Below are 84,324 nucleotides of genomic sequence, written 5' to 3' on the forward strand. Positions count from 1 at the left end.
CTTTAATATATACATTTATGTAAAAAAATGATAAAATGAGAGGAGAATAAAAAATGAGTGCATTTGTATTAAACAGAAAGTATGAACTTCAATTACCAGAGAGCTTTGTGGACATTGACAGAGAAGAGATGGAGTATGTTGATGGGGGCGGAGCAAATTATGGATGGTATGGAGATATTACATTCAGAATAGCTAGAAGTGTAATAAATGCAGTAGTTGGAGTTGGAGCTACAGCAGCTGCTACAGCTGCTTTGGCATCTGCTGGAATTACTGGTGGATTATCAACGGTTGTAGTGCCAGGTTTAGCAGGTATTTTAGGAGCAGTTGCATCAAATGGGTTACTTAAACAAGACTATTATTATGTAAATATGAGATTTTATTTAGCAGATTATTGGACGTTAAGAGCAATTTCTGGATTTGATAATCAAATAACTCTAGCGATGTAAAAAAATATGAAAATGAAGATATTTTATAAAAGTGTTTTACTATTCTTTATAGGAATAGGTATATGTTTTATTTTAAGTAGATTTTTAAGTAGTAATATAGCATTAATTTCAACAATAATTATTATTAGTGTTACAGGAAGTAAATTTATAAAAAGAACTTAATGATTATCTCACAGAAAGATTATCTACGTTCCTAATATCTGCAAGTTCTTAGGGGAAGTTCTAAAAATTACCAAGAGTTATTTGAGTAAAATAATACTTAGATAGCTCTTTTTCTATTTGTACATCCAGTAAAGATGGACAATGCTTACTGGTGGAAGTAAAGTCTGGGTAATTGCCAAGAATCCACCATGCGTAGAGCTTTACAAGCAGCAGTTTTTGTCTGGAGCCCAAAAGGTATAGCAATGATTACTGCCATAGCATTTAGTACTGTTGCAATAGCAGGGCCGATTATTGCAGTTAGAAGAAGGTAATCAACAGGTTAAATTTGTAAAAATATAGAATGCTATTTTAGAAGCAAGATGTGTAATTATAGTAACGTTCTAAAATAGTATTCAAATTAATAAATTCCTAAATACGAAAATGCTATCTTAAGTAAGATGGTGGAGGGGGGAATTCAATATGATATATAATTTACTATTTTTAATAGTAGGATTTTGTATATTAGAATATATTTTACAGAACAAAAAAAATGCAGAAAAAGTAATGAACATTTGTAATATAAAAAGTAAAAGAGATGCAAAGTTTTTTTTTGTGGTTGGAGTAACTATAACTGTTTTACTAGTTAAAATTTGCCTTGAATTAACTAAAGAAAGTAATATAGTTGGATTATTAGGAATATTTGTTGGAATTAGCATTAGTGCTGTAACTAAAAGAATTATAGATATAATAAAAGACTAGATAACTGGATATAAAATTCGGGGAAGAGTGATAAGCCATGTATATTTTGTTTTTTGCTTTAACTGTAATAACAATGTTAATATTACAGTTATATGGTAGTAAGAAGAAATATATAATTAATAATTATGAAGTAGTTATCAATTATATAAAAGAAATGTGCTATGAATATAAAATTGATGTACCTAAGATTAAAAAAGGAAATAATTTTTCTTTTAATCCTATAAAAAATATTGTCTATATTAAAAAAGAAGTTAGCAATAACTTAGAATACTTTACTGCAGCACTACATGAAGCTGGTCATTATATAGTATACAATAATAATAGTTATTTTTTAAATAAAATAACGAAGGCAACTTTACCTATACTTATGGCTAATAGAATAGTAGTGATCCCAGCATATGTCACAGCAATGTTATTAACGGCGTTAGAAATTTTTGATCCTACGACTAGAGTAAGTATAATACTTTTTAAAAAAATCTTTATGTGTGTATTCATAATAGCGTCAATAATAAGATTAACCGTAGGCATATACAATGAAGTTAAGGCTGATTATTACGTATTAAAGTTTTTAGGTAAAAGACATAACGAAGTAAATATAATAAATGTAAAGACATTAATGTCTTTAGCACTGGTAAGTCAATTATTGAACTCGTTAACTTGGATATTTATGATTATATATATATATAAAGTACTTTTTGGAGTTATTTAGCGTAGTTTTAATAAAGAAGTTTAATTAACTTCTGAATCTCCATTCGCACAGACTACTAGGGGAGATTAGTAAATTAATAAGTTTAATTTTCATACTTTCAGGAATCTTATTATACCAAGGCATAAGATTCTCTAAACTTTTGCTATCGTATATATCTCTCTTTTATATTATAATACAAATCTTTCCTTTACTAATGAAAGAAAACAGCTTGAAATGGAAAAAAGTAAATTAGAAACGCAAAAAGAAGCTGTTTCCAAATCAACTGATGAGTACAAGCTCTATGCACAAAGGCGGCATCCTTTGATGCTTTTAATATATACATTTAAAAAATTTATTTAAAATCTTATATGTAAAAAATGATAAAATTAGAAGAGAATAAAAAATGAGTGAATTTGTATTAAACAGAAAGTATGAATTACAATTACTAGAGAGCTTTGTGGACATTGACAGAGATGAAATGGAGTATGTTGATGGGGGTAGCGTATATCTTAGTAATGCTGGATTAAGAAGTGTGTTACTTGCTTGTGCTTTGAATCCCATAGGTACTACAATTTTAGGATTAACCTATTGGGAAGCAGTAACATTTGTGACTGCAAAATTCTCTGCGTTTTGTGCAAAGATAGGAGAAATAGGAGGAGTAATAGGAGCAGTAGCAGGAGCGGTGTTAGGGGCTTATGTGGCAGGTTCAGTAGCTGTTTCTGTTGTAGATGCGCTTTATTCTAGAAAAGGACTAAGGTTTGGATTTACTTGGAGACCAACTATGGATATAGAGTAGTGAATGTAAAATAATTCAAATAGGATTATCGAATTAAGAATAAATAATACAATATATTGTATATAAATTACTTAGACCAACAGCCCTTTTAAATAAATTTATGTAGTAGAACTTATAAATGAAACCGGAGGTAGTATGAAAAAAGAAGCTAAGTCATTAATTATATATAATATTTTATTTTACATATTTATATTTATTCATAGGTATTATGCGAGTGACTATGTGCCACAAGTATTGCTTTATATGTTTTTAGCATTTTCATCAATATTTTTGGAAGAATCTATTAAAAGAAAAATAAACAAGCAAAAGGCCTATGCTTTATTTGATTTTTCAATTAGAATGGTTACTTTAATAATTCATTTTGTAGCACTAGTTTTAAATAGTAATCTAATCAGAATTAATTTGGCTACAGCAGGGCTTTTTATCATTAATATAATAATTGAAATTGATATATTAATGATGGTTAGAAATGAAAAAGAAGATGAATGTGAGACAATTAAGCAGGTTGATCTTAATAAATTTATTGAGGATTTTAAATGTAAGAGATTAGATTTTTTTGTAATGGGGACGGAGTTAAAAGATGAGGTGGAGAGTCTTTTAGAAACAATTGAACTGTCTGGAAAAAATACTATTGTGATGATTACTCTCTTTATATTACTTTTCGTTTCAAGATTTGCCAAAGAACATTTTTTTTATTTTTTTTTAGTAACAATGCTATTAATAGCTTTTTTATTTAACTTATTATTTAAATTATCCCATCAAATAGTTTGTAGAATCTATAATAACAATAAATTTATAAGAAAAAGATTTATTATTGATATTTCAACATTTACCATGGGATATACAATATTACTTATACATCAAGTTATATTTAATGGCAAGATGGGTACTTTTGGGGTATCAATAGATGTAGTGCCTATAATGCTTTTTATACCGATATATAAAACAAAGCTTATTGCTAAGAAGAAATTAGAAAGCATCTATAGAAAATATAAAGTAAGAGTATGATAATATATATTTAAAAAAGAGTAAGAATGAATTCTATTAGATGGAAGTACAACAAATGGAGGACTTAGATTGGTGGTAGCATAATATTTTATTGTCATAATTAGTGAAAAGAGGGAAGAGTTATTTAGAAATAAAATTAGTAATAGGTATAAAATTTCAAGATTAATGGAAGAAATTTTATATAATTTTTTAAATTTTATAATTTCACATGAAAAAGAAAGCATTAGCTATACAAAAAAATAGAACTAAATAAGAAGTTTTGAATCAAGAAAATTGTTAGATATAATACCAGCTTTACATGAAATAGGGCATTATGTTACAGTAAATAAGAGTTTAAAGACTTTACTTGTATTTAAAAAATGCTAATATTTAATTGCTATTAATAGAGTTATTATTATACCTATATATGTGATAATAGATTTAGTGGCATTGTTTACAGAACATAATATGATTTTTATAAATAGTTTATTAATAAAAAATATTATGCTATATTTTTTCATAATTGCCTCTTTAGTAAAGCTATTTATAGTATTACCAAATGAAATATTAGCAAGTTTAGAAGCTTTAAAATTTCTTAAAAAGAACGACAATAAGGGAATTATAAATTTAAGCAAACAATTGTATTTCTGGAGTTTTATCAGCCAATTTTTACTTTTTCTGATAGCTGTTTTATTAATTTATAGTATATATCAACACTGTTATTTTAATAGTTAATTTAACTAGTTTGTTATTTATAAGTTTACAAAAAAGATTTATAAATTGGAGTTCTATTTAGCCACTATAAATATCACCAAAAACATTATAATAAGGGGCGTTTTATGGGAACATATATTGTTGGGATAGTTATTATTTTATTACTTTTATTTCTACAAAGATCTTCGGATGTTGTAAACAAATTATGAACACAATTTGTTTTGCTAAAAAGAGCTGAAAATGAAGCAGCAAAGGGAACAAATACCTTTAAGAAAATTGATATAGATGAAGCAGAATTTTATAATAAACTTTTAAATAGTTATGCGAAAATGAAAGAATATAATGTAGATGAAGAAGCACTTAAAAAGCAGAATTATACAGATTTTTTATATAAGAAATAGCTAAGGTATAGAGTTATTAAATTATAAAGGAGTTTATTTTATAATGAAAGTGTATTATTGGATTTAACTTTTAATAATATATATATTATTTATTCTGTTAAAAGTTAAAGAAAAAACTTTTAATGAAAAAGCAGAAAGAATAGAAAATCAGTTTGATAGAGGAATTATTGAAAAATATTGTGATGATATGTTTAAATTTTATAATGTTAATCCAATAAAAATAATTAATGCCAAATATTTTAGTTATAATAAAGCAAAAAATATCATAACAATACGTGCAATGAATGATTACACTTTTCTAGACACATTTATTTGTTTTCATGAAATTGGACATTATATATCTTCAAAATCTAAGTATATAAGAATAATAGACAATATACTTATTTTATTATTTATGATATCAAGAATATGTTTAACACCATTCTTAATAATTTTTGGGGTGTACTGTGTTTTTAAGAGTAACAATCCTATCCCGTCAAATATTTATTTTCTTATAAATATGATATATCTTTCTATATCAGTGATTAGGACAATTACTATTCCTTTAATAGAAGGAAGAGCAAATTATTTTGCAAAAAAATTCTTTATAGACAGTGGATTTTTGAGTAATTATAAGAATCAAGAAGAACCAATAAAGACAATAAAGACAAGCTGTTTAATATCCCAACTTAATCAAATGGTAATATGTATTTTATATACATATATAGTTATATGTTTATTTTATATTGTAAATGTATATTGAACTGATTAAAACATAGGAGTGAGTGTATTTTGAATAATAAAAAAAGAATAATTCAGACTATTGTAAGTATAATTATTGGTATTACATCTGCTAATATTTTTGCGTATAAAAGTTTAGTAGTCCAATTTATTTATACAATTTTTGGTGTTTTAGCAGCTTTGAGTATACTTGAATTAGTATATTTCTTAAAGAAAAAAACGTAGATAAGTATGCTATTTATATTTTATAATAAGTGAGCATAAGGAATTTAAAATGGATATATGTCAATATCTTAGACACAAAAAATTAAACTTTTTGCATGATTTTTAAATTTATGTCAATATAGTAGATATAAAAAACTATAATTTTATGTTTTGTTCTTCAAAAAATTCTTAAGTTGAGGAGTATTCCTGTAATGAAAAAATATAAGAGAGGATAAAAAAAGCACCTCCTGATAGAATACGGGGTATAACACCTTGCAAGGTTATGCCTAACTAATAAGACTATCATTATATATTGGAATAATGATTATGCTATTAGTCTACAGCATGACTTTAAAATATTTGATAATGAAAAGGAGATTATATTATGCATTTTAGACAATTAACTTTGATGGTTGAAAAACTTGAAGAATCTATTGAATTTTACCAAACTATTATTGAATTGACTATTTCTCGTCGTATAAAAATGGAAAATGGAGGAGAAGTAGTATTTTTAACAAACGGAGAAGGAGAAACAGAAATTGAATTAGTTTGCATGCCGCAAATGCAAAAGTTTGAAGGAAAAGGTTTATCAATTTGTTTTGAAACAGAAGATTTAGATAAGAAGCATGAAATAATACAGTCAAAAGGACTAAACCCTTCTGAAATAAGAACACCGGATGCTAAAAGCCGTTATTTTTGGGTATATGATCCTAATGGAATATCTATACAGCTGAGACAAAAACTTTAATATAATATACGGATTGCAAAGAGCGTTACAAAGAAGATATTGATACATATGGTTGCAATATGATCCGATTGAAAGGTATGAGCAATTGGATAAATCTATTTTAAATGCTGCACAAAAGTATTTTATATAAAAATTTAAATATGAATTATTTGAAAGGAAGCGTAATTAATATGAATAAAATTTCATCAATAATTTTGCGTATAATAATAATTCTTTCCTCTATTGTAGGGGTAATAGTGAGTATATTCGCCTTGCCTACCTTTGGAACAGCTATAGCAAAGAACTTTCCTGAATACGCTTTTTTACAATATCCTATAATCTTTGGCTTATACTTGGCAGCTATTTGTTTTTTCTTTGCATTGTTCCAATTTTGGCTTTTGTTGAATGGCATTGATCAGGGTGGCATACTTTTGGCAAAAAGGCTTAAAGCAATAAGATTTAGTGCAATCATGTTCAGTATATTGTATGTTTTTTGTGCTATGCCGATTATTTTTTTGGCGGCAGATGCAGATGACGCTCCAGGATTAATCTTTTTTGGAATGTATTTAGATTTGTTTCCCATAGGTATAGCAGCGATTGCAGATATTTTAGAAAAAAAGTGCTAGATAGGCTACAATAAATATTTATTAATTAATCTTTTTAATAGAGATATAGAAGGATATGTAAATATCATACTAGGGCTACAAATCTTGTGTACGAAGCTTTTTAGATCTAACATAAATTTAACTAAGATAAATGTAATTCTGTTAACTATTTTAAAAATGTCTAAAATTTTTTATATTATTAGCACCAGTTTTACTGGTGCTTTTTTAATTATTATGGTAGAGCTATTAATAAAAATAATGGTATATTAGGATATTATCATAAATCAATCATAAAAATTCTGTATATTAAAAATAAATCTTGACAATCATAAATATATGTACTAAACTAAATTTAACATTTAATTTAATTCAATTAAATTTGTATAAATCATTGATGGAGAATGTGTATATGGGTAAATATGATAAAATTAAACTAGAAAATCAACTTTGCTTTTCATTATATGCTTTATCCAGGGAAGTAATAAAATTATATAAACCAATATTAGATAAATATAATCTCACATATACGCAATATATAACTATGTTGGTTTTATGGGAAGAAGAAAAAATAATATTTAAGGAATTAGGTAAAAGACTGCATTTAGACTCAGGAACTCTTACCCCTGTGGTTAAAAAATTGGAAGCTATGGGTTTAGTTATAAAATATAGAAATGTAGAAGATGATAGAGTAGTTACTGTTGAATTAACTGAAAAGGGAAAACTGCTAAAAGAGGATATTCTTGAAGTTCCAGAAAAAATGTATTGTAAATTAAAGGGCAATGATAAAAAAATTATTGATTTAAAAAAGCAGCTTGATGAATTAATGCAGTTAATAGAAGAATAAAGTTAAATTATATATAAAATTTAGCTTTATTTTTTAAAATAATTAATTTAACAAAATTAAATTTTAATAAATTAAAGGAGATGAAATATGAAAATTTAATAGATAAATTATACAAAGAGTATAAAAAGTTAATATGATATATAAAAATATTTATAAAAAAGGAGATATTAATATGATATATGATTATAAAGTTAAGGATATAGATGGAAATGAAGTTTCATTGAGCAAATATAAAGGTAAAGTGCTTTTAATAGTTAATACTGCTACAGGATGTGGATTTACACCTCAATATGAGGGACTTCAAAAACTTTATGCTAAATATAAAGATCAAGGATTTGAAATATTAGATTTTCCAAGCAATCAATTCTTTGAGCAGGCTCCTGGTGATAATAAAGAAATTTCACAATTTTGCAAAATAAACTTTGGAACAACTTTCCAGACATTTGCTAAAATTGATGTAAATGGAGAAAATGCATCTGATTTATTTAAATTTCTAAAGGCACAAGCACCAAAGGCAGAGGAAGATGCAGCATCAGAAGGATTATATAAAAAATTAGAAGGATATGGCTTTAGTACGTCTGGTGATGATATTAAATGGAATTTTACAAAATTTCTTGTAGATAGAAATGGAAAAGTTATTGCTAGGTTTGCACCAACATATGAACCAGAAAAACTAGATGAAATTATTAAAGAATTACTTCAAAAATAATTATATATGGAAAATACTTTGGGTTTATCAATTAAAATTATGGTTATAATTAATAGTAAATACTGTAGATTTTAACTATTATATTTTTATTGAAAAGATCTATTTTTTAAAAGGTGTTTATGAAATAAGGATAGCTTAAAATAAATTAAACATTAAATATTTGTTTTATTAAATAATAAATAAAAAGATATAATTTATAAAATCATATCTCTATTTTATGTATGGTATGGAAGTCTATTATCATGATAGCATAGAAAAATAATTTTATATAGTTATAAAATGGGAGTATTTGTTAATAATAAGTTGAGTATTAAAAATGAGAATAGTTTATAGAACAAAGCTAATATTATAAAGTGAATAAATACGAACTGAGGAGGATTAAAGTATGAGTAAAGTATTATATATAAAAGCAAATGTAAAACCTGAAGGAGAATCAAGAACATTTAAGATTTCAAATAGCTTCATAGAGGAATATAAGAAAAATAATCCCAATGATGAGATTATTACCTTAGATTTATACAAGGAAAATATAGATTTTTTAAAAATAGAAGATTTAGGAGCAGTATTTGGTCCTAAATCTGAAGAAAGCAAGAAACATCCTATTTTAAAATATGCTTATCAATTTGCTGAGGCTGATAAATATATAGTTGCAGCGCCAATGTGGAATTTAGGCAGTCCTGCAATATTAAAGGCTTATATAGATTATGTTGCTGTTACAGGAATAACATTTAAATATACTGAAAATGGACCGGTTGGTCTTTGTACAGGAAAGAAAGCTGTTCATATTGTCTCAAGGGGTGGAGAATATTCAGGAGAAGGAGAAGCATTTGAAATGGGAGATAGGTATTTAAAAACTATTTTTGGTTTCTTTGGTATAACTGACATTACTACAATAGCAGCAGATAAGTTAGATGTTATTGGTGAAAATGTAGAAGAAATTATTGAAAATGCAATTAAGAAAGCTCAAACACTCGCAAGAGAGTTTTAATAATTAACATCCCTACCTGTGCTTTATTAGTAACTGGCTGTGTTATCAAAGTAAATAAAAACTAAAAGTATATTAGCTCAGCATATACAAATAACAATTAGATAAAAAGCTATTAATTAAAAGGTACAAAAATTAAGTGAGTACAATGAAGTGGTTTTAAGCTTATTTTAGAGCAGGAAATCATAGAATGTACTGGATGGATTGTTTTATAATGAATAAATTTAAAGCTGATTTCTACAAATAGGAATCAGCTATTTATTTTTTGTCCAAAGTATCATTATAAAATACCATCTTATTAATAGATGGTCACAAAATCAATTTATTTCAAGAATAATATTTAAGGAAAATATGGTTGACAAAAACACTATATTGTAATACAATATAGTAAACATTGCATTGCAATATACTAGAGAGGAGATTTTATTATGATTCCTTCACAAATGTTGAAAGGTGTTTTAGAAGGGTGTATTCTAGAAATAATTCGAAAACGAGAGACGTATGCATATGAAATTTCAAAACAGTTAGAGAAATATGGATTTGGTATGATATCTGAAGGAACGATATATCCTATTATTTTGCGATTGCAGAAAAATGAGCTTATAAAAGCTACTTTACAAGATTCTAATAGTGGGCCAAAACGTAAATATTATAACTTAACCGAAAAAGGTATTTCTATGCTAAATCAGTTTAAAGATAATTGGCAAGAACTAGATTATGCGGTTAATCAATTATTAATGGGGAGTGAAGATAATGAATAAACAAGTAAAGGAATTATTTAAAAAAAATAACAGTAGGGAAAAGGAAATTTTTGATAATAATAAAGAAATTTATACAAATATGATTGTTTATTTACGGGGTTCTGATTTAACAGAATATAATCAAGAAGTTGTAAGAGAAGATATTATTGAACTAATTATAGATGGTCAGCAACGAGGTGATGATATTCAAAAAGTTATGGGAGGTAGATACAAGGAAATTTGTGACGAAATTATCGAAGCTATGCCTAAAAAGACTAAAAAAGATAAAATCATTGAATTTGTAGATATTTTTCTTAATGCATTATGGATTTTAGGTGCTATAGCTTTAATTAAAACCTTAGCAAGTAGTCTTATTTTAAAAGAAACTGAGTTTAAATTTATTTTAACAGTCGGTGATATTGTAAATATATTTGTTATTATTTTAGTAGCAAATGCGATTGTATTGTTTATTACTAAAAAAGCATTTGATACAAATGATGCAAATAAACATAACAAAATTATTTCTTTTTTGAGAATATGGTTTATTGCTACAGTTATTTTTACTGTAATAATAATGAGTAGTATATATCTTAGAACCACTTTACTGAGTATTCCTATATGGTTAGCAGCAATAATAGTTTTATTCCTTTTTATTATTGAAAAAATGATAAATGTAAGAATTTGACTATTATAAAAATCAGTATTTTCTACAAAATATAGTTATTAGAGAAAGATAATGATACTAATAAAATAAATATTGGAATTATTTATAAGTGATATTATTTTTAATAATAGGCTAACATATACAGATATAATGAATGATTTGGGGATTAGAAAATCTTACTGATAAATCAGAAAATAATCAAAAAAACTTGTAGTATAATATATTACAATAGATGTATAGGGGGATGAGAATAGATGATAAATATTATAAAAATTAATGGTATTTCCAATTGCTATCCAGAAGAAATTGAAGGAACAAATGAATGGTATTGTTGTAGCGAAAGTAAAGTATCATTTTGTGATTTATATGAAGCAGAGGAAATGGTTAATAAAGGTAAGGTTTTTCCAGGGATAAATTGTCACTTAATTCATTTTCCTGATGGAAAAGTATATTCACCATTTAAAATGCAAGAAAATGTATATATAGAGAAACCCATATGGAATAATGGAGAATTAGATTTTTTAGTTGTTAATTTTAATACAAGATTGCTTAATATTCTAAAATATATACCAGAAAAGCAAAAATTAGAAATGCTTACTGAATTATCATTATCAGAAGTAAAAGATTGTTACAATTTAAAGCTTGAAATAATGCCACTTACACTTGGAAGAAGTGGGAATGATGGTTTTTATGAAATTATTTGGCCAGAAAAAAAGAATATTGCAATTGGAGATACAGAGACAGTATTATTTCGAGATGGAGATAAATTATATTTATCTGAATGGTATGAAGATCCGGAGTATAATGAAAATGTAATAGTTAGAGATATTCGAACTGGAGAAATAATAGAAAAATACGAAGGATATTTATGTAGATTACCTAATAATGTGTACTGGAAAATTTAATATAATTTACAGATTATTTAGTTTAGTAAGATGCTATATGTGAGAGTTACATATGGGATAGTAAATTAAGCATGACTATTTACCATAAAATGGATAGATCATCTTTAGTAATACAGCAAAAAATATTAAAGAGTTAATCAACCAAGAGATTAGACATAAGCAATATGGAATGTAGTGCAAAAAAAAAAAAAATAGGTTTTAAAGTTGAAGATGTGGATAAAACAAAGTTTAGGAGAAGAAGGTTTATATTTTAAACTAGATCCATTTCATAAAGTCAGGGTGTATTAAGGTCAGTACAATATAAGAAAGAAGTTAATAAGCTAATAAAAATGTTAAATTACAAAATAAAAGTATATGAAAATAAATTTTAAAATGTATTATAATGGATAATTTTTTGCAAAAGAAAAGTGCCCACTACAACTTGACACAATCTTAATGGGTAATGGACACTCAGTTATAATGATTTAATTTAATCATTTTTACCGACTATTTTTTACTAAAAAATATATCATGTTTTCATATTCCATACTGACCTGTTATACTATCTCTAAAAAGTGGTATATGTGGTGGATAAAGTGTAAATATCATAAAAACTAATATTAAAAATATAAAAATACATATAGTAATATATATATTTATTTCTTTTGAATATTTATAAAAATGGAATGCTAATAATTGTCCAAATAATACTGCTAAAAATAATATACTAATATCAACTGCTAATATTTCTATTCCAAATGCTTCAGTATAAAAATAATACAGTAAAGGAATTGTTATTAATGCTGTTAATACAGCTACTAAAGCACTAGTAAACCATTTATTTTTATCAATATTATATTTTTTACATTTTATAAAATAATAAAAGCTCCACCAACAAATTATAGGCAAAAGTACCAGTTTTAAATGTTCCCAAACGCTTTCATTAACTGCAGCAATAAGACCAACTATTATATTTTTACCACTTAAATCATATAAAAAGTGCATAAATGTTCCAATTAAAAAAATAGCAGGAACACCTTTTATAATCCATTTTTCATATGGTGTCATTGTTTTATATCTCATAAGTCCCTCCAATATAATAATTTATGTAACATATTTTATATTATATGTAAAATCAACTTAATTATTAATATTTTTGTAAGTTTTAAATTGCAATATTAAATTTAACACCATCATAAAAATCACTCATAATTAAGTTAAAGAATTATGAGTTATTTTGAAATTTAACATATCTAAATTTTTTCTATTCTTTCAATATACATTGTTTTAGGAATTACTAATATTTATCTATTATTTTTTAAGCATAATCAGTTAAATTATATTTTTTGAATATTGGTTTCAATAGTTTCATAAATATGCCCATTATAGGTCCAAAAATAAGCATACCTATTAATGTCCCTTCTCTAATTGCTAAAGGAACATCAAATATGAGCGCTAAAATAATAGAAATAATGATGCATAAAATGTCTACTACTTGTCTAAAAACATGGAATTTAAATCCTAATTTATTAGATATAGCCATACAAGCACCTTCCAATGCAAAGGTTACCACATCTAATAACATAATTACAGCTACTGTAAATGCATTAATAACATAACCTAATATCAAGATTGTCACCCTTACAAAATAGTTTGATAAATCAATTCCACCTAATATATCATAGAAAAAGAGATTTATTGTGCATCCAATAATAAAACAAAGAACAATTTGTAAAGCATGCTTAATTTTAAAATCTTTTTTTAATATTATCAACTCAATAAAAATACATATAAAATTAAATATCATTCCTACTGTACCAACTTGAATTCCATTAATTGAACTTCCTGTTAGAGCTAATGCATCCCAAGCACCTACACCAATAGCTGCTTTAAGTGTTAAAGAAGCTCCAAATGATACTGTTATAATCATTAAACAACATACTAAAATTCTTTTTATTTTCATTTTATCCCCCTTAAATTTAACATCATCTATATTTATACTATATAAACTACAATAATTAAAAGAAAATTTAATCAATAGTATTGATGCCTTTTTTTATTTGTATAAAGCTAATTTGATATAATATATTATTTTTACTATTTATAAGCACATTTAAAATATTTTTTAATACCAATATGTACTAATTGATTTTCATTAAAATAAATTTTTAATGGGATGTCATAAATAAAATTGTTCATTTTTTATCCTCCATTATTTAATATTTTTCATATTTCATAGTTTAGGGTTGATATCTCTTATATATAAAATATATATATATTATGCTGTAAAAAAATAAAATTACAAATGCTTATATTGTATCATACTCTATGCTTTTTGTTTATAGATTATCTTGATATAATAAAAATAATGGAGGCGTTACTATATATATTTATATTTTGAAATATTTTCTTGCAGTTGCACATGAAGAAAGCATAACAAAAGCAGCTAAAGTTTTGCATACTACTCAGCGGAATTCTTCAAGGCAGCTTATAGAACTTTACTCATTTGATAAAGTGATTTGTAGTAGATTGAGAAATTCTGCAATCTACCACAGTTAGTTAAAATGTAAGGAGGAATTTAGAATGAAATTAACAGTAACAGAATTAGCAAAGATGATTGATCAAACTTTATTAAAGCCGTATATATCAAACGATGATTTAAGAAAACATTGCAAGCAGGCAGCAGAATATAATTTTAAAACAGTAGCAATCAACAATGCAACGGTCCCATTTTGCAAAAAAATTTTAGAGGGAACTGGAATACTTTGTGATGCTGCAGTCAGTTTCCCTCTAGGGCAGTGCACTATAGAAACAAAAATATTTGAGACTAAGGATGTAATTGATAAAGGTGCTGATGAAGTAGATTATGTGATAAATATTGTTGAAGTAAAAAATAAAAATTGGACATATATTGAAGAAGAGATGAGTAAAATCGTAGAAGTATGTAGCGAAAGAGGTGTAGTTTCCAAAGTTATTTTTGAAAATTGTTATTTAACTGAAGAAGAAAAAAGAAAACTTTGTGAGATTGCTTTAAAAGTAAAACCTACATTTATTAAAACATCAACAGGATTTGGAACTGGTGGTGCAACCATAGAGGATGTAAAATTAATGAAAGAATGTGTTGGAGATACAATTAAAATTAAAGCAGCAGGTGGAATCAGAACAATAGAAGATGCTTTGGCAATGATAGATGCTGGCGCAAGTAGAATTGGAACAAGTCAAGGAGTTCAGATTATTGAACAATATAAAGAAAAATTGAAGAACAATAGTATTTAATGTTATATTTTAAATAAATAAGAAGTGGAATTAATATTTTTAATGAACTAAAGTACAGTAATGTAAAGTATGGATTTTATTAACAAGATAGGGTGTGTGTAGAATGAATCATTTAGGCACAAAGGAGTTAGAAACTAATAGACTGAAATTACGTAGGTTTGAATTGTCTGATGCAGAAGCAATATTTAAAAACTGGACCAGTGATTCTGAAGTAACGAAATATTTAACGTGGCCTTCACATAAAGATGTAAGTGTATCGGAATCTATATTAAAGGAATGGGTTGCACAATATGAGCATGATACCTTCTATCAATGGGCGATTGTATTAAAATCAAATGGAAATGAACCAATTGGAAGTATAAGTGTTGTTAAGATAGATGAACGTATTAATATGGTTCATATTGGTTATTGCATTGGCAAAAAATGGTGGAATCAAGGAATAACTTCAGAAGCACTTGCTGCTTTAATTCGTTTCTTTTTTAAAGAAGTTAAAGTAAATCGCATTGAATCTAGGCATGATACAAGAAATCCCAATTCAGGAAAGGTCATGAAAAAATGTGGATTAATTTATGAGGGGACTATAAAACAAGGAGATTGGAATAACCAAGGGATCTGTGATTATTCAATGTATGGACTTGTTGCAGAAGATTACAAAGAATAATAATGCAAAAGGATTAATAATATATCTAAATATATATCCTTATTGGATAAATTTATTATAAATTAGGCTTGTCAACAGGGAACTTTAAAACCCTGTTTTTTCTTGCCTAGTTATTCATATTTTAAGAATTTTTGTTACGTTCTTTGTCTTTTGAACCATATAATCTATAAGCAGTTAAAATAGCTCCACATGCACAAATTATTGCTGCAGATGCATAAACCCACTTCATTCCATACATAAAAACATCTTCTCGCCCGTTTATAAAGCTGGAAACATGATATCCCATTTTTCTACTCATCATACTATATAAAAGAGTTGTTGAAAGAGATACTCCTACTGTCATACCAAGGTTTCTTACTAATCCATTTATGCTTCCTGCTATACCAAGCTTATTTTTAGGTACTGTCGACATTACTAATGAATTGTTTGGAGATTGAAACATTCCATTGCCTAAAGTAGTTACTCCAATAAATACTACTAGCAATACAATGCTTGAATATTGATTTAATGTAACCATTAAAGATAATCCTATACTTGTTAAAGAAAGGCCAAAAAAGGTTAATATTTCTGATCCTATTTTATCTGATAGATATCCACTCAATGGTGCTACTATAGCAAGTATTACTGGTGAAAACATCATTACCAATCCAGTATATGATGGTGAAAGTTTAATTACATCCTGTAGATAAAAAGGTAATATTATATTTGATGTGCTTATAGCTATAAAAGATAAAAATGCACAAAATACGCTTAAAGAAAATAATTTATTTTGGAAAAGTTCCAAATGCAATAATGGTTCTTTAATATTTTTTTCTAAGATAATAAATAGTATAAAAGTTATAATTGATAAAATGAAACCTAAAATAATTAATATGTTATTATAGCCTACTTCTTGTCCTTGAACAATAGAGCCAAATAATGAAATAACTGAAAGAGCAAACAATATTGCTCCCTTTATATCTAAGGATTCATTTGAATTTTTTGAAGATTTAGGTAAATTTTTTATTGCTAGAATGAAAGCTAATATTCCTATTGGAACATTAATTAAAAATATATACTCCCAGCTGAATTTATCAGCTATAAATCCTCCTAATGATGGCCCAACCATAGCTCCTAAAGCTACAAAAGTTCCATTTAATCCTAAAGCTCTTCCTCTTTCATTCGCAGGGAATACATGGGTAATTATTCCTTGATTTGTTGCCATTGTTGCTGCAGCTCCAATTGCTTGAATAACTCTAGATATTGCAAGCATTATTAAAGAATGAGATAATCCACAAAGCATAGATCCTAAGGTAAATACAACTATACCAAATTTAAATATACGTGTTTTTCCTTTTATATCTCCTAATCTTCCAAAAACTAATATTGTTCCTACAATAGTTATTAAATAGCTGGTTACTACCCATCCTATCTGAGCCATGCTTACAGACAAATCTTTAGACATTACAGGTAAAGCAACATTTACTATGTTACTGTCTAAAACTGACATGAAAGTCAAAAGCATAACTGTGGCTAGAATTGTCCACCTATTTTTATATGTGTCTTTTTTCTTCTGCATATCTACGTCTCCTTATTTTTTTGTAATAAAATTATTATAAATTATATGAGAAAATTTTTCAATTGATTTTTATTTAACTGTTTTATTCCAAATGAGTTATTTTTTTATATGATAAATTCATGTAAGAAATATAAATTATTTATAGAAAAATTTTTATTTTATATTTTAATTTATAAAGTTTGAATAATTAAATGATAATAAAAACTGTTAAGTTTTTATTATCATTTAGAGCAAACTATTATAAAAAATATAAAAGTTTCTAGTAATAAAATTTAAAATTTTTTTAGTAAATTTTCTCTATATTTTTTAGGAGAAAACCCTTTAATTTTTTTAAATATTTTAGAAAATGCAAGAGGATCTTCATATCCTACAGAACGAGAAATTTCACTTATAGATAAAGAAGGAACTGACATAAAATCGATAGCTTTATTAATTCTATAATTAATTAAAAATTCTTGAGGAGACATATTAACATAATTTTTAAATAATGAACTTAAATAACTTCTATTTAATCCTACATACTTTGCTAAATCACAAATTGAAATGTCATCGGCAAAATATTTTTCAATATATTGTATAGATTTTTTTATATATATATCTTTATGATCTTTTAATGTAAGATCTTTTTTATCTGCATTTTTAACTAATTCTGATAAAAATAAAAATAATAATCCATGTAATTTTAATTCATTTTCTTCAGTAGGAGATTGGCATTTAATCATTTCATCGACATAGGATTCTATTTGGCCCCCATTTTTATATGTAAATATAGGATTAGCTCTGGAAATATTAGCTTGTTTTAAATATGTTTCAGCTTTAAATCCAGTAAATCCTACCCAAGTATAAAACCAAGGGTTAAAAAAATCTGCTTCATAATAAGTAAGAATGTTAGGGAAAATAACAAATCCTTGATTTTTAGTTAGTGTAAAAGTTTTATTGTCTATATGAAAAATTCCTTTTCCATCTATAATATAATGTATTAAAAAATGATCTCGGACAGCTGGACCATACGAGTGAGAAGGTTTACAATCTTCTTTACCACAAGAATGTAAAGTTAAATCTATATTATCTTGTTTTAAGTTTATAAATCCATCAACAGACATTTAAATATAATCCCCCTTTCATCCAACATTATACCATATTTTAATAACAATTTTCTATTTATAAAATAATTCATTGAAGTAAAATATAAACATAAAGATTACGTTTACATTAACTAGCTAAATGTTATGAAAGGGAAAATAAAGATGACTAAGATTACTTTTATAGGAGCAGGGAGTACTATATTTGCAAAAAATGTATTAGGTGATTGTATACTTACAGATGTTTTAAAAGATTCTCATATTGCTTTGTATGATATTAATTTGCAAAGATTGAAGGAATCAGAAACTATATTAAATAATTTGAATAAAAATTATGGTGGGTATGCAACTATAGAAATTTATAATGATAGAAAGGAAGCGCTTAGAGAAGCAGACTATGTAATAAATGCGATACAAGTTGGGGGGTATAAGCCTTCTACAGTAATAGATTTTGAAATACCTAAAAAATATGGACTTAGACAGACTATTGCAGATACTATAGGCATTGGAGGTATATTTAGAGGACTTAGGACTATTCCATTAGTACTTGATATTGCAAAAGAGATGGAAGAAGTTTGCCCAGAAGCATTGTTTATAAATTATTCAAATCCTATGGCTATTGTAACAGGAGCAATTTTAAAAGGTAGTTTTATAAAAACTGTAGGATTATGTCATAGTGTACAAGTTTGTGTAAAGGATTTATTTAAGCAGATAGGGTTAGATACAGAAGGAGTACAATGGAAGATAGCTGGAATAAACCATATGGCATGGCTTTTAGAGATAACTAAAGATGGAAAAAATTTATATCCTGAAATAAAGAAAAGAGCTTTCGAAAGACCTATACCACATGGCAATATGGTTAGATATGAGATAATGAAACGATTTGGTTATTATGTAACTGAATCAAGTAATCATTTATCAGAATATACACCATATTTTATAAAATCAAAATATCCTGAGCTTATAGAAAAGTTTAATATTTCTTTAGATGAATATATAAGAATGTGTGAAGAGCAAATAGAAAGATGGGATAAGATAAACAAAGATCTTTTAAATAACAAAAATTTGGTACATGAAAGGAGTAATGAGTATGCTTCATACATATTAGAATCTATGGAAACAGATAAACCTTTTAGAATTCATGGAAATGTAATGAATACCGGATTAATAACTAATTTACCACAAAATGCTGTTGTTGAAGTTCCTTGTTTAGTTGATAAAAATGGAATTAATCCATGTTATGTTGGAAATATCCCAGAACAGTGTGCAGCGTTGAATAGAACTAATATTAATGTTCAATTGCTAACTATAGAAGCTGCGTTAACAAGAAAAAAAGAATACATTTATCAAGCTGCAATGCTGGATCCACATACATCCTCAGAACTTTCAATAGACGATATAGTAAATTTATGTGATGATTTAATTAAGGCACATAATGGCTATCTTCCAACATATAAATGACAATTTAATAAAATTTTAGTGTTTTTTAATTTTACAAACTTAGTTAAAGTTTATATACTTAAAATGTTATATGTTCTTATTATTTATTTTAAATATAAAAATATTAATAAACTAAATTTTGAGGGGGATATAAAAATGAAAACAAAACAATTAATGTCAATTATTTTATCAACTATTGTGATAACAGGTATTCTATCAGGTTGTAGTAAAAAAGCTAGTGAACAAACTGGAGCCAATGTTAAAGGAAATAATTCATCAACTCCAGTAACTATTAAATTATGGCATCATTGGGGTTCAGAACAAAGGAAACCTACTATAGATGGTATGTTAAGTGAATTTAATAAAAAATATGCAGATAAAAATATAAAAGTTGAAGGAACGTTTGTACCTTTTGGTGATATGGATAAAAAAATTACAGCTTCAATAGCAGCTGGAAATCCTCCCGATGTAGCAGTACAACCAATAGAAGCTGTTGCTGTTATGGCATCAAGAAATCAACTTGAAGATATAACTTCATATATGCCTAAAAATATTGAAAGCAAATATTATGATAATTTATGGGATACTGTTACTTATAAAGGAAAAATATATGCACTTCCGTTTAATACAGATACAAGATTATTATTTTATAATAAAAAAATGTTTAAAGAAGCCGGAATAAATGAATTTCCTAAAACTTGGGATGAATTTTTTAGCATAGCAGATAAACTTGACAAAAAAGATGGAAATAAATATACAACATTAACATTCCACCCTATGATTGGGAACTTTGGTTTTGATACAATTGCTTTATCAAATGGAGGGAGAACTGTTAATGACTTTATGAATCCAACAAAACCCACTGCTAATTTGCCTCAAAATGTAGAAGCTTTAGAATGGATGTTAAAATGGAGAGAAAGATATGGTACAGATACATGGAATTCTTTTATGCAACAAGGGAGTGGAGCAAATGATCCCTTTATCTCCGAAAAAGTTGCCATATATGGGAATGTATGTAATTATATAGCTACATTAAAAAAATATGCTCCTAATATGGAATATGGTGTAGCACCAATGCCCGTTGGACCTTCAGGAACAACTACGGGATCTATTGGAGGAGGATTTGTAATTGTAGTTCCAAAGGGATCGAAACATGTAAAAGAAGCTTCAGAGTATGTTAAATTTATGACAGATGATTGGGCAACTACAAAATGGGCTTTAGAGCAAGCAGACGTTATGATAAATAAAAATGCTAATGAAAATGAAAAACTTAAAGAAAATCCAGCATGGCAAACAGTAATAGATAATATGAAATATACTAATGTTATAAGAAGAATCCCTACAGCTCCAAATGCTAATGGTGCGATGTCAACTGCTATAGATAATGTATTAAAAGCTAGTACACAAAAGCCAAAAGAAGCATTAGATAAAGCTCAATTAGAAATTGAAAAAATGATAAAAGATAATGAAGCTTTAACTAACTAAAACTTTTAAATCAAAATTTACGGCTGACGAAAATTTCGTCAGCCCAAATTTTAAGGAGGATCATCCTATGCAAAAAATTACATATAAGATGAGTAAAAAAGAAAAAAAAGAAACTATAAAAGGATATTTGTTTATTTCACCTTGGCTTATAGGATTTTTATTATTTACATTATATCCAATGATTTTTTCATTATATTCAGGTTTTACTTTTTATGATATTACTTCTATACAAAAATGGATTGGATTAAAAAATTATATTAATATATTTTTTCATGATGAATATTTTATAACAGCTTTAAAAAATACAGCTTACTATGTAATCTTTAGTGTTCCATTAGCTATAATTTTTGCTTTATTATTGGCTTTACTCTTAAATACTAAGGTATGGGGAGTAAAGATATTTAGAACAGTTTATTATCTTCCGTCTGTATTATCTGGAGTGGCAGTAACATTACTTTGGATGTGGATATTTAATCCTAGCGGTGGCTTGGCAAATACATTATTGGGAATAATAGGGATAAATGGACCAGCATGGTTTAATGACCCTAAATGGTCAAAGCCAGCATTAATAATAATGAGACTTTGGGGTGTTGGAGGAAGTATGATTCTTTTTTTAGCAGCTCTTCAAGATGTACCAAGAAGTTTATATGAAGCTGCAGAAATAGATGGAGCTACAGGATTTAAAAAATTTTTACATGTTACATTACCTATGATATCTCCTACTTTATTATTTGTTATGATAACAGGGATAAATGGAGCTTTTCAGATATTTGATGGTCCTTTTATAATTTCTGGAGGTACAGGAGGACCAGCTAATTCAACTCTTTTTTATAATTTATATCTATATAACAAAGCTTTTTTAGAACTTCAGATGGGATATGCTTCTGCACTTGCATGGGTTTTGTTTATCATAATAATGATATTTACAGGGATACAGCTTTATGTATCGAAAAAATGGGTGCATTATGAAGGAGGAGAATAATATATGTATGTAGGTATTGATAAAGAAAAAAATGAATTAAATTTGAAATATACAGATAAATTTAAAAGTAAAAAAAGAGGAGAATTAATTGGAAAAATAATTGTATTAGTTATATTAACAATAGGGGCTGTTTTTATAATGTTTCCTTTATTGTGGATGATTTCTACAGCTTTAAAATCTGATAAAGAATTATTTATAAATACAAGTTTTATTCCAAGAGATTGGGTGTGGGAAAATTTCCCTAAAGCTTGGAAATCTGCTCCTTTTACAATTTATCTAAAAAATACAGTATTTATTACAATAATGGGAGTAATTGGAGCACTTATTTCTAATTCTTTAGTTGCTTATGGATTTGCTAAGATAAATTTTAAAGGGAAAAAAGTTTTATTTGCAATAGTACTTGCAACAATGATGATACCAGGAACTGTTACAATGATTCCAACATATATTTTATATTCTAGATTAAAATGGGTAGGAACATTTTTACCTTTAGTAGTGCCTCCATTTTTTGCAGGAGCATTTAATGTATTTTTATTAAGGCAGTTTTTATTAGGAATACCAAATGATTATTCAGAAGCTGCTAAAATAGAAGGAGCTAATGAATTTATGATATATTGGAAAATAATATTACCTCTTTGTAAACCAGCTTTAACAGCTATAGCTATATTCGAATTTAATGGCAAGTGGAATGATTTTATGGGACCATTACTTTATTTAACTGATGAAAAAATGTATACTTTGCAAATGGGTTTAAGAACATTTCAGGGACAAAATGGTATGGAGTGGCAATTATTTATGGCGGCATCTCTTATAGTATTACTACCAGTTATTATAATATTTTTTACATTGCAAAATTATTTTATAGAAGGGGTATCTATGTCAGGAATAAAAGGATAAAAGTATTAAATGAATTTTTAAGGAAAGATTAGCTATTGTGAGAACGACGAAGTAAGGTTGTCTTAGAGAATTTTGGAGGTATGAAATGAATAATAAAAAACTCTATATAATATGGAATTCTCATATAGATCTAGTTTAGTTTTGGAAATATGAAGAGGGACCTCAAGAAGTTAAAGCAACTTTTGCTTCTGTTTTTGATAGAATGAATATGATAAATATAAATTTACTTCAAGTTCTGTAGCTTTTTATAAGTGGATTGAGAAAATATTACCTGATATGTTTGAACAAATAAAAAAAAGAAGTTAAGAGTGGTAAATGGGAAATAGTAGTTGGTTGGTTTGTAGAGCCAGACTGCAACATTCTTAGCAGTAAAACTTTTGTAAGACAAGGGATATATTTTCAGAAATATTTAAAAGAAGAATTTGGAAAGATTGCTACAGTAGGTTATAACGTAGATAGTTTTGGACATAATGGAGTGCTTCTATGGGGTAGGGAATCATGGAGTAGGAGCAACTATAGATAATATAAAGTCAATAAGGGAAATTAAAGATAAGACAATAGATATAGATGTAAAGTGTAGTTCTTTAGAGGAGTTTTTTGAAAGCTTAGATTCAAAAAAATTCCCTGTGTTTGATAAGGAACTTCAAATAATATTTTCAGGGTGTTTTTCTATTGATTCGGAAATAAAAAAGCTTAATAGATTAAGCGAGAATATTGCGTTTAAGAGTGAGAGACTTGCATATTTAGGAAGTTTAATCGAAAAAATATCCTAATGAGGAAAAATGTAGGGAATTATACTTTTCAATCAGTTTCACGACATTCTTGCTACTACTTCTAGAGAAGAATAAAGAAATGAGGTAGTAGAAGATTTTAATGGAGCGTTAGCTATATGGAGAAGAATATTAAATAATAGTATACAAGCTATAGCTAAGAATATTGATACAAGAGGTTATGGATTTCCATTAATATTATTTAAACCTAATTCTTATTATATAGATGAGGTAGTACAAACTGATATTTATGGGCAGGCACACAAGCCACTAAGACTTAAGAGTACTAATTATGACAGAAATTTAAATATTTAAAGAGGTGAAATTATATGAAAGAAAAGACACTTTACATGATTGGAAATGCACACTTAGACCCTGTTTGGTTATGGAGGTGGCAAGAAGGCTTTCAGGAAGTTAAGGCTACCTTTAGGTCAGCATTAGATAGAATGAATGAATATCCAGATTTTATATTTAATAGTAGCTCAGCAGCTTATTATGAATGGATAGAAAATAATGAACCTGAAATGTTTGAAGAAATTAAAAAAAGAATTAAAGAAGGAAGATGGGTTTTAGTTGGAGGATGGTGGATACAGCCAGATTGCAATATTCCTTCAGGAGAATCTTTTATACGTCAGGCTTTATATGGTCAGCATTATTTTAAAGAAAAATTTGGAGTAACAGCAGAAGTTGGATATAATGTTGATAGTTTTGGACATAATGCAATGCTCCCTCAAATACTTAAAAAAAGTGGATTAGATAGCTATGTATTTTTAAGACCAGGTCCACATGAAAAAGGGCTTCCTAATGGATTGTTCTTATGGGAATCAAGTGATGGTTCAAAAGTTACAGCATTTAGAATTCCATATGAATACTGCAGTTGGGGAAAAGAATTAGACAATCACATATTAAGATGTGTAGCAGAAGTTAAAGCACCAATAAATGACACAATGTGCTTCTATGGAGTAGGGAATCATGGCGGTGGTCCTACTAAACAAAATATTGAAAGCATACATGAACTAAATGAAAGAGAAGATTTTCCAAACCTTAAAATAAGCTCTGTAAATGAGTTTTTCAAACATGTAAAAGGATATGAACTTCCAATAGTTCATGGAGAATTATTACATCATGCAAGTGGATGTTATGCTGCTCATTCTGCTGTGAAGATTTGGAATAGAAAAGCTGAAAATAGACTTCTTGTAGCAGAAAAGTTTTCAGTAATTTCTAATGTAATAACTGGTCAGCCATATGTAGAAAACTATAAAAAAGCTTGGCATAATGTATTATTTAATCAATTCCATGATATATTAGCAGGAACAAGTATTGAAACAGCATATAATGATGCAAGAGATATGTATGGGGAAGCAATGAGCATAGCAGGAAGAGGACTTAACTATGCAGTTCAAGCTATTTCCTGGGACATAAATATAGAACAAGTTGAAGGAATGAAACCTATTGTAGTATTCAATCCACACAGTTTTGAAAGCAAAGTTAATGTAGAATTGGAATCAAGCACAGTAAAAGAAGGTTTCATCCTTGTAGATGAAGAAGGAAAACAAGTACCAATGCAGATAGTGCATTCTGATGCTACAGCAGGTGGAAGGTGTAAAATTAGTTTTATGGCGGAACTTCCTGCACTTGGATATAGGGTTTATAAAATTATAAAACAGGCTTCAACTTTAAATTTAGAACCTGTACAGTGCAGCGATAATGTTATAGAAAATAAAAATTACAGATTAGAGTTTGATAAGGAAACAGGTTTTATAAAGAGTCTTTTAAAGAAAGATATTAAGTCAGAGTTATTCTCAGCACCTGCGGCTAGACCTGTAGTTATAGAAGATAACAGTGATACTTGGTCACATAACGTTAGAAGATATGATAAAGTTATAGGAGAATTTAAAGCAAAAAGCATAAAGAGACTTGAATATGGTCCAGTAAAATCTACTATTAGGGTAGTAAGTGAGTATGGCTCATCAAAAATAGTTCAAGACTTTACAATGTATAATGAATTAGATCAAATAGATGTAAAAGTACTTGTAGATTGGCACGAAAAATTCAAAGTATTAAAAATTAAATTCCCAGTTAATATTATATTTAGGAAAGGTACTTTTGAAATACCATACGGACACATTGAAAGAGAATTAGATGGTGAAGAATATCCAATGCAAAACTGGGTGGATATAACAGGTTCTATATCTGATAAGAGTGATATAGTGGGAATTTCTATATTAAACGATGGTAAATATAGCTATGATGTTTTAAATAAGGAAATTAATCTTACAGTACTTAGAAGTCCAATATATGCACATCATGATCCATTAGTACCTGATCCAGACGGAGAATATTCTTTTATAGATCAAGGAATACAACAATTTAACTATACAATATATCCTCACAATGGAGGCTGGGAAGAAGCGTGTACTGTAAATAAAGCTCTTGAACTTAATCAAAAAGCTATTACTATAATAGAAAGTTATCACAAAGGGAACTTGCCACAAAAGTATTCCTTTATAAACATTGATAAGAATAATATAGTTGTTTCAGCAATGAAAAAAGCAGAAGATAATGATGATATTATATTAAGATTATATGAAACAACTAGAGAAGAAACAAAAGTAACCATTAATCTTCCAAAGCTTGAAAGAACATTAAATGTATTATTTAAGCCTTGCGAAATAAAAACTTTTAGAATACCTAAAAATACTGAAAAACCAGTGGTTGAAACTAATTTATTAGAATGGAATGAGTAAAATAAATCTCTGTGTAATTTTAAACACAGAGATTTATTTACTAAACATATATTTTTATACTGCAGTATAGCAGTGGAATGGAGGATAATATGAAATTATTAAATAGTTTTTACCAGGTGTCGGGTGAAGTTTTAACTCATAGATTTGATGCAACATCTTATTTATTAAACTGTGGGAAGTTTGCTATTTTAATAGATTGCGGAACTCCTGAAGGCTTTGACAAACTTATAGAAAATATAAAAAAGTGTGGAGTTGAGCCTAGAAATATTAAATATATTTTTGGAACTCATGGGCATTACGATCACATTGGTGCAGCTTATCTTTTTAAAGAAAAGTATGGTAGTGAAGTTTTTCTTCATGAAAATGATGTGAAAAGAGTTGAAGATGGAGATGATATAAAAACTACCGCGGGACTCTTATATGGGAAAAGTTTTACTCCTTTTAAAGTAGACAGAGTGTTAAAGAAAAATAAGATTTTTAATTTTGAAAGTATTAATATTGAAGTAATACATACTCCGGGTCATACTCCTGGTAGTGTATGCTATGTTTTAAACGTTTCAGATTTAAAGGTGCTTATAGCGGGAGATACACTATATGGTGGATTTAGTACTAAAATTGATTCCAATGAAGAAGATTGGAAAAAGTCTTTAGATTGTCTTTGTGAAAGAAAATTTGACTTAATGGTAGTTGGACACTCAAACCCAATACTATTAGGAGATGTAGAAGATAGATTAAAAGATGCTAGGGCAAGTTTTGCTCACTATTATAATCCTTGGTTTAAAACTTTTAAGGATAAGTATAAATATTAATTTTAAATTTAGGTTTATAGGGGGAAATATGAAAAATATATTTTTAAATGGAAATGATTGGCTTATGAAAGAATTTATTGGAATGGATTGGGTATGGAGAGATTCAGTAAAGCCTAACACTAAAGACGTTAGGTGGTGGAACAAGGCAACTGTTCCAGGGAGCGTGCTTAATGACTTGTTTGAAGATGGATTAGTACCAGATCCATACTTTGAATTAAATTCAAAGTTGGTAGAATGGGTACCTGCAAGAACGTGGGTTTATAAAAAAAAATTTATCTTAGGTGAAGAACTTAGAGGCAAAAAAGTAACTTTATGTTTTGATGGTATTGATTATAAAAGTGAAATTTTTTTAAATGGAAAATCTATCGGATATCAAGTAGGAATGTTTATCCCCTGGAAAAAAGACATCACTGATTTATTGATTTTAGGAGAGGAAAACCTATTAGCTGTTGTTATAGAGCCAGCACCAATAGAGCAGCCGCAGGTTGGAAAAACAAGCTTAGTTTATACTCACAAATCACGTATGACATATTGGTGGGACTTCTGCCCTAGAATGATTCATCAAGGAATTTGGGATGATGTTTATTTAAAGGTAACAGAAGAATCTACACTTGAGAATGTATATATTAGTTCTGATTTGGCAAAGGATCATAGCAAGGCTAATATTAAAATAGAAATAGAAACCTATTTAGCAGAAGGAAATAAGGTTGAGGTATTATTTGGAGAAAAAATGGCAGAAGCTAAAGTAGAAAAAGGAAAAGCAAATATAAGCTTGATAGTTGATAATCCTGTTCTATGGTGGCCTAATGGTTATGGAGATCATTACATGTATGCAATAAAAGTAATTTTATATAATAAAGAAGGAAAAGAATCTGATACATTAGAGAAAAGGTTTGGTATAAGAGAGATTGTTTTTACTCATAATGATAAAGCTAATAAAGATGCTCCTGATTTTGTGCTTAATGTAAATGGCAGAAAGATTTATATGAATGGATACAATTGGGTTCCTATTGATGTCATGTATGGGGTGAATAGAAAAGAAAAACAACAAAGATTAATTAGATTGGCTAAAGAAGCAGGCATAAATATATTCCGTGTATGGGGTGGTGGTTTAATCGAAAAAGATAGTTTTTATGATGAATGTGCAGAAAATGGAATTTTAATTTGGCAGGAATTTATTTTGTCTAGTTCAGGTATCGATAATAAAACATCTCATGATGAAAATTATATAAAATTAATGAAATATCAATCTGAAATTATTATAAAAAGAAAAAGAAATCATACAGCACTTACTATTTGGTGTGGTGGTAATGAACTTCAGGATGATGAAGGAATGCCTTTAAATAGCACAGATAAACTTCTAACTGTTCTAAATGAGCAGGTAGAAAAGTTTGATTCAAAAAGAAAATGGCTTCCTACATCTCCATCTGGCGGAGTATTTTCAAATTCCATAGAAAACATAGAAAAGTATCCAGATAAGCTTTATGACGTACATGGGCCTTGGGAACACCAAGGCTTGCAAAAGCACTACAAACTTTATAATTTAGGTACTTCTTTGATTCACACAGAATTTGGAGTAGAAGGCATGACTAATTACAATACTTTGCATAAATCTGTAGACCCACAGCATTTTCTACCAGCAAGTAAAGATAATGAAATATATTTTCATCGTGGGGCATGGTGGACGAATGAACCATTAATTCAAGAAACCTTTGGAGGAAATTTAAAGGATATAGAAAGTATTCGTAAGGCTAGTCAGTATATGCAGTATGAAGGATTAAAATATGCTGTTGAGTGCAATAAAAGAAGAGCATTTCACAATAGTGGAACATTTCCATGGCAGTTTAATGAGCCTTATCCAAATAACTATTGTACTTCAAGTTTAGATTATTACGGAAATCCAAAGCCTGCATATTTTGGAATTAAGAAGGCATATAGTTCATTTTTAATTTCAGCGTCTTTTGAATCATCGTCTTTATTTAAAAAAGAAGATTTTAAGTGCAGTATATTTATTGGAACTCAATTATTAAGTCAAGAGCTAGAAGTATTAGAAAAGCTTAAGTCTGTTGTGGAGATTGCTGCAGTAGATGGTACAATTTGCTATAAATCCACCATGGATTGCAAGGCTGTGGAAAATGCAACGGTTAAATTAGTAGATTTAAATATAAAACTGAATAAGATACCTACTTCTCTATTTTTATTGAGACTTAGATTGGAAACTGATAATAAAATACTTGCAAGTAATGAGTATTTATTTACTAAAGGAAAGGATTTAAAAGATGTATTTGAACTTGAACAACCATCATTATTACTAAAACAGACAGAGAAAGGCGTTAGTATTACTAATAATGGTAAAACTGCAGTATTGTACTTATTTATTACTAGTAATGAAGATTTAAATTCTAAAAATTACTTATATTTTGATAATAATTATTGTTGTATTTTACCAAATGAAATAAAAGAAATTGCAATTGAAAGCACTAATGATAAGGTTACTTTGGGAAACTTAGCTATTGAAGCACTTAATGTTTCTTACAATGTTCTAAAAGAATAATATAAAATATAATCCAACATTATACCATGTTTTAATAACACCCTTCTATTTATAAAACAGTTTATATAAGTAAAATATAAAGTGTAAGATAAGTACAAAAGATTAAGAAATTTATAAGCTAAAAGGAATACTTTATTTATGCACTCTGGAAACGATTTATAAAAACAAAAATATATTTATTAATGGGTATAGTTTGGAGGATCTAATATGAACAAAGATAACAAAAAAACATTGCATATGATTGGAAACTCTCATATAGATCCAGTATGGCTTTGGAGATGGCAGGAGGGTTTTCAAGAAGTAAAGGCTACTTTTAGTTCAGTACTTGATAGAATGAATGAATATCCTGATTTTAATTTTACAGCTAGTTCTATAGTCTATTATAAATGGATAGAAGATATAGATCCTGAAATGTTTGAAAAAATTAAAAAAAGAGTAAAAGAAGGCAGATGGCAAATAGTAGGAGGATGGTTTGTAGAGCCAGATTGTAATATTCCAAGTGGAGAATCATTTGTAAGGCAAGCACTTTACTCACAAAGATATTTAAAGAAAACTTTTGGGGATATATGTACTATAGGGTACAACATAGATAGTTTCGGTCACAATGCCATGCTTCCTCAAATATTAAAGAAAAGTGGATTTAAATATTATTTGTTTATGAGACCGGTAGAGAGTGAAAAACATATAGACTCACCTCTTTTTAAGTGGAAAAGTGAAGATGGTAGTACTATAATCACTTGTAGGTTGCCAGGGGAATATACTGCATGGTTTAAAGAACATATATTAAAAAATATAGAAAAAACTTTAAAAGTCATGAAAAACTACAACGAAATGCTTTGTTTTTATGGTGTAGGTAATCATGGAGGAGGGCCTACAATACAAAATATAAATACTATTTATGAATTGAAGAAAGATAAAACAATGCCTAAGATTTTATTTTCAACAGTAAAAGATTTCTTTAGTAAAGTAGATGAACAGAACCTTCCTGAATACAAGGATGAGATTCAGCACCATTCGGTAGGATGTTATTCAGCTGATTCTGAATTGAAACGATTAAATAGGAAAGCTGAAAATGTGATTATAATTTCAGAAAAGCTTGGAGCTATGGCTAACATGCTTGGAAATAATAAAAATTTTAAATATGATATAGAAAAAATATGGGAAGTACTACTATTTAATCAATTTCATGATATTTTAGCAGGCACTTCAATTGAAGAAGCTAGAAACGATGCTGTTTCGCATTTTAATTCAGTAATTTCTAAAGGAAAATTTATTAGTAATACAGCTATTCAAGCTATAGCTAATAAAATAGATACTTTAGGAGAAGGTTACCCACTAATTTTATTTAACACTAATTCTTATGAGTTTGATGAATGGGCAGATTTAGAAATAGCTTGGGATTGCAAAAAAGCTTTAACTATAGTTGATGATTTAGGAAATGAAGTACCATATCAAAGGACTAGAACTTCTGCAGCAACTACAAATGTAAACTTTGGAGGAAGAAGAAGAGTTGTTTTTAAAGTTAATATACCAGCTTTTGGATATAGAGTGTATAGAATTTTTGATAGAGAACCTTCAATAATAAAAGAGGATATGAAAGTTTATGATAACATTCTAGAAAATAAGAATATTAAAGTAATATTCAATAAACAAAGCGGAAATATAAGAAGTATATATGACAAAAGAAATAAATTTGAGCTTTTAAAGGGGGAAATTATTGCCAAGGTAATTAAAGATGAAAGTGATACTTGGAGTCATGGTATAAAAAATTTTAATGAAGTTATAGGCAACTTTGAATTAGTAGATATGAGAATTTTAGAAAAGGGATGTAATAGAGCTATAATAAAAGTTACATCAAAATATGGGGAATCTAAGCTTGAACAGTTTTATACTCTTTATGAAGATGCTGACTATATAAGAGTAAAAAATTATCTTAACTGGCAGGAGAAACATAAGATATTAAAAATTTCGATGCCTATAAATGTTGAAAATCCTAAATTTATTTGTGAAATACCTTATGGATATTTAAACAGAGATTCTTATGAAGGACACGAAGAATTTGCACATAGCTGGGTAAAGATAGAAGAGAGAGATAAGAACTATGGAGTAGTTATAGCTAATGACAGTAAATATGCTTATGACATGACTAATAACGTATACAATATGACTATTTGCAGAAGTCCAGTATATGCTCATCATGATCCGGCGCCAATTGAGGAAGATGTAATTTATAGATATATGGATCAAGGAGAGCAGATATTTTCTTTTGTAATAAGCTTTGATGAAAAATGTGGAAATGTTAAGGCAAATAAACTGTCAGATATCCTTAATGTGGGATATGAATATTTAATAGATACTTATCATAAAGGAGAAATAAAAGCTCAAAATATGAGTCTAATAAGTTTAGATAAAGAAAACATAATAGTTGAAGTTTTAAAAACTTCGGAAGATGATAATGGATATATTCTAAGAATGTATGAAATTGAAGGTAGTGAAACTAAAACTGAGTTAAGCTTAAAATATATAAATAAAAAGTATAATTTGGTATTTTCTCCTTGTGAAATAAAAACTATATTAATCACAAGGGAAAATGAAGACTATATATACAAAGAGGTAAATATGTTGGAAGTTTAAAGATTAAGTTTTAATTAGGGGGAAGAAGAGTGAAAATTGAAAATAATAAAACAATAAAACTTAGTGCTGAAAAATATGATTTAAATTTTTATAAAGATAGGCCTTATGTAGGTATAAGGAATAAAGAAGGAAATTTATTAATGGATTTATATCTTGTATCTTCTTGCAATACTTTAGAAGGAAGAGATGTAGTTTCAAATATATCGGATTGGAACTATGAAGAAAGTCAAGGACAAATTACTTTTACTGCAACAGCTGACAGCTCAATTTGGAAAAGCAAAGAATATAAAATTGTATGCAAGGAAGATAGATTTGAGTATAGTTTTGATATAAATGGAAAAGGTAGCATAGATGAAGTTGAATACTTTAGTGGATATTATACAGGAAGTCTTAGATGGAGCAGTGGAAGATTTTATTCTAGCTTTATAGTAGATAAGATTTTTAATCCAGAACCAGATTGCAAGGAAGAATTTTATTCACTACCAAGCGAAACAACGGGAATTGATTTAACAGGTGTACCTATTTATGGTAAAGATCATTGGTTTTTTACTCCACCACCTTTTTCTTTTGTAGGAATAAAAGATAATGTGAAATTCACCATAGGTGTAAAAGCTGAAGAAAGAAATTGGTTATTTACAGAATTTATATATAAAGGGGGTAAAGGTTCTTATTTATCTCTTTCTTATGAAGGACATACCAAAATAGAAGGTGAATATAGTCTTCCCAAAATTGTATTTATATTTGGAGAGGATGAGTATGAATTATTAAAAACTTATAGTGATTTAAATAGAGTAAATAGAAAATCTTACGAGCAGCCAAGCTGGTGGAAAACGCCAATTTTCTGTGGATGGGGGGCACAATGTGCATTAGAAGTAAAAACAGGGGAACCTGCATCTAAATTAGCTACAGAAGAAAATTATTATGGCTTTTTAAACAAATTAAGAGAAATAAATTTAAACCCAGGAATTATTGTTATCGATGATAAATGGCAGAAAAACTATGGATTAAATGATGTAGATAAAGAAAAATGGCCCGATATGAAAAATTTTATAAAAGATGTTCATAATAATGGGAAAAAAGTTTTATTATGGCTTAAGGCTTGGGATCCAGAAGGAGTTTCTGAAGAATTATGTATTAGAGATTTTAAAGGAAATAAATTAGCTGTTGATCCAACTAACCCAGAATACGGAAAAATATTTAGAGCTTGTATAAAAAACATACTTTCAAAAGAAGGATTAGATGCTGATGGTTTTAAGATAGATTTTACAGCAAGAATACCATCTGGTGCTTATTGTAAAAGTTACGGGAATTTATGGGGATTAGAGCTTATGAAAAAATACTTAGAAATTATTCATACAGAAGCTAAAAAAGTAAAAAGAGATGCTTTAATAATAAGTCATACACCAAATCCATACCTTGAAAATGTTACAGATATGATAAGACTAAATGATGTTAATACATCAGCTGATATAAATAATGCTATGCTTCATAGAGCAAGAGTTGCAAAAGCTGCGTGTCCCAGCTTAGTGATTGATACAGATAACTGGCCAATGCCAAATAAAAAAGCTTGGTTAGATTATATAAAACTTCAGCCTGAACTTGGCGTTCCATCACTTTACTATATTGATTTAATAGATAATTCAAAAGAAGAAATAACAGAAGAAGAACACAAGGTTATAAGAAAAGCATGGGATGCTTTTGAAAGAGGTGAAAAGTATGAATAAAAACTTAGTTATAATTCATACAACCCCAGTAACCATAGAATTATTAAAAAATATTGCCTCAGAACTGAAGATTGATTGCAATATAGTAAATATATTAGATGACAGCATTTTACCAGAAATAAATTCACTAGGATATATTCCAGAGGATGTGAAATACAGATTTAATAATTACTTGGTAAATGCCTCAACGTTAAAACCAGACGCAATTTTATGTGCTTGTTCATCAATTGGAGAGCTTGTAGAACTAGGCAAGGACTTAGTAAAAGTACCGGTTCTAAGAATAGATGAGCAAATGACAAAAATAGCCGTTGAAAGGGGAAGTAAAATAGGAGTGGCTGCTACATTAGCTTCTACTCTTAAACCTACAATTAATTTAATTCTTAATAAGTCAAAAGAATTAGGAAAAGAAATAAGTATAGATAAGCTTCTTATTGAGGAAGTAGGGAATTTACTAAATAAAGGGAAAGAAGATCAATACGATAAAATTGTTTCAAGCAAATTAATAGAACTTTTAAGGAATAATGATATTGTTGTATTGGCTCAAGCTTCTATGACAAGAACTATAAAATTAATTCCAGAAGAACTTAAAGATAAATTTCTCATAAGTCCTTATACAGGTATGGAGGCTGTTAAAAGAGTATTGGAGGAATAGAATATGCTTTTATTAGGCTTAGATATAGGAACTACTCATATTAAAGCAGTTATTATAGATGAAAATTTAGATCTTAAATCTATTCATATAGAGGATAACAATACAATTAATATACAGGGGAAAGGTCAAGTTTATTTGGCAGAGGATTTATGGAAAATTGCATTAAAATGCATTAAAGGAGTAGTAAAAAACGTAAATACTCTTGAAATAAAAGCAATTTCAGTTTCTAGCATGGCTGAAGCAGGATTACCTTTAAACAAAGATAAAGAGCCACTATATCCAATAATTCCTTGGAATGATATGAGAGCAAAGGAACAAATGGACAAACTTAAAAATGATTTTGGTGGATATGAAATATATAAAAAGACAGGACTTATTCCTCATCCAAAGCACAGCATAGCTAGGCTGATGTGGTTAAGGGAAAATGAGAAGGAGATATACTATAAAACAAATCATTGGTTATCTGTAGGAGATTATATAATTTTTAAATTAAGTGGTGAAATAGTTACAGACAGTACGTTAGCATGTAGAACTATGATGTACGATTTAAAAGGAAAAACATGGGATAGTGATTTATTAGGGTATATAGGGAATAAGGACATTCTGCCAAGTGTTATGGAATCTGGAACAGTTGTAGGGAGTTTACTTAAAGAAATAGCTGATGAAATTGGAATACCAAGAAATGTGGCAGTAGTTACTGGTGCTCATGATCATATATGTGCAGCTATGGCATTAGGAATAAATGATGAAAATGAAGTGTTAGATTCCATGGGAACCTCAGAAGTATTTGTTGGGAAGGAAAAAAAACCTATTTTAACTAAAGAATTTTATAAATTAGGGGTTAATCAAGGCTGCTTTCCATATGGGGGGTATTACTGGATGACAAGTACTCCAGCATCAGGAGGGTCCATTGAATGGCTAAGAAAACTTATATCTATTGATAGGGAAATTCCTTACAGCTTCTTTGATAATGGAAAGAAAATTGATAAACTTTCAAAAGTAATATATATGCCTTACTTAAGTGGAAGTGGGACCCCTCATGTAGACCCTTTAAAAAGAGGAGCTTTTATTGGATTGTCTATTGATACAGATGTTTCAGATTTAATAAAAGCAGTATATGAGGGAATTTCCTATGAAGGCAAATTAGTACTAGAAACTTTAGAAAGCCTTAATGGAAATAAAATTAATAAGATAAAAGCGGTTGGAGGAAGTACAAAGAACTCAACTTGGATGAAAATTAAGTCTAATATATTTAACAAGAAAATACTTTGTTCCTCAATTGATGAAGCATCGGCCGTTGGTGCTGCTGTATTAGCAGGCATAGGAGTAAAGGCAATAACAAATATAAAAAACAATAGTACAATAAAGCAAGAGTTAACCCCAAATAATGAGTTAGTTTTACTTTATAAAAAGGGTTATGAAAGATATAAGACTACATTTAAAAATATAGAAGAAGCAATAGAATGTGAGGTATGATTTATGAAACTTATGGGATTAAATAAAATGCTTCCTATAGCACAATCTAAAGGTTATGGAGTAGGTTCATTCTCTCCAAGAAATACTTATCTTATAAAATATGTACTTATGGCAGCGGAAGAGATGAATTCACCTGTTATAGTTCAAATGTCAGCAAATGAATTTAGATGGTTTGAAGTAAGTGCAATTGAATTTGCAGAAGCTTTTTATAAACTTAAAGACCAGTTTAATATAGCTGCAGGATTACACTTAGACCATACTAAAGATATAAACGTAATAAAAGAAGCAATTGATGCAGGATTTACTTCTGTTATGATAGATGCTTCAGATAAGGAGCTTGAAGAAAATATTAAAATAACTAAGAAAGTTGTGGAGTACGCACATAAAAAAGGTGTTGTTGTAGAAGCAGAGCTTGGAAGAATTGGAGCTACAGATAAGTTAGAAACTGATAGTGATGATGAATTTTATACTATACCAGAAGAAGCAAAGAGATTCGTAGAAGAAACAGGAGTTGACGCTTTAGCTGTTTCTATAGGTACAGCTCATGGAGTGTACAAGGTTAAGGATCCTAAAGTAGACTTTGAAAGGTTGCAAGAGATAAGAAATCTTACAAATACACCTTTAGTTCTTCATGGTGGTTCATCTCTTCCATCAGAAACTATAAAAAAGGCAATAAATATACCCAGAGGTGGAGTAAGTAAGATTAATATTGCTACTGATTTAGAATTAGTTTTTCAGAATAGCTTAGGTTTAGAAAGCAGGATATTAAATAAAGAAGTTTGGAAATTAGAGGCAGAAGCTTTAGAAAAGGCTGGTATGGCGGTAAAGCAAGAAGTTAAGAAGAAGATACAAGAATCTCTTGGTAGTGCAAATAAAGGAGCGGACTTTATATAGACTATATAGAGGCGGTGAAGAGGTTGAAAAAATTAATAGGTGTGGTAGCAGATGATATCACAGGTGGAAATGATATAGGTATAATGTTTGCCAAAAATGGACTTGTAACAGAAGTTTATAGGTACCATGAAAATATGGAATTTAAAAAAGTTGAGGATGTGGATGTAATAATTATTGACACAGACAGTAGACTTGATGAACCAAAAGTGGCGGCAGAAAAAGTATATAATTCTACCAAAAGCTTAATGAAAATACCATGTGATATGTATTTTAACAAAACATGTTCAGTGTTTAGAGGGAATATAGGAGTAGAATTTGATGCAATGCAAGAAGCCTTAGGAATAGACAAGTCTATTGTGATCCTTGGCTTTCCTGCTAATGGTAGAGTTACTAAAAATGGACTTCATTATGTAAATGGAGTGCTTTTAGAAAATTCTCAGTTTGCCAATGACCCAATACATCCTATGAAAGAATCAAATGTAGTTAAAATTTTAGAATCTCAAACAGAGAAGACAGTTGGAATTATTAATTATAATATTGTTAAGCAAGGAGAAGAAATACTTAAAAGTCATATAGAAAAAATGAAAAAGGATTTTTCTTATATTATCTTAGATGTAACTGAACAGGAAGACTTAAAAATTATAGCTAAAGCTGCAGCTGGAGAGTTAAATCTTTGCGGAAGCTCTGCAATAGCAGAAGAACTTCCAAAGGCATTTGGAAATGTTAAAGAACTTAAGTTTGAAGATGGAGTATATAAAAGCTTAGATAAAAATGGAGTACTGGTACTAGCAGGGAGTTTAACACCTCAAACTTTATTACAAGTAAATTATCTTAAAGAAATCGGTGTTGAAACTATAGAATTTGATACTTTAAGTATATATGCTGAAGAAGGTTATGCTAGATGCATAAACGAAATTGTAGCTAAAGCAATTGAAGTTGTAAGTAAAGGAAGAGATATTCTTATACATACTTCAAATGACAGAGTGATAGTTAAAAAGACCAAAGAAATTGGATATAATCTTGGCTTAAAGGATAATGAAATTGGGAAAAAAATATCATCTGCCCTTACAGCTATAGTTAAGGAAGTGTATGAAAGAACAGGTTTTAGAAAGATAGTTGTAGCTGGTGGAGATACTTCAGAGGCAGTAAGTGAAGGACTTAATATAGAAAAAATGAGAATTATAGAAGAAATTGAGCCAGGGCTTCCCAATATGTTTGGCTACAATTCTATGGGAAGACTCCTTATGGTATTAAAGTCAGGAAGTTTCGGAACTAAAGAGTTTTTGAAGAAAGCTATAGATAATCTAAAATGTTTAGAAGAAAGATTATGTAAATAATAAATGCGGCAAGAAGGAGATGAGTAAATGTTTTTCGTTGAAAAGAAAACGGAAAGAAGACTAGAAGAAATATTTAAGTTTATATATAAACAAAAAATGGCTTTAGGTCTTATGTATAAAGAAAATGATTCTGAAGAGTACAAAAAAACTTATAGAGGATTCATTTGGGGAGGTAAAAATGTAATAGGTTGGTTTAAGTCTCCTAAAATTATTTTGCCAGAAAGCTATAAAAACAAGAAAGTTGCACTTTATCTAGAACTTTCAGACTATAAGGTTCCAGATGTAAATCCAGAGTCTTTAGTTTATGTAAATGGTGTAGCTGTTCAAGGTTGTGATAAAAATCATAGAGAAATAGTTATTCCAAAAGATTTATTAAAAGATGGAGAATTAGAGGTTAACATAAAGGCTTTTAGTGGAAGAAGAGATTATACAAATAAATTCTTATATGCTGATTTAGTTACTATAGATGAAAAAACAGAAAATTTATATCTTACTATGAAGATGGCTCTTCAATCAGCACAAATACTTCCAAAAGATGATTATATAAGAGACGTTATTCTTTCAATAATAGATAATACCTTAAATATTATTGATTGGCGAGAAGAAGGTTCAGAGAATTTCTATAATTCAATTTACAAAGCTTTAGATTTTATAAAATCAGAGTTAAAAGAAGCTTCTGGAAGAAGCAAAAGACCTGAAATAACTTGCGTTGGTCATTCTCATATTGATGTAGCTTGGTATTGGCAGTTATGGCATACAAGAGAAAAGGTATCGAGAACTTTCTCTACAGTACTAAACTTAATGAACCAGTATCCAGATTATTATTTTATACAATCTCAGCCTCAATTATATAAGTACATAAAAGAGGATTATCCGGAAATATATGAAAGAATTAAAGAGAGAGTGGCAGAAGGAAGATGGGAAGCTACAGGAGGCATGTGGGTAGAAGCAGATTCCAATGTAACTTCAGGAGAATCGTTGGTTAGACAATTACTATTTGGAACTAGATTCTTTAAAAAGGAATTTGGTGTAGATAACAAATTAGTTTGGCTTCCAGATGCCTTTGGTTTTAGCGGAAACCTTCCTCAAATTATGAAAAAGAGTGGTATTGATTATTTCTTAACTACAAAGATAAGCTGGAATCAATTTAACAGACCACCATATGATACTTTCAAATGGAGAGGATTAGATGGAAGTGAAGTTTTAACACATTTTATGACAATGCCAGAAAATTCTATGAATCCGGATGATTGGGGATACACTTACAATGGGGATATAAATCCTCGTAAATTCAAGAGAGTTTGGGAAAGTTACAGACATAAAGATATTAATAGCAAAGATATACTTATTTCCTTTGGACATGGAGACGGTGGTGGCGGAACTACAAGAGATATGATTGAAAATATATATATTACTGAATATATGCCAGTAGTGCCAAAGGCTAAGATGGGAAAAGCTGAAGATTTCTTTAAGAGATTAGAGGAACAAGTTAAGAATAACAAGCACTTAGATACTTGGGATGGAGAACTTTATCTTGAAGTTCATAGGGGAACTTTTACTTCTCAAGCTAAAACAAAGAAATATAATAGGCAGTCTGAAATATTATTACATGACGTGGAAACATTAAACAGCTTTGCAAAAACAGTAGATAATAATGTTAATTATCCACAAGAATTAATAAACAATGCATGGGAACTTGTACTTTTAAATCAGTTCCATGATATTATACCAGGATCTTCAATAACTGAAGTTTATGAAGATAGCGACGCTCAGTATAAAGAAGTATTAAGTACATGTAGTAGATTAAAAGCTGAAGTATTAAGGAATTTGGCTTCCAAAGTTAAAACAGATGGTCCAAGCTTAGTGATATTTAATACTTTATCTTGGAAAAGAAATGATTATATATATATAGAAAAAGCTTCTATAGGTTATGAGGCTGAATTCATGGATGGAGATAAAGTGCTTTCATCACAGACTATCCAAAAGAATGGACATGAATACTATATGATTTTTGCTAAGAATATACCATCTTATGGATATAAGACAATAAGAGTAGTTAGAAAGAATGCTAACATCTTGGCAATTAATGTATCAGTTGATAAAACCATGATGGAAAATAAATTTTTTAAGATATATCTAAATGATAAAGGACAAATAGTTTCCATATTTGACAAGAAAAACAATAAAGAAGTGATTGCAAAAGGTAAGCTTGGGAATGTATTAAGTGCTTATGAAGATAAACCATTTAACTTTGATGCTTGGGATATTGATATTTACTATAAGGATAAGGAGTATGTTGTAGATAACTTAATTTCTGCAGAAGTAGTAGAACAAGGTTCAGAAAGAGGTACATTGAAGCTTGTTTGGAAGTATGTAAACTCAGATATAGTTCAGTATGTACATTTATACAATAATACTCCAAGAATTGACTTTGAAACTGAAATTGATTGGAAAGAAAAGCAGACATTGCTTAAAACCGCTTTCCACGTAGATGTACGTTCTACAAAAGCTACTTATGAAATTCAATTTGGTAGCATTGAAAGAACTACTCACAATAATACTCCTTGGGATTACGCACAGTTTGAAGTTCCAGCACAAAAGTGGGTAGATCTTTCAGAAAGAAACTATGGAGTAAGTTTATTAAATGATTGCAAGTATGGTCACAGTATCAAAAATAATGTAATAGAACTAACTTTATTAAAATCTGCTATTGAGCCAGATCCATTTGCAGATAAGTGTCATCATAGCTTTACTTATAGTTTATACCCACATAAGGGAGATTGGTTTGAAGGTGGAACTGTTCAAGCTGGATACAGTTTAAATTATGATATGCCTGTAGTTTATGTAGAAAGTACTACTGGAGAACTTCAAAGTGAAGACTCATTCATAGAAAATAATATACCTGATGTAATAATTGAAACTGTGAAAAAAGCTGAGGACAGTAACCATACAATAATAAGAATGTATGAGTATGGAAATGGAACTACAGAAGGAGAGATTAAATTTAATAAGAATATCAAAGAGGCTTATATGTGTGATATGATGGAAAATAATAGAACTTTAGTTGATTTTGAAGGTAATAAAATTAATCTGAAATTTACTCCTTTTGAATTAAAATGCCTAATGGTAGATTTTGAATAATTAATTTTATAAGCTGAGCAGCCTAATGTTGCTTAGCTTGAATTTTAAGAAGGAGGTATTGTATTCATTATGAGCAATCAATATGTTATAGGTTTAGATATAGGCGGTACAAAATGTGCTGTATTGTTAGCTAGTGTACAAAATGGCATAGAAATTTTAGATAAATTAAAATTTGATACAGAAACAGGAAAAGGTTGTAAATATACAATTGAAAGATTGATTGATTCTATAAATGAAATTCTAGTAAAAAATAATATAGATAAAAAATTTATAGCTGCTATAGGAATCAGCTGTGGAGGGCCTTTAGATAGTAAAAAAGGTATTATAATGTCTCCACCTAACTTACCAGGATGGGATAATGTTCCTATTGTAGAGATAATTCAAAAAAAATTTGGGATTCCTAGCTATCTGCAAAATGATGCTAATGCTTGTGCTTTAGCAGAGTGGAAACTTGGGGCAGGAAAAGGCTGCTCTAATATGATGTTTTTAACTATGGGTACAGGTATGGGAGCTGGACTAATTATAGATGGAAAGCTTTATTCAGGTATAAATGATATGGCCGGTGAAGTAGGTCATATACGTTTAGAAGAAGAAGGACCAGAAGGTTACGGGAAAAAAGGTTCTTTTGAGGGTTTCTGCAGCGGTGGAGGGATAGGAAGACTTGCTCAAATGAGAGCAAGAGAGCTTATTCAAAAGGGTATAAAACTTTCTTGGTGTAAGACAGAAACAGATATAGAGAATCTAAATGCAAAAATAGTAGGTAACTATGCAGCTAATGGAGATAAATACGCAATAGGTATTTATGAAGAAGTAGCCCAAAAGCTTGGGAAAGCACTTGCTGTTTTTATAGATATTTTAAATCCAGAGCTTATAGTTATTGGAAGTATTTTTGCAAGAAGAGAAGATCTTTTAAGAGCTAAGACTGAAGAAATTATTGAAAAGGAAGCTTTAGAGATATCAAGAAGAAACTGCAAAGTAGTACCTGCGGCTTTAGGAGAAAAGGTTGGAGATTTAGCTAGCATTATGGTAGCAGCTTATGGAGCGGAGATTAATTTAGAAGGAAATAAACCAGTAAGTGAAAAAGTTTTGACACATTTAAATAGACTTATAGAAAGATACCCACTACTTGAAACTGTAAGAGAAGATATTTTAAAAGCTTATGAAATAACTGCAGAGTCTTATAGAAATAACGGAAAGCTTTTAGCTTGTGGAAATGGAGGAAGTGCTGCAGATTCAGAACATATAATAGGCGAGTTAATGAAGGGCTTTATGAAGCAAAGATTAATAGGTAAAGAAGAACATGAAGTAATAAAAAGCATAATAGGAGAAGAAAGAGGTAAACATATAGCTTCTCATCTTCAAGGAGCGCTTCCAGCTATAGCATTAACTCAGCATGCTGCTTTATCTACAGCTTTCTTAAACGATGTTGCTCCAGATATGATATTTGCTCAACAGGTTTATGGTTATGGTGTAAAAGGAGATGTGCTAATAGGACTAAGCACTTCTGGGAATTCAGTAAATATAGTTAATGCAGTAGTTGTTGCTAAAGCTAAAGGACTTAAAACTATAGGACTTACAGGAGAGGATGGGGGGAAATTGGCTGAGATTTGCGACGTAACTATTAAAGTTCCAGCTAGGATTACTCCAGACATACAAGAAATTCATTTGCCCGTATATCATGCATTATGCTGTATGCTAGAAGAAGAATTCTTTGAATAATAGGAGGATATGATATGTCTAAAGTATTATGGGCTATAGGTGTGCCTGAAGGAGATTTACACTATTTTGCAAATAATTTTAGAAATCCTAATAGTGTAAAAGATGTAGTTTGGAATGTAGACGAGAAGAAGAATACCTTAGATGAGGAAGAAAAGTGGCCATTATTTCATGCAAATGAGGCAGATCCAGATGCAGGCTACAGACTTCATCCATACGTGATAAATTTTTCTTTAGGAGAAGAACCTGCTCAAAACTATGAACTTAGAATAGACTTTCTAATGATTTCTCCTAGACTTCCTTATTTAGAAGTTAACGTTAATGGTGTAGTAGGAAATGCATACTTACTTCCTCATCCATCTAATTCTAATAAAATAAAAATATCAGCAGGACTTCATACTTCAATTTATTCTGAAGGAAGTGTAAAGATTGTTATACCTTCTGAATATTTAAAAAAGGGAAAAAATACAATTATATTAACTAGTCGTGATAAAGGAGAAGTACTAAAAACAGACAATATAGAAAAGATTAAGCGTTTAGACAGAATGGCTAATCCTGCAGGATTCAACTATCAATATTTAGCTTTTTCAAAAATACAAGAAGAAATAAATAGTACTTTAAATTCAGCAGTGGTAGTTCCAACAGTAATATATAAAAAGAATATAAATGGAGAATTAGTTGAAAAATGTTCTTTTTATCTACAGTTTAATAAGAAAGTTAATGGTGGAAATCTAACTCTTACTCTAAAAGAAGGAAACAGAGAAGAAAAGGCAGACTTTGAAATTTCAGAAACAGCATTAGGACACTATAAGCTTGACTTTGATGTGTTTGATGGAGAAGGTAAAGTTGAATACTTACTTACTGGACAAATAAATGGAGAAGCTATAGAAGAAAGAGGGAAATTTAAGAGAAAGAAAAAGTGGAAAGTTTATTTAACTCCTCATACTCATACGGACATTGGATATACTCATCGTCAGTGGGAAGTAGCAGAAAGATTAAACAGAAACATTGATAAAGCTCTTGAAATTATAAATAAGGATAGAGAAGAAGGTATTGAAAATAAATTCGCTTATAACTTGGATTGTTCTTGGGTGATAGAAAATTTCTTAAAAACTAGAAGTGAAAAAAAAAGACAAGAGCTCTTAAGAGAAATTAAAGAAAAGAATATAAGCGTACCAAGCAATTATGTAGATCTTTTAACTCAGTTTGCTTCTCTTGAAGACTTAATTAGAAACGGGGAATTAAGTGAAGAAGTGCTTCGTGAAGTAGGAAAAAGTCCTGATTATATGTCAGTGGTTGATGTAGCTTCTATTACAGGTTCTGCACCTGCAATACTAGAAGGTATGGGAGTTAAATATTTAATCCATGCCAACAACCAGGACAGAGGACCTTTCAGATTAAATGGAGGACTTCATAAGATTTCACCTTTTTATTGGGAAGGAACTAATGGAGGGAAAATATTAGTTTGGCTTTCTAAGATGTATTGCGAGCTGAGAAAAGTTTGCGGAAGCCCACCAGTATTATATTCAGCTTCAACAGGTTTAAATATGTGGCTAGATGAATACGAAAGAGAAGATTACGTTCCAGATGCGGTTCTTCTTTACGGAATGGAAGCAGACAATACAGATATTGATCCTCAACCTCATGAGTTTGTTAAGGAATGGAATAGAACCTATGAGTATCCACAGCTTATAAACAGCGATGGAAGTGAGTTCTTTAAGTATGTAGAGGGGAATTTTAAGGATTTTTTAAAAACTGTAAAGGGAGATAGCGGTGCTTACTGGGAAGATGGCTGTGGTTCAACAGCTACAGCTTCAAGGCAGGTTAGAGATGCTCAAGCTATCCTTACAGCAGCAGAAAGATTGGAATCCTTAGCAGTTATTCATAATGAAAACTGGAGTTATCCATTAGAAGACTTTAAAAATGCTTGGAGAGAAGTTCTTTTATTCGACGAACATACTTGGGGATCTCATTTAGCCGGAATAGAAGAAGAAACCTGGCTTCAACAGGATTCATGGGAAGTAAAAGAACACATGGCTAAAAATAGCTTAATGTGGGCTAAGAGACTTTTATTAAGTGCAGCTACAAGACACAGTTTAAGCTGGAATAACAAAGGCCGTGAAGTTGTTTTATACAATCCTCACAGCTGGGAAGCAAGCGGTGCTGTAAGAGTTGAAATAGCTAAAAATGAAAAAGTATATGATTCAGAAACTGGTGAAGAGATACCAATAAGAAAGATAGTGGAATTAAAAACTCAGGCTACAGTTGAGCTTTGGGTAGAAAAGCTTCCAGGTCTAAGCTATAGAAGATATATTTTAAAGCCAGCTAAAGTAGAGCAAAAAGAGAGCAAAAACTATGTACTTGATAATAATAAGATTACAATTGAAAATCAGTATTACAAGTTAGTTTTTGATATTGAAAAAGGCTGCATAGAAAGCTTAATAGACAAAGCTACAAACAATCAGCTTGTAGACCTAAAGGATCAGTATGGTCTTGGGAAATTCATCTATGCTAAGGGCGGAGAAGGAACTAAGCTTACTGGAAATCACTATGAGTTAAGCGATGAAGCTCCAGAGCTTATAGAAGACTTTAATCTAAATTCTTATGAGATAGAAGAATTTGCTCATGGAACTAGCATCAAGATTAAAGGTGAAGTAGTTAAAGGAGAGCTTCAAATAGAATGCATACTCAACAATAAAACTAAGAAAATAGATTTAAACTATGTTTATACGAAAGAAGAAAATCTAAATAAGGAAGCTGTTTATGTAGCTTTTCCATTTAATTTATCACAGCCTGAAGTATTATCAGATTCACAGCTTGGATGGGTCAATTGGGCTAAGGATGAACTTCCAGGAGCATGCAAGGAGTGGTTACCTCTTCAAACAGGTATTATGATAAAAGGTAAAGAGGGAGAGATACATATAACTTCTCCAGATATTCCTTTATTTACTGTTAATGAGGTTGTACTTGGAAGATGGCCCAAAGAGCTTAATCTTTCAGGTAGTAGGATATTCTCTTATGTACTTAACAACTACTGGAATACAAATTATAAGGGTTGTCAAGGTGGAACTTTTATATTTAGATACAGCATAACAAGTGATAAAGAAATAGCTTTGGAAAAAGCGTATAAGCTAGGCTGGGAAAGCAGACAGCCAATTTATGTACAAAGAATGAGTTATCAGGATTTCCGTGAAACAAAAGCTCCTTATACAAATGAAATAGGAACTACACTTGCTCAAATAGGTTCTGATAAAGTTGTAGTTTCTACTATAAAGAAAGCTAATTACGAGGAAGGTTTTATAATAAGACTTCAAGAAATTTCAGGCAGAAAAGAAATAGCTGAAATTAGATTTACTGGCAAGAAAATTAAGAAAGCCTATAAAACCGATCTTTTAGAAAGAAATATTGAAGAGATATCAGTTGAAAGTGATGGAAGGTTAAAGGTAGAGGTAGAACCTTGGTCACTTTCAAGTATAAGAATAATTTTATAAAAAATACGAAACATGATTTTATATTAGTTTTATTAATATAAAATCATAATTAATAAATGTATTGAAAAGGAAGAGAGAGATCATGAAGACATTGAAAGAATATAAAAAAGAGCTAGTTGATATTTGCAGAATGTTATATGACAAAAACTTAGTAAGTGCTGCTGATGGAAACATAAGTATTAAAATAGATGAAAATAGAATACTAACTACACCTACAAAAGTTAATAAAGGTTACTTAACAGAAGATATGCTTGTTGTGGTAGATAATGAAGGAAAAGTTATAGAAGGAATTCATAAATGTTCTTCTGAAATAAAGCTTCATTTAAAGATATATTCTGAAAGAGAAGATATTAGTTCTGTAATTCATACTCATCCGCCTTATGCTACAGCTTTTGCTCTAGCACATGAGCCTATTAAGGAAAGTTATCTTGTAGAAACACTAGTAATACTTAAGAATATATCTAGTGCTCCTTATGGTACACCTTCTACAGATGAAGTTCCAAAATCAATAGAAAATGTAGTTAAAAACTCTGAAGTAATATTAATGGAGAATCATGGCGTAGTTACTTATGGAAAAGATTTATTCGATGCCTTTAACAAAATGGAAGCTTTGGAGAATGTAGCAAAGACTATAATTTTTTCAAAGTTTTTAGGAGAAGCAAAGGAAATAGCTCAGGAAAAAGTAGTTTACTTAAAACAAGTATTAAAAGAGAAAGAAAGATAGTATTTATGTTAAGAAACGAATATACAAGACTACAGTTTGAAAAAGAACTTTGGATGATGACACACAAGAACTACAGGTATATAGCAAACAGTATGACTTGATGCTATAGACAAAATTCATAGAGTTAAGATGACTCCTGATATAGACAATAGAAGCTTTCATATAGAAGTGTTCATAATAGAATTTTACAATGATACTATATTTGAAACAGAAATATACTAACAAAATTCATATATAAATACTTTATATATGAATTTTGTAGAAAAGAGAACCAGCTATTAAGTAAATGTAACTGGCAAGGTTTTAGATTTTAAGGTTGAATACTGTTGACCTGTAATTTTCCATTTTTATGACATTAAATATCAATGCTAAAATAATAAATAATAAAGAAATATTAAATACTATAGAATTTTATAAAATTTTTTAAAAAGTATAAAGACGTTATACAAGGAAAAGGAATAAATATAAGAGATTTTGATAATTTAATATATGCTTTTAGGCAATCAGCTAGAAGTTTGCGGTATAAGCGGAAGATGTATATGCTAATTTGTTATGTAAGCTGATTGAGGGCTAATATTCTTGTGACTTTTACGCATATGATAATAAATGGTATTTAGGAAATATTAAAGAACTTGATTTTCTTCAGATTAGAGAAGGAAAAAGTTAAAAGTTTTATTTTGAACAATTCAATTACATAGAACTTTAGAACTTAAGTGTAGGAAGTATAATTAATTTTCATTATGCAGAGGGAGATGCAAGAGGAAGAAGGAATCACAATAGTATATAGAAAATTAAATTAAAATTATTTTTGTTCATTTTATTGTGAGCTTTTTATTTACGCAGTTCTAAGATTTCAACAGATAGCAAAAATGTTGTACAAAATCTAACATATTTCCATATTTAAATAATACAAGTCTATTTATAAAATCTCTTATTACTATAAAATTAAGTTAGAATGATTATATATATTAATTTTATAGTATACGAATTGGAGGAATAACTATGAATAAATTTTCTAAGGACTTTCTATTTGGTACAGGCACTTCTGCTTATCAAATTGAAGGAGCTCCATATGAGGATGGCAAGACTGCATCAATTTGGGACACTTATTCTAGTATACCTGGGAATGTATTTAGGAATCAATCAGCTGATATAGCTTGCGACCATTATCATCGATATAAAGAAGATATACAATTATTAAAGAACTTAGGTGTGGATTCCTATAGATTTTCTATTTCGTGGCCACGTGTATTTCCTGAAAAAGGTAAGGTTAATCAAAAAGGAATTGAATTTTATAAAAATTTGATAGATGAACTTTTAAAAAATAATATTAAACCTATGATTACTTTATATCACTGGGATTTACCACAGTGGGCATATGATTTAGGTGGATGGTTAAATAGAGATATAGTAAATTGGTTTGAAGAATATACTAGCACTATGTTTAAAGCCTTTGGTAATAAAGTAACATTATGGGTAACGCATAATGAACCTTTTTGCGTAAGCATGCTTGGATATTTAAAGGGACTTCATGCTCCTGGACATGAAAATTTTAAAGAGGCTTTAATTACAGCACATAACATACTTCTCTCACACGGGGCTGCTGTAAAAGCATTTAGAAAATTTCACTTTAAAGATAGTAAAATTGGAATTACAATAAATCTTTCACCAGGATATCCATTAGAGCAAACTCAAAAAAATATAGAACTAGCCAAAATAGCAGATGGTTTTGTAGACAGATGGTTTATGGATCCGCTTTTTAAAGGAAGCTATCCTGAGGATATGGTTCAGATTTATAAAACCAAAGTAGGAGAGCTAGATTTCATAAAAGCAGGAGATTTTGAGTTAATAGGAGAACCTATGGACTTTTTAGGAGTAAATTTTTATGCAAGAAATATGGTTAAGCCATCAAAAGAAGGATTTTTAGGATACGTTGGTGTCACTGAAAAAATGCCTCAAACTCAGAAAGAATGGAATTTATATCCTGAAATACTTTTTAATTTACTTATGAGTATAAAAAATGAGTATACAAGCTTACCTATATTTATTACTGAAAATGGTTTAGCACTTGAAGGTTATAAGGATAATGCTGGTGATGATGAAAAATTTGGAACAATAATCACTTCGGCAAACAATATGGATTTTGTAGCTGAAGATGGAAGAGTGCATGATGAGACGCGTATTTTATATATATATAATTGTTTAAGACAATGCTTAAAGTTTATTGAAAATGGGGGGAATCTTAAGGGATATTATTTATGGTCTTTAATGGATAACTTTGAATGGGCATTAGGTTATTCAAAGAGGTTTGGAATAACTTATGTAAACTTTGAAACTCAAGAGAGAATAATTAAAGACAGCGGATACTGGTATAGGAAGGTTATAGAAAACAGAACTCTAGAGCTAAAATTATAAAATATCTGTAATTTTCTTGATGAGGGGTTTCCAGCTACAAGCTTGTTAGATTCAAAGATTCCGCCTAAGATTTTATTGTTTTCAATAGAAATAAATCTTATAAAAGATAAAGAGGATGCAAAGAGGGATTTACCTGGATATTACATCATGATAGAAAAAGTTAAATTATCTGAATTTTAATGGAAGGCGGTTAAATAATGGAAGTTTTACTTAATAATTTAAATTGGCAGCTTGCTGCTTTTTGGCCATATACTCCGCTGCTTGGAAACAGCGTAGAGACAGGAGTTAAATTGCAGGGCATAACGCCTTGGATTAAAAGTGAAGTTCCAGGGAGTGTATACAAAGATTTATTAAATTCAGGACTTATAGAAGACCCTTATTATGAATTAAACAGTTTAAAATGTGAATGGGTAGCTAATCGCTGGTGGATATATAAAACTACTTTTGATATTGAAAACTATAATGGAAGCAATATATATAAATTAGTTTTTAAGGGAGTAGATTACAAAGCACATTTCTATCTTAATGGAACTAAGCTTGCAGAGCATGAAGGAATGTATGATCATGTAGTACTTGATATAACAAGTATAGTAAAGAAAGAAGTAAATGAGCTTTTAATAATGATTGAACAGGCTCCAGAAGAAATGAGTCAAATAGGTTATACTTCAAAAACTTATACTCAGAAGAGTAGATTTAATTATAAGTGGGACTTTAGTACTAGATTAGTAAATTTAGGACTTTGGGATGATGTAGGGTTAAAGATTATTAATAAAAATGAAATAGGCGATACTTATTTAAAGACTACATCGGAAGAAAATCATGGAATTATAGATTTAAGTTTAAAGTTAAATGTTTATAAGGAAAATAATTGTAAAATAAAATTAAAATTAAGCTTTCAAGATACATGTATTGAAGAGGTTGAAACTAACTACAGCTTAGATGAAGGAGAGAGACTTATTCGTCAAATATTTACTATAGAAAACCCTAAGCTTTGGAATCCAAATGGATATGGAGAACAGCCTCTTTATAAGGTTGAAATTTTTATATATGATGAAAATACTTTATTAGATGCTAAAACTTTATATACTGGCATTCGTTCTTTAAGCTATAGCCAAAATGAGAATTCTAGAGAAGATTCTCTTTCTTATACAGTAATTATAAACGGAATAAAAATATATATAAAAGGCGTAAATTTTGTCCCAATGGATCATATGTATGGCTGTGTTAAGAGAGAAGATTATGACAAAGCATTAAAAGCAATGAAGGAAGCAAATATAAATTTAGTACGTGTATGGGGTGGAGGAATTATAGAGAAAGAAGCCTTTTATGAGCTTTGCGATAAGTACGGAATTATGGTATGGCAGGAATTTATCCAGTCAAGTTCAGGACTTGATAATGTACCATCTAAAAGACCAAAGTTTTTAAAACTTTTAAGAGAAACAGCTATTCAAGCTGTAAAAGTAAAAAGAAACCATGTATCCTTAACATTTTGGAGTGGAGGGAATGAGCTAACAGATGCTAATGGAGTTCCATCAACCTATGAAGACCAAAATATTGCTATGCTTAGAGGAATAGTTGATGCTTTAGATGGACAAAGATTATTCTTACCTACTTCTTCATCAGGACCTTTAGAATTTTTAAATCCAGATAAGCCAGGCTATAATCATGATGTTCATGGACCTTGGAAGTTTGGGGATGTAATTAAACATTATGATTTATTTAATCATTCTGATAGCTTAATTCATAGTGAGTTTGGAACAGACGGACTAGTTAGTATTGAAACTATGAGAAAGTTCTTATCGGGAGAAAACATAAAAATAACTACTATGGAAAAAAACTTAAGCTGGAGACACCATGGAGAGTGCTGGGATACCTATGTAAGAGATAAAAAAGCTTTTGCTGAAATAGAAAGTATAGAAGATTTTATAAATATAAGCCAGTATTTGCAGGCAGAGGGATTAAGATATGCTATTGAAGCAAACAGAAGAAGAAAGTTCCAAAACAGCGGAAGTATTATATGGCAATTTAATGAGCCTTGGCCGAATGTATCTTGTACTTCTTTAGTTGATTACTATGGAAACAAAAAACTTGCATATGACTATGTAAAACTTGCTTTTAAGCCAATACATATTTCGCTAAAATATGATGGCTTAAAATATAAATCAGGCAGTGAATTTAAAGGAGAAGTATATTTGCACAATGATTTAAAGGCGTTTAGTGGAAATGTTAGCTACAAAATATTAGATAAGAATTTAAATGTATTATTAAATAAAAATATTGATGTTGAAATTCAAGATAACTCATGTAAGTTTTTGGAGAAATTTAAGTTTAATATACCAAAAGGTATTGATTTATTTTATATAGAGTTAGAACTTACTATACAAGAAAAATCTTATAAAAATTTGTATATTTTTTCAGCGGCAGATGGATATGTATACAAAAATATAAATGATTTTTGGGAAAAGATTAAAAACTTTAAAAAAACTATCTAATTTTAAATAAAGATAAAAATATATAAAATCATTTTGGTTATGATTATTTTAAATGATGTGTAAATTTTAATATATGAATTAAACTATGTCATAGTTGAGTTTGAATATAAGAGGAGAGTATAGTATGTTATTAATGCCATTCCCACAAAAATTAGAATTAAAAAAAGGACAATTTTTTTTAAATAAAAATATAAAAATAGTCTTGGATGTAGCTTGCAGCTTTGAAGATTTAGAAACTGCAACATTGCTTCAAAATGAAGTAAAAAAAATATTAGGATACACTATTTTTATAACAAAATCTTTTGTACAAGAAGAAGGATCAATATTTTTAGCTAAATCAGGCGAAAATAGTGAAAGTTATGAATTACTTGTAACTGAAACAGGTGTAGAAATTAATGGTAAGGGAAGTGCCGGATTATTTTATGGAGTTCAAACATTTTTACAGCTAATAAAAGAAAATGGCGTAAATATTCCATGTTTAATAATAAATGATGAACCATATTTTAAAAATAGAGGATTTTATCATGATGTAACGAGAGGAAAAATTCCTACATTAGATACGTTAAAGGAAATTGTAGATAGATTAGCTTTTTATAAAATTAATCAACTTCAACTTTATATAGAGCATAGTTTTGCTTTTGAAAAGATGAGTGAAGTATGGATAGGAAAAGATCCTTTAACGTCAGAAGAAATACTTAAGTTAGATGAGTATTGCAAAAAACGTCATATAGAACTTGTACCATCTATTGCTACATTTGGGCATCTTTACGAAATTTTGTCTTCAAACAGTTATCAAAATTTATGTGAAATTGAAAACAGTGTTGGTAACCATTATTCATGGGTTCACAGACAAATTCATCATACTTTGGATGTTTCTAATTCCAAAAGTATAAAGCTTGTTGAATATATGATAGATGAGTTTTTGCCTTTATTTACATCAGATAAGTTTAATATCTGCTGTGATGAAACTTTTGATTTAGGAAAAGGTAAAAATTTAGAATTGGCAAATAAAGTGGGAACAGGCAGATTATATGTAGATTTTTTAAATAAGATTATAAATATAGTTAAAAAACATAATAAAAAAGTAATGTTTTGGGGGGATATTATTCTCAATCATCCAGAACTTTTAGGAGAAATACCATCTGATGTAATCTGTCTTAATTGGTTTTATGATGTAAATCCAAAGGAAGAAAATACTAAGATTATTTCAGAGAGTGGTATGGATCAATATGTTTGCCCTGGAGTTAATACATGGAATAGATTTATGTGCAATTTTGATGTAGCTTTTCCTAATATAACCAAAATGATTGAGTATGGTAAAAAATATGGTGCTGTAGGCGTATTAAATACAGACTGGGGAGATTTTGGGCATGTAAATTTACTTGCTAATTCTATTCCAGGAATGATATATGGAGCTGCTCTTTCATGGAATCCTGATGGAGAAAAAAATTTTGATAAGATATTTAATATTATTTCAAAAATAGAATATGGAGATAAATCTGGCAAAATAATAGGTATTCTTAGAGAACTATCTAAATCCGAGAGAATAAATTGGTGGCATTTAATAATGTGGAAAGAATCGAAGGTATTAAAAGACCCTAAATTAATTAAGTGGATTGATGTATTTAAAAATATAAAAGATGAAGAAATTATTTTAGCTTATTATAATTCTACCAAATATTTAAAAGAGCTAATAAGTATTACACCTTCAATTTCACGTGAAAAGAATATAGATTTGGATGAATTTATAATTTCTGCACAAGGATTGCCTATTTTAAATTCATTATTTTTAGTAATTAAAAAATATGATTTTGGACAAAAGGATACAACTTTATTAGAATCACCAAAAGATATAGCAATTAAGCTTGAATATTGGTTTTTTGATTACAGTAGAATATGGAGAATAAGGAACAAAGAAAGTGAGCTTTACAAGATAAGAGAAAATATTAATTATTTTTGTAATTTTTTAAGAAATATAAAGTAAATCAAAAATTACATATTAACAATAAGCTTTAATTATAATAGATTTTTATAATTAAATATTGACTATATACACAAGTGAGGGTGTCGCAAGAGTATTTAAAAAAATAGTTTTGTGGCACCCTCACCATCTTGCTCTTACTCAAATAATTATAAATTTGACAAGCCATTGTATTTAATATAAACTAAACTTGGGTTATATTTAAACCGTTTAATTTTATAAATAAGGAGGGGTTATATGGCAAAATTTAAAGAAATGTTTGCGCCCAGAGATATGACAGAAGGAAAACCTTGGAAACGAATTGTTGAATTTGCTATACCAATGCTTATTGGAAATATAGCACAACAATTTTATAATACTGCTGACTCTATTATTGTAGGAAAATACGTGGGTGATAACGCACTTGCTGCTGTTGGAAGTGCATCTCCTATATTAAATCTTTTACTTGTACTATTTGTTGGAATATCTACAGGTGCAGGTATTATGGTAGCTCAATATTTTGGAGCTAAGGATAGAAAAAAGCTTTCTCATACCATTGGAATATGTATATCTCTTACTGCTATTGCATCAATTATTATCATGATTATAGGTCCTATTGTTACGAGACCTCTTCTTTCATTTCTAAATACACCAAGTACCATTATTAATTGGTGTGCAGATTATCTTATCATTTATTTTATTGGTATTGCAGGATTTGCTTATTACAATATTTTATCTGGTGTTTTGCGAGGGCTTGGAGACTCTATATCAGCACTTGTATTTTTACTTATATCCACAGTATTAAATGTAGGACTTGATATTTGGTTCGTTGCAGGTTTTAACATGGGAGTTGCTGGTGTCGCACTTGCAACTGTTATAGCACAAGGAGTATCTGCAGTTCTTTGTATTATTAAATTAGTAAAAATGAGTAATACATTTGATTTAAGCTTAAAGATGTTAAAATTAGATAAAAAATATACTATTAGACTTATAAAACTTGGACTTCCATCAGGACTTACACAGGCTATATTTTCTCTTGCAATGATTGTTGTACAATCTCTTACCAATAGTTTTGGAGAGATGGTTATAGCAGCCAGTGTAATTGTTATGCGTGTAGATGGATTTGCTATGATGCCAAACTTTACTTTTGGATCAGCAATGACTACTTATGCAGGACAAAATATAGGAGCAAAAAAAATAGACAGAGTATACAAGGGAACTAAGGATGGTACTATAATAGCTGTTGGAGTTTCTACATTCATAACAATTTTAATTTTAATTTTCGGGAAATATCTTATGCGTGTTTTTACTGATACAGCGGAATTAGTTGATTTAAGTATGCATATGATGCGAATTCTTGCACTAGGATATATTGCAGTTGCTGTAACACAGAGTTTATCTGGAGTTATGCGTGGTGCAGGCGATACAATGACACCTATGTGGATTTCACTTATTACTACAGTAGTTCTTCGTGTACCTACAGCTTATGGTATAGCTTATCTAACAAGAAGTGAATCTTATCCTACTGGAAGACCAGAGTCTACATTTATTTCACTTTTAGTTTCTTGGATATTGGGAGCAGTCATAACTACAATTTTTTATAAAAAAGGCGCTTGGAGAAAGAAAGGTTTTGCTGGAAAAGAATAAAAATATATTTGATTATAGTACATATTAAAAGAGATATTCCAAAATATAAAGTGATTTTTATTTTGAAATATCTCTTTTTTATCATTGAAAAATTTCATATTTTTTTCAATGATTTTATTTTATAAAATATGAGTATAAATTTAATGCATATAATTATCATTAATATTTTCTATACATAATATAATAAACGTTTTCCATAAGCGTTGCGGTATTCAGTTGGTGTTAAACCTACAATTTTTTTAAATATTTTCATAAAATTATGGTTATCATTAAATCCAAGATTTTCTGCTATAATTGAAATATTATCATTTGTATCGATTAACATATATTTGGCTAAATCTATTTTTTCTTGTAATATATATTGTTTCAAACTCATACCTTTGATTGAATTAAATAAATGAGAAAGATATTTTTCATTATAACCAAAATGATTGGCAATATCAATTACTTTTATATTAGTGTTTCTATACCATTTTATATAATCTACAATATCGTTATATAATTGTTGATTTTTAACTTCTATCTTATTTATCTCTGAAAATAAAGCACATTGATTAGATAATTCACATAAAGTTGCAGTAGCTAAATAGTCGTTTATAATATTTTTTTCATATGAACGAACAGCATCTTGAAGTTGTTTCAGCATAACGATGATTTTTTCATAACTTTTAACAGCCCCATGTATTGGAATTCTAATTTTACCATAGTTATAAGGTTCAGAAGGAGAAACAAGTTTTGAAGAATTGCTGCCGTCGGAATTAAGAAAATGAAGCCAATAAAAAGAACAATCTGATGATTTATATCCTTCTTGAGCAGATAAAGGGATACAAAACAAAAAGTCTCCTTTTTTTAAGGTGTAATTGTAACCATCAATAGAAATGTATAATACACCTTCAGTCATAATAAATAGCTCATAATCATTTATAACTCTTTTCATATGAGACCATTTTGGCGAAGGTGATTTAAACTTACCAGTCATATTATATTTTAAAGGTTTTTCCACAGATAATTCACAATATTGCAAATTGCTTTCACACCTTTCTAATTTTTATGTTTAATTCTAGTATTTATTTTATTTTTTACTTAAATATTATAAGAAATAATAAACTTATATATAAATTATACAATAAAAAGTATTTATCAAATATAATAAATATTCAATTTTTTACAAATATAATACTGCTTTTTTTTACACCTTTTTATGACTATATATTTTGTATTATAAAATATATAGTCAATTTAATATGTAATTTGCCATAATTACTATAAAAAGTTATAAGTTTATATATAAAAGCTAAATTTTACATTTAAAATTATACAAATATTAAAAAAAAGCATCTTACATTTTTACACCAAATCTAAGGTTGTACTATTTATACAATTTTAACTTCGTGTTAATATAATAATATCAATTAGGAATCATATAACATAACTATAAAATATTTGAAATAACTTAAAAACAAAATATGTGAGGGGGAAAGTAAATGAAAACGAATAAACTAGTATCAATAGTTATTTCTGCTCTTTTACTTATGACTACATTAGCAGGTTGCACAAGTAAAAGTGTAAGTAATGATGATAGTTCGGCTACAAATAGTGGTGAAAAAGTAAAGTTAACTGCAATTTTTGTAAAACATACATTAACTAAAGATGTTAAAGAAATGGAATGGCTTAATAAAATTCAACAGGAAGCAAATGTAGAAATTGAGTGGCAGCAAATTACAGCTATTAGAAAGGATTTAGTATTATGTTATTAAAAAATACATTTGCAAAAACTCCCCCAATGGGGTGGAACAGTTATGATTATTATGATACTACGGTAAATGAAGCACAAGTACGTGCTAATGCTGAATATATGGCTAAATATTTAAAACCGTATGGATATGAATATATAGTTATAGACATTCAGTGGTCAGATCCAATGGCGGGGAGTGATAGGGAAAATTATCAATATATTAATTTTAGTCATTTTACAATTGATGAATATTCTAGACAACTTCCTGCCGAGAATAGATTTCCTTCATCAAAAAATGGAGCTGGATTTGGTCCACTAGCAGATTATATCCACAGCTTGGGATTAAAACTTGGTATTCATATTATGAGAGGTATTCCAAGGTATGCTGCACATATGCATTTAAAAATTAAAGGCACCAATGTAACAGCAGATAAAATTGCAAATCCATATTCTATAAGTAAGTGGAATCCAGATATGTATGGTGTAGATTATAAGAAACCTGGATCTCAGGAATATTATGATTCTATTTTTGAATTATATGCAAAGTGGGGTATTGATTTTGTAAAAGTGGATGACATATGCAATACTAATTTTTATCCTGATAATCCATATTCTGCAGAAAAAGAAATTGATATGATTAATAAAGCTATTGAAAAATGCGGGCGTAATATTGTTTTAAGTCTTTCACCTGGACCAGCCCTTATAGAAAAGGCATGGCACTTGGAAAGGTATGCAAATATGTGGCGTATTACTGACGATTTTTGGGATGATTGGAAATTGCTCAAAAATATGTTTGAGCGCTGTGAAGTTTGGCAAAAGCATGTATCAATGGGATGTTATCCTGACTGCGATATGCTTCCTGTTGGATTTATAGGTAAAGGTTTTGGGCATGAACGCTACACAAATTTTACTTTTGATGAACAGATTACAATGATGACACTTTGGTCTATATTCCGTTCTCCTTTGATGATTGGAGCTGAATTAACAAAGCTTGATGATAAAACATTGACACTTCTTACCAATAAAGAAGTAATACATCTTATAATGGATTCAAAGGATGCAGTGCAGATAAGACGTGATGATTATCACGCAATATGGCTATCAAAAGATAATAATGATGGAAGTAGTTATATAGCATTTTTTAATTTATCTGATGAGACACAAACTTTAAGTATTCATTATACATTTGAAAATCCAGAAAGGGTAGTGCCAATTCCGTTTAATGAAATAAATATAGTTAAGAACAATTTAAAAATATCACTTCCAGCTATGTCAGTGGTTACATTAGAAATTGAATAGCTATGGTATATAAAGATAATTGTAAAGGCTACTTGGCATCGGTTAGGATTGCTTCACAGATTGCCCTCATCCCAAATATTCCAAATGGTAATTAATGGAGGAAAATATATGAATAAAAGTTTAAAAACTTCTATACCAATACCACTAAAAAATGTAAAAATAAATGATAAGTTTTGGTCAAAGTATGACAAGCTTGTTAAGGATGTAATAATTCCTTATCAGTGGGCAGCTTTAAATGATAGAGTTGAGGATGCAGAACCAAGTCATGCTATAAAAAATTTTAAAATTGCAGCAGGTTTAGAAGAAGGAGAATATTATGGAATGGTTTTTCAAGATAGTGATGTAGCTAAATGGCTTGAAGCTGTTGCATTTAGTCTTGAAACACATCCTGATTCTGAGCTTGAAAAATTAGCAGATGAGATTATAGATATAATAGAAAAGGCACAGATGCCGGATGGATATCTTAATACTTATTTTACAATAAAAGAACCAGGTAAAAGATGGACTAATCTTCATGAATGTCATGAACTTTATTGTGCTGGCCATATGATAGAAGCTGCAGTTGCATATTATAATGCAACTGGTAAAAGAAAATTACTTGATGTTATATGTAAATTTGCAGACCATATTGATTCTGTATTTGGACCTGAAGTAGAAAAGAAAAAGGGATATCCTGGACACCAAGTGATTGAGCTTGCTCTTGTAAAACTTTATAATGTAACAGGAGAAGAAAGATATCTTAAATTAGCTAAATATTTTATTGATGAACGTGGAAATAAGCCATATTATTTTGATATTGAATGGGAAAATAGGGGGAAAATATCTCATTGGTTAAAAAAGGTTAGTGATGCACCGAGTAAAACAAGTGCATATAATCAGGCACATCTTCCAGTAAGGAAGCAAACAACTGCAGAAGGGCATGCTGTTAGAGCAGTATATATGTATACAGGCATGGCTGATGTTGCTGCTGAAACAGGTGATAAGGAATTATTTGAAGTATGTAAAAAAATATGGGATAACATAGTAAATAGAAGAATGTATATAACTGCGGGAATAGGCTCTATGGCACATGGAGAAGCTTTTTCTTTTGATTATGATCTTCCTAATGATACTATTTATGCTGAAACTTGTGCTTCAATAGGGTTAATATTCTTTGCTCAAAGAATGCTTCAGATTGAACCCAATAGACGTTATGCAGATGTAATGGAAAGAGCTTTTTATAATGGAACAATAAGTGGAATGTCTTTAGATGGGAAAAGATTTTTTTATGTAAATCCTCTTGAAGTATGGCCAGAGGCAAGTGAAAAAAATCAAACGAGATATCATGTAAAACCAGTAAGACAAAAATGGTTTGGATGTGCTTGCTGCCCTCCAAATTTAGCAAGATTATTAGCATCACTTGGGAAATATATTTATACAGTTAATGATAAAACTATATATACTCATTTATATATTGGTGGAGAAACAGAAGTGAATATTGCTGGAGAAAATTTTAAATTATTACAAGAAACAAATTATCCATGGGATGGAAAAGTTACAATAAAAGTATTATCCGATAATGAAAAGGAATTTACGATAGCTTTACGTATACCAGGATGGTGCCGTAATGCTAAAGTGTGTATTAATAATAATAGTATTGATTTAAATGATAATATGGAAAATGGCTATGTATTATTAAATAGATTATGGAAAAATGGAGATACAATAGAGTTGAAACTTTATATGCCAGTTGAGTTAATAGAGGCTAATCCAAAAGTTAAAGAAGATGCGGGTAAAGTAGCAATTCAAAGAGGACCAATTGTTTATTGTCTTGAGGAGGTTGATAATGGATCTAATCTTTCTGCATTATCAATTTTACATGATACAAAATTTGAAGTGGAATTTAATGAAAATTTATTGGGAGGAGTTTCTGTTGTAAAAGGGAAAGGACTTCGTACTTTGGAGACAACATGGGAAGATACCTTATATAGACAATTTAATAGAGAAGAACAGCCAGTAGAAATAAAAGCTGTACCTTATGCTTTATGGGGCAATAGAAATCCAGGAGAAATGGAAGTTTGGATAAGAGTTAAGTAATAAAAGATATTCAAAATTTTTAAATATAAGCGTTAGAAAATTTCACATTAATTTTTTAACTTAAAAATAAGCTTTTGATAAATAAGTCCAGTATCAGATATCTTTTATCTAATACTGGACTTGTGAATTTGTTTTATTAATGATTATATGCACTATTAATTGTATTAAAATTAATTTTCATTTATTAGTACTTTGATAATTTCGCCAACGAAACATTCATGGTAATCTTTTTCTGGATACCAATGTTTATCTATGTTTTTATCAATAAACCCATTTGGGTCAAGTTTTTGTTTAAATAATTTGTGGCAAATTAGTACTAGTTTTGCTTCTGAAAAATATGGAGCTTGGGCATCAAAAATAGGTGTAAGACCTGTTTCTTTTTCTTTATTTACGTCACGTCCAGAATGAGCACCACAGTAAGATAATGCAGATTTATATTTTTGATCAAAGAAATTTAGAGCGTAGTAATCCTTGTTTTCAACAAATTCTAATGTATATCTTTGAGGACGTATAACAATTGTAGAAACATTTTTATTCCACATCACTCCAAATCCGCCCCAGCTTGCTGTCATCATATTATATTTTTGCTTATCACCTGCAGAAATTAACATCCATTCTTTTCCTATTTCAGTAAATGGATTAATTTTCAATTGTGTTAAATCAATCTCTTTTAGCATTATAAAACCTCCTATCTAATTACTTTTAATATTTATATATTTATTCTTATCAAGGAAAGTACTTTATATTTAAATTGTTTAAAATATTTTTATTATTTTGTATTCTTAGAAGGAGCTGTATATTTTCTAACTACAAGTATATCTACTCTTCTATTTTTAGCCCTTCCAGCTTCAGTTGAATTATCATATTTAGGATTATATTGCCCATATGCTTGAATAGAAAATTTATCAGGAGGTATATGACCAAAATCTACCATAAAATTCATAACATTTAATGCACGCATGTAGCTTAAATCCCAATTTGAATGAAATTTGCTATTTTTAATTGGTACATTATCAGTATGTCCAATAACTCTTATTTCATTGTCTAAACTTTTAAGCATAGCTGATATTTGAAGAAGTGTAGGATTAAATTGCTCTAATATATCAGCTTCTCCAGAATTAAAAATAACGCTGTCTTGTATATTTATACTTAAACCTTCACCGTTAAGGGTAACTGATATTTTATCTTCATATCCGCTTTTCTTTAATTCGCTTTCTAAAGTATTTTTGATACCAGCCATTTTATCTTCTTCAACTAAGCTATTCATTTCACTTGCAGAAATAGAATCTGGTATATTAATAACACTTCCGTTATCACCTTGCAAAATACCAGAACCACCATCGAAAATAATATTAAATTGCTTACTTATATTTTTAAACTTTTCGCTGTCTACCTTACTCATAGCGAACATAACAATAAAAAGTGCTAATAAAAGTGTTAACATATCAGAATAAGGAAGCAGCCAGTTTTCGTCTATGTGTTCTTCATCATGTTGTCCTTTTCTTCCTTTCATTGTTAATCTCCTTTACTTTTTATTATTAGTATCTGTTTCTTCAAATTTAAGTCTGTCCTTAGGACTTAACATACTTAAAAGTTTTGCTTGTATAGATTTTGGGTTTTTCCCTTCTTGAATTGCCAAAATACCTTCTAGAATTAATTCCATAATAGCCACTTCTTCAAGTGACTTTCTTTTTAATCTAGATGAAAATGGATGCCAAACAATGTATCCAAAGAAAATACCATATAAAGTTGCAATAAAGGCAGAAGCTATTGATTCACCAAGCTTTTCAGTATCACTTAAATTTCCTAAAGCACCTATAAGACCTATAGCTGCACCCATAACTCCAAGTGTAGGGGAAGCTCCACCTGCTGTTGAAAAAATAGAAGCTCCAGTTTTATGCCTCTCTTGCATTGCTTCAATTTCATCAGTTAGAACTTGTCTAATATATTCTGGATCATTACCATCTACTATCATTTCCAATCCTTTTTTCATGAATTTATTGTCTAACTTTTGAGCTCGTTCTTCCAAAGATAGTAATCCATTTTTTCGAGTAGATTGTGCAATATCAACAATTTCATTAATTAATGTTACAGGATCTTCTTTGTTTTTATCCTTAAACAAAATTCCAAATAATTTTGGAATTTTAAGAAATTCACTTTTAGGAAAAGAATTCATTACTGCAGCCATTGTACCTACAAGGATTACTACTACAGCTTCACCATTAATTAGTATAGCTGCACCTACACCCTTTATAAGTAACCCTGTAATAACAGCAACTAATCCTAGAATAATACCTATTACCAAGAATATATCCATGTTCTCACCTCTTTGTAATATTATGTAGATTTTGCCTTTTATTAAATTATATAAATATGTAATTTTTAGTATAATTAATATTATCATAATAATTATTTAATTAAAACTACAATTATATATTTTTATTTCTAAAATATATAATATATTTCATTATTTTTACTATAGTTTTGCTCTAATACAATTTTATAAAATAATTTTTTCATAAATTTTAATTTTAGTTAACATAAAATGCAAATAAATAGCATTTAATTATATAAATGCTAAAATTATGAATTATAGAAAATAGTTCATAAATATGATAGAATGAATCATTAATAACAAATTAATAGGGGGAATTGTATGAAGGCAAATATTAACTTTCAAACCAATTTAAAAAAAATATCAGAAATGGAAGGGGAAAATGTCAGTTTTGAAATATTAGAATATGAAGCTTTAAATGGAAGTAAAGATGTGGAAAGTGCTGTAATGCTTTCTTTTATGAATGATGCAAACATAAAATTAAAGCAAGCTAAAATTACCTTAAAAGGAGGAAGTGTAAAATTAGAAGCAGGGGCTTTAAGTTTTTTAAAGGGAAATATTGATATAGATAGCAATATGGGGGGAATTTTAGGACTTGGGAAAAAGTTTTTAGCTAGCAAGGTAAGTGGAGAAACAGTTTTTAAGCCTAGATATAAAGGAAATGGAGAAATATTTTTAGAACCAAGTTTTGGTCATTATGCTTTAATATTTTTAGAAAATGAAGAGATAGTAGTAGATGATGGATTGTTTTATGCTTGTGAAGATTCTGTAGAAGTTGGTGCTTATATGCAAAAAAATTTATCTGCAGCTTTTGGAAATGAAGGATTATTTCAAACAAAGCTTACAGGGAAAGGTATTGTTCTTTTAGAGATTCCAGTTCCTGAAAGTGAAATTATAAAATATACATTAAATAATGAAACATTAAAGGTAGATGGAAACTTTGCTTTGTTAAGAAGTAAAGGTATTGATTTTACGGTTGAAAAATCATCTAAATCTTTATTATCTTCAGCAACAAGTGGAGAGGGTTTCTTGAATGTATTTAGAGGCAGTGGAGAAGTTTGGGTTGCTCCAACACAGTATGTATATAACAAATTAAAATTTTCAGGATTATCAGGAATGACTAATCCTGATGGAAGTTCTAACACTAAGGTTTAAATTATTTAATTTTATATAATTTATAAATAAAAAGCACTCTTTCTTGATAAAAATTTGGATATATAATAATCCTAATATTTCAAGAAGAAGTGTTTTTTATGATGAATATTTATTTTGATAATTATTTAATTAAAATATAGAAATATAAAGTTTAAGAGGAATATTATTATGTATAAAATAATTGTTTCAGACATTGAAATTGATGTAATAAAAAAGAATATTAAAAATTTATACCTATCAGTACATCCACAGGATGGGAAAGTAAAAATTTCAGCTCCCAAAAAGATTAGTGATGATGCTATTAGAACTTTTGCAATTTCTAAGTTACCTTGGATAAATAAACAACTTTCTAAATTGGAGAAACAAGAAAAACAATTTAAAATGGAATTTATATCAGGAGAAAATCATTATTATCAAGGAAGAAAATATTTATTAAATGTTATACATACTAATAAAAAGCAGAAAGTTGAAATACGTAATCAAAAATATATTGATTTATATGTTCGCGAAAATGCTACTTTAGAGCAAAGAAAAAAAGTATTAATGGAATGGTATAGAAGACAACTTAAAGCTAAAATTCCAAATACAATAGAAAAATGGGAAAAGATTATAGGTGTAAAAGTTGATTCTTTTGGTATTAAACTAATGAAAACTAAATGGGGTACGTGTAATATTTATGATAAAAGAATATGGATTAATTTAGAGCTTGCAAAGAAAAGCGAAAGATGTTTAGAATATGTTATAGTACATGAAATGGTTCATTTACTGGAAAGATATCACAATAAAATATTTTATATGTATATGGATAAATTTATACCTAATTGGAGAGAAATTAAAAAGGAACTTAATGACTTAATAAATTAAGAATAATGTAGTAAATAGTATTAAAGATAACGCTTTATATAATATATCAAATATTGATATTTTTAACTGATCTCTTTATTTTAAAGAATTTTTATGGGAAATATTACATATATGCTAATTCGGCGTATAATGAATATTATATTTGGGATTTTGATAACATAATTAATTGAAATACACTTGGATATACTTATAAGGTACAAGCAGATAATTGGATAATAATAATTGACGGTTAATTATTTAATCGTCTTTTTATTTTTATAAAAAATAATTATTTTTGAATTGTAACTTAGGTTACTGAAAAAATATATAAAAGGAATTAAAATAATATCATGAATTAAAGGGAAATTATAGATTATTAGGAGGCATTAATTATTATGAATAAATATTTTGATATAAAAGATTCACTGTATGAAATTACTAAAAAATATCCAGAAACATTAGATTTATTCATTTCTATTGGTTTTGAGAACATGAAGGATGAAAAAAAGAGAGAAGTTATAGGAAAGTCAATTTCTTTAGAAATGGCATTACTTACTAAAAAGATAAATGTAAATACATTTACCGAGAGATTAGTAGAAATAATTGAAGAAAAAAAGAATGCTGTGGATCAAGCATTAATTCAGAAAGCAAAAAAAGTTAAAAGTGATGTTAAAATTGATGGGATACTACCTTGTCCTGTAAGAGTTCCTTTAATGGATGCATTTAGCAAATGGATGGATGATATTGGTAGCAAATTAAACATTACTGTTGATTATGAACTTAAGGCAGCTTCTAGTGGAGTTGATTGGTTAAAAGAATCTATAAAAAAAGCTGAGTCAGAAGAAGATTTATCAGATTTATTTATATCTGCTGGTTTTGATTTGTTCTTTGACAACAATTTAATGGGTAAATTTAAATCTAAAGGTATTTTTGAAGATATAACAGGATTTGAAAAACTAAATAAAGATTTTGATAATGAATATATAAATCTTAAAGATCCAAATGGTCAATATTCTATGATTGGTGTAGCACCTGCAGTTTTTCTTATAAACATAGATGAGTTAAATGGTAGAGAAATGCCAAAAAGCTGGGAAGATATATTAAAGCCTGAATTTGAAAATTCAGTTAGTTTACCTATTAGAGATTTTGATTTATTTAATTCTATTCTTTTAAATATATATAAAAAATATGGAGAAGATGGAATTAAAAGATTAGGAAGAAGTCTATTGAAAAGTATGCATCCATCTCAAATGGTAAAATCTCATATAAAAAAATCAACTAAACCAGTAGTTAGCATAATGCCTTATTTTTTCACATGGATGACAAAAAATGCTGGACCTATGAAAGCTGTATGGCCTGATGATGGAGCTATTATAAGTCCTATATTTATGCTAAGTAAAAAATCTAAAAAAGATAAAATAAAACCATTTGTTGATTTTTTTGCTTCAAAAGAAGTAGGGGAAATATTAGCATATAATGGCAAAATGCCGAGTGTTAATCCTTATGTAGACAATATGATACCGAAAGATTATAAATATATGTGGATAGGATGGGATTATTTAAATAATAATGATATAGGTAAAATAATTAAAGAATGTGAAAAAATATTTAATGAATCTATTTTACACTTATAAAATTATACTTTTTATAGTAATAGAGATAAAAAGGAGGTAAAATTATGAATTTAGTAACTATTTCAGGTCCTCCATCTTCTGGAAAGACCTCAATTATATTAAAAACAATAGAAGCTTTGAAAAAAAGAAACATTTCTGTTGGGGTAGTTAAATTTGATTGCCTTTATACAGATGATGATATTTTATATGAAAAATCAGGCATACCTGTAAAAAAAGGACTATCTGGTTCTCTATGCCCTGATCATTATTTTGTAAGTAATATAGAAGAAGTAGTTCAGTGGGGTAAAAAATTAAATTTAGATTTTTTAATTACTGAAAGTGCAGGATTATGTAATAGGTGTTCACCTTATATTCGAGGTATAAAATCTGTTTGTGTTATTGATAATTTAAGTGGAATCAATACTCCTAAGAAAATAGGGCCTATGTTAAAATCTGCAGATATTGTTGTAATAACCAAAGGAGATATAGTATCTCAAGCAGAGAGAGAAGTATTTGCATCTAAAGTAAATTCTGTAAATCCTAAAGCTGTTATAATGAACATTAATGGATTAACTGGTCAAGGAGCTTATGAATTAAGTACACTTCTTTATGATGAAAATGTTAATATAGATACTGTTCAAGGAAGAGAACTTAAATTTCCTATGCCTTCAGCTTTGTGTTCTTACTGTCTTGGTGAAACAAGAATAGGAGAAGATTATCAGATGGGTAATGTAAGAAAAATAGAATTAGGTGATGAAAATGATAAATAATAAAATATTAGAAAGAACTTCATTAAAGGAATTACAACAAAAATATCCATTTATAATAAATTATTTTGCTGATAATAAATTAAACATTGAAGGTTTTGAAAATAATACATTTAAAGAATATATAAATCACTTTTCTCAAGAAGACATTGAGACTTGGGCTATTGATACAGAAAAGCTTATTGAAGGTCTTGTTGAATATATTAATCAAATGATAGAGTTTTTAGGAATAAAAGAAGAAAAGAGCATAGAATCTTTAACTATTATAGCTGGTAGAGATAAAAGCGGGAACAAAGAGGGCTTTGAAAAAATAAAAATAAATAAAAGTGAAATTATTTCTATTGTTGGTCCTACAGGAGCAGGTAAAAGCAGGCTTCTTGCAGATATTGAATGGGTTGCTCAAAATGATACGCCTACTGGAAGAACAATATTAATTAACGATGAAATACCAGATAAAAAATTAAGATTTTCTTCAAATAATAGGCTTGTAGCTCAGCTTTCACAAAATATGAATTTTGTGATGGACTTAACTGTTAGAGAATTTTTAGAGCTTCATGCCAAAAGTAGAATGATAGAAAATGAAGAAGAAGTAATAAAAAAAATAATAGAGGCTGCTAATAATTTATCAGGAGAAAAATTTGATTTAAATACACCTGTAACAAATTTAAGCGGTGGACAATCAAGAGCATTAATGATATCAGATACAGCTATTTTAAGTTCATCACCAATAGTATTAATAGATGAAATTGAAAATGCAGGTATAGATAGGAAAAAAGCATTAAATTTATTAGTAAGCAAAGAAAAAATTGTTTTAATGGCTACACACGATCCTACTTTAGCATTAATGGCAGATAAAAGAATTGTAATAAAAAATGGTGGTATAAGTAAAATTATAGAAACAAGTGAAGAAGAGAAGGCAATACTTTTAAAACTTGAAAAAATAGATAATGTAATTCAGAATATGAGAAATAATCTTAGAAATGGAGAAAAAATTATAAATACAGATATTTTATAAATAATTTAAAATAAAATCAGGAGGGAATTTTATGGAACATAAAGGTTGTGTAGAAATTTTTGATGATGGTAAAAAAGTAGTAGATAAAATAAGAGAAATGGGTTATGCAACCCAATCTATGCCTGCGCCTTTAAATATAAAATGTGAAGAATGTGGAGAAACTTTTGAAATGAATTATTTTGAAGATAAATGTCCCAAATGTGGTATGGTTTATGGAGTAACTCCTTGTCATGCATTTGATGCAAAAAATGTTATGCCAGCGGGAATTGACTATTAAAAATAATCATATAGACATCAAACAAAAGAATAAATATACTCTAAAAAATAATAATAAGAGTATGAAATATATTTTATCTTAAATAAAAAGCCGTACATAAAAAAGAAATTTATCTTAAATTATGTATGGCTTTTAAATTTATAAATTTATATAAATTTATATAAATATTTTAGAATAGTAATTTTATGTGAAAAAGATAATTTTGTATGATAAATTTAAACTTTAATAATTTTTATACTAATTAAATTTTATATTAGTTGATTTTCTATATATTGGTTTAGTTTTTACATGAGTTATTTGATAAGGTTTTGATGAATTTTTTAATCTTGAAATTAACATTTCAGCAGCAATAATTCCCATATCAGTACTAAATATATGAACTGTTGTTAAACTTGGCTCAACAATACTTGCTTCTGGAGAGTCATCAAAACCACAAATTGCGATTTCATCAGGTATAGTAATATTTTTATTTTTTAAAGCTTTCATAGTACTTATTGCAATGAAGTCATTAGCACATATAAATGCTGAAGGGAGATTTTTCATAGTATCTAATTTAGATTTTATCCAATTAAAATCATTATAAGGATATTGATCACTATCTAATATACAATAAGATAAATTAAGTTCTATATTATAATCAGATAATGCTTTATTAAAACCAACCCATCTTTCATTAAAACTTTTACAGTGATTATAGTCTCCAATGAAGCCTATTTTATTGTATCCATTCTCAATTAATTTTTTGGTTACTGAATATGTACTATGCATATTTTCCATCAATAATATGTCTGCATTTAATTCATTGTAAGATACATCTGCTGTACAATCTATAAAAATTGTAGGTATTCCTAAACTACTAATTAATTGAGAATATTTTTTATCAAATTGCTCTATACAAACAATTCCATCTACGCTTTTTAATTCGAAATTATTAGGAAGTGCAAGTGCATTAATTTCAGTATCTCTTAATATATGAATGGATAAATTATAACCTTCAGCACTGATTTTTTTTTCTAGTTCACTTAATAACATAGATCCAAAATGGGATCCGGTGGGCAAATGGTTAGTAAAAAGAGCAATATTACCACCTTTTTTTTGTGCAGTTAAATTTTCAGTATTCATAAATGCAAAATGTTTATATTTTAATTTAATAGCTTCTTCTATAACTTTTTTCCTTGTTTCTTCAGCTATATTTTTATTTCCATTTAAAGCCTTTGAAACAGTATTCCTAGATAATTTTAATGAATCTGCTATATCTTGTATTGTAACTTTTGGTTTACTCATTTAAAGCTTCCCTCCCTTATGCTTAGATGCAAATATAAAGCTTTCCTTATGTTAATGTACAATAATTTGAAACGAAATTCAATAAAAAAAACAAAAATATATTTTTTAAAGTTGTGATAAGCTTTGATAAAGCCATATATTTAACCAAATAAGTCAATATTATATGTGCAAATGTAAACATAAAATATATTATAAAGTTATAAATATGCAAAAAACAAGTTGACATTTGAAGCATTACTTGATAAAATTAAATCAAGATAAGCCTAAATAAAAACTTACATGTGTGCAAATGTAAACCTTAAGAAGGGAGATGTTTATTAGTTTTTTGTTAAATGTAAACAATATTTTTATGTGAAAAGAGGTGAAGATAAAAAAGAATTTTTCATTTTTACTGAAAACGATTTTTAAATTTTATCTATATTTCTATTATGATAGGGGGATAAACATGAAAAAAAAGTCATTAATTGCTTTAATATCAACTGTAAGTATTATAGCAACAACAGTATTAGCTGGATGTGGTAATAGCGATAATCAACAAAATGCTGGAAATAATAAGGTAAGCAATATAATTGTTTGGACACATGTATCTAATGATACACCTGATGCAAAAGTATATCAGCAGAGGATAGATGAATTTAATAAAAAGTTTGACGGAAAGTATAAAGCAACAATTCAATATATTCCTAGAAGTAATTCTGGTGGTGGATATAATGATAAAGTTAATGCTGCAATAGCTTCAAATTCATTACCAGATGTATTAACTAGTGACGGACCTGATACAGCAGCATGGGCTGAAGCAAAAGTACTTGCACCTATTGATGATTATGTTTCGCAGGAAGAAAAATCGAGTTATGTTGATTCAATAATTCAACAAGGAACTTATCAAGGTAAATTGTATACTTTATCACCAGCTGAAACTTCGGTTGGATTGTTTTATAATAAAGATTTATTTGTAAAAGCGGGAATAACACCTGCAACAATTGAAAAACCATGGACATGGACTGAATTTGAAGCTAACGCTAAAAAACTTCAAGCTATAGGAGTTAAATATCCATTTAACATGAATGCTTGGGAGAAGACAGAATGGGCACCATATGCGTTCCTTCCATTCTTTTGGTCAAATGGTGGAGATGTTATTGATAAAGATGGAAAGTTTGATGGAAATTTTAACTCAGATAAAAATGTAGAAACTGGCAAATTTCTTGCAAAATTAGCTTCAGAAAAATTATTACCAGTAACTCAAATAGATCAAAGTAAAGAATTCAGAGCTAAAAATTTAGCTATGTATTTAAGCGGGCCATGGGAAGTAGGCAGCTTAAGGACTGAAGGAAGTAAACCTGATTTTGAGTGGGGAGTAATGCCAATGCCAGTATCAGATAATTGGAATAATACTAGATATACAGCTTCAGGTTCATGGGGATTTGGAATGACAACATCTTCCAAAGATAAAACTGCTGCATCTGAACTTGTTAAATGGATGACTAACGTAGATTCATCAAAATTATTCTCTAAGACAACAGGTAATTTACCATCTCATAAATCCCTTGCTGATTTATATAAAGATGATTCAATAATGAATATGTTAGTTCAACAAAACGTTAATACAGCCCATCCAAGACCAGTTACACCTAATTATCCAATATTTAGAGAAGGATTTTTAAGAGCTATAGAAGGAATATTCAACGGAAAAGATGTAAAACAATCACTAGATGATGGAGTTAAATTTATTAATAGTAATATAAAGAAATAAATATCATAATACCAGAGGTGAGATATCTCACCTTTGAGTTTTATTATAGGAGGTTAGAGTTAATTGAGGCTAAATAAAAAAATAATGACATATTTCAAACAATATAATAAAAAAGAAGTTACAAAAGCTTTTTTATTTCTCTTGCCAGCATTAGTACTTGGGACTTTATTTATAATTCTTCCTATTGCATTATCTATAATTTATGGTTTTACAGATTATTATCTTTTAACTCCAAATGAAACTAAATTTGTAGGGTTAAAGAATTTTAGCACTATGCTTAAGGATCCTATGGTAATTAAAGCATTTATAAATACAGCTTATTTTGTTATTATGGTAATACCTGTACAATTAGGGACTGCATTAATTTTAGCTGTTTTGGTTAATAAAAAATTCAAGTTTAATACATTGTACAGAACGGCTTTTTATGCACCAAATATTATTTCATTGGTAGTTTTATCATTACTATGGAATATGTTACTCTCACCTAATGGGGGACTTATAAATACCTTACTTCAATCAATTGGATTACCTGCACAACCATTTCTATCAAGTCCAAAGCAGGCAATGCCAACTATAATGTTTATTTCATCTTGGCAGGGGGCGGGTTTCCAAATGATGATTTTCCTTGCTGGATTAAGCAATATACCAACAGATCAATATGAAGCAGCTGATATTGATGGAGCAAACAAGTGGAAACAATTTCTTTACATTACTTTACCTGGCCTAAGGCCTGTAGCTGTATTTGTATTAGTTACAACAATAATTTCTGCATTTAAGCTTATTGTACAACCTATGGTTATGACAGGTGGAGGACCATTAGATTCCACTCTTACTATTGTATATCATATATTTAATGTAGGTTATAAATTTAGATATGTTGGATATGCAAGTGCTATTGCATTAACATTTACAATAATTCTTCTTCCAATATCAATTCTTCAATCTAAGTTAGGAAAGGAGCAGTAAAATGACACATAAAAGAATAATAATTGAAACTATAAAATATATCATATTAACAATATTTGCAATCTTATTTTTAGCTCCTTTAGTTTGGATGATTGTTAATTCAATGAAAACTGAAAACAATATATTTAAAGATATGACTTCTCTTGCTACTTTTTTACCAGCAAGAAATCCTTCTGAATGGTTTAGTGCATATTATAAATTATTTGATAGGTTTAATATTATAAGACCTGTAGTAAATAGTTTAGCATATGCTAGTATAACTGTTATTTCAAGTTTAATAGTAAATTCTATGGCAGGATATGCGTTATCTAGATATAATTTTCCTTTAAAAAATTTAATATTAACTGGTATTATTGCACTGCTTATTGTGCCTTTAGAGAATACTACAATACCTTTATTTACAATAATACATCGATTAAAGCTTACGAATACTTATGCAGGATTAATATTACCATCAATAACTAATATGTTTTTAATTTATTTATTTAAGCAATTTTTTGATACAATACCAAAAGAATATGAAGAAGCAGGACAGATAGATGGAGCTTCAACTGCAAAAATATTTGTTAAAGTTATTGTTCCGTTATCAAAACCAATATATGCTACTGCGGCGGTTATGACATTTATTTGGTCATGGAATGATTACGTTTGGCCTTTAATGGTTATGACAGATGACAAAAAATATCCTATTCAAGTAGCTATAAATGTTATATTTAATACTCAACCAGTATTTACAGATCAAATTATGGCGGCATTAACTATAGCTACAATACCAATGATTATAATTTATGCGACAATGCAAAAATATGTTACTCAAGGACTAGCAGGTGTAGGCATAAAATAGTGGAGGGAATTTAATGAGTGAATTATTAAAACGTGCTAACAAATATAAAGAGAGTAAAGAATGCGAAACTATAGATATATATAGACCTAATTTCCATTTTACACCTGTATGTGGATGGATAAACGATCCAAATGGATTTATATATTACAATGGACAATATCATTTGTTCTATCAACATTATCCTTATGATACAATTTGGGGTCCAATGTATTGGGGCCATGCAGTAAGCGCGGATTTAATAAAATGGTATCATCTTCCAATAGCTATGGCTCCTGATGAAATTTACGATAAAGATGGATGCTTTTCAGGGAGTGCCATAGAAAAAGAGGGGAAACTTTATTTGATTTATACGGGACATGTACACCCAAATAATTATAAAAATTTAGTAAATCAAACTCAGTGTATTGCTTTTTCAAATGATGGAGTAAATTTTGACAAATATTCTAATAATCCGGTGATAAAAAATGAACTATTTACTGATGATATGTCTATAAGTGATTTTAGAGATCCACGAGTTATAAAAATTGATAATAAATATTTTTGCATTGTTGGTTCTAAAACAACACAGGGAATAGGTCAGTTGCTGCTTTTTGAATCGGAAGATTTGATTGAATGGAAATTTAAATCAGTTATGTTAAAAGGTGATGAACGTTTTGGAAACATGTGGGAATGCCCAGATATGTTTCATTTGGACGATAAAGATGTAATTATTATTTCTCCAATTGCAATGAATTCTCAAGGAGAACGATATAAAAATGTAAGTAGTTCTATTTGGATGATTGGTACATTTAATTCTAGTGAAGGTAAATTTATTATGGAAAAATACGGAGAAATAGATCATGGGTTAGATTTTTATGCTCCTCAGTCTACTATTTCACCAGATGGGAAAAGAATTATGATTGCTTGGATGGAAATATGGGGACATACTATGCCAACACATGAAATGGGACTTAACTGGACAGGAGCAATGATACTTCCACGTGAATTATCAATTAAGAATAATGAATTAATTCAAAAACCAGTTAGCAGTATAGATAAATATTGTAAATTGGTTGAAGAAATTAAAGAATTAAGCGTAGATAATTTTAATAAAACTTTTAAGCTTAAAACTGCAATGCGAATAAAATGTAAAATAAATATTACAGAAAATACAAAAATTAATATACAAGTATATCCTACAGATTCAGAAAACATTTTTTTAACATATAAAGATAATCAATTTACTCTTTATAGAAAAAATTCTTGTTATTTAAAAGATGATTATCGTAAAACGGATGTTTTAAACTTAAATAATTTGTTTGAAATAGATATTATATTAGACAATTCAGCACTTGAAATATTTTTAGATGGTGGTAGACGTGTATTGAGTGCAAGAGTTTATCCACAAAATACAGAATCATTAATGGAAATAAGTATTATAGGGAGTGCAAAAATTCATAAACTTGAATGTTTTTCAATAAAAGTACAGTGAAATTTTATATGATTATTATAAAACTAACTAAAAATTTATAATATTATAAATTACTTTTTATAAATTACTTTATTTAAGAAAATAAAAAATATATAAAACGATAAAAATAAAAGAAGTGTGAAGGTAATTATTAAAATTGCCTTCATACTTCTTTTAAAATTTAAAGTCATAAATAAATTTATAATAATGGTATATAAATATAAATTTTTATATATTATAAACTTATTATCAAATAATAAATATTTTTATATTTACATTAAATTAATATATGGTTATAATAAAATACTAATAAATATGTTTTAAAATAAAATAACTGTTATATAAATTTTTAAAGGAGAGGTGATTATGTCTAAAGAAATTGAGCTTAGTTTGGAAAAACCTGAAGAATTATATACTGTTGCTAAGGCTTTGGCATCAGAGATAAGAATAGAAATAATAAAACTTTTAAATTTTAATTCATTAAATGTAAATGAAATTTCTGAATGTTTAGGAATACCTGCTTCAACAGCTGCAGTTAATGTTAAAATTTTAGAAGAAGCAGGGCTTATCCATACAGAACTTCAGCCAGGAACTAGAGGCTCTATGAAACTATGTAGTAGAAAAAGAGATTTTATACAAATTATATTAAAGTCTTCTAAGCCTTCAAGTGATAAATCTTATTATATAAATATGCCTATAGGAAGTTATGTAGACTGTAAAGCATATCCAACTTGTGGTATTGTAACAGATAAAGGGTATTTAGGTGTAGAAGATGATCCAAGAAGCTTTTATGATCCTTTAAGAATTAATGCACAGTTAATTTGGTTTCATAAAGGATATTTAGAATATAGATTTCCTAATACTGTTTTGGAAAAAGTTAAAGCTAAAATGATTGAGATATCAGTAGAAGTTTGTTCTGAAGCACCAAATTTTAGAAATGAGTGGCCTTCAGATATAACAATGTGGGTTAATGGAATTGAATGTGGTACTTGGACTAGCCCAGGTGATTTTGGAGGGAGAAGAGGAAAATTAAATCCAATATGGTGGTCAGATGGATCAACGCAATTTGGAATGTTAAAAACATGGAGAATAACAAAAGAAGGGGCTTTTATAGATGGTAAAAAAGTTTCTAATATAAATATAAATAAATTAGATTTAGAAAAAAATGATTTTATTTCTGTTAGAATTGGAATTAAGGATGATGCGAAAAATATTGGTGGAATGAATTTGTTTGGAGATAATTTTGGAGATTACCCTCAGCATATAGTTATGAGAATAGATTATTAAAATAATTTATTTATCATAAATAAAAAACTAATATTGAATTTTAACTATGTTTATCAAGGATAAAATTTTTGCTTTAATCCTTGATAAATTTATTTTATTAAGTAATTATTATATGAATATAGTTTAGGTTAAAATTATATTGATTGTTAAATTCAACATTAATAAAAATTTTTATAAAAATTAAAAAATATATTGACATATAGAAAACGTTTTTTTATAATTAAATTAAACAAAAAAAATGTAATAAAACATAAAATTTGTTTTAAAAATAAACAAATTTTATTTTCCCAAAATAAACAAAAAAATTGTTTTAAAACAAAAAGTATAATAATAATTTCTTTTAACTCAATTATTAAATAGTGATGTTAATTGCATTAAAAGTGCAATTGATATAAATAATTTATTAATAAAACGGGGGGAAATATAATATGAATTACAAAAAAATATTAAGTTTAGCTTTAACAGCTGCTATGACTGTTGGACTGGCAGCATGCAGTCCTAAAAAACCTGATACAAGTAAAAATAATACTACATCAGATGGAAGAATAAAAATAAGATTTATAAATGGATTTACTGGTGGCGACGGTGAATACATGAAAAAAATTACGGACGGGTTTAATAAATCGCAAAATAAATATTTTGTTGAAGAACTTCAGGAAAAAGATCATTATACGAAGTTTAAGGCAGATAATTTTGATTTAGTAGTTATGCATGTTAACAATTTAACTACTTATGTAAAAGATGGTTCTTTAAGAGAAATGAACGATATATATGATAAAGCTGGAATAAAAATAGGAGATTTTCATCCAATAGCAGAAAAGCTTGTAACAAGAGATGGTAAATTGTATGCAATTCCTTTAGATATACATCCGTTGACAATGTTTTATAATAAAAAACTTATAAGTAAAGCACCTGAAAATTATGAAGATTTAATAAAAATAAATCAAGAACTTCAATCTAAAGATAAAAATTTATATGCACTAGGAGTTCCTAATTCAGGATTAGTAGAGTTTTACATGCTCACTATAGCTGCTCAAGACGGAATAAAATTGGATAAAGATGGATATTTAAATTTTGCTCAACCTGAATATGCGAAATCATTAATGAAATTTCATGATATGATTTGGAAAGATAAAATTTCACCAGAAGGATTAGGATTAGATGGAGAATTTCAATCATTTATGAAAGAAAGTAAAGAAAATGCAGCAGTTCAAACAGCAATCGCATTAACAGGTCCTTGGTTTTATGGAGCAGCAAAAGAAAAATATGGTGATGATTTAGGAATAGGAACAATACCTGTATTAGGGCAAAAGAAAGCTGTTTATGGAAATGGACATACAATAGCAGTTTCTAAAACAGTAACAGATGATAAAAAAATTGAGGCAATTGCTGAATTCTTTAAATATATGTATAAACCAGAGAATTTAATAAATTGGGCAGATGCAGGACAGGCTCCACTTCACAAAGCAACTATGGAACTTGTTAATAAAAATAAAGATAAATATCAATTGGCATATTATAATCAACAACAATTTGATACTTTTGTTCAAGCTCCAGATGTATACCAATTTGGGGAACAAATTAGATATATGAATGAAACAGTATTTAATAAACTAGTTTCAACAAAAAATTTAACTGAAGATGAATTAATGATAGAACTAAAAAATGCTACAGAATTAGCAAAACAAGTAAGTGGTATTAAATAAATTTAATTATAATATACGTGAATTAATATAAATTAATTCACGTATATTATATATTTTTAGCTGTTAAATTTTTATAGAAGGAAGTGACAATATGAGAATTAGTAAATTTAAATCAATACTTTTCTTACTGCCATTTTTATTATGTTTTATAATATTTTGGTTGATACCCATAATATTTGGCATATGGATAAGTCTTAATAATTGGAATCTTTCAACAGGAATTCATAGATTTATAGGACTAAAAAATTATATAGATATTTTTACATCTGGTAATATGTATAATGCATTTTTTATGAAAGCTTTAAAAAATGTACTAATATTTGTTCTTATTAGTGTACCACCGCTTGTAATAGTTGCTTTATGTTTAGCTTTAATAGTAGACAATTTACCTAATAAATTAAAACCTGTATTTAGAACAATATTTTTTATATCTTATTCTGTTTCTGTAACTGCAGTAGCTTCAATATTTTTATGGTTATTTAATGGAAATGGAGGATTTATAAATAACATTCTTATAAATTTAGGGATAATATCTTCACCAATTAATTGGCTAAATAAACAGCCTTATGCTTGGATTGCTTTAGTTATTACAACAATATGGTGGACAATAGGTTATAATATGATGTTGTTTATAAATTCCTTAAATGATATAGATCAATCACTATATGAGGCAGCTTCTTTAGATGGAGCTAATTTTTGGTATAAATTTAAAAGCATTATATATCCATCTATTAAAAATGTATTAGTTTTTGTAATTTTAACAACAACTATTGCTTCTTTTAATCTATATGGTCAAGCAAAATTAATTACTGCAGGTGGGCCTTCACAAAGCACAACTACATTGATTATGAATATTGAAAAAACTGTATTTGGGTTAAATCAGCTAGGAGCTGGTTCGGCTATGGCTATATTGATGGGAATAATTATAATGTTAATATCTTTTTTGCAGATGATTATAACACGTGAAAAAGATGAAATTAGGAGGTAAGGATAATGAAGAGTAAAAAAATAAGTACTGTAATATTAGTTTTGATAGCAATAATATTAGCTACATTATTTATGTTACCATTAATATGGATGATTTTAACATCTTTTAAAACTCTTTCAGAGTCTATGGCTTCTGCAAACTTACTTCCTAAAATATGGACATTTGAAAATTATAAAAGTATTTTTTCTGCTACAACAGAAGCACCAATTATTCAATGGCTTATCAATACAGCTATTGTAACAGTAATAGGGACATTATTTACAATATTTATAGATATTTTAGCAGCGTATGCATTAGCGCGATTAAATGTACCTTTTAAAAGTTTCTTTTTAACAATTATTATTGCAGCTATGGCTGTACCTGGAATTGTTACATTATTTCCTTCTTACTATATTTTTAAAACATTTAAATTATTAAATTCTTATATACCATTAACACTTCCTTATACTGCAAATGTAATAGGAGTATATCTAATTTATAATTTTTTAATAGGTTTTCCCAAAGAATTAGAAGAAGCAGCATCTATAGATGGAGCTTCATATATAGATATTTTAATAAAAGTGGTTTATCCATCAATTAAACCTGTAGTAATGACATTAGGTGTTATTACTTTTCTTGGAATATATAATGATTATCTGTGGCCTTCATTGGTTGTAAGTAATAATGAAATGAAGACAATAACCACAGGTCTTGCAGGACTTATACAAGGAGCAAATTTTGTAAATCCAGCAAAAATGATGGCATCAACAGTAATTGCTGTATTGCCAGCAATAGCAATATTTTTAGTAGTTAATAAATATATAGTTAAAGGTATAACTAATACAGGAATAAAGTAGGAGTTGATTATAGTAATGTATAGAAAAGAATATCCAAGACCAAATTTTGTTAGAAAAGAATGGTTAAATCTTAATGGTGAATGGGATTTTAGATTTGAGAATGAAGATTGGCAAAAAATAAATGTTCCTTTTGCTTATCAATCTAAATTAAGCGGTATAAATGATAATAAGCCATGTAATATGGTTTGGTATAAAAGAAAATTTAAAATACCATATAATTGGAAAGATAAATCTATAATAATAAATTTTGGTGCAGTTGATTACCATTGTAAGGTTTATGTAAATGAAAAAATGGTTGGAGAACACATAGGAGGGCATACAAGTTTTTCATTTGATATAACTAAAAATTTAAATTGGAATGAAGAAGAATTAATTGTAGAAGTTTATGATCCATGGGATGATGAGACAATTCCAAGAGGGAAACAATATTGGATTGAAAATCCAAGCAGTATTTGGTATAAAAGAACAACAGGAATTTGGCAAACTGTTTGGATAGAACCAATAAATTTTATAAATTTAAAATATGTTAAATTTACGCCAGATATTGATAAAGGAGAAGTTTGTATAGAATTTGAAGTGCCTAGGATTGAAAAAGATTTAGAAGCAGAGATTACGATAAGTTTTAAAGGACAACTTGTAGTAAAAGATACTATAAATATAATAGAAAAATATAATAAAAGAAGTATAGATTTATTTAATAAGAAAATATTTAGGACATTTAATCATGGCTCTGGGTGGTGTTGGACACCTGAAAATCCAAATTTATTTGATGTAAAAATAAAACTTATAAAAGATGATGAAACTTTAGATGAAGTATATACTTATTTTGGAATGAGAAAAATTCATACAGAAAAAGGTATTGTATATTTAAACAATAGACCATATTATCAAAAACTTGTATTAGATCAAGGTTATTGGCCAGAAGGATTGTTAACTGCTCCTTATGATGAAGATTTTAAAAAAGATATAGAACTTGCAAAAAAAATGGGATTTAATGGGTGTAGAAAACATCAAAAAGTTGAAGATCCAAGATTTTTATATTGGGCAGATAAGCTAGGATTTATTGTTTGGGGTGAAATGCCAAGTAATGCAGAATATAGTTCAGTAGCAGTTGAAAGATTAATAAAAGAATGGATTGAGGTTATAAATAGAGATTATAATCATCCGTGTATAGTTGCATGGGTACCTTTAAATGAAAGTTGGGGTATTCCTAGAGTAGGAAGAGATGAGATGGAACAGCATCATTCACTTACAATGTATCATCTTACTCATTCTTTAGATAAAACAAGACTTGTAATATCAAATGATGGATGGGAGCTAACAAAAACAGATATTTGTGCTATTCACAATTATAATCATGGTTCAAAATATGAAAATGAAAAATATCAATATTATTTAAAGTCATTACAAAATAAAGAAAATATATTAGTTTCACAACCAGCAGGAAGAAGAATATATGCTAACGGTTTTAAAAATGAAGGAGAACCTATTATGCTTACTGAATTTGGAGGAATTGCTTTTGATAAAAAACATCCACAAGGCTGGGGATACACGTCTGTATCAAGTGAAGAAGAATTTTTAGAAGATTATGAAAGAATAATAGATGCAATATATAATTCTGATATTATATTTGGATTTTGTTATACACAACTTACTGATGTAGAGCAAGAAGTAAATGGGCTGTTAACTTATGATAGAAAACCAAAATGTAAATTGGAAGAAATAAAAAGAATTAATGAAAAATATAGACATAATATTGTATATTAAAAGGTGAAAAATATGAAAATTGGAGCAAGAAAAATAAAAAATATAAAAACAGAAGATATTCATATTAGAGATGCTTTTGTATATGCAGATCATGAGAGAAAAAAATATTTTCTTTTTGGAACTACTTTTGCTGATGGTATAGGAGATATAGATCCATATTTTGAGGTTTATATAGGAGAAGATTTAAAAAACTGGAGTGGTCCATATGTTGCTTTTAGCCCTCCAAAAGGGTTTTGGGGAGTTAGAAACTATTGGGCACCAGAAGTTCATAAATATAAAGATAAATACTACATGTTTGCATCTTTTAAAGGTGGAATTGGTGAAAATAGAGGAACAGGAATATTGATTGCAGATAAACCAGAAGGACCATATTATCCATACAGTAATGGTGCCGTTACATTAAAAAATGCAGAATGTTTAGATGGAACTTTATATGTTGACACTAATAATCAGCCTTGGATTATATTTTCTCATGAATGGACAGAAACTTTTAATGGTAAAATTAAAGCTCTTAAATTGACTGAGGATTTAAAAGAAGCAAAAAATCAAGAAGCTTATGAAATTTTGGATGCTTCAAAGATGAAATGGATAAGACTGTTTAATGATGATAGAATAGAAAAACAAGGTTATTTAACTGATGCGCCATATATATATAAGACTAAAAAAGGAACATTACTTTTGCTTTGGTCAAGTTATTCTATAAAAGGATATAGTGAAAATGGATTAGGAGGCTATACAGTTGCTATTGCTCGTTCAGAAAATGGGATGATTGAAAGTAAATGGACAAATGACGATAAATTATTACTTGATTGTAATGCAGGTCATCCTAGTTTATTTGTAGATTTTAAAGGAAATTTAAGGTTATGTGTTCATAGTCCTGATACTCCTCATGGCAAGGAAAGAGCTAAGTTTTTTACATTAAAAGAAGAAAATGATACATTAAAAGTTATTGATTAAAATATATACTTATATTAGCATATAAAAAGTAACTTTAAATTTAAGCCTATGTTATATACTTAACATAGGCTTTTTTATGACTAAAAAATCATTTAAAAATTTAAAAACTTAAATTTTTAAATAACATTTTAAAATTAGTTGAAAAAGTTACACCATTATAGTAAAATAAAATTATTGATAAATGAAAACAATTTCGGTTAGAATGTGGAGGGATAAATTTAAAAAAATTAAAGTAAAAATAGAAAATAAAGAGCTAAATTTATTAAAAATATAAATTAGGAGATGTTTATAATGAAATTATTTATTGATACTGCTAATGTCAAGGAAATTAGAGAAGCTAATGAAATGGGTGTCATTTGTGGAGTAACTACAAATCCATCATTAATTGCTAAAGAGGGAAGAGATTTTAAAGAAGTAATAAAAGAAATAACTTCTATAGTTGATGGTCCAATAAGTGGAGAAGTTACAAGCGATGATGCGCCTAGTATGATTGCAGAAGGTAGAGAAATAGCTAAAATACATAAAAATATGGTAGTTAAAATACCTATGACAGGGGAAGGAATGAAGGCAGTTAATGTGCTTTCAAAAGAAGGAATTAAAACAAATGTTACATTAGTATTTACAGCAGCACAAGCTTTACTTGCAGCAAATGCAGGAGCAAGCTTTGTAAGTCCATTTTTAGGAAGGTTAGATGATATTTCAACTAATGGTATGGATTTAATTGAAAAAATATCAACTATATATTCAAAACACAACATAAATACTGAAATTATTGCAGCAAGTATAAGAAATCCTC

Annotated in this window: 71 protein-coding genes; 61 read left to right on the forward strand and 10 right to left on the reverse strand. The window is 28.5% G+C overall.

What is annotated here, in order from left to right; translation table 11 throughout:
- Window positions 1-53: 53 nt before the first annotated feature.
- The 15 genes from B5D11_RS08120 (at window position 54) to B5D11_RS08190 (ending at window position 12,035) form a co-directional block, all read left to right on the forward strand.
- Window positions 54-446 (forward strand): hypothetical protein, encoded by a 393-nt coding sequence (locus B5D11_RS08120; protein WP_078682542.1) that lies wholly within the window; start codon window positions 54-56, stop codon window positions 444-446.
- Between the two features lie 350 nt (window positions 447-796).
- Window positions 797-919 carry a hypothetical protein gene (locus B5D11_RS12955; RefSeq protein ID WP_278320345.1) on the forward strand — a complete coding sequence of 41 codons (123 nt, stop codon included), beginning with the start codon at window positions 797-799 and terminating at the stop codon, window positions 917-919.
- Between the two features lie 148 nt (window positions 920-1,067).
- Window positions 1,068-1,346, forward strand: coding sequence for a hypothetical protein (locus B5D11_RS08125; protein ID WP_078682543.1), 279 nt, complete (start codon window positions 1,068-1,070; stop codon window positions 1,344-1,346).
- 37 nt (window positions 1,347-1,383) lie between these two features.
- On the forward strand, window positions 1,384-2,055 hold the full coding sequence (locus tag B5D11_RS08130) for a hypothetical protein (protein ID WP_078682544.1): 672 nt from the start codon (window positions 1,384-1,386) through the stop codon (window positions 2,053-2,055).
- Between the two features lie 436 nt (window positions 2,056-2,491).
- Entirely contained in the window at window positions 2,492-2,830 is a 339-nt protein-coding gene (locus B5D11_RS08135; RefSeq protein ID WP_143327687.1) for a hypothetical protein, read from the forward strand.
- A 135-nt stretch (window positions 2,831-2,965) separates the two neighbouring features.
- Window positions 2,966-3,838, forward strand: coding sequence for a hypothetical protein (locus tag B5D11_RS08140; RefSeq protein ID WP_078682546.1), 873 nt, complete (start codon window positions 2,966-2,968; stop codon window positions 3,836-3,838).
- 914 nt (window positions 3,839-4,752) lie between these two features.
- The gene (locus B5D11_RS08145; protein WP_078682547.1) at window positions 4,753-4,932 is read left to right on the forward strand and encodes a hypothetical protein; all 180 of its coding nucleotides are present in this window, start codon (window positions 4,753-4,755) and stop codon (window positions 4,930-4,932) included.
- 1,309 nt (window positions 4,933-6,241) lie between these two features.
- A complete protein-coding gene (locus tag B5D11_RS08155) occupies window positions 6,242-6,604 on the forward strand; it encodes a VOC family protein (RefSeq protein WP_078682548.1) in 363 nt (120 codons plus the stop codon).
- Window positions 6,605-6,774: 170 nt separating this feature from the next.
- Window positions 6,775-7,209, forward strand: coding sequence for a DUF2975 domain-containing protein (locus B5D11_RS08160; RefSeq protein WP_164850203.1), 435 nt, complete (start codon window positions 6,775-6,777; stop codon window positions 7,207-7,209).
- 388 nt (window positions 7,210-7,597) lie between these two features.
- Complete coding sequence (locus tag B5D11_RS08165) at window positions 7,598-8,032, forward strand: MarR family winged helix-turn-helix transcriptional regulator (RefSeq protein WP_078682550.1); 435 nt, start codon at window positions 7,598-7,600, stop codon at window positions 8,030-8,032.
- Window positions 8,033-8,204: 172 nt separating this feature from the next.
- A complete protein-coding gene (locus tag B5D11_RS08170) occupies window positions 8,205-8,741 on the forward strand; it encodes a glutathione peroxidase (protein ID WP_078682551.1) in 537 nt (178 codons plus the stop codon).
- A 385-nt stretch (window positions 8,742-9,126) separates the two neighbouring features.
- On the forward strand, window positions 9,127-9,729 hold the full coding sequence (locus B5D11_RS08175; RefSeq protein WP_078682552.1) for an FMN-dependent NADH-azoreductase: 603 nt from the start codon (window positions 9,127-9,129) through the stop codon (window positions 9,727-9,729).
- Window positions 9,730-10,154: 425 nt separating this feature from the next.
- Complete coding sequence (locus tag B5D11_RS08180; protein WP_078682553.1) at window positions 10,155-10,487, forward strand: PadR family transcriptional regulator; 333 nt, start codon at window positions 10,155-10,157, stop codon at window positions 10,485-10,487.
- On the forward strand, window positions 10,480-11,151 hold the full coding sequence (locus B5D11_RS08185; RefSeq protein WP_078682554.1) for an APC family permease: 672 nt from the start codon (window positions 10,480-10,482) through the stop codon (window positions 11,149-11,151). The genes B5D11_RS08180 and B5D11_RS08185 overlap by 8 nt, the downstream gene beginning before the upstream one ends.
- A gap of 233 nt (window positions 11,152-11,384) precedes the next feature.
- Window positions 11,385-12,035 (forward strand): hypothetical protein, encoded by a 651-nt coding sequence (locus B5D11_RS08190; RefSeq protein WP_180376982.1) that lies wholly within the window; start codon window positions 11,385-11,387, stop codon window positions 12,033-12,035.
- Between the two features lie 516 nt (window positions 12,036-12,551).
- Here the strand turns inward: B5D11_RS08190 and B5D11_RS08195 are convergent.
- From B5D11_RS08195 to B5D11_RS12960, 3 genes are all read right to left on the reverse strand, one after another.
- Complete coding sequence (locus B5D11_RS08195; RefSeq protein WP_078682555.1) at window positions 12,552-13,097, reverse strand: DUF6512 family protein; 546 nt, start codon at window positions 13,095-13,097, stop codon at window positions 12,552-12,554.
- Window positions 13,098-13,332: 235 nt separating this feature from the next.
- Entirely contained in the window at window positions 13,333-13,977 is a 645-nt protein-coding gene (locus tag B5D11_RS08200; RefSeq protein ID WP_078682556.1) for a YczE/YyaS/YitT family protein, read from the reverse strand.
- 134 nt (window positions 13,978-14,111) lie between these two features.
- The gene (locus B5D11_RS12960) at window positions 14,112-14,213 is read right to left on the reverse strand and encodes an iron-containing alcohol dehydrogenase (RefSeq protein WP_143327688.1); all 102 of its coding nucleotides are present in this window, start codon (window positions 14,211-14,213) and stop codon (window positions 14,112-14,114) included.
- A gap of 198 nt (window positions 14,214-14,411) precedes the next feature.
- On the opposite strand from B5D11_RS12960, the gene B5D11_RS12745 reads away from it, so the two are divergent.
- From B5D11_RS12745 to B5D11_RS08215, 3 genes are all read left to right on the forward strand, one after another.
- Window positions 14,412-14,573 carry a helix-turn-helix domain-containing protein gene (locus B5D11_RS12745; protein WP_242942257.1) on the forward strand — a complete coding sequence of 54 codons (162 nt, stop codon included), beginning with the start codon at window positions 14,412-14,414 and terminating at the stop codon, window positions 14,571-14,573.
- 24 nt (window positions 14,574-14,597) lie between these two features.
- Window positions 14,598-15,290, forward strand: coding sequence for a deoxyribose-phosphate aldolase (gene deoC, locus B5D11_RS08210; RefSeq protein WP_078682557.1), 693 nt, complete (start codon window positions 14,598-14,600; stop codon window positions 15,288-15,290).
- Window positions 15,291-15,393: 103 nt separating this feature from the next.
- Window positions 15,394-15,951 carry a GNAT family N-acetyltransferase gene (locus tag B5D11_RS08215; protein WP_078682558.1) on the forward strand — a complete coding sequence of 186 codons (558 nt, stop codon included), beginning with the start codon at window positions 15,394-15,396 and terminating at the stop codon, window positions 15,949-15,951.
- Between the two features lie 121 nt (window positions 15,952-16,072).
- Here B5D11_RS08215 and B5D11_RS08220 read toward each other — a convergent pair whose 3' ends face one another.
- Both B5D11_RS08220 and B5D11_RS08225 read right to left on the reverse strand, forming a co-directional pair.
- Window positions 16,073-17,509: an MFS transporter gene (locus B5D11_RS08220; RefSeq protein ID WP_078682559.1), complete on the reverse strand. Its 1,437-nt coding sequence runs from the start codon at window positions 17,507-17,509 to the stop codon at window positions 16,073-16,075.
- Between the two features lie 272 nt (window positions 17,510-17,781).
- On the reverse strand, window positions 17,782-18,612 hold the full coding sequence (locus B5D11_RS08225; protein ID WP_078682560.1) for an AraC family transcriptional regulator: 831 nt from the start codon (window positions 18,610-18,612) through the stop codon (window positions 17,782-17,784).
- 144 nt (window positions 18,613-18,756) lie between these two features.
- On the opposite strand from B5D11_RS08225, the gene B5D11_RS08230 reads away from it, so the two are divergent.
- From B5D11_RS08230 to B5D11_RS08340, 23 genes are all read left to right on the forward strand, one after another.
- Window positions 18,757-20,052 carry an alpha-glucosidase/alpha-galactosidase gene (locus tag B5D11_RS08230; RefSeq protein WP_078682561.1) on the forward strand — a complete coding sequence of 432 codons (1,296 nt, stop codon included), beginning with the start codon at window positions 18,757-18,759 and terminating at the stop codon, window positions 20,050-20,052.
- 135 nt (window positions 20,053-20,187) lie between these two features.
- Window positions 20,188-21,516, forward strand: coding sequence for an ABC transporter substrate-binding protein (locus tag B5D11_RS08235; protein WP_180376983.1), 1,329 nt, complete (start codon window positions 20,188-20,190; stop codon window positions 21,514-21,516).
- Between the two features lie 67 nt (window positions 21,517-21,583).
- Window positions 21,584-22,498 (forward strand): carbohydrate ABC transporter permease, encoded by a 915-nt coding sequence (locus B5D11_RS08240; RefSeq protein WP_143327689.1) that lies wholly within the window; start codon window positions 21,584-21,586, stop codon window positions 22,496-22,498.
- A gap of 3 nt (window positions 22,499-22,501) precedes the next feature.
- A complete protein-coding gene (locus tag B5D11_RS08245) occupies window positions 22,502-23,395 on the forward strand; it encodes a carbohydrate ABC transporter permease (RefSeq protein WP_078682563.1) in 894 nt (297 codons plus the stop codon).
- 470 nt (window positions 23,396-23,865) lie between these two features.
- On the forward strand, window positions 23,866-24,168 hold the full coding sequence (locus B5D11_RS08255) for a hypothetical protein (protein WP_078682564.1): 303 nt from the start codon (window positions 23,866-23,868) through the stop codon (window positions 24,166-24,168).
- Between the two features lie 326 nt (window positions 24,169-24,494).
- The gene (locus B5D11_RS08260; protein ID WP_078682565.1) at window positions 24,495-26,912 is read left to right on the forward strand and encodes an alpha-mannosidase; all 2,418 of its coding nucleotides are present in this window, start codon (window positions 24,495-24,497) and stop codon (window positions 26,910-26,912) included.
- 89 nt (window positions 26,913-27,001) lie between these two features.
- Entirely contained in the window at window positions 27,002-27,721 is a 720-nt protein-coding gene (locus B5D11_RS08265; protein ID WP_180376984.1) for an MBL fold metallo-hydrolase, read from the forward strand.
- 28 nt (window positions 27,722-27,749) lie between these two features.
- Window positions 27,750-30,275 (forward strand): glycoside hydrolase family 2 protein, encoded by a 2,526-nt coding sequence (locus tag B5D11_RS08270; RefSeq protein WP_180376985.1) that lies wholly within the window; start codon window positions 27,750-27,752, stop codon window positions 30,273-30,275.
- A 207-nt stretch (window positions 30,276-30,482) separates the two neighbouring features.
- The gene (locus tag B5D11_RS08275) at window positions 30,483-32,909 is read left to right on the forward strand and encodes an alpha-mannosidase (protein ID WP_078682568.1); all 2,427 of its coding nucleotides are present in this window, start codon (window positions 30,483-30,485) and stop codon (window positions 32,907-32,909) included.
- A gap of 29 nt (window positions 32,910-32,938) precedes the next feature.
- The gene (locus tag B5D11_RS08280; protein ID WP_078682569.1) at window positions 32,939-34,633 is read left to right on the forward strand and encodes a TIM-barrel domain-containing protein; all 1,695 of its coding nucleotides are present in this window, start codon (window positions 32,939-32,941) and stop codon (window positions 34,631-34,633) included.
- Window positions 34,626-35,285: an aspartate/glutamate racemase family protein gene (locus B5D11_RS08285; protein ID WP_078682570.1), complete on the forward strand. Its 660-nt coding sequence runs from the start codon at window positions 34,626-34,628 to the stop codon at window positions 35,283-35,285. Before B5D11_RS08280 ends, B5D11_RS08285 begins: the two co-directional genes overlap by 8 nt.
- A 3-nt stretch (window positions 35,286-35,288) precedes the next feature.
- Window positions 35,289-36,761 (forward strand): FGGY-family carbohydrate kinase, encoded by a 1,473-nt coding sequence (locus B5D11_RS08290; protein WP_078682571.1) that lies wholly within the window; start codon window positions 35,289-35,291, stop codon window positions 36,759-36,761.
- Window positions 36,762-36,764: 3 nt separating this feature from the next.
- Entirely contained in the window at window positions 36,765-37,655 is an 891-nt protein-coding gene (locus tag B5D11_RS08295; protein WP_078682572.1) for a class II fructose-bisphosphate aldolase, read from the forward strand.
- Window positions 37,656-37,678: 23 nt separating this feature from the next.
- A complete protein-coding gene (locus tag B5D11_RS08300; protein ID WP_143327690.1) occupies window positions 37,679-38,992 on the forward strand; it encodes a four-carbon acid sugar kinase family protein in 1,314 nt (437 codons plus the stop codon).
- A gap of 27 nt (window positions 38,993-39,019) precedes the next feature.
- Window positions 39,020-42,133, forward strand: coding sequence for an alpha-mannosidase (locus tag B5D11_RS08305; protein WP_078682574.1), 3,114 nt, complete (start codon window positions 39,020-39,022; stop codon window positions 42,131-42,133).
- 69 nt (window positions 42,134-42,202) lie between these two features.
- Entirely contained in the window at window positions 42,203-43,852 is a 1,650-nt protein-coding gene (locus tag B5D11_RS13035; protein WP_347476851.1) for an ROK family protein, read from the forward strand.
- A 14-nt stretch (window positions 43,853-43,866) separates the two neighbouring features.
- Window positions 43,867-47,340, forward strand: coding sequence for a glycoside hydrolase family 38 N-terminal domain-containing protein (locus tag B5D11_RS08315; RefSeq protein WP_078682575.1), 3,474 nt, complete (start codon window positions 43,867-43,869; stop codon window positions 47,338-47,340).
- Between the two features lie 82 nt (window positions 47,341-47,422).
- On the forward strand, window positions 47,423-48,064 hold the full coding sequence (locus B5D11_RS08320; protein ID WP_078682576.1) for a class II aldolase/adducin family protein: 642 nt from the start codon (window positions 47,423-47,425) through the stop codon (window positions 48,062-48,064).
- A 1,002-nt stretch (window positions 48,065-49,066) separates the two neighbouring features.
- A complete protein-coding gene (locus tag B5D11_RS08325; RefSeq protein WP_078682577.1) occupies window positions 49,067-50,479 on the forward strand; it encodes a glycoside hydrolase family 1 protein in 1,413 nt (470 codons plus the stop codon).
- A 42-nt stretch (window positions 50,480-50,521) separates the two neighbouring features.
- Complete coding sequence (locus B5D11_RS12675) at window positions 50,522-50,659, forward strand: hypothetical protein (protein ID WP_180376986.1); 138 nt, start codon at window positions 50,522-50,524, stop codon at window positions 50,657-50,659.
- A gap of 17 nt (window positions 50,660-50,676) precedes the next feature.
- Window positions 50,677-52,971: a glycoside hydrolase family 2 protein gene (locus B5D11_RS08330; protein ID WP_078682578.1), complete on the forward strand. Its 2,295-nt coding sequence runs from the start codon at window positions 50,677-50,679 to the stop codon at window positions 52,969-52,971.
- A 124-nt stretch (window positions 52,972-53,095) separates the two neighbouring features.
- Window positions 53,096-54,955, forward strand: a complete 1,860-nt coding sequence (locus B5D11_RS08335) for a glycoside hydrolase family 20 zincin-like fold domain-containing protein (RefSeq protein WP_078682579.1) — start codon at window positions 53,096-53,098, stop codon at window positions 54,953-54,955.
- 234 nt (window positions 54,956-55,189) lie between these two features.
- Window positions 55,190-56,578, forward strand: coding sequence for an MATE family efflux transporter (locus tag B5D11_RS08340; protein WP_078682580.1), 1,389 nt, complete (start codon window positions 55,190-55,192; stop codon window positions 56,576-56,578).
- A 169-nt stretch (window positions 56,579-56,747) separates the two neighbouring features.
- Here the strand turns inward: B5D11_RS08340 and B5D11_RS08345 are convergent, their stop codons facing one another.
- A complete protein-coding gene (locus B5D11_RS08345; protein WP_143327691.1) occupies window positions 56,748-57,602 on the reverse strand; it encodes a helix-turn-helix domain-containing protein in 855 nt (284 codons plus the stop codon).
- A 460-nt stretch (window positions 57,603-58,062) separates the two neighbouring features.
- Here B5D11_RS08345 and B5D11_RS08350 point away from each other — a divergent pair, with 460 nt between their 5' ends.
- The 3 genes from B5D11_RS08350 to B5D11_RS08360 all read left to right on the forward strand — a co-directional run bounded on the left by B5D11_RS08350 (window position 58,063) and on the right by B5D11_RS08360 (window position 61,688).
- Window positions 58,063-58,335, forward strand: a complete 273-nt coding sequence (locus B5D11_RS08350) for a hypothetical protein (protein ID WP_078682581.1) — start codon at window positions 58,063-58,065, stop codon at window positions 58,333-58,335.
- Window positions 58,326-59,612: a glycoside hydrolase family 27 protein gene (locus tag B5D11_RS08355; protein WP_078682582.1), complete on the forward strand. Its 1,287-nt coding sequence runs from the start codon at window positions 58,326-58,328 to the stop codon at window positions 59,610-59,612. The genes B5D11_RS08350 and B5D11_RS08355 overlap by 10 nt, the downstream gene beginning before the upstream one ends.
- Window positions 59,613-59,720: 108 nt before the next feature.
- Complete coding sequence (locus B5D11_RS08360) at window positions 59,721-61,688, forward strand: glycoside hydrolase family 127 protein (protein ID WP_078682583.1); 1,968 nt, start codon at window positions 59,721-59,723, stop codon at window positions 61,686-61,688.
- 170 nt (window positions 61,689-61,858) lie between these two features.
- Here B5D11_RS08360 and B5D11_RS08365 read toward each other — a convergent pair whose 3' ends face one another.
- The 3 genes from B5D11_RS08365 to motA all read right to left on the reverse strand — a co-directional run bounded on the left by B5D11_RS08365 (window position 61,859) and on the right by motA (window position 64,005).
- Window positions 61,859-62,365, reverse strand: coding sequence for a flavin reductase (locus tag B5D11_RS08365; protein WP_078682584.1), 507 nt, complete (start codon window positions 62,363-62,365; stop codon window positions 61,859-61,861).
- Between the two features lie 92 nt (window positions 62,366-62,457).
- Complete coding sequence (locus B5D11_RS08370; protein ID WP_078682585.1) at window positions 62,458-63,201, reverse strand: OmpA/MotB family protein; 744 nt, start codon at window positions 63,199-63,201, stop codon at window positions 62,458-62,460.
- A 12-nt stretch (window positions 63,202-63,213) separates the two neighbouring features.
- Complete coding sequence (motA, locus tag B5D11_RS08375; RefSeq protein ID WP_078682586.1) at window positions 63,214-64,005, reverse strand: flagellar motor stator protein MotA; 792 nt, start codon at window positions 64,003-64,005, stop codon at window positions 63,214-63,216.
- 339 nt (window positions 64,006-64,344) lie between these two features.
- Between motA and B5D11_RS08380 the strand changes: the two genes are divergently transcribed.
- The 6 genes from B5D11_RS08380 (at window position 64,345) to B5D11_RS08405 (ending at window position 69,693) form a co-directional block, all read left to right on the forward strand.
- Window positions 64,345-65,178: an AIM24 family protein gene (locus B5D11_RS08380; protein WP_078682587.1), complete on the forward strand. Its 834-nt coding sequence runs from the start codon at window positions 64,345-64,347 to the stop codon at window positions 65,176-65,178.
- A gap of 168 nt (window positions 65,179-65,346) precedes the next feature.
- Complete coding sequence (locus tag B5D11_RS08385; RefSeq protein ID WP_078682588.1) at window positions 65,347-66,042, forward strand: M48 family metallopeptidase; 696 nt, start codon at window positions 65,347-65,349, stop codon at window positions 66,040-66,042.
- A gap of 374 nt (window positions 66,043-66,416) precedes the next feature.
- Complete coding sequence (locus B5D11_RS08390; protein ID WP_180376987.1) at window positions 66,417-67,655, forward strand: ABC transporter substrate-binding protein; 1,239 nt, start codon at window positions 66,417-66,419, stop codon at window positions 67,653-67,655.
- 44 nt (window positions 67,656-67,699) lie between these two features.
- Window positions 67,700-68,404 carry a GTP-binding protein gene (locus tag B5D11_RS08395; protein WP_078682590.1) on the forward strand — a complete coding sequence of 235 codons (705 nt, stop codon included), beginning with the start codon at window positions 67,700-67,702 and terminating at the stop codon, window positions 68,402-68,404.
- The gene (locus tag B5D11_RS08400; RefSeq protein ID WP_078682591.1) at window positions 68,394-69,416 is read left to right on the forward strand and encodes an ATP-binding cassette domain-containing protein; all 1,023 of its coding nucleotides are present in this window, start codon (window positions 68,394-68,396) and stop codon (window positions 69,414-69,416) included. Before B5D11_RS08395 ends, B5D11_RS08400 begins: the two co-directional genes overlap by 11 nt.
- A gap of 31 nt (window positions 69,417-69,447) precedes the next feature.
- Window positions 69,448-69,693 carry a hypothetical protein gene (locus tag B5D11_RS08405; protein WP_078682592.1) on the forward strand — a complete coding sequence of 82 codons (246 nt, stop codon included), beginning with the start codon at window positions 69,448-69,450 and terminating at the stop codon, window positions 69,691-69,693.
- 237 nt (window positions 69,694-69,930) lie between these two features.
- Here B5D11_RS08405 and B5D11_RS08410 read toward each other — a convergent pair whose 3' ends face one another.
- Window positions 69,931-70,977, reverse strand: coding sequence for a LacI family DNA-binding transcriptional regulator (locus B5D11_RS08410; protein WP_078682593.1), 1,047 nt, complete (start codon window positions 70,975-70,977; stop codon window positions 69,931-69,933).
- Between the two features lie 445 nt (window positions 70,978-71,422).
- Here B5D11_RS08410 and B5D11_RS08415 point away from each other — a divergent pair, with 445 nt between their 5' ends.
- From B5D11_RS08415 to fsa, 11 genes are all read left to right on the forward strand, one after another.
- Entirely contained in the window at window positions 71,423-72,727 is a 1,305-nt protein-coding gene (locus B5D11_RS08415) for a sugar ABC transporter substrate-binding protein (RefSeq protein WP_078682594.1), read from the forward strand.
- A gap of 63 nt (window positions 72,728-72,790) precedes the next feature.
- Complete coding sequence (locus tag B5D11_RS08420) at window positions 72,791-73,693, forward strand: carbohydrate ABC transporter permease (protein WP_228202013.1); 903 nt, start codon at window positions 72,791-72,793, stop codon at window positions 73,691-73,693.
- A gap of 1 nt (window position 73,694) precedes the next feature.
- A complete protein-coding gene (locus tag B5D11_RS08425) occupies window positions 73,695-74,537 on the forward strand; it encodes a carbohydrate ABC transporter permease (RefSeq protein ID WP_078682595.1) in 843 nt (280 codons plus the stop codon).
- A 13-nt stretch (window positions 74,538-74,550) separates the two neighbouring features.
- Entirely contained in the window at window positions 74,551-76,008 is a 1,458-nt protein-coding gene (locus B5D11_RS08430; protein ID WP_078682596.1) for a glycoside hydrolase family 32 protein, read from the forward strand.
- 345 nt (window positions 76,009-76,353) lie between these two features.
- Entirely contained in the window at window positions 76,354-77,274 is a 921-nt protein-coding gene (locus B5D11_RS08435; protein ID WP_078682597.1) for an ArsR/SmtB family transcription factor, read from the forward strand.
- Between the two features lie 428 nt (window positions 77,275-77,702).
- Entirely contained in the window at window positions 77,703-78,980 is a 1,278-nt protein-coding gene (locus B5D11_RS08440; protein WP_078682598.1) for an ABC transporter substrate-binding protein, read from the forward strand.
- A gap of 160 nt (window positions 78,981-79,140) precedes the next feature.
- Window positions 79,141-79,968 carry a carbohydrate ABC transporter permease gene (locus tag B5D11_RS08445; protein WP_242942258.1) on the forward strand — a complete coding sequence of 276 codons (828 nt, stop codon included), beginning with the start codon at window positions 79,141-79,143 and terminating at the stop codon, window positions 79,966-79,968.
- Window positions 79,969-79,973: 5 nt separating this feature from the next.
- Window positions 79,974-80,804: a carbohydrate ABC transporter permease gene (locus B5D11_RS08450; RefSeq protein WP_078682600.1), complete on the forward strand. Its 831-nt coding sequence runs from the start codon at window positions 79,974-79,976 to the stop codon at window positions 80,802-80,804.
- 15 nt (window positions 80,805-80,819) lie between these two features.
- Window positions 80,820-82,571 (forward strand): glycoside hydrolase family 2 protein, encoded by a 1,752-nt coding sequence (locus B5D11_RS08455; protein WP_078682601.1) that lies wholly within the window; start codon window positions 80,820-80,822, stop codon window positions 82,569-82,571.
- A 12-nt stretch (window positions 82,572-82,583) separates the two neighbouring features.
- On the forward strand, window positions 82,584-83,528 hold the full coding sequence (locus B5D11_RS08460) for a glycoside hydrolase family 43 protein (RefSeq protein WP_078682602.1): 945 nt from the start codon (window positions 82,584-82,586) through the stop codon (window positions 83,526-83,528).
- Between the two features lie 291 nt (window positions 83,529-83,819).
- The coding region (gene fsa / locus B5D11_RS08465; protein ID WP_078682603.1) for a fructose-6-phosphate aldolase at window positions 83,820-84,324 on the forward strand (505 nt) is incomplete at its 3' end.

The organism is Clostridium sp. USBA 49 (genome assembly GCF_900167505.1).
Taxonomy (GTDB): domain Bacteria; phylum Bacillota; class Clostridia; order Clostridiales; family Clostridiaceae; genus Clostridium_AT; species Clostridium_AT prolinivorans.

Excerpts from the sequence above, each read along its gene's own strand:
- B5D11_RS08120 (WP_078682542.1), top strand. The coding sequence starts at position 54 with ATGAGTGCATTTGTATTAAACAGAAAGTATGAACTTCAATTACCAGAG.
- B5D11_RS12955 (WP_278320345.1), top strand. The coding sequence starts at position 797 with ATGCGTAGAGCTTTACAAGCAGCAGTTTTTGTCTGGAGCCCAAAAGGT.
- B5D11_RS08125 (WP_078682543.1), top strand. The coding sequence starts at position 1,068 with ATGATATATAATTTACTATTTTTAATAGTAGGATTTTGTATATTAGAA.
- B5D11_RS08130 (WP_078682544.1), top strand. The coding sequence starts at position 1,384 with ATGTATATTTTGTTTTTTGCTTTAACTGTAATAACAATGTTAATATTA.
- B5D11_RS08140 (WP_078682546.1), top strand. The coding sequence starts at position 2,966 with ATGAAAAAAGAAGCTAAGTCATTAATTATATATAATATTTTATTTTAC.
- B5D11_RS08155 (WP_078682548.1), top strand. The coding sequence starts at position 6,242 with ATGCATTTTAGACAATTAACTTTGATGGTTGAAAAACTTGAAGAATCT.
- B5D11_RS08160 (WP_164850203.1), top strand. The coding sequence starts at position 6,775 with ATGAATAAAATTTCATCAATAATTTTGCGTATAATAATAATTCTTTCC.
- B5D11_RS08165 (WP_078682550.1), top strand. The coding sequence starts at position 7,598 with ATGGGTAAATATGATAAAATTAAACTAGAAAATCAACTTTGCTTTTCA.
- B5D11_RS08170 (WP_078682551.1), top strand. The coding sequence starts at position 8,205 with ATGATATATGATTATAAAGTTAAGGATATAGATGGAAATGAAGTTTCA.
- B5D11_RS08175 (WP_078682552.1), top strand. The coding sequence starts at position 9,127 with ATGAGTAAAGTATTATATATAAAAGCAAATGTAAAACCTGAAGGAGAA.
- B5D11_RS08180 (WP_078682553.1), top strand. The coding sequence starts at position 10,155 with ATGATTCCTTCACAAATGTTGAAAGGTGTTTTAGAAGGGTGTATTCTA.
- B5D11_RS08185 (WP_078682554.1), top strand. The coding sequence starts at position 10,480 with ATGAATAAACAAGTAAAGGAATTATTTAAAAAAAATAACAGTAGGGAA.
- B5D11_RS08190 (WP_180376982.1), top strand. The coding sequence starts at position 11,385 with ATGATAAATATTATAAAAATTAATGGTATTTCCAATTGCTATCCAGAA.
- B5D11_RS08195 (WP_078682555.1), bottom strand. The coding sequence starts at position 13,097 with ATGAGATATAAAACAATGACACCATATGAAAAATGGATTATAAAAGGT.
- B5D11_RS08200 (WP_078682556.1), bottom strand. The coding sequence starts at position 13,977 with ATGAAAATAAAAAGAATTTTAGTATGTTGTTTAATGATTATAACAGTA.
- B5D11_RS12960 (WP_143327688.1), bottom strand. The coding sequence starts at position 14,213 with ATGAACAATTTTATTTATGACATCCCATTAAAAATTTATTTTAATGAA.
- deoC (WP_078682557.1), top strand. The coding sequence starts at position 14,598 with ATGAAATTAACAGTAACAGAATTAGCAAAGATGATTGATCAAACTTTA.
- B5D11_RS08215 (WP_078682558.1), top strand. The coding sequence starts at position 15,394 with ATGAATCATTTAGGCACAAAGGAGTTAGAAACTAATAGACTGAAATTA.
- B5D11_RS08220 (WP_078682559.1), bottom strand. The coding sequence starts at position 17,509 with ATGCAGAAGAAAAAAGACACATATAAAAATAGGTGGACAATTCTAGCC.
- B5D11_RS08225 (WP_078682560.1), bottom strand. The coding sequence starts at position 18,612 with ATGTCTGTTGATGGATTTATAAACTTAAAACAAGATAATATAGATTTA.
- B5D11_RS08230 (WP_078682561.1), top strand. The coding sequence starts at position 18,757 with ATGACTAAGATTACTTTTATAGGAGCAGGGAGTACTATATTTGCAAAA.
- B5D11_RS08235 (WP_180376983.1), top strand. The coding sequence starts at position 20,188 with ATGAAAACAAAACAATTAATGTCAATTATTTTATCAACTATTGTGATA.
- B5D11_RS08240 (WP_143327689.1), top strand. The coding sequence starts at position 21,584 with ATGCAAAAAATTACATATAAGATGAGTAAAAAAGAAAAAAAAGAAACT.
- B5D11_RS08245 (WP_078682563.1), top strand. The coding sequence starts at position 22,502 with ATGTATGTAGGTATTGATAAAGAAAAAAATGAATTAAATTTGAAATAT.
- B5D11_RS08255 (WP_078682564.1), top strand. The coding sequence starts at position 23,866 with ATGGAGTGCTTCTATGGGGTAGGGAATCATGGAGTAGGAGCAACTATA.
- B5D11_RS08260 (WP_078682565.1), top strand. The coding sequence starts at position 24,495 with ATGAAAGAAAAGACACTTTACATGATTGGAAATGCACACTTAGACCCT.
- B5D11_RS08265 (WP_180376984.1), top strand. The coding sequence starts at position 27,002 with ATGAAATTATTAAATAGTTTTTACCAGGTGTCGGGTGAAGTTTTAACT.
- B5D11_RS08270 (WP_180376985.1), top strand. The coding sequence starts at position 27,750 with ATGAAAAATATATTTTTAAATGGAAATGATTGGCTTATGAAAGAATTT.
- B5D11_RS08275 (WP_078682568.1), top strand. The coding sequence starts at position 30,483 with ATGAACAAAGATAACAAAAAAACATTGCATATGATTGGAAACTCTCAT.
- B5D11_RS08285 (WP_078682570.1), top strand. The coding sequence starts at position 34,626 with ATGAATAAAAACTTAGTTATAATTCATACAACCCCAGTAACCATAGAA.
- B5D11_RS08290 (WP_078682571.1), top strand. The coding sequence starts at position 35,289 with ATGCTTTTATTAGGCTTAGATATAGGAACTACTCATATTAAAGCAGTT.
- B5D11_RS08295 (WP_078682572.1), top strand. The coding sequence starts at position 36,765 with ATGAAACTTATGGGATTAAATAAAATGCTTCCTATAGCACAATCTAAA.
- B5D11_RS08305 (WP_078682574.1), top strand. The coding sequence starts at position 39,020 with ATGTTTTTCGTTGAAAAGAAAACGGAAAGAAGACTAGAAGAAATATTT.
- B5D11_RS13035 (WP_347476851.1), top strand. The coding sequence starts at position 42,203 with ATGAGCAATCAATATGTTATAGGTTTAGATATAGGCGGTACAAAATGT.
- B5D11_RS08315 (WP_078682575.1), top strand. The coding sequence starts at position 43,867 with ATGTCTAAAGTATTATGGGCTATAGGTGTGCCTGAAGGAGATTTACAC.
- B5D11_RS08320 (WP_078682576.1), top strand. The coding sequence starts at position 47,423 with ATGAAGACATTGAAAGAATATAAAAAAGAGCTAGTTGATATTTGCAGA.
- B5D11_RS08325 (WP_078682577.1), top strand. The coding sequence starts at position 49,067 with ATGAATAAATTTTCTAAGGACTTTCTATTTGGTACAGGCACTTCTGCT.
- B5D11_RS08330 (WP_078682578.1), top strand. The coding sequence starts at position 50,677 with ATGGAAGTTTTACTTAATAATTTAAATTGGCAGCTTGCTGCTTTTTGG.
- B5D11_RS08335 (WP_078682579.1), top strand. The coding sequence starts at position 53,096 with ATGTTATTAATGCCATTCCCACAAAAATTAGAATTAAAAAAAGGACAA.
- B5D11_RS08340 (WP_078682580.1), top strand. The coding sequence starts at position 55,190 with ATGGCAAAATTTAAAGAAATGTTTGCGCCCAGAGATATGACAGAAGGA.
- B5D11_RS08350 (WP_078682581.1), top strand. The coding sequence starts at position 58,063 with ATGAAAACGAATAAACTAGTATCAATAGTTATTTCTGCTCTTTTACTT.
- B5D11_RS08355 (WP_078682582.1), top strand. The coding sequence starts at position 58,326 with ATGTTATTAAAAAATACATTTGCAAAAACTCCCCCAATGGGGTGGAAC.
- B5D11_RS08360 (WP_078682583.1), top strand. The coding sequence starts at position 59,721 with ATGAATAAAAGTTTAAAAACTTCTATACCAATACCACTAAAAAATGTA.
- B5D11_RS08365 (WP_078682584.1), bottom strand. The coding sequence starts at position 62,365 with ATGCTAAAAGAGATTGATTTAACACAATTGAAAATTAATCCATTTACT.
- B5D11_RS08370 (WP_078682585.1), bottom strand. The coding sequence starts at position 63,201 with ATGAAAGGAAGAAAAGGACAACATGATGAAGAACACATAGACGAAAAC.
- motA (WP_078682586.1), bottom strand. The coding sequence starts at position 64,005 with ATGGATATATTCTTGGTAATAGGTATTATTCTAGGATTAGTTGCTGTT.
- B5D11_RS08380 (WP_078682587.1), top strand. The coding sequence starts at position 64,345 with ATGAAGGCAAATATTAACTTTCAAACCAATTTAAAAAAAATATCAGAA.
- B5D11_RS08385 (WP_078682588.1), top strand. The coding sequence starts at position 65,347 with ATGTATAAAATAATTGTTTCAGACATTGAAATTGATGTAATAAAAAAG.
- B5D11_RS08390 (WP_180376987.1), top strand. The coding sequence starts at position 66,417 with ATGAATAAATATTTTGATATAAAAGATTCACTGTATGAAATTACTAAA.
- B5D11_RS08395 (WP_078682590.1), top strand. The coding sequence starts at position 67,700 with ATGAATTTAGTAACTATTTCAGGTCCTCCATCTTCTGGAAAGACCTCA.
- B5D11_RS08400 (WP_078682591.1), top strand. The coding sequence starts at position 68,394 with ATGATAAATAATAAAATATTAGAAAGAACTTCATTAAAGGAATTACAA.
- B5D11_RS08405 (WP_078682592.1), top strand. The coding sequence starts at position 69,448 with ATGGAACATAAAGGTTGTGTAGAAATTTTTGATGATGGTAAAAAAGTA.
- B5D11_RS08410 (WP_078682593.1), bottom strand. The coding sequence starts at position 70,977 with ATGAGTAAACCAAAAGTTACAATACAAGATATAGCAGATTCATTAAAA.
- B5D11_RS08415 (WP_078682594.1), top strand. The coding sequence starts at position 71,423 with ATGAAAAAAAAGTCATTAATTGCTTTAATATCAACTGTAAGTATTATA.
- B5D11_RS08425 (WP_078682595.1), top strand. The coding sequence starts at position 73,695 with ATGACACATAAAAGAATAATAATTGAAACTATAAAATATATCATATTA.
- B5D11_RS08430 (WP_078682596.1), top strand. The coding sequence starts at position 74,551 with ATGAGTGAATTATTAAAACGTGCTAACAAATATAAAGAGAGTAAAGAA.
- B5D11_RS08435 (WP_078682597.1), top strand. The coding sequence starts at position 76,354 with ATGTCTAAAGAAATTGAGCTTAGTTTGGAAAAACCTGAAGAATTATAT.
- B5D11_RS08440 (WP_078682598.1), top strand. The coding sequence starts at position 77,703 with ATGAATTACAAAAAAATATTAAGTTTAGCTTTAACAGCTGCTATGACT.
- B5D11_RS08450 (WP_078682600.1), top strand. The coding sequence starts at position 79,974 with ATGAAGAGTAAAAAAATAAGTACTGTAATATTAGTTTTGATAGCAATA.
- B5D11_RS08455 (WP_078682601.1), top strand. The coding sequence starts at position 80,820 with ATGTATAGAAAAGAATATCCAAGACCAAATTTTGTTAGAAAAGAATGG.
- B5D11_RS08460 (WP_078682602.1), top strand. The coding sequence starts at position 82,584 with ATGAAAATTGGAGCAAGAAAAATAAAAAATATAAAAACAGAAGATATT.